This window comes from Mucilaginibacter sp. JRF (assembly GCF_015223065.1).
Taxonomy (GTDB): Bacteria; Bacteroidota; Bacteroidia; order Sphingobacteriales; family Sphingobacteriaceae; genus Mucilaginibacter.
On sequence record NZ_JADFBY010000010.1, the window covers coordinates 1 to 115,343 of the forward strand.

The 115,343-nt window shown below is 43.3% G+C and carries 99 protein-coding genes and 4 tRNA genes (1 of these 103 running past the window's edge); 50 read left to right on the forward strand and 53 right to left on the reverse strand.

The window, feature by feature from the left end; all coding sequences use genetic code 11:
• The 6 genes from IM792_RS18570 to IM792_RS18595 form a co-directional block, all read right to left on the reverse strand.
• Window positions 1–1,039, reverse strand: a 1,039-nt coding sequence (locus IM792_RS18570) for a restriction endonuclease subunit S (RefSeq protein ID WP_194103410.1), incomplete at its 3' end; no start/stop codon positions are given.
• Complete coding sequence (locus IM792_RS18575; protein WP_194103411.1) at window positions 1,039–2,706, reverse strand: type I restriction-modification system subunit M; 1,668 nt, start codon at window positions 2,704–2,706, stop codon at window positions 1,039–1,041. The genes IM792_RS18570 and IM792_RS18575, both read right to left, overlap by 1 nt.
• A 361-nt stretch (window positions 2,707–3,067) precedes the next feature.
• A complete protein-coding gene (locus IM792_RS18580; protein WP_194103412.1) occupies window positions 3,068–5,866 on the reverse strand; it encodes a type I restriction endonuclease subunit R in 2,799 nt (932 codons plus the stop codon).
• A gap of 18 nt (window positions 5,867–5,884) precedes the next feature.
• On the reverse strand, window positions 5,885–6,184 hold the full coding sequence (locus tag IM792_RS18585) for a helix-turn-helix transcriptional regulator (protein ID WP_194103413.1): 300 nt from the start codon (window positions 6,182–6,184) through the stop codon (window positions 5,885–5,887).
• Between the two features lie 597 nt (window positions 6,185–6,781).
• A tRNA-Glu gene (locus tag IM792_RS18590) sits at window positions 6,782–6,853 on the reverse strand.
• 70 nt (window positions 6,854–6,923) lie between these two features.
• Window positions 6,924–6,995 (reverse strand) — tRNA-Glu (locus tag IM792_RS18595).
• Between the two features lie 168 nt (window positions 6,996–7,163).
• Between IM792_RS18595 and IM792_RS18600 the strand changes: the two genes are divergently transcribed.
• Genes IM792_RS18600 through IM792_RS18635 form a run of 8 tightly spaced genes read left to right on the forward strand, consistent with a single transcriptional unit; the run spans window position 7,164 to window position 14,887 of the window.
• Window positions 7,164–7,676, forward strand: coding sequence for a nucleoside deaminase (locus IM792_RS18600; protein WP_194103414.1), 513 nt, complete (start codon window positions 7,164–7,166; stop codon window positions 7,674–7,676).
• Window positions 7,677–7,688: 12 nt separating this feature from the next.
• On the forward strand, window positions 7,689–7,970 hold the full coding sequence (locus IM792_RS18605; RefSeq protein ID WP_194103415.1) for a DUF427 domain-containing protein: 282 nt from the start codon (window positions 7,689–7,691) through the stop codon (window positions 7,968–7,970).
• A complete protein-coding gene (locus IM792_RS18610) occupies window positions 7,967–9,349 on the forward strand; it encodes a mercuric reductase (protein ID WP_194103416.1) in 1,383 nt (460 codons plus the stop codon). The genes IM792_RS18605 and IM792_RS18610 overlap by 4 nt, the downstream gene beginning before the upstream one ends.
• Before the next feature lie 6 nt (window positions 9,350–9,355).
• Window positions 9,356–10,321 (forward strand): ABC transporter ATP-binding protein, encoded by a 966-nt coding sequence (locus tag IM792_RS18615; RefSeq protein WP_194103417.1) that lies wholly within the window; start codon window positions 9,356–9,358, stop codon window positions 10,319–10,321.
• Entirely contained in the window at window positions 10,314–11,888 is a 1,575-nt protein-coding gene (locus IM792_RS18620; RefSeq protein WP_194103418.1) for an ABC transporter permease/substrate-binding protein, read from the forward strand. The genes IM792_RS18615 and IM792_RS18620 overlap by 8 nt, the downstream gene beginning before the upstream one ends.
• Entirely contained in the window at window positions 11,888–13,039 is a 1,152-nt protein-coding gene (egtB, locus tag IM792_RS18625) for an ergothioneine biosynthesis protein EgtB (RefSeq protein WP_194103419.1), read from the forward strand. Before IM792_RS18620 ends, egtB begins: the two co-directional genes overlap by 1 nt.
• 23 nt (window positions 13,040–13,062) lie before the next feature.
• Window positions 13,063–14,046, forward strand: a complete 984-nt coding sequence (locus IM792_RS18630) for an L-histidine N(alpha)-methyltransferase (RefSeq protein WP_194103420.1) — start codon at window positions 13,063–13,065, stop codon at window positions 14,044–14,046.
• A 31-nt stretch (window positions 14,047–14,077) separates the two neighbouring features.
• On the forward strand, window positions 14,078–14,887 hold the full coding sequence (locus tag IM792_RS18635; protein ID WP_194103421.1) for an SDR family oxidoreductase: 810 nt from the start codon (window positions 14,078–14,080) through the stop codon (window positions 14,885–14,887).
• Window positions 14,888–14,890: 3 nt separating this feature from the next.
• Here the strand turns inward: IM792_RS18635 and IM792_RS18640 are convergent, their stop codons facing one another.
• From IM792_RS18640 to IM792_RS18650, 3 genes are all read right to left on the reverse strand, one after another.
• Complete coding sequence (locus IM792_RS18640) at window positions 14,891–15,709, reverse strand: response regulator (RefSeq protein ID WP_194103422.1); 819 nt, start codon at window positions 15,707–15,709, stop codon at window positions 14,891–14,893.
• Window positions 15,694–18,864 carry a sensor histidine kinase gene (locus tag IM792_RS18645; protein ID WP_194103423.1) on the reverse strand — a complete coding sequence of 1,057 codons (3,171 nt, stop codon included), beginning with the start codon at window positions 18,862–18,864 and terminating at the stop codon, window positions 15,694–15,696. Before IM792_RS18645 ends, IM792_RS18640 begins: the two co-directional genes overlap by 16 nt.
• Window positions 18,865–19,154: 290 nt before the next feature.
• The gene (locus IM792_RS18650) at window positions 19,155–20,186 is read right to left on the reverse strand and encodes a LacI family DNA-binding transcriptional regulator (protein WP_194103424.1); all 1,032 of its coding nucleotides are present in this window, start codon (window positions 20,184–20,186) and stop codon (window positions 19,155–19,157) included.
• 258 nt (window positions 20,187–20,444) lie between these two features.
• Between IM792_RS18650 and IM792_RS18655 the strand changes: the two genes are divergently transcribed.
• Complete coding sequence (locus IM792_RS18655) at window positions 20,445–21,773, forward strand: amino acid permease (protein ID WP_194103425.1); 1,329 nt, start codon at window positions 20,445–20,447, stop codon at window positions 21,771–21,773.
• Between the two features lie 19 nt (window positions 21,774–21,792).
• Window positions 21,793–22,977, forward strand: a complete 1,185-nt coding sequence (locus IM792_RS18660; RefSeq protein WP_194103426.1) for an aminotransferase class I/II-fold pyridoxal phosphate-dependent enzyme — start codon at window positions 21,793–21,795, stop codon at window positions 22,975–22,977.
• Window positions 22,978–23,003: 26 nt separating this feature from the next.
• On the opposite strand, the gene IM792_RS18665 is transcribed toward IM792_RS18660, so the two are convergent.
• Complete coding sequence (locus tag IM792_RS18665; protein WP_228085263.1) at window positions 23,004–24,383, reverse strand: S41 family peptidase; 1,380 nt, start codon at window positions 24,381–24,383, stop codon at window positions 23,004–23,006.
• Window positions 24,384–24,631: 248 nt separating this feature from the next.
• Window positions 24,632–24,940 (reverse strand): HAD domain-containing protein, encoded by a 309-nt coding sequence (locus tag IM792_RS18670; protein WP_347343829.1) that lies wholly within the window; start codon window positions 24,938–24,940, stop codon window positions 24,632–24,634.
• Between the two features lie 306 nt (window positions 24,941–25,246).
• Between IM792_RS18670 and IM792_RS18675 the strand changes: the two genes are divergently transcribed.
• Window positions 25,247–26,137 carry an ATP-grasp domain-containing protein gene (locus IM792_RS18675; RefSeq protein ID WP_194103427.1) on the forward strand — a complete coding sequence of 297 codons (891 nt, stop codon included), beginning with the start codon at window positions 25,247–25,249 and terminating at the stop codon, window positions 26,135–26,137.
• Window positions 26,138–26,181: 44 nt separating this feature from the next.
• On the opposite strand, the gene IM792_RS18680 is transcribed toward IM792_RS18675, so the two are convergent.
• The 4 genes from IM792_RS18680 to metG all read right to left on the reverse strand — a co-directional run bounded on the left by IM792_RS18680 (window position 26,182) and on the right by metG (window position 30,039).
• Window positions 26,182–26,856: an NERD domain-containing protein gene (locus IM792_RS18680; RefSeq protein WP_194103428.1), complete on the reverse strand. Its 675-nt coding sequence runs from the start codon at window positions 26,854–26,856 to the stop codon at window positions 26,182–26,184.
• 113 nt (window positions 26,857–26,969) lie between these two features.
• Window positions 26,970–27,041, reverse strand: a tRNA-Arg gene (locus IM792_RS18685).
• Between the two features lie 83 nt (window positions 27,042–27,124).
• Complete coding sequence (locus IM792_RS18690) at window positions 27,125–27,877, reverse strand: hypothetical protein (RefSeq protein WP_194103429.1); 753 nt, start codon at window positions 27,875–27,877, stop codon at window positions 27,125–27,127.
• Window positions 27,878–27,966: 89 nt separating this feature from the next.
• Window positions 27,967–30,039 carry a methionine--tRNA ligase gene (gene metG / locus IM792_RS18695; protein ID WP_194103430.1) on the reverse strand — a complete coding sequence of 691 codons (2,073 nt, stop codon included), beginning with the start codon at window positions 30,037–30,039 and terminating at the stop codon, window positions 27,967–27,969.
• Between the two features lie 41 nt (window positions 30,040–30,080).
• On the opposite strand from metG, the gene IM792_RS18700 reads away from it, so the two are divergent.
• Both IM792_RS18700 and IM792_RS18705 read left to right on the forward strand, forming a co-directional pair.
• Window positions 30,081–30,983 carry an LD-carboxypeptidase gene (locus IM792_RS18700; RefSeq protein WP_194103431.1) on the forward strand — a complete coding sequence of 301 codons (903 nt, stop codon included), beginning with the start codon at window positions 30,081–30,083 and terminating at the stop codon, window positions 30,981–30,983.
• Between the two features lie 40 nt (window positions 30,984–31,023).
• Complete coding sequence (locus tag IM792_RS18705) at window positions 31,024–31,431, forward strand: DoxX family protein (RefSeq protein ID WP_194103432.1); 408 nt, start codon at window positions 31,024–31,026, stop codon at window positions 31,429–31,431.
• Window positions 31,432–31,467: 36 nt separating this feature from the next.
• Here the strand turns inward: IM792_RS18705 and IM792_RS18710 are convergent, their stop codons facing one another.
• From IM792_RS18710 to IM792_RS18725, 4 genes are all read right to left on the reverse strand, one after another.
• The gene (locus IM792_RS18710) at window positions 31,468–32,163 is read right to left on the reverse strand and encodes a hypothetical protein (protein ID WP_194103433.1); all 696 of its coding nucleotides are present in this window, start codon (window positions 32,161–32,163) and stop codon (window positions 31,468–31,470) included.
• Between the two features lie 120 nt (window positions 32,164–32,283).
• Window positions 32,284–33,195, reverse strand: coding sequence for a DUF1735 domain-containing protein (locus IM792_RS18715; protein ID WP_194103434.1), 912 nt, complete (start codon window positions 33,193–33,195; stop codon window positions 32,284–32,286).
• A gap of 16 nt (window positions 33,196–33,211) precedes the next feature.
• Window positions 33,212–34,810, reverse strand: a complete 1,599-nt coding sequence (locus tag IM792_RS18720) for a SusD/RagB family nutrient-binding outer membrane lipoprotein (RefSeq protein ID WP_194103435.1) — start codon at window positions 34,808–34,810, stop codon at window positions 33,212–33,214.
• Window positions 34,811–34,824: 14 nt separating this feature from the next.
• Window positions 34,825–37,950 (reverse strand): SusC/RagA family TonB-linked outer membrane protein, encoded by a 3,126-nt coding sequence (locus tag IM792_RS18725; protein WP_194103436.1) that lies wholly within the window; start codon window positions 37,948–37,950, stop codon window positions 34,825–34,827.
• Window positions 37,951–38,134: 184 nt separating this feature from the next.
• Here IM792_RS18725 and IM792_RS18730 point away from each other — a divergent pair, with 184 nt between their 5' ends.
• From IM792_RS18730 to IM792_RS18745, 4 genes are all read left to right on the forward strand, one after another.
• On the forward strand, window positions 38,135–38,467 hold the full coding sequence (locus IM792_RS18730) for a PadR family transcriptional regulator (RefSeq protein ID WP_194103437.1): 333 nt from the start codon (window positions 38,135–38,137) through the stop codon (window positions 38,465–38,467).
• Window positions 38,468–38,500: 33 nt separating this feature from the next.
• Entirely contained in the window at window positions 38,501–40,177 is a 1,677-nt protein-coding gene (locus tag IM792_RS18735; RefSeq protein ID WP_194103438.1) for a PspC domain-containing protein, read from the forward strand.
• Window positions 40,174–40,380, forward strand: a complete 207-nt coding sequence (locus IM792_RS18740; protein WP_194103439.1) for a hypothetical protein — start codon at window positions 40,174–40,176, stop codon at window positions 40,378–40,380. The genes IM792_RS18735 and IM792_RS18740 overlap by 4 nt, the downstream gene beginning before the upstream one ends.
• A 126-nt stretch (window positions 40,381–40,506) precedes the next feature.
• Complete coding sequence (locus IM792_RS18745; protein ID WP_194103440.1) at window positions 40,507–43,008, forward strand: outer membrane beta-barrel family protein; 2,502 nt, start codon at window positions 40,507–40,509, stop codon at window positions 43,006–43,008.
• 324 nt (window positions 43,009–43,332) lie between these two features.
• Here IM792_RS18745 and IM792_RS18750 read toward each other — a convergent pair whose 3' ends face one another.
• Genes IM792_RS18750 through IM792_RS18760 form a run of 3 tightly spaced genes read right to left on the reverse strand, consistent with a single transcriptional unit; the run spans window position 43,333 to window position 45,214 of the window.
• Window positions 43,333–44,100, reverse strand: a complete 768-nt coding sequence (locus IM792_RS18750) for an exodeoxyribonuclease III (RefSeq protein WP_194103441.1) — start codon at window positions 44,098–44,100, stop codon at window positions 43,333–43,335.
• Window positions 44,101–44,160: 60 nt separating this feature from the next.
• A complete protein-coding gene (locus IM792_RS18755) occupies window positions 44,161–44,859 on the reverse strand; it encodes a peptidylprolyl isomerase (protein WP_194103442.1) in 699 nt (232 codons plus the stop codon).
• 1 nt (window position 44,860) lies between these two features.
• Window positions 44,861–45,214 carry a hypothetical protein gene (locus IM792_RS18760; protein ID WP_194103534.1) on the reverse strand — a complete coding sequence of 118 codons (354 nt, stop codon included), beginning with the start codon at window positions 45,212–45,214 and terminating at the stop codon, window positions 44,861–44,863.
• Window positions 45,215–45,305: 91 nt separating this feature from the next.
• Here IM792_RS18760 and IM792_RS18765 point away from each other — a divergent pair, with 91 nt between their 5' ends.
• From IM792_RS18765 to IM792_RS18775, 3 genes are all read left to right on the forward strand, one after another.
• Entirely contained in the window at window positions 45,306–45,632 is a 327-nt protein-coding gene (locus tag IM792_RS18765) for a hypothetical protein (protein WP_194103443.1), read from the forward strand.
• Between the two features lie 68 nt (window positions 45,633–45,700).
• The gene (locus tag IM792_RS18770) at window positions 45,701–48,022 is read left to right on the forward strand and encodes a TonB-dependent receptor (protein ID WP_194103444.1); all 2,322 of its coding nucleotides are present in this window, start codon (window positions 45,701–45,703) and stop codon (window positions 48,020–48,022) included.
• 91 nt (window positions 48,023–48,113) lie between these two features.
• A complete protein-coding gene (locus IM792_RS18775) occupies window positions 48,114–49,094 on the forward strand; it encodes an alpha/beta hydrolase (protein WP_194103445.1) in 981 nt (326 codons plus the stop codon).
• Between the two features lie 4 nt (window positions 49,095–49,098).
• On the opposite strand, the gene IM792_RS18780 is transcribed toward IM792_RS18775, so the two are convergent.
• Genes IM792_RS18780 through IM792_RS18790 form a run of 3 tightly spaced genes read right to left on the reverse strand, consistent with a single transcriptional unit; the run spans window position 49,099 to window position 51,690 of the window.
• Window positions 49,099–49,623 (reverse strand): O-acetyl-ADP-ribose deacetylase, encoded by a 525-nt coding sequence (locus IM792_RS18780; protein ID WP_194103446.1) that lies wholly within the window; start codon window positions 49,621–49,623, stop codon window positions 49,099–49,101.
• A gap of 34 nt (window positions 49,624–49,657) precedes the next feature.
• Entirely contained in the window at window positions 49,658–51,010 is a 1,353-nt protein-coding gene (locus tag IM792_RS18785) for a HAMP domain-containing sensor histidine kinase (protein WP_194103447.1), read from the reverse strand.
• Window positions 51,007–51,690, reverse strand: coding sequence for a response regulator transcription factor (locus IM792_RS18790; protein WP_194103448.1), 684 nt, complete (start codon window positions 51,688–51,690; stop codon window positions 51,007–51,009). Before IM792_RS18790 ends, IM792_RS18785 begins: the two co-directional genes overlap by 4 nt.
• Window positions 51,691–51,933: 243 nt before the next feature.
• Between IM792_RS18790 and IM792_RS18795 the strand changes: the two genes are divergently transcribed.
• Genes IM792_RS18795 through IM792_RS18810 form a run of 4 tightly spaced genes read left to right on the forward strand, consistent with a single transcriptional unit; the run spans window position 51,934 to window position 56,660 of the window.
• Window positions 51,934–55,254, forward strand: a complete 3,321-nt coding sequence (locus IM792_RS18795; protein WP_194103449.1) for a DUF4175 family protein — start codon at window positions 51,934–51,936, stop codon at window positions 55,252–55,254.
• A 1-nt stretch (window position 55,255) separates the two neighbouring features.
• Window positions 55,256–55,678, forward strand: a complete 423-nt coding sequence (locus IM792_RS18800) for an ATP-binding protein (RefSeq protein WP_194103450.1) — start codon at window positions 55,256–55,258, stop codon at window positions 55,676–55,678.
• The gene (gene ybeY / locus IM792_RS18805) at window positions 55,678–56,103 is read left to right on the forward strand and encodes an rRNA maturation RNase YbeY (RefSeq protein WP_194103451.1); all 426 of its coding nucleotides are present in this window, start codon (window positions 55,678–55,680) and stop codon (window positions 56,101–56,103) included. The genes IM792_RS18800 and ybeY overlap by 1 nt, the downstream gene beginning before the upstream one ends.
• Before the next feature lie 44 nt (window positions 56,104–56,147).
• Window positions 56,148–56,660, forward strand: coding sequence for a glutathione peroxidase (locus tag IM792_RS18810; RefSeq protein WP_194103452.1), 513 nt, complete (start codon window positions 56,148–56,150; stop codon window positions 56,658–56,660).
• A 50-nt stretch (window positions 56,661–56,710) separates the two neighbouring features.
• Here the strand turns inward: IM792_RS18810 and IM792_RS18815 are convergent, their stop codons facing one another.
• From IM792_RS18815 to IM792_RS18835, 5 genes are all read right to left on the reverse strand, one after another.
• Entirely contained in the window at window positions 56,711–57,751 is a 1,041-nt protein-coding gene (locus IM792_RS18815; RefSeq protein ID WP_194103453.1) for a hypothetical protein, read from the reverse strand.
• Window positions 57,752–57,906: 155 nt separating this feature from the next.
• Complete coding sequence (locus IM792_RS18820) at window positions 57,907–58,752, reverse strand: MlaD family protein (protein ID WP_194103454.1); 846 nt, start codon at window positions 58,750–58,752, stop codon at window positions 57,907–57,909.
• Window positions 58,749–59,540 carry an ATP-binding cassette domain-containing protein gene (locus IM792_RS18825; protein WP_194103455.1) on the reverse strand — a complete coding sequence of 264 codons (792 nt, stop codon included), beginning with the start codon at window positions 59,538–59,540 and terminating at the stop codon, window positions 58,749–58,751. Before IM792_RS18825 ends, IM792_RS18820 begins: the two co-directional genes overlap by 4 nt.
• A gap of 3 nt (window positions 59,541–59,543) precedes the next feature.
• Entirely contained in the window at window positions 59,544–60,317 is a 774-nt protein-coding gene (locus IM792_RS18830; RefSeq protein WP_194103456.1) for an ABC transporter permease, read from the reverse strand.
• A gap of 104 nt (window positions 60,318–60,421) precedes the next feature.
• Window positions 60,422–61,129 (reverse strand): pirin family protein, encoded by a 708-nt coding sequence (locus tag IM792_RS18835; protein ID WP_194103457.1) that lies wholly within the window; start codon window positions 61,127–61,129, stop codon window positions 60,422–60,424.
• An 86-nt stretch (window positions 61,130–61,215) separates the two neighbouring features.
• On the opposite strand from IM792_RS18835, the gene IM792_RS18840 reads away from it, so the two are divergent.
• The 4 genes from IM792_RS18840 to IM792_RS18855 all read left to right on the forward strand — a co-directional run bounded on the left by IM792_RS18840 (window position 61,216) and on the right by IM792_RS18855 (window position 67,431).
• Window positions 61,216–61,872, forward strand: coding sequence for an NAD(P)H-binding protein (locus IM792_RS18840; RefSeq protein ID WP_194103458.1), 657 nt, complete (start codon window positions 61,216–61,218; stop codon window positions 61,870–61,872).
• A 62-nt stretch (window positions 61,873–61,934) separates the two neighbouring features.
• Complete coding sequence (locus IM792_RS18845; protein ID WP_194103459.1) at window positions 61,935–63,743, forward strand: ABC-F family ATP-binding cassette domain-containing protein; 1,809 nt, start codon at window positions 61,935–61,937, stop codon at window positions 63,741–63,743.
• A 69-nt stretch (window positions 63,744–63,812) separates the two neighbouring features.
• Window positions 63,813–65,675 carry a tRNA uridine-5-carboxymethylaminomethyl(34) synthesis enzyme MnmG gene (mnmG, locus tag IM792_RS18850; RefSeq protein WP_194103460.1) on the forward strand — a complete coding sequence of 621 codons (1,863 nt, stop codon included), beginning with the start codon at window positions 63,813–63,815 and terminating at the stop codon, window positions 65,673–65,675.
• A 196-nt stretch (window positions 65,676–65,871) separates the two neighbouring features.
• Window positions 65,872–67,431, forward strand: coding sequence for an Ig-like domain-containing protein (locus IM792_RS18855; RefSeq protein ID WP_194103461.1), 1,560 nt, complete (start codon window positions 65,872–65,874; stop codon window positions 67,429–67,431).
• Here IM792_RS18855 and IM792_RS18860 read toward each other — a convergent pair.
• The gene (locus IM792_RS18860; protein WP_194103462.1) at window positions 67,421–67,933 is read right to left on the reverse strand and encodes a gamma carbonic anhydrase family protein; all 513 of its coding nucleotides are present in this window, start codon (window positions 67,931–67,933) and stop codon (window positions 67,421–67,423) included. The two genes, IM792_RS18855 and IM792_RS18860, sit on opposite strands and share 11 nt — an antisense overlap.
• Window positions 67,934–68,004: 71 nt before the next feature.
• Here IM792_RS18860 and IM792_RS18865 point away from each other — a divergent pair.
• Window positions 68,005–68,077: transfer RNA gene (locus tag IM792_RS18865), tRNA-Gly, on the forward strand.
• Here the strand turns inward: IM792_RS18865 and IM792_RS18870 are convergent.
• The gene (locus tag IM792_RS18870) at window positions 68,077–69,132 is read right to left on the reverse strand and encodes a (p)ppGpp synthetase (RefSeq protein WP_194103463.1); all 1,056 of its coding nucleotides are present in this window, start codon (window positions 69,130–69,132) and stop codon (window positions 68,077–68,079) included. The two genes, IM792_RS18865 and IM792_RS18870, sit on opposite strands and share 1 nt — an antisense overlap.
• Window positions 69,133–69,148: 16 nt before the next feature.
• Complete coding sequence (gene nadB, locus IM792_RS18875) at window positions 69,149–70,741, reverse strand: L-aspartate oxidase (protein WP_194103464.1); 1,593 nt, start codon at window positions 70,739–70,741, stop codon at window positions 69,149–69,151.
• Window positions 70,742–71,150: 409 nt separating this feature from the next.
• On the opposite strand from nadB, the gene nadA reads away from it, so the two are divergent.
• A complete protein-coding gene (nadA, locus tag IM792_RS18880) occupies window positions 71,151–72,143 on the forward strand; it encodes a quinolinate synthase NadA (protein WP_194103465.1) in 993 nt (330 codons plus the stop codon).
• A gap of 77 nt (window positions 72,144–72,220) precedes the next feature.
• Here the strand turns inward: nadA and IM792_RS18885 are convergent, their stop codons facing one another.
• Window positions 72,221–73,828, reverse strand: coding sequence for a hydrolase (locus IM792_RS18885; RefSeq protein ID WP_194103466.1), 1,608 nt, complete (start codon window positions 73,826–73,828; stop codon window positions 72,221–72,223).
• Between the two features lie 185 nt (window positions 73,829–74,013).
• On the opposite strand from IM792_RS18885, the gene thiL reads away from it, so the two are divergent.
• On the forward strand, window positions 74,014–75,054 hold the full coding sequence (gene thiL / locus IM792_RS18890) for a thiamine-phosphate kinase (protein WP_194103467.1): 1,041 nt from the start codon (window positions 74,014–74,016) through the stop codon (window positions 75,052–75,054).
• Window positions 75,055–75,071: 17 nt separating this feature from the next.
• Entirely contained in the window at window positions 75,072–75,326 is a 255-nt protein-coding gene (locus IM792_RS18895) for a hypothetical protein (protein WP_194103468.1), read from the forward strand.
• 244 nt (window positions 75,327–75,570) lie between these two features.
• On the opposite strand, the gene ffh is transcribed toward IM792_RS18895, so the two are convergent.
• From ffh to ruvX, 9 genes are all read right to left on the reverse strand, one after another.
• Complete coding sequence (ffh, locus tag IM792_RS18900) at window positions 75,571–76,899, reverse strand: signal recognition particle protein (protein ID WP_194103469.1); 1,329 nt, start codon at window positions 76,897–76,899, stop codon at window positions 75,571–75,573.
• A gap of 76 nt (window positions 76,900–76,975) precedes the next feature.
• Window positions 76,976–78,019 (reverse strand): DUF3078 domain-containing protein, encoded by a 1,044-nt coding sequence (locus IM792_RS18905; protein ID WP_194103470.1) that lies wholly within the window; start codon window positions 78,017–78,019, stop codon window positions 76,976–76,978.
• A 57-nt stretch (window positions 78,020–78,076) separates the two neighbouring features.
• Window positions 78,077–78,370: a hypothetical protein gene (locus tag IM792_RS18910; RefSeq protein ID WP_228085265.1), complete on the reverse strand. Its 294-nt coding sequence runs from the start codon at window positions 78,368–78,370 to the stop codon at window positions 78,077–78,079.
• Window positions 78,371–78,396: 26 nt separating this feature from the next.
• A complete protein-coding gene (locus tag IM792_RS18915) occupies window positions 78,397–79,137 on the reverse strand; it encodes a hypothetical protein (RefSeq protein ID WP_194103472.1) in 741 nt (246 codons plus the stop codon).
• Between the two features lie 65 nt (window positions 79,138–79,202).
• Complete coding sequence (locus IM792_RS18920; RefSeq protein WP_194103473.1) at window positions 79,203–80,036, reverse strand: glucosaminidase domain-containing protein; 834 nt, start codon at window positions 80,034–80,036, stop codon at window positions 79,203–79,205.
• Between the two features lie 50 nt (window positions 80,037–80,086).
• Complete coding sequence (locus IM792_RS18925) at window positions 80,087–80,620, reverse strand: glucosaminidase domain-containing protein (protein WP_194103474.1); 534 nt, start codon at window positions 80,618–80,620, stop codon at window positions 80,087–80,089.
• 2 nt (window positions 80,621–80,622) lie between these two features.
• Window positions 80,623–81,264 carry an O-methyltransferase gene (locus IM792_RS18930; RefSeq protein ID WP_194103475.1) on the reverse strand — a complete coding sequence of 214 codons (642 nt, stop codon included), beginning with the start codon at window positions 81,262–81,264 and terminating at the stop codon, window positions 80,623–80,625.
• A gap of 56 nt (window positions 81,265–81,320) precedes the next feature.
• A complete protein-coding gene (locus IM792_RS18935) occupies window positions 81,321–81,698 on the reverse strand; it encodes a GxxExxY protein (protein ID WP_194103476.1) in 378 nt (125 codons plus the stop codon).
• A 73-nt stretch (window positions 81,699–81,771) separates the two neighbouring features.
• Entirely contained in the window at window positions 81,772–82,179 is a 408-nt protein-coding gene (ruvX, locus tag IM792_RS18940; protein ID WP_194103477.1) for a Holliday junction resolvase RuvX, read from the reverse strand.
• A gap of 96 nt (window positions 82,180–82,275) precedes the next feature.
• On the opposite strand from ruvX, the gene IM792_RS18945 reads away from it, so the two are divergent.
• The 3 genes from IM792_RS18945 to IM792_RS18955 are packed head-to-tail and all read left to right on the forward strand — an operon-like array spanning window position 82,276 to window position 85,314.
• Window positions 82,276–83,424, forward strand: a complete 1,149-nt coding sequence (locus tag IM792_RS18945) for a hypothetical protein (protein WP_194103478.1) — start codon at window positions 82,276–82,278, stop codon at window positions 83,422–83,424.
• A 1-nt stretch (window position 83,425) separates the two neighbouring features.
• Complete coding sequence (gene ricT / locus IM792_RS18950; RefSeq protein ID WP_194103479.1) at window positions 83,426–84,844, forward strand: regulatory iron-sulfur-containing complex subunit RicT; 1,419 nt, start codon at window positions 83,426–83,428, stop codon at window positions 84,842–84,844.
• The gene (locus tag IM792_RS18955) at window positions 84,841–85,314 is read left to right on the forward strand and encodes a gliding motility lipoprotein GldH (protein ID WP_194103480.1); all 474 of its coding nucleotides are present in this window, start codon (window positions 84,841–84,843) and stop codon (window positions 85,312–85,314) included. Before ricT ends, IM792_RS18955 begins: the two co-directional genes overlap by 4 nt.
• A gap of 223 nt (window positions 85,315–85,537) precedes the next feature.
• Here the strand turns inward: IM792_RS18955 and IM792_RS18960 are convergent, their stop codons facing one another.
• The 3 genes from IM792_RS18960 to IM792_RS18970 form a co-directional block, all read right to left on the reverse strand.
• Complete coding sequence (locus IM792_RS18960) at window positions 85,538–86,497, reverse strand: rhodanese-related sulfurtransferase (RefSeq protein WP_194103481.1); 960 nt, start codon at window positions 86,495–86,497, stop codon at window positions 85,538–85,540.
• An 89-nt stretch (window positions 86,498–86,586) separates the two neighbouring features.
• Entirely contained in the window at window positions 86,587–86,943 is a 357-nt protein-coding gene (locus IM792_RS18965; RefSeq protein WP_194103482.1) for a hypothetical protein, read from the reverse strand.
• A 46-nt stretch (window positions 86,944–86,989) separates the two neighbouring features.
• Window positions 86,990–89,479 carry a DUF5686 and carboxypeptidase regulatory-like domain-containing protein gene (locus IM792_RS18970; protein ID WP_194103483.1) on the reverse strand — a complete coding sequence of 830 codons (2,490 nt, stop codon included), beginning with the start codon at window positions 89,477–89,479 and terminating at the stop codon, window positions 86,990–86,992.
• 131 nt (window positions 89,480–89,610) lie between these two features.
• On the opposite strand from IM792_RS18970, the gene kbl reads away from it, so the two are divergent.
• From kbl to IM792_RS19000, 6 genes are read left to right on the forward strand one after another with little or no spacing between them, the layout of a single operon-like run.
• Entirely contained in the window at window positions 89,611–90,801 is a 1,191-nt protein-coding gene (kbl, locus tag IM792_RS18975) for a glycine C-acetyltransferase (protein ID WP_194103484.1), read from the forward strand.
• A 44-nt stretch (window positions 90,802–90,845) separates the two neighbouring features.
• Window positions 90,846–91,124 (forward strand): DUF6364 family protein, encoded by a 279-nt coding sequence (locus IM792_RS18980; RefSeq protein WP_194103485.1) that lies wholly within the window; start codon window positions 90,846–90,848, stop codon window positions 91,122–91,124.
• A gap of 10 nt (window positions 91,125–91,134) precedes the next feature.
• Window positions 91,135–91,530 carry a PIN domain-containing protein gene (locus IM792_RS18985; RefSeq protein ID WP_194103486.1) on the forward strand — a complete coding sequence of 132 codons (396 nt, stop codon included), beginning with the start codon at window positions 91,135–91,137 and terminating at the stop codon, window positions 91,528–91,530.
• 6 nt (window positions 91,531–91,536) lie between these two features.
• The gene (pheS, locus tag IM792_RS18990) at window positions 91,537–92,571 is read left to right on the forward strand and encodes a phenylalanine--tRNA ligase subunit alpha (RefSeq protein WP_194103487.1); all 1,035 of its coding nucleotides are present in this window, start codon (window positions 91,537–91,539) and stop codon (window positions 92,569–92,571) included.
• Complete coding sequence (locus tag IM792_RS18995) at window positions 92,572–92,979, forward strand: hypothetical protein (protein ID WP_194103488.1); 408 nt, start codon at window positions 92,572–92,574, stop codon at window positions 92,977–92,979. It begins immediately after the preceding gene.
• A complete protein-coding gene (locus IM792_RS19000) occupies window positions 92,979–93,560 on the forward strand; it encodes a TetR/AcrR family transcriptional regulator (RefSeq protein ID WP_194103489.1) in 582 nt (193 codons plus the stop codon). Before IM792_RS18995 ends, IM792_RS19000 begins: the two co-directional genes overlap by 1 nt.
• Before the next feature lie 17 nt (window positions 93,561–93,577).
• Here the strand turns inward: IM792_RS19000 and IM792_RS19005 are convergent, their stop codons facing one another.
• Entirely contained in the window at window positions 93,578–95,365 is a 1,788-nt protein-coding gene (locus IM792_RS19005) for a glycoside hydrolase family 15 protein (protein ID WP_194103490.1), read from the reverse strand.
• A 214-nt stretch (window positions 95,366–95,579) separates the two neighbouring features.
• On the opposite strand from IM792_RS19005, the gene IM792_RS19010 reads away from it, so the two are divergent.
• A complete protein-coding gene (locus IM792_RS19010; RefSeq protein WP_194103491.1) occupies window positions 95,580–96,317 on the forward strand; it encodes a head GIN domain-containing protein in 738 nt (245 codons plus the stop codon).
• A 73-nt stretch (window positions 96,318–96,390) separates the two neighbouring features.
• On the opposite strand, the gene IM792_RS19015 is transcribed toward IM792_RS19010, so the two are convergent.
• The 4 genes from IM792_RS19015 to IM792_RS19030 form a co-directional block, all read right to left on the reverse strand.
• On the reverse strand, window positions 96,391–97,185 hold the full coding sequence (locus tag IM792_RS19015) for a uracil-DNA glycosylase family protein (RefSeq protein WP_194103492.1): 795 nt from the start codon (window positions 97,183–97,185) through the stop codon (window positions 96,391–96,393).
• 79 nt (window positions 97,186–97,264) lie between these two features.
• A complete protein-coding gene (locus IM792_RS19020) occupies window positions 97,265–97,981 on the reverse strand; it encodes a DUF2490 domain-containing protein (RefSeq protein WP_194103493.1) in 717 nt (238 codons plus the stop codon).
• A 22-nt stretch (window positions 97,982–98,003) separates the two neighbouring features.
• Window positions 98,004–99,026 carry a hypothetical protein gene (locus IM792_RS19025; protein WP_194103494.1) on the reverse strand — a complete coding sequence of 341 codons (1,023 nt, stop codon included), beginning with the start codon at window positions 99,024–99,026 and terminating at the stop codon, window positions 98,004–98,006.
• Window positions 99,027–99,038: 12 nt separating this feature from the next.
• Window positions 99,039–100,754 (reverse strand): glycosyltransferase family 39 protein, encoded by a 1,716-nt coding sequence (locus IM792_RS19030; protein ID WP_194103495.1) that lies wholly within the window; start codon window positions 100,752–100,754, stop codon window positions 99,039–99,041.
• 119 nt (window positions 100,755–100,873) lie between these two features.
• Between IM792_RS19030 and IM792_RS19035 the strand changes: the two genes are divergently transcribed.
• From IM792_RS19035 to IM792_RS19065, 7 genes are all read left to right on the forward strand, one after another.
• Entirely contained in the window at window positions 100,874–101,344 is a 471-nt protein-coding gene (locus IM792_RS19035) for a DinB family protein (RefSeq protein WP_194103496.1), read from the forward strand.
• 97 nt (window positions 101,345–101,441) lie between these two features.
• Entirely contained in the window at window positions 101,442–102,746 is a 1,305-nt protein-coding gene (locus IM792_RS19040) for a DASH family cryptochrome (RefSeq protein WP_194103497.1), read from the forward strand.
• Between the two features lie 73 nt (window positions 102,747–102,819).
• Window positions 102,820–104,352, forward strand: a complete 1,533-nt coding sequence (locus tag IM792_RS19045) for a cryptochrome/photolyase family protein (RefSeq protein WP_194103498.1) — start codon at window positions 102,820–102,822, stop codon at window positions 104,350–104,352.
• Window positions 104,353–104,489: 137 nt separating this feature from the next.
• Window positions 104,490–107,294, forward strand: coding sequence for a 2-oxoglutarate dehydrogenase E1 component (locus IM792_RS19050; RefSeq protein WP_194103499.1), 2,805 nt, complete (start codon window positions 104,490–104,492; stop codon window positions 107,292–107,294).
• 160 nt (window positions 107,295–107,454) lie between these two features.
• Window positions 107,455–109,014 (forward strand): 2-oxoglutarate dehydrogenase complex dihydrolipoyllysine-residue succinyltransferase, encoded by a 1,560-nt coding sequence (gene odhB, locus IM792_RS19055; RefSeq protein ID WP_194103500.1) that lies wholly within the window; start codon window positions 107,455–107,457, stop codon window positions 109,012–109,014.
• A gap of 613 nt (window positions 109,015–109,627) precedes the next feature.
• A complete protein-coding gene (locus IM792_RS19060) occupies window positions 109,628–110,281 on the forward strand; it encodes a TetR family transcriptional regulator C-terminal domain-containing protein (RefSeq protein ID WP_194103501.1) in 654 nt (217 codons plus the stop codon).
• 44 nt (window positions 110,282–110,325) lie between these two features.
• Window positions 110,326–111,648, forward strand: a complete 1,323-nt coding sequence (locus IM792_RS19065; RefSeq protein WP_194103502.1) for an AarF/UbiB family protein — start codon at window positions 110,326–110,328, stop codon at window positions 111,646–111,648.
• Here IM792_RS19065 and IM792_RS19070 read toward each other — a convergent pair.
• Together IM792_RS19070 and IM792_RS19075 are read right to left on the reverse strand one after the other, a co-directional pair.
• Entirely contained in the window at window positions 111,645–111,941 is a 297-nt protein-coding gene (locus tag IM792_RS19070) for a DUF2752 domain-containing protein (protein WP_228085266.1), read from the reverse strand. The genes IM792_RS19065 and IM792_RS19070 overlap by 4 nt on opposite strands.
• The gene (locus IM792_RS19075; protein ID WP_194103503.1) at window positions 111,934–112,413 is read right to left on the reverse strand and encodes a DUF4199 domain-containing protein; all 480 of its coding nucleotides are present in this window, start codon (window positions 112,411–112,413) and stop codon (window positions 111,934–111,936) included. Before IM792_RS19075 ends, IM792_RS19070 begins: the two co-directional genes overlap by 8 nt.
• 84 nt (window positions 112,414–112,497) lie before the next feature.
• Here IM792_RS19075 and mfd point away from each other — a divergent pair, with 84 nt between their 5' ends.
• Window positions 112,498–115,343: the 5' portion of a transcription-repair coupling factor gene (gene mfd, locus IM792_RS19080; RefSeq protein WP_194103504.1), read on the forward strand. The gene runs 508 nt beyond the window's last position; 2,846 of the gene's 3,354 nt are visible here — the first part of the coding sequence; it begins with the start codon at window positions 112,498–112,500; its stop codon lies beyond the right edge, outside the window.

Here is a 115,343-nt window from a genome sequence, read left to right on the forward strand (position 1 = left end):
GTGGCAAATAGATTGACATTCCCTCTATTTTGGAAGGAGACGTATGCCGTACTTTCATTCCGATTGCTTTTGCATGGATAATATCTTTTATTCTCTTATTACAGAATAGATAAAACAAAAAATACTTATTGAACTTCTTGTTATTGTACTTTAAAAGACCTAACCGTTGATTGTGCAAGAATAATTTAGATTCAGGAATGAGTATAGGCGTGCCTAACAATCCAGGAGCCTGCTCCGTCATAGCTACGAGAATATCATGCTTTTCCAGAATATATTCGTCGTGTACTTCGCCAACATAGAATTTTTGTTTTTCCACTCTATCCTTATATCCTCCTCTTTCATAAAAATTACCAGGAGTGAGCAGAACATATTTCCCTTTTTCAGAAAAAAACTCACTTTTGAATGCAAAGCCATGTTTAATTTTAATTTCTTCACCAAGCGTAATAGTTTCCCATTTTTTTTCATTGTCAACGGGGTCTCCAAACATTTCTAAAAATTTCATCTTTAGAAATTCGTCTAATAGGTCAATGCTTTGTTCTCTTTTTGAATTAAGAATTTTAGCTTTTTCTAAAACATTTGAAATTTGTTCTTGGTCTTCTAATGAAGTTGGAACATGAAGCTTAAAGAACGATAAATCATTTTTGTTAAAACCTGCCTGTGCCGCTCGAGCTCCAATGTTCAAGATAAAATTCTGGAAGTCTGTTCCCGTCAACACATAATACAAGTAGCGTTTTGAAATTAGTTCTTCATTAGGGATCGTTTTAATGATAGCGACGTTGTATGCTCCGGCTAACCCCGTTAATATTTTTCCAACCGAAGCACCATATCGACCAATCAGAATATCATCTTCCTCACATTTATTAAGTTTTTTTGTGTCTTTTACATAACCTACATGTTCTGCTTTATCTTGGGTATAGTCACGGATTTGGAGCATACGCACAAAACCGTCTCTTGGTTCATTTATCCATTCTTCCTTAGGGGGTTGCGTGCCTCCCTGAAAGTCGCAGAGGTCAGTTAATCTGTATTCTTTGGTTTCCATCAGGCAATCATGTCTTTTAAGGTTTTTAATTCAGCCTGAATGGTTTCTTCCAGTTTTTCCAATTCTTCAAAAATCAACGCAGGGTCTTTATAATCGTTTTCCTTAAATACCTGTTCCTGGTATTTGTTCATGCTTAGGTCGTAGTTGTTTTCTTCAATGTCCTTTTTAGGCACAAAGAAGCTTTGAGCAGTTCGGTCGTTATCAGTTTCAGGATTTCGACCTCTATATTTGGCAATGATGTCTTGTAGGTCGCCAAAATATCTTGCTCCACCTTCTTTGAATTTCTCGGCACGCCTATCGTTCAGCTCGTAACCATCATCCTTCATTTCATAAAACCAGGTGTTTTCGGTAATGCCACCTTTTGTAAAAATGAGAATAGAAGTACTTACACCAGCATAAGGCTTAAAAACTCCACTTGGCATTGTAATCACTGCATTCAATTCAGCTTCTTCCACCATTTTTCTACGTAGTTGGGTAAAAGCTTTACCTGCACCAAATAAGACGCCTTGAGGAACAATAATAGCAGCTACACCGCCCATTTTCAACATCGTGAAAATGCGCTCTACAAAAAGCAATTCTGTTTTCGTGGTTTGTAGTTTCAAGCTTTCGTTAATGTCACCTTTGTCAATACTACCTGTAAAAGGCGGGTTTGCCATCACAAGATCGTATTGCGCATCTTCATTGTAGGTCTTGCTCAGAGTGTCTTTGTAATCGATATGCGGATTATCAATCCCATGCATCATTAAGTTCATTAGACCAAGCCGAACCATGGTAATATCTATGTCATAACCGAAAAAGCTATCTTCCAGAATATGCTTCACTTCTTCTGTTAAAACAGCAGACAGCGTTCCTCTTTCAAAGCCGTCATTGTCTGTGATTAATTTGGATGGGGCCTTCTGACGGACCAAATCACTTAGGATAAACTGATAAGCACCCAACAAAAATCCACCTGTTCCACAGGCTGGGTCGGCAATTCGTTTACCTAATTTAGGTTCTACCAAATCAGCCATCAATTTAATAATGTGTCGGGGAGTTCGGAATTGCCCATTCTTACCAGCTGTTGCAATTTCACTCAATAACATTTCGTATACGTCACCTTGTATGTCCTGAAAGGAATGCCCGCCTTCGTTGGCATCTTTCTCTATTTCTAGAAAAATCAATTCAATTTGTTTAATTGCTTCAACCAACAACAATGGTTTCTCAATAATGAATACCGCATTCGCCATGTGTTTGGTAAATGGTGAAGTACCACCATTTAAAGCTCTGATGAATGGGAAAACATTAAAACGAACATGTTCTAGCATTTTTTCTGCAGGTGCCATAGTTTTGAAAAATGACCAACGCAATTCGCTTTTATCTCTTGGTCGTTTTGCATTTTGTAGAGCAATCTGAATTTCTTGATTCTCTGTAGGATTACCTGATACGTCAATAGGGAAACGCGCCTCGTCAACATAAGGAATGTAATTGCCACTAAATCTAGAAGTATAAGAATCACCTGTAAACTCAGCATCTTTTTCGCGCTTTGATTCCATGTCGTCCAATCGCTTCATGAAAAGTAAGTAAGTAATCTGTTCGATTGCTGTTAAAGGGTTGCTGATACCGCCGCTCCAGAATGTATTCCAGAGACTGTTTATGGTTGATTTTAGATTTGCGTTATTTTGTAACATAAATTTGATGTTATTTCTTACGTGTTAAATTTGTGAGTACTTAAAGATTTCAAGAATCTATTGATTTTTACAGCTTCCTCCTTAGTACATGTTTTATTGTTATGTATTTCAAATTCTGCCAATTGTTAAGAACATAGATTCGTTTTTCGTCATTATTTCGAGTCCCTGTTCCAAAGGGTTTAGGAAGGAGAGATTTCATTCGTTTACGACATGTAACACTTTCTCCAAATGTATAAACTCATTCGTCCTAACAATCTTTTATTTGGTATATACCTGATCCTTTAGGCCCATCAATCAGTCTACAGTTTTCAGGAGATGGCATTGATTTCCAATCTGACCACTCTAGTTTGTCCATTTTAATTTAGGCCGCCAATAACTTTTGAGTTAAAATTAAAATTTCATCAATCTCTTTTGGATTGAATACTCCTCTTATGCCGTCTGGATGAATCATAGTAAATGGTGATTCAATTAAATTGCGTTTTTGCAATTCACCTCTTTCTATTATATAGTTTTTGAGCAAGTCCAAAAACTGCAATTGCCGACTGCTTAAATAGCTGTGTGTTGTAATAAAATCTGTAAATGTATTAGAAACCGTTTCAGGAAACGATTCAAGTATTTCAATCCTTAAAATATGTTTTATAAACTGAATCAACTGCGCTTTTCGGTGGTTGTAAACTCTTCGTAGAAGGTCTATAGTTATATTAGGATGCTCTTCATAGAGTTGTTCTGCTAATTGCTGCGCTTCCACTTCTGAAATTTGCTCACCATCTTTTATCTTCTTTAAAAGAAAATTGGTCTCCGTGAGCTCGTTGATTTTTTCTTCTACCAACTCTTTGTATCTGCTGATACTTACAGATTCATGTTGTGGGCCGAACTCGACAAATTCTCTTTGATTGATAATGTCTTGAAAATTGAATTTTGCAGGGCCATTTGTAAGCGCTGCTGGTTCAATGAATCGCATTAATGGAGATAACTTTTTAATTAGGTCATCATACTTATCTTCGTTGATTGTTAACCAATATTGATTTTTCTGTGCCTGGCGTATCAGTTCAATTTCTTTGGAAACTATATTGATCGATGTAGGCAATTCCGTAATGGTTTCAACAATACCTTCTTTGAGCGTATCATATTTTTCTATTTCCTGATTCAATTTAGCTAATGACACTTCCACAATATCTTTTTCAAAACGCATTGCCTCAAAGTCTTTTTCCGAAATAGTCCTCAATAATGGCTTAACTACCATTCTAAGAAATTCGATTTTATCAGTGCTTAAATAGTTCCAAAATTTTTCATCTTCTAATCGTTGTAAATTTTTTTTTGCATCCATTACCACAATCGAGTTTTGTGGTAATTCATCAATTTGCTTTCTCAGTTTTATAGTCTCACGGGAAGCAATTTCGGTTTCATTGATTTGAATTGATTTTTCAATTTTATCCAAGCGTAAGCCAAACAATCGAACAGGAAGTGGTATTTGTGATTTTAGTTCTTTACCTTTTGGATTGAATTTAAAATATTCAAAATTGTCCCAGCAATCCATGATTAGAAAAACGTCCTTTTCTACACACCAAGGTTTCATCTTAGTTGGTTCTAACAATCGAGTTCCTCTACCAATCATCTGCCAGAATTTAGTGTATGAGAATACTGGTTTAGCGAATACTAAATTCACTAATTCACGGATGTCAATACCTGTATCTAGCATATCCACACTAATTGCCACTCTCGGCATATCATTATGGATGAATTGGTCTAATAATCCACCTTTTCCATAAGCTCTTGGATCATCCGAAACTATCACTTTCGCCAATTCACCCTGATATTGAGGATAGAGGCTGTCGAAAATATGCTCTATCTCCCTTGCATGGCGCTTTCCAACACAGAAGAAAATTGTTTTTCCTGGTAAAACTCCATTAGGGTCTTTGATGCATTCCTCCATGAAGGTTTTTACAATCAAAGCATTTGTACCTCTGTTGCTTACTGTTTTTTCTAACTCAGTTCCTTCATAATTGATTTCTTCAATTTCTTTTCCTTCAAGGATTAACCTTTTCTGGTCTTCAAGCGAAATGGTTCGTTTGCTAATTCCTTCATCTTGGAACTTTGTTTTAATTTTCATCACCTGAAAATTGCTCAGGTAGGGAGGAATATTGGTTACAGCTTCTTCATATGAATAAGCATAAGTTGGAACCCCTTCTTCACATTCAAAAAGTTCAAAAGTATTATGGTCAATAACATCAGTAGGTGTAGCAGTTAGGCCAAGAGTGATTGTATTGAAATAGTCGAGTATCTCTTGATAAGTATTATAAATACTCCTATGACTTTCATCTACAACAATCAAATCAAAGAAATGAGGCGAGAGTAGGCTAGCTTCATCCCTAATTACATTTAACATAGTTGGGTAAGTAGAAATATAAATTCGCCTGTCCTGAACTATTGATTTCTCACCAACTTTTGGCCATCTTGGTTCATTAGGTAAATGTTCTTTAAATGCATCAAGGGTTTGGTCACGCAAAGCAATTCTATCCACAAGGAATAATACTCGCTCAGCCCACCCAGCTCTCATAAGCGACTCAACCAATGAAATGCAAGTTCTAGTTTTGCCTGTTCCTGTTGCCATCACAAGAAGAAACTTTCTTTTGCGTTTCTCCACTGCTTCTAATACCGATCGGATCGCTCTTTGTTGGTAGTCTCTACCAGCGATTTTGGTATTAATGAATTCATTGGATAGTGCCTTTCTCGATTGCCGAAGGTTTTTATATCGTTGTAAATCATCTCTTGTCGGAAAGCCATGAACTTTTCTCGGAGGATAGTTTTCTAAATCCCAAAAGAAGATCTCATATCCATTTGTGAAAAAACAAAAAGGCAAATCACCGCCTAAATTTATTTTTATGTTATAGCAGTATTGTTTGGCTTGTTCTCTTCCTATAGCAGGATCTACAGAAGTCTTTTTTGCTTTTATAACGGCTAATGGTTTTCCGTCTCTGCCTAATAGCACATAGTCACTGAACTGTTTACTAGTGTATAATGTAGCTGGTTCTTGGACAATATCAGTTTGCACGACAATATTAAACTCCTCTATTACTTGAGCGCGGTCATTAAGATTCCAACCCGCTTCTTTTAAGCGGTTGTCAATTATTATTTTCCGTGTGAGCTTCTCGTTTTTCACCTTTATTGTTTAAACTATTTAGACCCAAACCGTATTATTCGGATATAAGTCTTTTCCTACTATTAATAAGCTGCTTAGGCCATATTCTTCATTTTTTAAAATATCTAAGACTTGATCGGCAAGCCAAACAGACATTAGTTCCTCTTCATTTGTATTGAAAATTTTCACTAGCTGTAATACCTGCTGACGTTTCGCTTTTCTAGATCCTCCTTCTATTTTACTATACATAGGAGTATCTATGCTTAATTCGGCTGCAATCTCTCTTTGGAATAAGCCATTTTCCTCCCTTAAATACTTTATTTTTTCTCCAAATCTCATGATTTCCTCTTTTTGACTTGTCTTTTTCTGACAATATTAATTCATTTAGTTAAGATGAGCAAGGTAATGTAATCTAAATACCACTTATTTCGAATAATAGGTCTAGTCGATGTTGTGTCCCGATTGTACGTCTTTGATGACTTCTATTTGGTTTTTATGGCACATTTTCCAAACCTGAAAAGTGCCACAAATGTGCCACAAGAATTTTAAGCGGTTTTGAAAGATTTGAAGATTGGCACAGGTGAAAAGTAAGGCAAAATGCTTTTATTAAGTTATTTACTTCAATTTTTCAGGCTATTTTATACTCGTTGTGTAATTTGATGGATTCGAACCCTCGAACCTCAAAGCGAATCTAATAAAACTTGATTATCAATGAGTTACACAATTTAACCAAGCATAAAAAAACCGAACCCAAAAGTTCGGTTTTTTTCGCGGAGAGAGGGATTCGAACTTATAGCTCTAAACCCGCGTAAACGCTGATTTCTTTCTTCCTAAAAGAATTTCTGCCACAAAATTGCCATAACTTCTTTTAGACCCGCGTCATTTCCACTTTTTCAAGAGGAAAATGGCCTTGGCGGAGAGAGAGGGAAATTTTAGTAGCCCGTAGGGGAATCGAACCCCTGTTTCCAGAATGAAAATCTGGCGTCCTAACCCCTAGACGAACGGGCCATTTTTTCAATGGCTAATAATGGCCAAATAGTTCACTTGCTGAATATTTACATTCATCAAATCACTATAGTAGCCCGTAGGGGAATCGAACCCCTGTTTCCAGAATGAAAATCTGGCGTCCTAACCCCTAGACGAACGGGCCATGATGTAAAAAGAACAAATCCCCTTATTTTGGGTCTGCAAAGATATATCTTTCCAAAGAAAATTAAAATATTATTTGCAACATTTTAAAATTCTTAAATAGCGTGGTAATCGGCACCTTATAAAAAACAAAAACAGCCCGTCGGGCATTGTATATCTACCACCGCTTATGAACAAAACCAGTATAAACGCCGCCCACCTCAAATTTATGCGCATGGCTATAAAATGCGCTGATGATAATATCCGCACGGGTAATGGCGGCCCCTTTGGTACGGTTATCGTAAAAAACGGCGAAGTGGTGGCCTGCACACCCAACTCGGTAACCGCCGATAATGACCCAACAGCTCACGCCGAGGTGAACGCCATCCGCGAAGCATGCAAAAAACTTAAAACGCCCGACTTGGAAGGCTGCGTAATGTACACCAGCTGCGAGCCATGCCCCATGTGTGCCAGCGCCATATACTGGGCACGCATTAACGTGGTGTATTACGGCAATACCAAAACCGATGCCGAGTGGGCTGGCTTTAGCGATGCCTTTGTAACTGATGAATTGAGCAAACCGCTTAACCAGCGCAGCGTACAATTTAAACGTATTGGCGCAAGCGATGCCATACGTAGTTTTGAGCAATGGATGGAGCTGAGCGATGCTGAAAAAAGTGAAATAAAAAACGGAACTCTTTAGTAAATTTATACTATGAAAGCTACCTGGAACGACCAAGTGATTGCCGAGAGCGATGCTACCATCGTGATCGAGAACAACCATTATTTTCCGCCCGAGAGTGTTAAGCAGGAATACCTGCAAGGCAGCGATACGCATACTACCTGTCCCTGGAAAGGCCTGGCATCATACCACACCATTAGTGTTGATGGCCGCGAAAACAAGGATGCCGCCTGGTACTATCCCGACCCTAAAGACGCGGCTGCCGAAATAAAGGGCTATATAGCTTTTTGGAAAGGTGTTAAGGTAAACGAATGAAACAGTATGATGCCATAGTAATAGGCGCCGGCCAGGCAGGTGTACCCTTAGCTAAAAAGCTGGCCCAGGCCGGCAAAAAAACCGCCCTTATTGAAAAGCGCTTTGTTGGCGGCACCTGTGTTAACGATGGCTGCACGCCTACCAAGGCTATGGTAGCATCGGCAAAGGCGGCATATAATGCGGCACATTCGGCAGAGATTGGTGTTACGGTTAATAGCTATTCAATTGATCTGAAAGCGATAAAGAAACGTAAGGATAGCATAGTAATGAAATCGCGCACGGGCGGGCAGGCAGCCGTCGAGAAAACCGAGGGGCTTGACCTGCTATTTGGCGAGGCTACATTTACCGGAGAAAAAACTATCAGCGTAAAGCTGAATGATGGCGGCGAGGAACAACTGAGTGCCGAACTTTTCTTTGTCAACACCGGCGCATCACCTATGATACCTGATATTGAAGAACTTAAAGATGTGGGGTATTTGACATCGACGACTATACTCGATCTGGAAGAAATACCGCAGCACCTGCTCATCATCGGCGGCAATTACATCGGGCTGGAGTTTGGGCAGATGTTCAGCCGGTTCGGCAGCAAGGTTACGGTGTTGGAGCGATCGGAAAGGTTACTACCCCGCGAGGATGAGGATATAGCGCAGGAGCTCACCAAAATACTACGACAAGAGAATATTGAGATACTTTGCAACGCGCAAGCTAAAGGCTTTGATAAAACCGGCTATAACATCACCGCCACTATTGAGCGCGATGGCGAAACCTTTGATGTTGATTGTACCCATGTATTGATAGCCGCCGGGCGTAAACCACAAACTGAAAGATTGGGGTTAGACAAAACCGGCGTTGACGTTGATGACAAGGGCTTTATCAAGGTAAATAACAAACTCGAAACCAATGTAAAGGGTATTTATGCTTTGGGCGATGTTAAACCAGGTCCGGCATTTACGCATATATCTTATAACGATTATACCATTGTGTACCGCAACCTTTTTGAGGGAGAGAATTTTACTACTGATGACAGACCGGTACCCTACTGCATGTTTACCGATCCGCAGCTTGGGCGCATAGGCCTTAGCGAAATGGAGGCCAAAAAACAAGGCATCAATTACCAGGTGGCTACCTTGCCTATGGCCCATGTGGCGCGCGCTATTGAGGTGGGCGATACCCGCGGCATAATGAAGGCCATTGTTGACCCGGATAGTAAAAAGATATTAGGCGCGGCTATATTAGGCGAGCAGGGAGGCGAGATCATGACTGTGCTGCAAATGGCTATGGAGGGCGATATAACTTATGATAGGATTCGCTATTGCGTATTCGCTCACCCAACATATTCCGAATCGCTGAATAACCTTTTCATGTCGTTAGAGAAATAATACTGCATGATAAAGGCCGACAACCTAAGCAAACATTTTGGCGCTGTAAAGGCGGTTGATAACGTATCATTCGAGGTAGCCGAGGGCGAAACCATGGTATTGCTGGGCACCAGCGGCTGCGGTAAAACCACCACCCTTAAAATGCTTAACCGCCTTATTGAACCAAGCGGGGGCAGCATCAGCATCAACGGAAAGGATGTTGCCAGCCAGGCGCCCGAAGAACTGCGGCGGGGTATTGGTTATGTACTGCAAAACAACGGCCTTTTTCCGCATTATACCGTTGCGGAGAATATTGCCATAGTGCCCAACCTGCTAAAATGGGACAAGGCAAAAACCCAAAAACACACTACTGAACTGCTTGAAAAGCTGCACTTATCTCCGCAATATCTCAGCGCCTACCCTAACGAGCTGAGCGGCGGGCAGCAGCAGCGCGTTGGCTTAGCCCGTGCTTTGGTTGCCGATGCCCCGGTGTTGCTGATGGACGAACCATTCGGCGCGCTGGATAATGTTACCCGTACCAGGATACACGCCGAGTTTAAGGCACTCGACGAATTGAAACGCAAAACCATCATAATGGTTACCCATGATGTGCAGGAGGCCTTTACCCTTGGCGATCGCGTGGTTATTATGGATAAGGGGCGCATAATACAACAGGGTACACCTCAGCAATTGCTGTTCAAGCCTGCAAATAGTTTTGTGAGCGATTTTTTGAAAGAACAACGCCTGCAACTGGAACTGCGCACCATAAAACTGACAGATCTTTGGGAGAGCCTGACCGATACCGGCCGTAAAACACATACCGACCTTTTATCGGCCGAGGAAGATATGTGGACCGCTTTGGAAGGTTTTAAATTCACACAGCACGACAATATCAACATCATTAATCAGGACAGTCGAGAGATTAAAAGTGTGAGCTTTGAGGATTTGATGGGCGCTTATAATCAATACAAAAAACAGCATCGCCATGAATGAACAGCAACAAACGTTGCTGGATTTCATGCGCCAGCAATCAGATAAACTATTCTCGCAAACGCTTGAGCATATCGGCTTAACCTTTATTTCACTGCTGATAGCGGTTATCATCGGCTTGCCATTGGGTATAATCATCGCCCGTAAAAAACAACTATCGGGCACGGTGCTGGGCATAGCGGGTGTACTGCAAACCATACCAAGCATAGCCTTATTAGGTTTTATGATCCCCGTTTTAGGTATCGGCCCCAAGCCCGCAATTGTTGCGTTGTTGCTGTATGCACTGCTGCCCATCATCCGCAACACCTACACCGGCATAACCGGGGTTGATGCATCGGTAAAAGAAGCAGCCGTGGCTATGGGCATGAGCAAATGGCAGATTTTAAAACAGGTTGAACTCCCGCTGGCCATGCCGGTTATTTTGGCCGGGATACGTACTGCTACCGTAATAAACGTGGGTGTGGCTACCCTGGCCTCATACATCGCGGCTGGTGGTTTGGGCGAGTTCATCTTCGGCGGCATATCGCTCAATAACACCAACATGATTTTAGCCGGGGCCATACCTGCCGCTTTGTTGGCTGTATTGTTTGATTTCCTGCTATCGCGGGTACAAAAGCTCAATTTCAGAAAAGTGAGGGTTGGCACCTATGCCCTGCCGGTTGTTATCTTGCTGTTGGCATCGTTTTACTTTATCCCATCAGCTTATGGTGGCAAACTTACCGCGGGCTTTACGCCCGAATTTATGGGCAGGCAGGATGGCAACCTCGGTTTGCGCGAAAAGTATGGCTTGAAAATACACACCATAGTAATAAACGATGCCGTGATGTACAAAGCGGCTTATGAGGAAGAACTCGACGTGATCAGCGGGTATTCAACCGATGGTAGGCTTAAGGCTTATAATCTGGTGGTTTTGGAGGATGACAAACACATCTTCCCACCCTATTATGCCGCGCCTATTGTGAGCGAGGCTGCGCTCGCCAAATTTCCGGAGCTGGAAAAAACACTTAACCTGCTGGCGGGTACCATTACCGATTCCATCATGACGGAGCTGAATTACCGTACCGATTACCTGCACCAAACACCCGAACGGGTGGCAAAGGATTTTTTGGAATCGAAAAACCTGTACAAACCCGCACGCAACGGTAAGGCGGGCATTATCCGCATCGGCTCAAAAATATTTGGCGAGCAGTATATATTGGCCAATATGTACGCCATGCTGATAAAGGGCTATACCAATTACGACGTATCCACCAAAACGGGACTGGGCGGCACCAAAATATGTTTTGACGCGCTCACCAATAACCAGATAGATTTTTACCCCGAATATACCGGCACCGGCCTGTTAGCTATTTTACAGGCTCCCACCCAAACCGTAAACAAATTAATTAGCGATAAAGAGCGCACTTACAATTATGTAAAGGCCGAATTTAATAAGCGCTATGGCATAAAATGGCTTACACCCATAGGGTTTAACAATGCCTACGCGCTAATGATGCGACAAAAACAAGCCCAACAATTAAATGTTAAAACCATAACCGAGCTGAAGAACCACCTTGACAGCAATAAATAATGAATTTAGCACAACGTTACCAACAAATACGCCAACATACCGAACATATCTGTAGTCCGCTGCAAACTGAGGATTACGTAGTTCAACCCATTGAAGATGTTAGTCCGCCGAAATGGCATTTGGGGCACACCACCTGGTTTTTTGAAACTTTTATACTGAAGCCTTATGTATCGGCTTATAAGGAATACAATAGCGAGTACAATTACGTGTTCAATAGCTATTATGAAAGTGTAGGCAACCGGGTGATTCGCACCGACAGAGGCAATCTGAGCCGCCCTACGGTTATCGATGTTTACAGCTATCGTAAGTATGTTGACGAGGCCATGTATCATTTTTTATGTGCTGACATTTCGGCCGAAGTGCAGGAGCTGGTGATACTGGGCTTTAACCATGAGGAGCAGCATCAGGAACTTTTGTATACCGATATAAAATACATTTTAGGGCACAATCCGTTGTTCCCGGCATACTCGCATGAATACAAGGTTCCGCATCATGAAACATCGGCAGATAATAGCCTTATCCAGATGCCCGAAGGCATTTATGAGATAGGCTTTGAGGGCGATGGCTTTTGCTTTGATAATGAACTGAATCGCCATAAAGCTTACCTGAATGCGTATCAAATAAGTCCGAATTTGGTTACCAATGCCGAATACCTTGAATTTGTAAACAGCGGCGGTTATCACGATTTCAGGCACTGGCACTCCGAGGGCTGGGGTTGGGTGAATAACAATAAAATAGAGGCACCTTTATATTGGTATTTAATTGACGGGCAATGGCATCACTATACTTACCACGGGCTTGAACCTTTGGATATGCACGGCCCGGTTACCCACATCAGTTATTACGAGGCCTATGCCTATGCCTCGTGGAAAGGCATGCGCCTGCCAACCGAGTTTGAATGGGAGGCGGCATCTATCAGATTTAACTGGGGCCAACGCTGGGAATGGACAGAAAGCTCGTACCTGCCCTACCCTGGTTTTGCCAAAGCGCCGGGAGCCATTGGCGAATACAACGGTAAATTTATGGTGAACCAAAAGGTATTGCGCGGCGCATCAGAGGTTACGCCACCGGGGCATAGCAGGGCAACTTATCGTAATTTTTTTCAAACCAATTTGCGCTGGCAATTTACTGGCATACGCCTTGCGATGTAAAACCAAAAAAATCATCAACCACCATGATACTTACACCTACCGCACCTGAAAAACAAACCGCAAGCCAATGCAGCCAGTTTATGCACGATGTATTGACGGGGCTGAGCGCCAAGCCTAAACATCTGCAATCAAAATATTTTTATGATGAGCAGGGCGATAAGCTGTTTCAGGATATTATGAATTGCCCTGAATATTACCTTACCGGTTTAGAGATGGAGATATTCACCCAGCAAACCGAGCTTTTGGCCAATGCCATACGCGAGAGCGGCGAACCATTCGATTTGATAGAGCTGGGCGCGGGCGATGCCACCAAATCCATACACCTGCTGCGGAGGCTGGTTGAACAGGGTACCGATTTTGAGTACATGCCCATTGATATATCGGGCCATGTGATCAGCGAACTGGAGGCCAATTTGCCCTCCAGCGTACCCGGCCTTAAACTTACCGGGCTGGAGGGTGAGTATTTCCAGATGCTGGAGAAAGCATCGGCCATATCAAACAGGCGCAAGGTGGTGATGTTCTTAGGGTCGAACATTGGCAATATGCCGGTTAGTGACGCACAGGCTTTTTGCGTGGAGATACGCAAACATTTATCAGATGGTGATATGATGCTGATGGGCGTCGACCTGAAAAAGAATCCCAACATTATTCGCGCGGCTTATGATGATAAGGGTGGTATCACCAAGGCCTTTAACCTTAACCTGCTTACCCGCATAAACCGTGAGCTGGGCGCTGACTTTGACCTGGAGCAATTTGACCATTATTGCAATTACGACCCCGAAACCGGGGCTTGCAAAAGCTACCTCATCAGCCTGAACGAGCAGGTGGTGAACCTGCATGGCAAAAGCATCCGTTTTGAAAAGGATGAGTACATCTGGATGGAGATATCGCAAAAATATACCATTGAGGAGGTTGACGAAATGGCCATACAAGCGGGCTTTACCCCCGCCGGTCATATTTTTGACAGTAAACATTGGTTTGTTGATGCTGTACTTATAGCCGGTTAAATGCTATATTAGCCTCAACAACATCATCATTATGGAAAACTTCTCGTTAAAAGGCAAGGTAATTATTGTAACCGGCGGTACCGGTGTTTTAGGTGAGGCATTTGTTAAGGGCATTGCGCAGGCGGGCGGCATTGTGGGCATATTAGGCCGCAATGAACAGGTAGCTACCGAGCGTGCCGAAGCCATCAAACAATCGGGTGGCGAAGCTATAGCTTTGGTTGCCGATGTATTGAACGAGGCCGACCTGATAGCCGCGCGAGAAACCATACTTGGCGTTTATGGCCGTATTGATGGTTTGGTTAACGGCGCGGGAGGCAACATGCCGGGCGGCGTTGTACAACCCGAAGACGATATTTTCAGCATGAATTTAGATGGCTTGCGCCAGGTGCTTGATCTTAACCTATGGGGCAGTATTATCCCTACACAGGTATTTGGCCAGGCCATGACTAAGGATGGCGGCAGCATAGTCAACATATCATCCATGACAGCTAAGCATGTTGTTACTAAGGTATTGGGCTACAGTATTGCTAAGGCGGCTATTGATAGCTATAACCAATGGTTCGCGGTTGAGGCGGCTAACCGTTATGGCGATGCTATCCGCATGAATGCCATTGCACCCGGCTTTTTCCTTACCGAGCAGAACCGCACGCTGCTTACCCAGCCCGATGGATCATACACCCTGCGTGGTAACCTGGTGATACAAAACACCCCATACAAACGCTTTGGCCACCCTGATGAACTGGTAGGCGCATTGATCTACCTGTTGAGTGATGCCTCAAGGTTTGTTACCGGCACTGTTATTAATGTTGATGGCGGCTTTTCGGTATTCAGCGGGGTTTAATTTTTATTTCTCGGCCTGAATGCTGTACAGGTAATCAGTTGGCGACATGCCGAACTGCTTTAAGAAGTTACGGCCAAACTGGGTTTGTGAGCTATAACCCACCATGTCAGATATTTCGTAGATCTTGAACTCACCCTCGCTAAGCAACTCGGCGGCGCGTTTTAAACGGCCAAGATTGATCAGCTCGTTCGGGGTAAGGTCTGATATGGATTTGATCTTACGGTAAAGTGTAGGGCGGCTCATGTTCATCATATCGGCCAGGTGCTCTACATCCAGATCCTTGTTGTCCAGATTTTTCAGGATCAGATCGTTCAACTTCTCCAAAAACAGCTCATCGGCACGGTTATGGGCTATGGTTTTTATATGCGCCAACGGCGATTTGGCAAAATATTGCTTTACTTTATTGCGGTTACGCAGCAGGCAGGCCACCTGTACCTGTAAATACTCGGGCGAAAAAGGTTTTTCAATATAAGCATCGGCACCAATTTCCAGGCCCTCAATTTTTGATTGCAGCGTATTTTTAGCGGTGAGCAACACCACAGGGATATGCCCCAGCTCAAAATCATCCTTAATAGCGTTGCATAAGGCAAACCCATCAAGACCGGGCATCATTACATCACTTATCACCAAATGTACTATCTGCTCGCGCAAAATATTGAGCGCTACTATACCATCAGGAGCAGTAATTACCCTGTACTTCTCGCTCAGATCTTCGGATACGAATTCCAGAATTTCCTCATTATCATCCACGAGTAATACAACCGGCCTATCAACGCTAACATCATTAGGTTGGTAAGCAGTTACGCTTAATGTTTTTTCCATTTTCCGCTTAGGTTAAACTCAATTAATTGGTGTACAGGCAGTGTTAAAGCAAATATATTAAAACCATTCACATATCCAAGCAATTCAATACGGCCTTTATGCAGCTCGGCCAATGCCTTTGATATGGACAGACCAATGCCCGTACCCGGTTGCTTACCATTATCATCAACTCTGAAAAACGGCTCAAATATTCGCTGGTTCAGTTCTATTGGCAGGGGCGTACCATCATTACGCACTTCAATGGTAAAGCTGTCATCAATAGCGGTAACCGGCATTAATTCCACCTCAACCTCCTGCCCGCCATACTTTATGGCATTATGTATAAGGTTGCTTATAATTTTGGTTATACCTTCAGGGTCAACATAGGCGTGTAGGGCCTTTTCGGGCAGCAGCAGCTTGTAACTCATATCGCGCTGCTCGGCAGCCAGCTGAAAGCCGATAAAAATATCGCCAAGCAACTCGCTTATGTTCACATTAACAAAGTTGAGCGAAAAGCCTTTGGCCTCAGTTTTCCTGAAATCAAGCAACTGGTTGGTGAGCGATAATAAACGCCCGGTATTGCGGTCAATAATACGCAGGTTCTTTTCAATATCAGGCACTTCACCGGCCTTTTTCATCACCTTTTCCATTGGCCCCTTTATCAGCGTGAGCGGTGTGCGGATCTCGTGGGCTACGTTAGTAAAAAACTCTATTTTGGCCTCGTATACCTCGCGCTCCTTTTCATTCTCAAATATCTCCATCTGCCTGCGGTGCTTGGCCTGTAACCGCGCGTTGTAACTACTGATGAGCCATACCATTACCGACATGAACAATAGCGTATAAACAAGGTAGGCGGTATTACTTTTCCAATACGGTGGCAGCACTTTAATTTGCAGGCGGGCTTCCTTATTGCTCCAAATACCGCTGCTATTGGCGGCCTTTACCCTAAAGGTGTACGATCCGGCGGGCAATTCGGTAAAATAAACCTTGCGGTTACTTTTAATATACGTCCACTGGTTATCAAGGCCATCCATCCGGTAGGCATACTCAAGGGTACTGGGCGAGGTATAGCTTAGCGCCGAAAAATCGATACTGAATGATGAACTTTTATAATTCAGTGTAAGATCATGCGTAAGCAATATCGAGCGCTTAAGCGGCGAACCCTCCTGCCCGGCCACCAGTTCGCGGTTATTAACCTGGAAGCCTGTAATGTAAACCGGCGGCACTACGGTGTTGGTAATAAACTCATCGGGTTTAAAACTGATGAGCCCTTTTACCCCGCCAAAATACATTTGCCCGTTTACATCCTTATATGCCGAGTTGTAGTTGAACTGATCAGTAAGCAGGCCGTTAAACTTGGTGAATACCCGCACCTTTTCGGTGCGCATATCAAAGCAAACCAGGCCTTTTGATGTGCTTATCCACAATTGCTTGCGCGCATCCTCCAATAGGCTGTACATCAAATCGCTCGGCAAGCCATCCTTTACGGTGAACTGCCTTATCCGTTTTAACTTACGATTGTATTTGAACAAGCCAGATTCGGTAGCTATCCATATATTACGATCAGTATCCTCAAAAATGCCCGTTATCCGCAACCGCGACATATCTATCTTCATATCGGGCAGCTTAACAATGCCGCCGCTGCTGCCATCGGCATTGAGGTAATAAATGCCGTTTCTGAAAGTGCCCGCCCAAATGGTGCCCTCGCTATCCTGCATCAGCGCTGTGTAGAATGCCTTGGGCGGCATTTGCCCGATCAGGTTAAAATGATCGGCAACACGATCATACTTATACAAACCAGCCGGAGTGCCTATTAATATATCTCCGGCGGTGGTTTTCATCATACAAAAAATAAAGTTGCTTTTAAGCTGATGGATGCCCGGCCCCGCACTGTAATGGCGAATCACTTTTTCAGTCCGCAAATCCATCACATCCAAACCATGCTCAAAAGTGCCCACCCATAACTCATTGCTATCAACCAGCAAGCCATGCAGGTTGGTGTTGGCAATGCCGGAGCGCTTATCGCCGGGGCCATAATTGGTAAAACGCCCTGTTTTGGGATTAAACTTATTCAGACCTGCATCCTCGGTACCTATCCATAGGTTACCGGCTTTATCACGACATATTTCGCGCACGGCATTGCCGCTGATGGAGTTTTCGCCCACGCGCGGAAAGTATTTTTCGAAATAGGTATATTTGGCCTGATAATAATTAACACCGCCAAAATAGGTACCCACCCAAATACCGCCCTCCCGATCTTTACAAAAGGTATATACCGCGTTATCAGCCAGTGAATAAGGGTTATTATATTGCTTACGCAGATTGATCAGCTTTTTTGAGCCCTCAGCATAAATGTATATGCCCGATTCGGTAGCGATCCAAAGCTCATCGGGAGAGGTACGCAGAAAATCGCGCGCGAAGATGTCGGTACCGTTCTCGTTACGGGTTAGCAAACCAACCGAAGTATGGGTGTGGGTATTGAATACCTTAACCCCCTGGTTTGAAGTACCTATAAGCAAACGACCGGGCCCATCGCTGCTTATTTTTTCGATATAGTTTGATACCGGTACATTTTTACCGCGCCCAAAAGCCTGATACCCTTTAAACGTATCGGTACGATCATCATATTTTTGCAGGTAGTTATTAGATGATGATACCCACAGATCGCCTTCGGCCGACCGGCATAATGCCGTAGCCGAAAACAACCGGCGATATGATTTGATGGTACGCTTTTTCAGATCATATTTATATAACGACAAGCCCGACACTATCCACAGATCATTTTTATGCCTGATAACGCTTTTGATGGATTGCACGGGCGTATTGGGCGAAAAGATGAATTGCTCATTATCCGAATCGTATCGATACAAGCCGTTCTCCGTACCTACCCATAGCGTGCCGCTTTCATCCTCGTGCAGGGTTGATATAAAATTGCTACCCAGCGTGTTTCTATCAGCCGGATCGTTACGAAAGGTTTTGAAGCTGTAGCCATCAAAGCGGTTAAGGCCATCCTTAGTGCCAAACCAAACAAAGCCGCGCTTATCTAAAATACTACAGGTAACGGCGTTGTTTGATAAGCCATTTTCAACCTGGTAATGGGTAAAGTAATGCGATTGTGCCCCGGCTGTAAAGCCGGCCACAATAAGGCATATCAACAACAATAGTTTAACTCTCAACCGGCTTTTTAATTGATGGCAGTATCAAATATAGTTATCCCAAACAACTATTTACGCCCGCAAACGCAACAATTTGAGATGATTTGAAGAAATAATGATACAAATAAGCAAACTGCTAAGTGTTTAAATAACTCATATTTGAAATAACCATTACAACTGCCTTCGGGTAGCCAATTAAATTAATTTTTCATCACTAAAACATACTTAACGTATGTTATAAACAAAAAAGCTTTGCAGGTATGTATCACATATCCCGCAAGGCTTTTTGTGTATTATAATATTATTATATACTATTTTAATATTTTAGTGGAACCACGCTTAACCAGGTCGGCAGGTATTTGCATTTTTATTTCGGATATATCCAGCTTATCATCATTTAAGCGCGACAATAGCAGATCAATGGCCGATTTGGCTATCTGATAGGTGGGTTGCTTAACCGCGGTTATTCCCGGCGGGTATAGTTCAAACAGCTCATTATCATCAAAGCTTACCATGGCAATATCATCAGGAATGTTTAGTTTAAGCTGATTAATGGCCTGTAAACCCATTGAACCAAGGTAGTTGGTACTAAAGAAAACCGCGTCGATCTTTTTATTCTTTTTCAGGAAATCCTTGATAAACGTAATAGCTTCTGTTTTATCGCTACCGAAAGGTATTTTAAGGATATTCTTTTCGTCCTCTGTTAGTCCGCCCGCCTTAACGGCATCGAGGTAACCGCTTTTGCGCTCCTCCAGTTGCACCAGGTCAAGATCGGGGGTTATGTAGGCTATATTTTTATATCCTGAAGTGATCAGCGAGCGTATGGCATTAAAAACGCTGTTATAATTATCAACCAGCACATGTGGTATATTCAGCTCAGGGAAATACCCATCAATTAAAACCACGGGCTTGCCATTGTTCATGATGGTTTCAATTTCATGCTCCAAACCTTTCATCGGGGTAACAATATACCCGTCAACTAATTGATTCGAGAGCATTTTTATTACGTTTTTACCCGTTTGCACATTGTTGTTGGTGCTACAGTAAATAACGCCGTAACCTGCTTTTTCGGCTTCTTCCTCAATTACCTTGGCCATAGCGCCAAAAAAAGGACCGCCAATGGTTTCAACTATCAAACCAATAACCTTTGATACACCGGTACGCAGGCCAACCGCCATACGGTTGGGTTCGTAACCGTTTTTCATGGCCACGTCAAGCACCTTCTTCTTTATCTCGCTGCTAATGCGCCCCTTACCGTTTATTACAAATGATACTGTGGTAATTGATGTATTAGTAAGCTTCGCGATATCCTTAATGGATATCTTCTTTTTATTCTCGGCCATTTCGATATAAAACTGTAATAAATGGTTTAGCCTTGGTTAGCGTTATTATTTTGCAAGATACTTTTTTAATTAATAATGCGATATTAATAATGATAAGTGTAAAAATAACTTTTATTACATCATAAGCAATATCCATATAATATTTACTCACTCGTTGCCCCTATCATTGTGAAAGCCTCCGCAGCTGAACCAGCCGCGCCAAAGTTGTATTTACGGTACCTAAACCCTATATTAACGCACCCTATTGGCTGGCGCAAAATGAATATCTTACCCAAACTTAACCGTTTCGATCTGTCAATGATCGTTATCAGCCTGGTTATAGGCATGGGTATATTTGCCACCCCTACCGAAGTTTCACAAAACCTTACCAATCCTTACCTCTACTTTGGGGTATGGATATTCGGGGGATTGATAAGCCTGTGCGGAGCCCTCACTTTTGCCGAAATTGGCGCGCGTTACCCCGCAACCGGAGGTTTTTACAAGGCATTCTCATACAGCTTTCACCCGGCAGTGGCATTCATGATCAATTGGATACTGGTGATCAGCAACGCCGCTTCAGTAGCTGCGGTTACACTGATTGGCGCACACTACATTGCCCCATTGATAATGCCGGGTAGTTTGCAAAACTCCTTATGGGTAAAGATCATCGCCATATCGTCGGTACTGATACTCTATATTATCAACCTGCGGGGTATAAAAATGAGCGCGCAAACCCAAAATATGCTTACCCTGTTTAAAATAGCCATTATACTGGTGATATGCAGCGCCATTTTTAAAACGGATATCCCGAAGCTGCAACCTGTGATAGTACAGGGAGATTACAACACCTGGTCGGATATTGGGATAAGCCTCATAGCCGTGTTTTTTACCTATGGTGGCTACCAACAAACCATAAACTTTGGTGGCGACAGTATCAATGCCAAAATAAACATCCCCAAGGCTATACTTACCGGCATGTTTGTGGTGATAGCCTTATACCTGCTGATAAACGTGGCTTATTTTAAAGTTTTGGGCATAGCGCAAATGCAGCAAACCCCGGCACTGGCCGCGGTGTTGGCCGGGTCGCAGTTCGGGGCAACGGGTTATAAAATTATTTCGGTGCTGATGTTTGTATCGGTACTAACCTTTGTAAATGTGAACATTATGGCCAACCCACGTATTTACTACGCCATGGCCGAGGATGATATTTTACCCGCCATCTTTAAAAAAATAAACCCGAGAACACAGGTGCAGGAGTTCGGGCTTACTTTTTTTGTGCTGATAGTGCTATGCGTGTTGTTGTTTGTCGATTCATTCCACAGCATTATAAGTTATGTAATGTTTTTTGATACAATAGGCCTTTCAACCGCGGCGCTATCGGTATTCATACTACGTAAAAAAACCAGGGAGCTGAAATTGCCGGGCATATATTCCACTAAGCTATACCCGATAATTCCGGTGATATTTATAATTACCTACTGGCTTATTACGTTATTTATTTTCATGAAACATCCTGTGGCGGCAGCCGTATGCATAGGTATATTTGCACTTGGCTTGCTTATTTACTATATTACTAAGCACAGGCGATCAATCAATTATAAAACCTAATCACTCACAATAATTTGTTATGGATCTCTCTTATATTTTAAACGAGCTTGGCGAAGAACGCGATCAGTATTACAACGCGGTATCGCCGCCGGTAATGCAAAGCAGCAACTTTGCCTTTAACACCGTGGCCGACATGCGCAGCGCCATGAGCGATGAGTTTGACGCTACCCTATACTCGCGCGGGCAAAACCCAACGCTGAATATTCTGCGTAAAAAACTCGCCGCGCTTGATGGCGCCGGGGATGCCCTGCTTTTTTCGAGCGGTATAGCTGCCATCAGCACATCGGTTTTGGCATTGGTTAAACAAGGCGACCATGTGGTATGCGTAGAAAACCCATACAGCTGGACGGACAAACTTTTCAGACATCTACTGCCCAAGTTTGGGATAAGCACCACATTTGTTACAGGCACCGCGCTTAGTGATTTTGAGGATGCCGCCAAACCAAACACTCGGCTTATTTACCTGGAAAGCCCTAATACATTTACTTATGAGTTGCAGGATCTGGAAGCTGTAGCCCGGTTTGCCAAGGCGCGCGGCATTATCACCATTATTGATAATAGTTATTGCACCCCGCTATTTCAGCAGCCTATAAAGCTGGGGATAGATCTGGTGGCGCAATCGGCCACTAAATACATTGGCGGCCATTCGGATGTTATGGCCGGTGTGGTTACAGGCAGCTGTGAGCTGATCAGGCAGATATTTGAGCACGAATTCATGAACCTAGGCCCGGCACTATCGCCGCACAGCGCATGGCTGTTGCTACGCGGATTGCGTACCCTGCCATTACGCCTGCAACGTAGCTTTGAAAGCACACAGGTTATTACTAACTGGCTGGCACAGCACGATAATATCGATACCGTTTTATGGCCTTTCAGCACCACTTTCCCGCAGTTTGAGCTTGCCCACGAGCAAATGCAGGGCTGCGGCGGACTGTTCAGCATCGCCCTTAAAAATTCGAGCTACGCTAAAATTGAGGCTTTTTGTAATAGTTTACAGCACATGCTGATAGCCGTATCGTGGGGTGGACACGAGAGTTTGGTAATGCCGGCCATCGCCTCCATACCACCCGAGAAGTATGATGTTGATAACCCGAGGCATCAATACATCCGCGTATACATTGGTCTGGAAGAACCTCAATACCTGATAAACGATATGCAGCAGGCTTTAGAAAAGGTAAAATTATTAGAAACCGTTTACAGCTAATTTTTAGCCGTAAACGGTAAAAGGTTTTATTGTTTTTTGAATGGCTGCGGCGCTACGTAAATAGTGCCGTTACCCATCATGGTTTTGCGGGTATAACTTTCAATTTTTCCTGCCGCGTTACGGTTAATGTACATTCGCGAGCTATTTGGCGCGATGTTAGCATTCAGTCCGTTGATCACCAATACATCAGGCTTTACTTCCTGCAATACAAATGTTTCAACCGGTTTGCCGGGTACACTGTATTTGTAAATCAACCCACCTTTACCGGCAGTTATTGATACATTGTTTTGGTATTTGCCTATCAGCTCGCCGTATTTGCTTTTCATGTTAACGGATTTGTTGGTGGCCATAGCCGTGTTATCTATAACCCATTGCGCGCCCTCGCGGGTAACGCTGTCTTTACCGTTTTTAACAATATCTTCCAGTATCAGCTTGCGGGTAGCTAATAAGGCATCGCCTTTGCCGGTATTAACATCGGGTATAACACCAGTGCCTTCCCAACCCACATTAGTACCCGGACCAACCACCATTTTGAATGGCGTGAAAACTATCAGGTTATTCTTCAACGCTACATAAGTACCCGCAATGCCAGCCCCGGCGGTAGTATCGCCCACTATGGTAGCACGGTTAAGCTTTTGCATGGCATAGGCAAAACCTTCGGATGCTGAACCTGTACCACGACCTACCATCAGGTAAACCTTGGCATCGGGGTTGCGCCTGCCCGGTACGTAGGCGTAGGTCCACTCCTGCTCATCCTGCTTACGGTCTTTATAAAAACCGTTCAGGTAAAATTGCTCGTGGCCGGCATTGTAAAAGTACGACGACAGGAAACGCCCCATTTGCCCCGTACCGCCCGGGTTATGCCTTATGTCGATAACAATATATTTGCTGTAAGCAGCCATGTTCATGGTAGCGGCAGCCATCTCGAATGCTTCCTTTGAACCGTAGAACGGTCCCGGCGCGTCGATATACGCGGTTGAGGTAGCGCCATCTATCTCCACCTTTTTAAAACCATAGTTGGCCCGGCGTTCTGAATCATCCTCGCGGTTACGGCCACCTTCGGCACGGGGTTCGGTCATGTTTTTATATACCTGCTCGTTACGCATAACACGCAGGTGCACATCCTTATGAGCCTTGTTCAGATCCTCGGTTAAGCGCGAAGCCAGTTCATCCTCACTCAAATTATTATAACGACCGGCTGCTTCGGCCTTTTTAAGCGCTTCGCTATGCTTTGCGCTTATCTCCGGGAAAGGGTATACATCAACCAGCTTATCGGCCAGTTTGGTAACTATCTCATGGCGATCGGCCTCGTTAACGGTTTGGGCTATGGTGTGCTGCGTAAAGCCCAGCATACCCGTAGCCAGGGCGGCCATGGCAAAATGCTTTTTTAGTAGGGTTGTATTCATATGTAATTGTGATAAATAATATGTTTAAGGTAAAGATAGAAGATTTTTGATAAATCGTTTTTTCAAAATTACTTTAGTTCGATATTCAGTGTATCTTACTTAGATGGTCGGTTTAATATCTCTTGAATAGCTGTGTCATCGATCAATCCGGTATATGAGTTTGTTAACACTAAACGCTCCTTTATAAATTGCGGCAATTCATTTAAAAATTTATCGTCATCAATAATTATGATTTCATCAATGGCTAACTAATTCATTGATATCCAATCCATTATCTCATTCTTCCTGCTATATTTAGGGTTGACTGGTAAGTTTACAATTGATACTTCATTTACAAAAATCCCCCGCACATTAAATATATTCTTCCATTCAGCTATACTGTATCTAAATCGATGGGTAGTTGATAATATTAATTCATCATTTAAAGGATCTATGAATGATTGTAAAATATGAACTGATAGTTCGCTAAATCTGTAAAAACCATCCTCCTCAAAATCAAGTTGCTTTTGAGGATTGGCGTGGACCATAACACCATCAATGTCTAAAAATATCTTCACAGGGGCACTGGTTAAATAATAAATATAAAGCCTGTTAATTGATATCAGAGCTATCCGCACCAAAAAACTCAAGCATGAGTAAAGAATATATACATATCAGCATCGCAAACGCAGAATAATTTTATTTCTTCTTAATTATATTTTGTCCCAAAATTGTTACATTTACACACCTAATTAATCCGGCTGTATTTTGCGCGGAAGCATCTCGTTTGCAGGCTATTGATTGCTCTGAAATATGATGTTTTCCGGTGCTGATGTGCAGCTCAATTAAGTTTTTGTGTAGAGGGCAACATTTATTAACTATTGATGATCAGGGAAAAACTTACACTCGATTATTTGTACCCACGAATAATTAAAAAGAGAACGTATCAACGTATTAAGGCCAGAACTATTGATGCCATGTACCGCGCCCGCGAACGCTTTTTATTCTCGATGGGCCGTTATGAGCAATACTCCATATTGCTGACCAACAAAAACCCGTCGCGCAATGATGTAACTTCCAAGCCTTTCAAAAACCTGGACATTAAGCTCAACTTCGCGGAGTTTTGCAGCGAAACCGATTACTCTAAATACGATCTGGTTGTACCCATGACCGTGCAGGACGTGATGCACTGCGATGCTTCCAGAAACATCATAAAAAGCGACCTTATACCCATACCATCATTAGAGGCTATTACCCTTTGCGACAGGAAAGACCTGTTGGTTAACAAACTGCGCGAATGCGGGTTAGGCCACATGGTACCGGCACCGCACTGTAACTACCCGTATATACTGAAAAAGAATGCCGGTGATTATAGTCGCAATACCTTCATCATCACCAATGCCGATGATGAGAAAGCCTATGAGCAGGAATTGCAAGACCCTGACTTTTTTACCCAGGAGCTGATATTCGGCAAAAAGGAATACGCATCGCACATTGTTTTCCGTAACGGGAAGATAGTAGCAAACGTAACCGTGTGCTACCGCTTCCCCGAGGCCGCCTACCTGCAAGGCAAGGCAACCTTTAACACCCGCAACCGGGTAATGAACAAGCACCAGGAAGCATTTACCCAGGTATTAAACGCTATTGGCTTTGAAGGCCTCTGCTGTATAGACTACAAGGAAGTAGATGGCAAACCCAAGATATTCGAGATCAACCCACGCTTTGGCGGCAGCTTGAGGTTTTATTTTAAGGGGTTGTTGAGCCAGTTGAAGTAAGGGGGGATTAACCACAACCGGGACGCTTGCGACTGAAGAATTTATTATATATTTCTTGTAAAACGACATTTGGGATAATTGACGCAACCAAGAAACTTAGAATTTCTGCCATTACCCTTTGTCGCATTTCTTTCAACTAAATCAGAACCACATTTAGGACAAATAGTGACTGAACTATATCTATCACGAAGCTCCCTAATATGATTTTTAGTAGTAAGTAAGGAATTATGTTTTAGGACTTTAATCTTCTGCAAAATAGATATTATATCAGCCTCGTTAAGTACTATTTCCTGATTCCCTTTGATACATCGAGCTAAACCTTTGTTTACAACATTTGACGGTAAAAGCGTTTTAAATTTGCAATCACCATTAAAATAGATTAATGTATTGACCTTAACCTCATTGACTTCCAAGTACTCTGAAAGAACTTTTTTTTGCCTGAAAGTTTGGTGAATAGGATTTTGAAAATAGAATTTGTAGCCGAATATAACTTGCGTCCATCGCGGCTGATTAACCGATCCGAATATCCATCCTTTCAGATTTTTTGTTTCGACAATAAATAACCCAAAGGGAGATACGATTAAATGATCAATTTGCGCTGTACCGTTTTGCGCTGGCACAATAACATTATGAACTTTTCTATATACGCGACTATCAAGATTTAACCACAAATGGAATGCGGTTTTCTTTTCGCCTATCCAACCTAACAAGCCCTTCATGTATGTAGTATTATTACAGCCACTTAAAATATTGTGAAGCAAGTTTCAATAAAATATTTGACATCATTACATAAAAAATGCCGAACATCTACCAGACATTCAGCATTTCAGTGTAGCCCCGACGAGAATCGAACTCATATCTAAAGTTTAGGAAACTTCTATTCTATCCGTTGAACTACGGGGCCGGATATTTTGAGCAGCAAATTTGCAAAATTTAGCTGACGCTGGCAATCAAGCCACAAAATAATTATCAGGCACCGTATTTCTTTTACCTGCTTATAAAAAAGTCGCCACGCTTGCGGGCAAACTCATCAAATAATTCCGGACTGGTTTCGCTCAATACCGATCTCGACACATAAAAACTATGCTGATAGGTTGCCGGGCTGGTTTCATTGCCATTAACCACAAACATGGTAAGGTAACTTTTAAACTTAAATGGCGAGTTATCGCTATTAAACGTGGCCTGCTTCACCTTTTCAGAACTTACCGCATCGCCATAAGTTTTAACAAGGGGTACCGAATGGTATGCTGTATCTGCAACAAATAACCTGTTATCCTTTAAATGCAACGTGTTAATGCTGCTTTGTGTATGTGGTGGTAAATATGTTGAGTATTTAGGGAGTGTTATATTGGCATTTATATTACCGGTAGTATACGCGGTAGCATTAGGCAACACCCAATTGCTATTACCCCAATAAAAGTAGTTTGTGGCGCTGCTGATAGTGCCGGTTAACGATAGCTGATCGGGCACATAACTTATGGCCTTATCATCAACTATCAAAGCCGATTTTTGCCAATCAATATATATTGGTTTTTCAAGCTTGTTGTAAACGTTTACTGTTACAGGGCCGTTTCGCCCATCAAACGCGTACGATATTTTTACGGAGTCGTTTTCAAAAAACCATTCGCCGGTTTTTTCATTCCTGCTACCGGCATTGCCGTTAATAACGTTTAACTGGTAGGTTGAGCACGAAGCTAAAAAGCCGCAGCAAATTGCCGCGGCAAGTAGTATACTTTTCATATGATATGGTAATTGGTAACATTTTAAACTTCGACCTAAAATTGAGCCCGAAGTTTAACGTCAGCGTTAATTTACCATATCATTTATTATTACCTGATCACCGATCCGTTTGGCATTTCATCCGCAGGGGCTACAAAGCTTAGCTTGCCCTCGGCGTTTTCGGCCATCAGTATCATACCTTGCGAGGTTATGCCTTTAATATCGCGCGGCTCAAGGTTCACCAGTATACTCACCTTGGCACCTACAATGGCTTCAGGCTCGTAACACTCGGCAATGCCCGATACCACCGTGCGCTGATCAATACCGGTATCAATGGTCAGTTTAAGCAGTTTCTTGGTTTTGGCAACTTTTTCGGCAGCCAGTATGGTACCTGTGCGTATATCCAAGCCAGCGAATTGCTCAAAGCTGATGTTCTCTTTAGCCGGGGCTACAGCAACCTCTACCGGTTGAGCGGCAGCGGCTTTTTGAGCCTGTAACTTTTGCAGTTGTTTCTCTATAACCTCGTCCTCTATCTTTTCAAATAGTAGTTCGGGCTTGTTCAGTTGATGGCCGTTCACAAAGCTCAGTTCTTCCTCAAAGCCGATAGTATCAGCAGGCCAGTTAAGCATGTGGAATATCTTTTTAGCCGTTGCCGGTAAAAACACTTGCAGGCAGGTAGCTAAATGGCCTATCAACACTAAACTATTATGCAGGGCTTCTTTAGCGGCTTCCGGGTCGGTTTTAATGGTTTTCCAGGGCTCCTTTTCGGTCAGGTAACGGTTACCCAGGCGAGCCATATCAATAACCGACTGCAAACCCTGACGGAACTTGAACTCATTTAGCGCCTTTTCCAGATCGTCATAACCCTTGCCTATCTCCTCGTTCAGGGCGGCATCCGTTAGTTGCAGGTACGGGCCCGATGTTTCTATTTTACCATCGTAAAACTTGTGCATCAGTATCATCACCCGGTTAATGTAGTTGCCCAAAATGGCCACCAACTCGTTATTCACGCGTGCCTGGTAATCTTTCCAGGTAAATTCACTGTCGCTGGTTTCAGGTAGTATCGAGGTAAGCACATAACGCAATTCGTCCTGCTTGTTCGGGAATTCCTCCAGGTACTCATGCAGCCAAACGGCATGGTTACGCGAGGTAGACAGCTTATCGCCCTCTAAATTCAAAAACTCATTGGCCGGTACATTATAAGGCAACACATACTCGCCATGCGCGTGCAGTACCGATGGAAAGATGATGCAATGGAAAACAATGTTATCCTTACCAATAAAGTGTATCAGGCAGGTATCATCCTCCTTGTTCTGCTGCTTTTTCCAGTACAGCTGCCAGTCTTTATTATTATCAATAGCCCATTGTTTGGTGGCCGATACATAGCCGATAGGCGCATCAAGCCAAACGTATAGTTTTTTGCCTTTGGCCTCTTCTAAAGGCACATCAATACCCCAATCAAGGTCGCGCGTCATGGAGCGGGGTTGCAGGCCCGATTTAAGCCATGATTTGCACTGACCGAATACGTTTACCTTCCACTCGCCTTCCTTCTCGTCTATCCATTTCTCCAGCCAGGGCTGATACTTATCCAACGGCAAATACCAGTGTTTGGTTGGTTTTAATACCGGCGTTTTACCGCTCAGGGTTGATACCGGGTTGATCAGATCGGTAGGGTTAAGTGAAGTACCGCATTTTTCGCACTGGTCGCCGTAGGCATTTTCATTATGGCAGTTAGGGCAAGTACCGGTAATGTAACGGTCGGCCAAAAACTGCTGGTATTCTTCATCAAAATATTGCTCCGAGAATTTTTCTTCGAATTCACCTTTCTCGTACAAATTCAAAAAGAATTCTTTTGAAAGATCGTGATGTATGGGCGATGAGGTGCGGTGATATATATCGAATGATATACCGAACTTTTCAAAGCTATCCTTTATTTGTTGATGATATTTATCAATAATGGCTTGCGGTGTGGTGCCCTCTTTTTTAGCTTTAATGGTGATGGCAGCGCCATGCTCGTCAGATCCGCAGATGTAAACCACATCGCGTTTTTTAAGGCGCAGGTAACGCACAAAAATATCAGCAGGTAAATATGCCCCCGCCAAATGCCCGATGTGTAAAGGCCCGTTGGCATAAGGTAGTGCTGATGTTATGGTATATCGTTTAAATTTATCGAGTTGTGACATTATGTACCGCGTTATTTATAATTTGGCAAAGATAATTCAATATGAGCATAACTCCTCCATATCTTAAAAAAGGTGACAAGATAGCCATCACCTGCCCGGCCAAAAAGCTACCCAAACCCATGACGGATGCCATCAACCTGCTGCAATCATGGGGACTTGAAGTGGTTTTGGGCGAAACGGTCGAGGCTTCGTACCATCAATTTTCGGGCGATGATGCTTTGCGGGCACGTGATATGCAACGCTTTGTTGATGATGACAGTATAAAGGCCATTATAGCCGCACGTGGAGGCTACGGCACTATCCGTATTATTGACCATGTGAATTTCGATCGCATGGCTACCCACTCCAAATGGGTATTAGGCTTTAGCGATATTACTTTGCTGCATAGCCACCTGTACAGTAAATACCAATTACAAAGCATACACGGGCAAATGCCGGTTAACATACCCGATGCGTCGGCCCAATCCATACAAACGCTCCACAAGGCCTTATTTGGCGAGGATTTGAGCTATGAGTATACATCCACCGGTAACTATAACATTAGCGGTGAAGCCAGCGGGACTTTAGTTGGCGGTAACCTTACGCTGTTGGTTTGCAGTTTGGGTTCGGTATCCGATTTTGATTACAACGGTAAGATACTTTTCATTGAAGATGTAGGCGAATACCTCTACTCTATCGACCGCTTAGTGCGCACACTTGATCGTGCCGGAAAACTTAAAAACCTGGCAGGCTTAATAGTTGGCGGTTTTACCGAGATAAAGGATAATGATATACCTTTCGGCCAAACTATTGAGGAGATCATTATTGATGTAGTGAAAGATTACGGCTATCCGGTTTGTTTCGACTTCCCGGCAGGGCATATATCTAATAACCAAAGCCTTGTTTTGGGCAGCACGCTACATTTACATATTGATAAGCAAGAGGTAACCGCAAACTATAAATAACCTCAGCTGTTTAACTACAGCTCACCAAACCAAATAAATTATGGCAGTTTTAAGCAACCTCGGCCAGTATAAGGATGCCGGTTTACTTTTATTACGCGTTGGCCTTGGCGCCATGATGATCTATCATGGTTACCCTAAATTAATAGGCGGCCCCGATAGCTGGGCACAGCTTGGCGCCTCAACCAAATATGTAGGCATTAACTTTTTACCAACCTTTTGGGGCTTAATGGCAGCCCTGGCCGAAGCGGCTGGTGGAGTATTGATACTATTAGGCCTATGGTTCAGGCCGGCCGCTATATTTTTAACCATTAACATGATAGTAGCCGCGGCCATGCACCTGGGTAGTGGCGATGGCTTAAAGGGAGCATCTCACGCCATTGAGCTGGCCTTTGTATTTGCCGGGCTGATTTTTATTGGAGCCGGTAAGTACAGTGTTGATAAACGATAAAATAAAAAAGCGGCTGTTGGCCGCTTTTTTATTTTCTTAATAATTCCACATAAAACGTTGTCGTTTAGTTGGGTCTGATGAAAAATCAGCCATCATATTTACAGTGAATGTTGAGGCTATGTTTTTACCTTGATAACTTGCCGGTATCCATTCAATATCAAATACCTTTTCGTTAATAATTAACTTTTTGGCAGCCTTAGCTCCACCGGCCATATACACGGCCGAGTAAGTAGCTTTACCGTTTTCATCAACTGAAGCTATAAGGTCTGCGCTTACAGTGCCTTCAGCAGACTTGTTCTCTGCCATTATTTTGCGTTCAAATTCAGAGCCCAACAGAGCAACATATTGTTCAATTGAGCAAATTGGCACAGGTATCATGGCATTTTTCTTAACATCCTTATCGTCTGTTTTTAATACCACATCCACCTTTTTAATAGCAGCGGTATCTAACGAAACCAGCTTTTTAAGATCGTAATTGTACCTTAAAAAAACCGAGCCATCCGGGTTAAAGCAGTACCAGTTACCTGAGCGTTGATCCTCTTTATAACTACCCCTTAACAGTAGCTTATTCTCTACCGAAGAAATTGTGAATGCGCCATTCAGTTTCTTGTCTTCACCGACGTTGTATACCAGCTTTGACTTGTCAGAAAGTTCAACGGTTTTTTCAACATTGTTTAGTGCCCCCATACTTAAAACACTTGTGATAAGCAGGCTTTTAAAAATAGTATTCATTGTGGGTAAGCGTGTTTAATTATAAGTAAATATAAGCATTAGCAAAATGCCGAAACAAGATTATTCAAAATAAAAAGGGCCACCCGTATGGGTGACCCTTTTTATTAATACCTGTATTAATTACGGACCTACGTAAACCAAAGTATCTACTGCTAAACGAGTGCTTGGAGCAGTACCCCAATCGTAAGCAAGATAGAATGTTCTGGTTGCAGGGTCATAATGGCTATTGTAACCAGCAGTATTTTTAAGAGTAGCGTTACCTGTTGCAGTAACAGTAGCTTCCCAAGTAGTAGGGTCTACTCTAACGTTCAATCCGTCAATACCACCAACACCGCTGTTATCTCTCCAGCCTGTTGCAAATGCATTTTGATACTGGCCTAAAGTTGAAAGGTATCTTGTAGCCTTACCATCACGCACACCACCAAGGTTTAAATCCGGACCGGCTGCACTGTTACGGGTAATTCTACCTTTTAACTGGTAAGTACCTTCAAACATGTTCTTCGCGTTGATAGACATCATGATAACGTTAAAGTTACCACTCAATACACCTGACGATACAGAAGTGATCTGAAGCGGAAGAGCATAAGCTTCGTCAAGATCAAACAGATCAGGGTTAAACACGATTGGCACTGAAGCACGTTTTTCACCTTTTTTAATTACAACCGAAGTTGTAGTAAACTGATATGCAGCAGCAGGCAAAAGAGTAAACTCAGTATGTTGATCGTCGTTATATTCTTCAACCTGAGCAGCAGTACCTACTGCAAGGTTTACAGTAATATCCTGTGGCGCGCTATCTTCAGCACCTGAATAGCTTACCTCAACTATCTGAGTTGAAGTTTTACCTAACTCATAAGCAAAAGTGTACAATGGATAAATACTGCCTGAAGGGCTCGTTATTTGAGATGGGTTAGCAAACTCGATAACGTTATGTGTTTTTTCAGGATCTAAAACTAAGCTATCATCCTTTAAACACGATGTTAATGAAGCCGCTGCCACAAACAATGAAAGCGCCTTATATATATTTCTTTTCATGATAATCTAATTATTATTAGTCGTTTACGTCCCAAAAAATCTTGTCTTCGAAAATTCTGATGTTTTGAGGCACATTAGATGCATTAAGTGTGTATTCTGTTTGTGGATAAGGAATACGGCTTAGCATTCTGTCTGCCCTTGTTGATGTTGACTGCGTAGATGCAAAAGTTCCTGTTGCTGAAGTACCAGTAACTGTAGGATAACCAGTACGTCTGTACTCATTAAACGCCTCATCAGCATTGATAACGTTCATCGCTATGTACTTTTGAGTGATAATAGCTTCAAGTTTCTGAGCATCAGTTGCAGCAAGTTCAAAATTAACCAAACGGTTAGTTGAATTCACATCATAATATTCAGCCAAACCTTCTGAAACACTGTAATACTCTGCACCAAATTGGTCAAGCAGTGTAAAGTGAAAAGACTGTCTGATACCTCTTTCAAAAGTAGCCTGAGCATCTCCTGATAGATATCCTTTAACAATAGCTTCAGCTTTCAAGAATTGCGCTTCTGAACCCATAAATACAGGTTGAGCTTGTGTTGGTGCTTTAGCTACGCCCGGTACCGGATCGGTAGAACCCAGTGCATCACCAGTATACCATGATGTACCGTTTTGAGGCGGAACCTGAGTGCTAAGAGTATTCTCATTACCCAACTGGTTAGTTGGTGATGAAGGGAATGCAGAGAATATTGAATAACCACGGTAATCATCGGCTATTTTGGTACCATTGTAAAATGATAGTATCCAGGTAGTTGGGATAGCCTGACCTTGAGAACGCTGATCATTCTCGTTTGCTGCAAGGTAACCATAAAGTGGGCTAAGTTTACCTGATTGTTTAACGTAACCAGGGTTAACCAAAGCATCATCAATGCCACCGGCATCACCAATAACACCTAAGTTAGAATCAAACGCTGCAAATTCAGTATTTGCAAAGCTCGATAATGCAGGCACACCAGCCATTTTAACAAGTAATTTTAACTTGATAGTGTTAGCTAATACTTTCCATCTTGCCATGTTACCACCAAACATAGGGTCTTGAGTTGCAAGAATTTCAGTAGTTGCAGTAGAAGCCAAACCGGTGTTGATATCAGTTATCGCTCTGTTTAACTGAGCAACCAGATCCTGGTAAATATCCTCAGCATTATCATACTTAGGAGTTAAAAGCGCAGCACCTTTAAGCGCCTCGCTGTAAGGAACATCATTGTACTGGTCAACTAATTTACCAAATACGAATGCTTTCATGATACGAGCCATCGCGTTAGCGTAAATCAATGTCGCGTCACCTTCGGTAGCATCTAATACATACTGATAATCAGTAGCATTATCATATGATGCTGACCATACACCGGTAAAGTTGGTTGATGTATAGTTTAAGCTTATAGTTGCACCGTAACCACCAACACCATAAATGTTAGCAAAGTAACCTGCAGGGTAAACAAAGTTTGAGTTGTAAGTATTAACTAAACCCGCTGTACCAACAATAGCACCAGGCAATACCAACTGCGGAGTAGACTCCGTAGGGCTGTTTGGATTATCATTAATATCCAGGTACTTTTTACATGAGGTAGCACCCAATGCAACAGCACCAATTATAAAATATGTTAATATTTTTTTCATGATCTCTTTTCTAATTATAATGTTATTGATAGAGTTGCACCATATAATCTTGATGGAGGGGTTTGGCCTAATGAAGTCAAACCGATTGCATTACTATCTGATCCGGCTGCACTGTACTCAGGATCGGTATAAATGTTGGTTTTAGGAGTCCACAGGAACAGGTTTCTACCTTGAATACTGATACGGGCACCTTTGATGTATTTAGTTTTACCTAATAGTGATTTAGGCAGATCATAACCAAGTGATAGCTCTCTTAATTTCCAGAAAGCAGCTGAGTAAACGTAGTTAGTACCTACGCTGGTGTTAGTTGGGCCTTCAGTCCAGAAAGCTGTACCACCGCTACGGGTTGTGATATTGTTGTTGGCTACATATTGGCCTGTTGCTTCATCTAAGTATGATGAGTTTGGAACAACAAATCTTTCGCGGTTAAAGTAAGTAGTTCTGATACCTGAACCAGAGAAGTCAAAGCTACCTGCGCTGTTGTACATGAAGAAGCTACCACGGTATTCAAACAAACCGGCTAAACGGAAGCCTTTGTATGATATAGCAGCATCTAAACCTAAACGATGTTTTGGCTCAGTGTTACCCACGTCAACCAGGTTAGTACCAACTTGTGGCATACCGGTAATGCGGTCAACAACAATTCGGCCTTGATCATCGCGGATGTAATCAATAGCTTTCAACAACGGGAATGATTTTCCTTCTTCAGCGTATACACCAGCTGCTGAGTATGTACCGATTGATAATATACGCAGGTCATTGCTGATTGAAACAACTTTGTTATTGTTGTAAGTGTAGTTAGCACCAACTGATACTTCAAAATCTTTTGCACGGTAAGGAACAACTCTGAAGGTAGTCTCAATACCTTCGTTGGTAACTTCACCTGTATTGGTTAAGTAAGTGCTGTAACCTGTAGCGTTTGATACACCTACCGGTACAGTTTGGTCAGTAGTACTTGATCTGTAATAAGTACCGCTTAATGATAATCTTGATTTGAACATATCGATATCAAAACCAGCCTCAACTGATTTGGTGATCTCTGGGTTGATGTTCAAAGAAACGATTTGGTTACCAACTGATAAGCTTGGGTTACCATTGAATGGATAACCGTTACCCTGGAAGAATGTTGGTAATAAAGCATAAGCGCCAAAGTTAGATGCGTTACCTAAGTTAACCTGACCTACTTTAGACACACCAACACGTAACTTTAAGCTTTCGATAGTTTTTGACTCCTTTAAGAAAGGAATAGCGTCAGAAGCGATGAAAGATAAGTCGGCAGCTGGATAGAAGAATGATTGGTTGCTTGGAGCAAGTACTGACCTCCAGTCGTTACGACCAGAAACGTGTAAGTACAAATAATCTCTGAAACCTAAACGAGCATCAGCGTACACACCTATTTGACGGGCATGGAAGTTGCTTTCGCCTGCGTTTTGGTTGTTCAGGTTGTTACCCAGGTTAAACAGATCAGGAACGATCAAACCATTGATGTTAGCGCTTAAGCCTTTGTAGTGGTTATCACGTACGCTTGAACCTAAGATAACATTCAAATTGAAATCTTTAGAGATCTGTTTGATGTATTGCGCCTGGAACTCAGGGTTTAATTGAGTGTTGTAGCTTGCACCATCACTAACAGAACCTAATATGTTGTTAAAGTTTGAAGTTAAACCTAACCTGTAATCAGAGTAAGTGAATTTGTTAGAGTATGATTTGTTTGATTGGTTTGAAGTTGATATACCAACACGGAACAAGAAAGATAGCTCTTTAATAGGGAACCATTTTAATTGGATGTTACCGGTTAAATAATCATTACGGGTTAAGCTACGGTTGTTATCCAAAGCGAAGTATGGATTTTGGTAGTACTCGTTGTAGTAACCGTTAGGGTTAGCGAACGGATCTGTTTGCCAATCTGAATATTGCAATAATGGAATTTGAGAAGGTGTTTGTAACACGTTGTCAAATACTGATGAAATTGCACTACTTGTGTTATACCTGTTTTGGATATAGTTTGCAGTGTAATCAAAAGTAAGGTTATCAAGCAGGTTTCTTTGGCCGTTTAAACGAACAGTGAACCTGTTGTAAGTATCACCCGGAATAGTAGCTTTTTGAGTAAAGTACTGACCTGATAAGTAGGTAGTGCTTTTGTCGTCACCTGATGAAATACTGAAGTCAGACTGGTTGGTTATACCATTATCCCAGAATTTATCTTTATCGTTACGAGGAGAGTATTGAACTGTTTGGATAGAACCATCAACCAATGGTTTACCAATAATTCTCATGCTGCCATCAAAACGAGGGCCATATTGCTGGTTTTCGTACGGAGTGTAAGATGGAACATCATCATTACCTGTACCTGAACCGTACTCTTTTTGAATTTTTGGCAAAAAGTTTACTTCTTCAATTTGAGTAGTGTTTGAGAATGTTACAGCAGTTGAACCTCTTTTACCTTTTTTGGTAGTGATGATCAACGCACCGTTTGACGCGTCAGAACCATACAATGCAGCAGCACCGGCACCGTTCAACACCTGGATGTTTTCGATATCCTCAGGGTTTAAGTTACCTAAGATGCTGGTTGGCACAATAACGTTATCAACAACAACCAAAGCCTGGTTATTACCTAATAACGACCTGTTACCACGTAACACCAAACGAATGTTAGGGTTAACACCGCTACTTACCGCGTTAACCTGTAAACCGGCAACTTTACCAGTTAAGGCACTGGCTACGTTGAACGCTTTACCCTGAGTTAACTGCTCAGAACGGATAGTGGTTGACTGGTTACCTTGCTCACGATTTTTGATCGCAACACCACCCGCAGTTACCACAACTTCGTTAAGTTGGTTAACATCTGATGATAATGAAACATTAAGGGAACCACTTGATGGAACAGCATGCTCAATAGTGCCGTAACCAATGAATGAGAATACCAGTGTGTTTCCTGAAGCAGGAACATTTAGCGTGAATTTACCATCGCCACTGGTTTGCGTACCGATCGAGGTACCTTTAACAAGGACCGAAACCCCAGGGATGGGAAGTCCATCTTCCTTTGCAGTCACTGTACCGGTGATCGTCCGGTTTTGCGCAAAGGTCTGCGTTACGCATAACAACAGAAAGCACAAACTTACGAGTAGAAGTTTTTTCATTTCGTTAATAAATAAGATCAGTTAATAGTTAATTGAACATAAAAGTAATGTTACATTATTAAAAAGTCAAATTTTATGTTAAAAAAAGTTAAAAAACTTCCAGCTAAATGCTTTTTAATAAAAAAATGAAAAAATACAGTACTATGTATTGCATAATACATTCTTAAACATATATCTTTGTATTATGATTGTTGAAAATACCCAAACCCAAATGAGGAAAGGCATACTGGAGTACTGCATTCTTTCCATTATTGCCAAGGGTGAAACATATGCCTCAGACATCATTGCCGAATTAAAAAAAGCGCAACTGCTTGTTGTTGAGGGAACTTTGTACCCCTTGCTAACCCGTTTAAAAAACAATGGCCTGCTTAGTTATAACTGGGTCGAATCCACGTCGGGGCCACCGCGCAAGTACTACGTCCTGTCTGACGAAGGACGAAAAGTGCTTGAGCAGCTCGATAAAACCTGGCAGGAACTGGAATTTGCCGTACGTACCGCCATTGGCGAGCGTAAGTAACCTATCCCCCAATCACCCTAAAAAATAATGATCATGAACAAAACCATTATAATAAACATCAACGGCACCGTGTTCCATATCGAGGAAGATGCCTACGAGATATTAAAAAATTACATGACTGATGTTAAGCGTCACTTCATGCACTCGGCTGATAGCCTTGAAATAACCACCGATATTGAGAATCGTATTGCCGAAATGCTGACCGAAATACTGGCCCGCGACAGTAAGCAGGCGCTTGTTGAGGCCGACATACAATTTGTAGTTAACCAAATGGGCCGCGTTGAGGATTTTGCCAGCGCCGATGAGGATGGCGAACCAACCCAACCCTTCTTTACTGAAACCAAGAATGCCAGCCGCAAACTTTTCCGCGACCCGGATGAGCGGGTTATTGGCGGCGTATGCTCAGGCATTGCCAGTTACTTTGATGTACGTTCGGTTTGGATAAGGTTGGCATTTTTGATAGCCGTATTACTGTTCGGTACAGGTTTTATGCTGTATGTTATTTTATGGCTGGTAGTGCCCAAAGCCATTACCCGTGCCGACCGCATGGCCATGAAAGGCGAAAAGCTGAACCTGCAAGGCTTTAAACGCAATTTTGAGGAAGAAATGACCGGACTTAAGGACAGCATGAGCAACTTTAGCCACGAGGCTCGCCCGTTTATTTACCGTGTACGTGACTTTGCCGGCGATTTTTTCACACACTTAGGTTCATTCTTCCGCACTTCGGGCAAGTTTGTCATGAAAGCGCTCGGTATAATACTGGTTATCTGTTCGTTTTTAACCATAATTGGTCTGGCCGTAGTTATCATAGCGTTTTTAGCTTATGGCAACATGGGTATATACAATTGGTTCCCTTTCAATATTGTTAATTATCAGGCCAATGTTATCTTCCTGATATGTGGATTTTTATTGGTGGGTATTCCTTTACTTACAATCATATTGTTGGCTGTAACCCTGCTGTTCAAAAACTTCAGCTTTAACCGCGCTACAGGCTTTACACTTTTGGCTATATGGTTAACATCGGTATTTGTGGTGATCTATTACTCGGCCCAGGCCACTGCCGACTTTAGATACGAGGCAAGCTTTCGCAAAACGGTTAACATCAAACCAATAAAAAACAACACATACTATTTAAAGCTTAATGATATTAAATACCTGACCGAGGAAGATAGCGCAAGGCTTAACATCAAGGAGCGCTTTAAGGGTTTAACCTTAGTAGAATCTGAATACAACCATGATTTTGACGGACCAGGCCGGAACGTGTACATCACCATTGAAAAAAGCGATGTAGCAACGCCCGTGCTTGTTGAAAGGTTTAGCGCACGCGGCAAAACTTACGAAGAAGCCCTGATCAATGCCCGTGCTACAAGCTATCAGTTTTTTCAGCAGGACTCGGTACTTAACTTTTCGCCAAAACTGGAACGCCAGCAAGGAGCCTTATGGCGCGCGCAGGATCTGCACATCACACTAAAAGTGCCGGTTAATGCCGAGGTAGTTGTTGATGAGGAGCTATACAGATATGCTAATGATATTGATATATGGGGATGCAGAACCATGAACGGACAGGACAGCGGTTCTCCAACAACCTTCGTTATGACGGCTGATGGCTTACAATGCAAGGTAACCACCCCGCCTGCCCCCGAAAACCTACCAACTTCTGATACTGCTGTAATAGCCAAAGACACCGTTATCACCACCATAAAAAAATGAAAGCCCTGATAAAATATATAAGCCTGCTGTTATTCAGCGGGCTTATTATTCTGCTTTACTTTTACTACCTGCCTGAGAGAAACAACGCTATCGGCACCCATGCCATTAGCGATATCACCAACCAGCCTCACCTTGAAAAGGCACATACCTACCTGCATAAAATTGCCGCCGAATTATTCCCGGTTATTAAAAAGTTTGATTAGGGTGTAACCAAGGGGTATGTTTTTGCATCTTATAGAAAAAACAGATGCCTGTTTTGTTTAGCACCATCTGACGCGGTTTAGCTGAAACCGCAAAGCCAGAATTTTTAACTAAAACACTTAAAAAACATGAAAATGCTTTTACAGGAAAAGTATTGCCCTAACTTTTATACCTATATTATATATATACGTTCGCTTATTTTAAAATTTTCGGCAATCACCACACTATTTGCATGTATATATACTACTGCAAACGCGCAAACCTTTACTAAAATATCCGGATCGGTATTAAACGAGGGTGGCAAGCCTATGGAATTTGCCACATTAAGCCTTTTACGAGTAAAAGATTCGAGTATTGTTAAAGGAACAATGGCCGACGCTAACGGAAAATACATTTTTGACAAGATTGCAGCGGGCGATTATATTGTTGCCGCCACTACTATGGGCTATCAAAAAACGCATAGCGCCAAATTTACGGCCGGTGCGCAAGCGGTAAATTTACCGGCTATAGCCATGCAGCCATCAAGCCAAAACCTGAAAACAGTGAACATTACCGCCGCCAAACCATTGGTTGAGCGCAAGGCCGACCGCCTGGTGATGAACGTGGAGAACAGTATTGTTGCCACCGGCAACAGCGCGTTAGAAGTTTTAGAACGTGCGCCGGGAGTAACTGTTGATAAGGACGACAACATTAGCCTGCAAGGCAAGGCCGGTGTTACGGTGATGATCAATGATAAACTGACCTACCTATCGTCAACCCAATTGGCTAACCTGTTGCGTTCAACTGATGGCAGTACCATTCAATCTATCGAGTTGATCACCAACCCATCATCAAAGTACGATGCGGCGGGCAATTCAGGTATCATCAACATCAAACTGAAAAAGAACAAACAATCGGGCTTTAATGGCTCCTTGACCGCGGGTGCGGGTTATGGCCTCAACTTCAGGAATAACAGCAGCCTGAATATGAATGTAAAGGAGGGTGACTGGAACTTTTTCGGTTCGTTTAGTCGTGGCGATATAAAGCGGGAGAATAATATGAACATACGCCGCAGTGTAACCAACAGTACTGATGTTACCTACTTTAATCAGCTTACTGAATTTGTTAACCAGGTACATTTTAACAATTACCGTTTTGGCGCTGATTACAACACCTCAAAGCGTAACGTGTTAGGTTTTATTGTGAGCGGAGATCACTCAAGTGGCTTTGATGACAACAGCAACCTCACCAACATTGGCCCATCATACAACCAGGTGGATAGTATGCAGAATACGCCATCAACCATTGATCAAACTTACCGCAACATTGCCTTTAACCTGAATGATAAGTTTGACATTGATACCCTTGGCCAAAGCATAAGCGTTGATGTGGACCACTCACGTTTCAGGAACAACAGCGTAGGTTACTATAATACCCAGTTTTTACTGCCTGATGGCACCAGTTACAGAAACCCGTTGCTGATAGCTAACATCACTCCATCAAAAATCACTATCAACACACAAAAGGTTGATTATGTGAAGCCGCTTAACAAAACCCTTAAACTGGAGCTGGGCGCAAAGTTCAGTTTTGTTAAAACGGATAACGATCTGCAAGCTAAGCTTGATTCGACCGGTACCGGATTGGTTGACGACCCCAACCGTACCAACCACTTTATATATGATGAAAAAATAAAGGCCGGTTATTTTAACCTGAGCAAGGAGTTCAAGACCACATCGGTACAATTGGGTTTACGTGCCGAGCATACCAAATCAAAAGGCGATTTGATAACTACCAATAATGTGGTTGAACGTAGTTACCTTAACTTTTTCCCTACGTTGTTTGTGAACCAAAAACTGGGTAAAAAACACGAGTTAGGCTTTAACTACAGTCGCCGTATTGACCGCCCGAGCTATGAGGATCTGAATCCGTTTGTTTATTACCTGGATCAATTCACTTACTCGCAAGGCAACCCATTTTTAAAACCACAATACACCAACTCGTTTGAACTGAACTATACTTATAATAAAACCATTAACCTGAGCTTAAACTATAGCCATACCAGCGATGTATTTACCGAGGTTATTTTAACTGATACCGCCCGCAAGGTTACCTATCAAACCAACCTCAACTTTAACTCGCAGGATTCGTACTCGTTGAACCTGAACACCCCTTTCACCTTTTGGAAATGGTGGACAGGTAACTTAACCTTTACCGGTTTTTACAACAACTTTAAAGCGAATGACCTATTAGGCGGTAACCTGAACAAGGGCCGTGCATCATTCTTCTTTAAAACCACGCATAATTTTTTATTGCCAAAGGAGATCAAGGCCGAGATAGTGACCTTTTACCAATCAACCGTAAGCTATGGTATATATAATATTAAGCCGCAGTACTCAATCGACTTAGGTTTTAGTCGTTCATTCCTGAACAAAAAACTGAATGTGAAGCTGGCCGTGAGTGATGTATTTTGGATGCGCCGCAACAACATTACCGCCAACTACCAAACGGTTGATCTGGATATTCGCCAAAAACGCGAAACCCGCATTGCCCGCGTTAACCTGACCTACAATTTTGGCAACACTAAAATTAAAAGCCGCGACCGCCAAACCGGCGCCGACGCTGAAAGCAACAGGGTTAAATCGAGGAATTGATAGGTTCTTTTACTATTGTGATGTACCGCATTGTCATGCTGAGCTTGTCGAAGCACTCGCCGCTTGTTTAGGCCCACGCTCTCCCTTCGACAGGCTCAGGGTGACATGGCCTACGCTACCTTTTTATATAATATTGTCATTTCGACAACGGAGAAATCTGCACGCGTTCATAGTAAAGCGACAGATTTCTCCTCGTTCCTCGTTCGAAATGACAAGAATTTTAAAGCGATATTAAAGTCCTCCCCCTCGGGGAGGATTATTCGCTAATAATTGTTTTTCTATTGGTGCTCATGAGGGCTTCGCCGTTTAGGAGGGGTTGACGGGTTAAAACTCCAGATCCAACAACACCGGGCAATGATCTGAATGCCTTGCTTCTGATAGTATAGCCGCGCGGCGGATGTGTGGCTCCAACGCTGAGGTGGCCATGTTGTAATCAATACGCCAACCCAGGTTTTTGGCGCGGGCATTAGCGCGGAAACTCCACCAGGTATAGTTATGCGGTTCCTGGTTCAGGTGCCTGAAGGTGTCAATAAAGCCGGAGTTAATAAAGTTCTCCATCCAATCGCGCTCGGTTGGTAAAAAACCGGACGAGTTGGCGTTTGATTTGGGGTTGTGAATATCTATCGCTCTGTGGCAAATATTATAATCGCCGCAAACTACAAGCTTAGGGTAGGTTTGCTTTAACTGTTGCAGGTAAGCACCAAACTCATCCAAAAAACGGAACTTAAAATCCTGACGCTCGTCACCGCTTGAACCTGATGGAAAGTACACACTCATTACCGATACATCCTCAAAATCAACACGTATGTTGCGGCCTTCGCGGTCAAAATCGGCAATACCGCAGCCGTACTCCACATGCTTGGGTATTTGTTTGGTAAATATGGCCGTACCGCTATACCCCTTTTTCTCGGCCGGGTACCAGTAGTGCTGGTAGCCCATTTCCTCAACCAATAGCAGATCGGTCAACACATCGGGCGTAGCCTTTATTTCCTGCAAACAAATCACATCGGCATCAGTAGCCTTTAGCCATTCCAGCCAGTTTTTGCTGATGGCCGAGCGTATGCCGTTAACGTTATAAGTAATTATCTTCATATATAATCGCCGCATCGGCGGTAGTAATGTAAATTGTAAGGCAAGTCCCCTTCAGGGGATTTAGGGGCGAAGTTGCAATATCTTATCCAACTGATTGCACTCCTTTTTGCTGAGCAACTCAATGGTCATAGGCACATCGGTCAGCGGGCGGTCGTTACCATCGGTTTTTTGTATGGCGATTCGGTCAACCATATCCAGGCCCGTGATCACTTCGCCAAACACGGTATAACTTTGGTCGAGATGCGGAGTACCACCAACCGCCTTATAGTATTCGCGCCAGCTTAAAGGTATCTTGCGGCCTTTCAAACGGGTTTGTTCTAACTTATCCAGTTGCTCATCGGTAAAGCGCTTGCCCTCTACAATGTAAAACTGGTAGCTGCTTGATGCCTTATCAGGATTATCCTCACGGGCAGCGGCCAGTACACCCTTTTTATGAAATATGCTATCGCGAAACTCCGCCGGTACGGTATAGGTTTCTTTTCCGTTGCCCAATGTATCGCCGGGTTTGGCATTCTTTGATTCAGGATCGCCGCCTTGTATCATAAAATCCTTGATCACCCGGTGAAACAGCGAACCATTTAGCGTACCCGCCTTTGCCAGCTTAATAAAGTTATCGCGGTGCAGCGGTGTTTCATTATACAAGCGGATGATACAAGTACCATAAATGGTTTTGATACGCACGTATTGGTTTTTAGGCCCTTTGGCAAAGGCACCTGTGGTGGTGAGTAAAAGCAGGGCGGCTACTAAAAGTTTCTTCATGTTAACCTTCGTATGGATATATGTCGGCAAAATAAGTTACCATAAGCGTTTTCAGTACCATCTCCTGCTCAAGCAGGGTATAGTTGGGTATGGGTTTCACCAGTTTCCAGTGCGGCCAGCCGTCCTGGTCAAGTCCCTCAAGCTCGTAAAAACCCATCTGGCTAAACAGGCGGCAATTGGCAATGTGCATTAGCTCCTCCTTTTGCCTTTTACTAAACTTGCGGGGCCCCTGCCCCAGCTCCTGTACACCTACCAGGAACAGCATCACCTTCATATCGGGCGTATCGGTGTCAAAATCCCTGGCGATATGCTGCTGCAACTCGTCCCATCTTTTATTTACTTCGGCAGGTTTCATACCGGCAAATATACATTTCACAAGAATGTTACCCTATGCTGATGAATTGTTTATTTATATTGACCTATATTTGTCCAAATTGCATTAAATCTTGAAAAAGAAGCGTTACACTTTAATCGCCGCCTGGCTATTACTACTCTGCTTTGTTGCAGGGCAGGTTGTAGTGTATTCGCATCAGCACCACATTTTGAAAGGCATCCATCATATTGATGCCAAAGTAAAGGGCCGAACGCAGGTTAGCGAAAAATGCCAGATATGCGATAGCATGCACCATGCAGACATGGAGCTGCACCAAAATTATGTTGCTTTTGACCTGCAAGCAACCGAGTTAACACACCCTTCCGCAAAATTTGATTTTAAGCCATTCGGCCTCATTTTAGCCGATGGGCTCTCCCCGCCTGTTTTCATATTATCCTAAATAAAATAGAGAACACACCTGCTGCGTAAGCAGTATTTTACTTATTTATTTTTTTCTGAACGATAATCATGAAATTCAAGCTATTGATATGCTTGCTATTGGTATTTGTCCAAAGCATGGCATCAACCCCTATAATTATATTAAAAGGTAAAGTTGTTGATAATAATAACCAGCCGCTACCCGGCGCTACCGTAACTTTTCCTGATCTTAAGATATCAACCCAAACCGACGCGAACGGCGAGTTTTCATTAAATAATTTGCCTGCCCGCGGTAAGTTTTTGGTACAGATACAGTTTGTTGGTTTCCGGACCTTAACCCAATTGGTTGATATGGCCGCTACCACCCCACCGGTATTTACCCTGCAACCCAGCGTTATTGAAACCCGCGAGGTTGTTATTACCGGCACGCCGATAAGCGGTAACAGCAAACAAAACAGCACATCGGCCACTACGGTTACCCGCGATCAGCTGCTGCGCCCATCAACTAATATTATTGATGCCTTGGCCAGCCAGGTACCGGGTGTATCGCAAATTACTACCGGCCCGTCCATATCAAAACCGGTTATTCGTGGTTTGGGCTATAACCGTGTGGTTACCCTGAGCAATGGCGTTAAACAACAAGGCCAGCAATGGGGCGATGAGCACGGCATTGAGATAGACCAATACGGTGCCGACCGTGTGGAGGTTTTGCGTGGCGCGGCCTCTTTGCTTTACGGATCGGACGCGCTGGGTGGCGTGATCAACATGCTCGACCCACTTACCCCGCCAAGCGGACAAATAAAGGGCGAATTTTTGACCAACTACGCTACCAATAATGGCCTTACCGGTACATCATTAATGCTTACCGGTAATGAGGATGGTTTGGTATGGCGCGCACGCGGGTCGTACAAAAACGCTTATGCCTTTAAAACTCCTGATTACTATTTCCCTAACTCAGGCTTTAACGAAACCAACCTTAGCGGTATGCTGGGTTTAAATAAGCAATGGGGTTACTCGCACATCAACTTCTCGTACTTTAAAAACAATATTGGTTTATTTGAGGCTGAACCTGATAACGGATTGAACTTTTTTAAGGAAGATGGCGAGCCGTTTACCAATGATGATTACAAAAGCCGCAGCCTGCTATTCCCACGTCAGGACATCAGGCATTATAAAATAAACTGGGATAATAACTTCATCATCGGCAGTGGCTTTTTAAAGGTTAACCTGGGTTACCAGAAAAATCAGCGCCGTGAGCTGGAGGAAAGCACTGATCCATCGCTGTTTTTCGACCTGAATACTTATACCGGCGATGTTAAATACTACCTGCCCGAAAGTAATGGCTGGCAGCCTGTATTTGGTGCAAGTACCGAGATAGGTAAAAGCCTGAACAAAGGCTCGGAATATTTAGTGCCTGATTATAACTCGTACGGCATTGGCGCTTTCGCTTATGTTAAAAATACCTGGGACAAAAACACCTTCAACGCCGGTATCCGTTACGATTACCGTAAGAACACAGGCAAGGGTTTGATTGAAGATGGCGAAGCCCGCTTTGAGCCTTTTACCAACAAATTCTCGAACGTGAGCGGAGCGTTAGGCTATACCCACCAGTTTAACGATCAGCTTAACTTTAAGGCCAATGCCGGTACCGCGTTCCGCGCGCCAAACCCTGCCGAGCTGGCTTCGAATGGTGTACACGAAGGTACTTTCCGTTACGAGGTGGGCAACCCTAACCTTGCCCCTGAGCGTAGTTACCAGGCCGATGCTACTTTAGAGTATGATAACAAATTCATCAGCGCCAGCGTAGGTATTTACGAGAACTATATCCATAACTTCATCTATGCATCGCATACACAGGGCGATGTAGTGCAGGATCAGGATGAGGCAGGCAATCCAACTAATTATGATGTTTATCGCTACGGGCAGGTAAACGCCAACCTATATGGCTTTGAGGGCAGCTTAACTTTGCATCCGGTTAGCTTTATTCACTTAGAGAATACCTTTGGCTATACCCACGCGCAAAACAACACGCTGGACAGGCCACTGGCATTTATACCGGCCGGTTCGTTAAGAAACACGCTGCGTTTTGAGCCGAACATTAAAGGCTTAAAACAATCGTACATTTATGTAGGTATTGATAACTTCTTTAAGCAAGGTCGTTTTGATGATACTTTTGAAACAGGTACCGATGGCTATACCCTGCTTAACGCCGGTTTAGGCACCACGGTAAAGCTGGGCAATCAGCCGTTGAAACTTTATGTGGCGGGCAACAACCTGCTTAACAAAAAGTATTACGATGCGCTTAGCCGTTACAAACCGGGCCGCCTGAGCAGCGAAGACTCAACCTTTGGTATTTACAACCCCGGCCGAAATATAACTTTCGGGGTTTACCTGCCATTCACGGTAAAATAATATAAGCTTACAAAACGCCTCCTGATAAATACAGGGGGCGTTTTTACTTTTGGAGGATAAACTTTTACAAGCATCTGCTGTATCTTACATTATGAAAAACATTGTACTTACCCTATTTGCCGCCATTTTTTGCCTGAGCGCATACGCGCAGCCCGATACCGTTTCCATTAATCTGGATAATGTTGCTTACCCCTACCCGGTCAAGTTTTTACCGGTAACTACCAATGGGCAGGATGTGCGGATGGCTTATATGGATGTACAGCCTACCAGCAATGCTAACGGCAAAACGGTGATGCTTTTTCATGGTAAAAATTTTGGAGGCTATTATTGGACAAACGTGATTAAGGCATTAACAGCAAAAGGTTACCGCGTTGTAGTGCCCGATCAGTTGGGTTTTGGTAAATCATCTAAAGCTTTCATCCATTATAGCTTTTATAAGATGGCGAGCCTCAATAAAAAACTGCTGGATACTTTGGGCATTAAAAAGGCGTATATACTCGGCCACTCGATGGGTGGAATGCTGGCTACAAGGTTTACGCTGATGTACCCCGGAACGGTTGAGAAACTTTTATTGGAAAACCCTATCGGTTTGGAAGATTACCTGTCATTCGTGCCCTATAAAAGTGCCGAGGAGCTTTACAAAAACGAGCTGAAAACTACTGCCGAAAGCGTGAAGAAATACTACCAGACATCGTACTTTGATGAATGGAAACCTGAATATGATTATCTCGTAAAAATAGGCGGCAATGTGAGCAAGAGCGCCGACTTCCCGCGGTATGCTATGGTATCGGCATTAACTTACGAGATGATATTTGAGCAGCCGGTTTGCCACGAGTTTGGCAATATCAAAGTGCCAACCGTGCTGTTTATCGGTTTGGAAGATAACACCATTGTGGGCAAGGCCTATTTATCGCCCGAAGAACAGGCTAAGCATGGCAACTACAAAAAACTTGCTCCCGAAACAGCTAAGAAAATTCCGGGTGCAAAGCTGATCAGCTACCCGGGTGTTAAGCATGTACCCCACTGGCAAATACCTGATAAATTTTTAAAGGATCTGACAGATAATCTGTAAAGACTTAACCTAATTTTTGCCGGTACAGGTTGTAGTTATCATCATCAAAGCATACAAATAATACTTTGGTGATGGTATTATCTATCGTTAAAAAATCGGCAACGGTTTCAATGGCAATCTCGGCGGCTTCCTGCTTTGGGAAATGATATATACCAGTGCTGATGTTGGGGAAAGCGATGGTTTTAACACCATTTTCTACCGCCAGTTTAAGGCTGTTGCGGTAAGCGTTGGCCAATAAAGTTTCGGCTTTCTCGGCATTGCTGCTGCTCCATACCGGGCCAACGGTGTGTATAACATATTTGGCAGGCAAATTACCGCCTGTGGTTATCACTGCTTCGCCGGTTTTGCAGCCGCCCTGTTTGTCGCGAATTTTAATGCATCCATCCAAAATAGCCTTGCCTCCGGCACGATGTATAGCGCCGTCAACGCCACCGCCGCCAAGCAATGAAGTATTGGCCGCGTTCACAATAGCATCAACCTGTTGTTTGGTGATGTCGCCCTGTATAACCTCTATCCTGCTGTTTGCCATTGAGGTATAACAAATGGTATGCTGCAATGTTCAGTTATTCGGCTACGGGTAACAGTATCTGCATTTCGGTGCCTTGCTGTTCTTCGGATATAATGTTGATGGTACCGCGGTGTAATTTGATGATGTTGAGCGTTAGCGGCAAGCCGATACCATGCCCGGCAAACTGCCCCGTATTTGATGCCCTGAAGAATGGCTCAAAAATATGCTGTTGTTCTTTTATCGGGATGCCTATCCCCTTATCAATAACGATGATTTTAATTGCACCCTCGCTCGATGATATTTTTACCGATACCGGCTGGTTGCTTGAGTACTTACAGGCATTCAACACAATATTACTTAAGGCCAGGTGAAGCAGGTTAACGTTCCCTTCGGTTTGCAGTTGGCATTCATCCTCGGGCAATGCCGAAAAATCAATATCGATCATGCACCTCGGAGCTATCTTTTTAACCGAATCGGCCACGGTGATAATCAACTCATCCAGCCTGATCAATTGCCAGTTTTGCTTCTTACCGTCGAAGCCGCTTTGCGCCAGGCCCAATAAACTGGTGAGTATGTTTTCCAGCTTTTCGGCCTCGTTAAAAATAGCTTTTACATTGGCTATTGATTCCGGGTCGAGCCCCTTTTTGGCCAGCAACAACTCCGTTTCTCCGCTGATGATGCTTAAGGGGGTACGCAATTCGTGCGAGGCATTGCTTACAAAATTGTTCTGCGTTTCAAAGGCCGTTTCGAGCCGGTTAAGCATATTATTAAAGGTTGAAACCAGCTCGGCTATCTCATCCTTACCCTTCGCGGCCTCTACCCGCATGTGCAGGTTGGTTGCCGATATATTTTTTACACTCCTGATAAGGGCGCGTATAGGCTTAATGGTATAATGCGAAAATATACGCCCGATGATGTACGATAGCACCAGCGATATAACAAATATCACGATGAGTATCTTCCGCAATTCATGGAGTTCTTTGTAGCCGTAGGGATCAACCGCTTCGGCAATAACTATATAACGACCATATGGTGTTTTAAATAATTCTCCTGAATAAAAATGATTTTTGTAAGTATGCCGGGCTTTTCTGCCACTTAGTAAGGTGTTGTAAAATTCTGGCGGTAGATTTATTGGCTTTTTAAAACTACTGTCAACATTCATCTTTATCACAAAGTCGCGCTCTCCTATAAGTGGATCAAGGCGGGTTTTTGCATCCTTGTATACGGCAGTGCGCCCGTCGGGATGAATTTTTATTTGCGCGGCAAAGCGCACACGAGCTTCAAGTCGTTTAAAGAAATCCTCAAAGTTAAATTCAGATACAAAGTAAAATATGGCCGCGTTCATCAACAGCAACCCTACGGTTGATATGGCGAAGAACAGCAGCGTTATTTTGGTTTGCAGCTTCATTCACCATCGGTTTTGAACATATAGCCCATACCAAAAACGGTTTGTATAAGGCGGGTGGCATAATTGTTATCCAGCTTTTTGCGCAGGTAGTTAACATACACATCAACCACGTTGGTACCCATGTTAAAGTCGATATCCCATACATTCTCCAGTATCTGTATGCGCGATAGTACTTTGTTCGGGTTTTTAACCAGGTACTCCAGCAAGCGATACTCGGTAGCGGTAAGGTTTATCTGCTTATCGCCGCGCTTAGCTGTTTTTGATACCAGGTCAACTTCCAGATCGGCAACGGTAATTACATCCTTAGGTACGGTATTATTGCGACTGCGGCGCATCAGGGTACGTATGCGGGCTTCCAGTTCGGCCAGTTTAAAGGGCTTGGCAATGTAATCGTCGGCACCGCTATCTAATCCGGTTATAATGTTTTCGGTACTTGATAAGGCCGTAAGCATCACAATAGGTATGGCATTATCTTTTTTGCGTACCTCACGGCATATTTGCACGCCGTTCATTCCAGGCAGCATTATATCCAATATCAGCAGATCGAACTGGTAATTGGTAGCCATTTGCAAGCCGGTAATACCATCCGGAGCAATGCTAACATCCATACCCGCGTCGGTTAGTCCTCTGCTTATAACCGATGCCAGTCCGGGCTCGTCCTCAACTACTAAAACCTTCATAAATATCTTTAAAATTAAAACCTTATGTTGTGCAGTATGTTTAACTTTAATAGCACGCTATTGTTCGCAAAATAACAGGCTGTAAGGTATAAAGCTAATTTTTCCTATCTAAAAAACCACTTTACGGCAAAAAATTGAGTTGCGGCCAATAATATTTATTTTTTTGATACCTACCGCGAATACGATTTATTTTCAGATTTTCGTTTTTAACATAGAATTAACCTGCGGAAAATCATTAAAAAAATGCACGCCCCTGATAATTTTGACTTGTTAATTATTAAGGTAAATACTTTTATCCGGAAGTATTACTTTAACAATTTGCTGCGCGGAGTTATTTTTTTGGGCGCCGGTTTATTCTCTCTCTACCTGTTGGTAACACTTGCCGAGTACTTTGGCAATTTTAATGTGGTGTTGCGCTCGGCATTATTTTACTTATTTATACTGATAAACCTCTCACTGCTGGTTTGGCTGGTAATACCCTCATTATTAGCCTGGCTGCGCATTGGCAAAACACTTACTTATGATGAGGCGGCGGTAATTATAGGCAAGCACTTCGTTAACGTGAACGATAAGCTGCTGAACACCTTACAACTAAAAAAACAAACCCTTGCCGACCCTCGCCAGCAACAACTGCTGGCCGCCGGTATCGATCAAAAAATAAGTGAGCTTAGTCCGGTAAGTTTTCCATCGGCCATCAATTTAAAGGAGAATACACGCTACCTTAAATGGTTGCTGATACCTGTGGGCGCTATATGCATTATTGGGCTGGCAGCACCATCAATACTTACTGATAGTACCGAACGGCTGTTAAAGCACGATAAATATTTCGCGCCGTTAGCCCCGTTCAAATTCGTGGTACAAAACCGGTCGTTAACCGCTGTACAGGGCGACGACATGACACTTGAGGTACGCTTGGAGGGCAATAACCTGCCTGCCGATGTTTATATTGAAAATAGCGGCAACATATTTAAGCTCGAAAAATCATCGGTGAGCCGGTTTACTTATACGTTTAAAAACCTGCAACATAATGTACCGTTCAAGCTTAGCGCTAACGGGTACAATTCATCGCAATACATCGTCAACGTTAATTATAAGCCTACCCTGGTGAGCTTTGATGCTACGTTGCAATATCCGGCCTATCTGCACAAGCAGCCTGAAACCATAGCTAATGCCGGCGATTTAACTATACCTGCCGGAACCATTGTTAAATGGCGTATAAAAACGCAGCATGCCTCCAAACTGGCGTTCAGTATAAACAACAGCCTGCACCAGCTTGATCCGGTTGCTGAGGGTGTATTCAGTCACCAGGAACGGATAGTTAAAAATACCGCCTATAAAATAAGCGCTACCAACCAGCAGGTAGCCCGCAATACTGATTCATCGGCTTATAATATCCACGTAGTGGCTGATGAAGCGCCTGCTATATCGGCAGAGCAAAAGCAGGATTCGGTGAGTAGCAAAGCCTTGTACTTTAACGGTTCGGTACAGGATGATCATGGTTTTTCGTCGCTTACATTTAATTATCGTGTTGGCGATAAGGTGTATCATGTGCCGGTAAAGGCTGATCTGTCGCAAACGCAGGCGGGCTTTTTCTTTTTTTGGAATTTGAAGGATCTGAAGTTACCCGAGGGGGCACAGATATCCTATTACTTTGAGGTGGCGGATAACGATGCCGTAGCCGGACCTAAACGTGCCCGCACACCCGAGCAAACGCTGAATATGCCGGATGCCAAACAACTTAACGAGCAGATGGAGGCCGGCAGTAAAGCGGTGGCTGATAAAACGCAATCGGCCATTAAACTGGCTGCGCAGATAGAGCGCGAATCGCAAAAGCTGAATCAGCAGTTGCTTGATAAGAATAATTTGAGCTTTGAGGAGAAGAAACAGGTAGAACAGCTGCTGCAAAAAAAGATGGAGTTGAATAAACTGGTTAAGGATATTCAGGACGAGAACCGCAAGAACCAGTTTAACCGCCAGGAGAATCAGCAGCAAAGCGAGGATCTACAGAAAAAACAGCAACAAATTGCCGACTTGTTCAACAACGTACTCGACCCAAAAACACAGGAATTGCTGAAAAAATTGCAGGACCTGTTGGATAAAGGTGAAAAAGATGATACCCGCGATGAGTTGAAGAAAATGCAGCAGGATAATCGCTCCCTTAAAAAAGAGCTCGACCGTGTTTTGGAATTGTATAAAAAGCTGGCATTTGACCAAAAAGTTGAACAAAACATCAATCAGCTCAATAAATTAGCCCAGGAACAACAAAAACTGGCTGAGCAAACCGGTAAACAAAATCAGAACAAAAACGAGCTGCTGCAAAAGCAGCAAAAACTTAAGGAGGAATTTAGCGAAGCCCGAAAATCGCTCGACGAGCTGAAGAAGGAAAACGAGGCGCAAAGTGAGAAGATGGATCTGAAAGATCAGCAAAAGGAAAGCGACGCTGTTGACCAAAAAATGGACGAAAGCAAGCAGAATTTGCAAAAGAACGATAAGCAAAAAGCAAGCGCCGCGCAACAGCAGGCCGCTCAAAAAATGCAGCAAATGGCATCGAAAATGCAGCAACAGCAGCAGGAGGAAGAAGAAAGCGAAAATGCCGTTAATGCCGCTCAATTGCGCGAATTGCTGAAAAATTTGGTGAACAGCTCCTTCGCGCAGGAGAAGCTGATGCTATCATTACGGGGCATTAACCCGGCCGACCCAAGTTATACCCGTTTGGCCCAGCAGCAAAAGGATATTAAGGATAACCTTAAAACGGCCGAGGATAGCCTATACTCATTAAGTAAAAGGGTGCCGCAAATACAATCGGCTGTTAATAAGGATGTAGCGAGCATTAATGAGAATATTGAGAAAGCTTTAGGCCTCATGGGTGACAGAAGAAGCGCAGAAGCCAACCGCAGCCAGCAGTATGCCATGACAGCCATGAACAATTTGGCACTACTATTGAGCGAAGCCCTTGAACAGTTGCAAAACATGCAGAACCGCCAGGGTGGCGGCAAAGGCAAAAAACAGCAATCGGTATCGCAACTGGCAAAAATGCAGCAGCAGCTTAATCAAAACATGCAAAAGGCAAGGCAGCAAATGCAACAACAAGGTAACCAGGGCAATCAGGATAAAACCGGCCAGGGGCAAAACGGCATGAGCGAGCAGCTGGCACGCATGGCCAGGCAGCAGCAGCAAATACGCCAGGCGCTTGAACAGATGAACCGTGAACAGAATAAGGATGGGCGTAGCGGGTTAGGTGATCTGGACAAAATTTCAAAAGAAATGGAACAAACGGAGAATGATATCGTAAACAGACGTATATCAAGCGAAACCCTAAAAAGGCAGCAGCAAATACAAACACGCTTGCTTGATGCCGAAAAGGCTGAGCAACAACGTGAACAGGATAATAAGCGCCAAAGTGCTGCCGGTAAAGATATGCCGCCCGGCTACATTAAGGCTTTGCAAAATTATCAACAGCTAAAGACCAAACAAACCGAACAACTGCGAACAGTATCGCCGGCGTTCAATTTATATTATAAAAATAAAGTACAATCTTACTTTGAACAACTTAATGGAAGGTAAAATGGAACATAATAACGTTCAGACCAGTGAACTATTTACGTTGCAGCTTCCGTCAAAAGTGGAGAGCATTACACAGCTTGAGCTTTTGATAGAAGAACTTGCAGACAAATATAAAATTAGCGATGATGTTTTCGCTAACATGATGACCTGCCTTAACGAGGCGGTAATGAATGCTATTTTGCATGGCAACAAGCAAAACGAGAATAAGATAGTTATAGTGAATGCCGAGGCCGACCCGAAGCGCATTGTTTGGACCGTTACCGACGAGGGCGACGGATTTGACTATAACCACCTGCCCGACCCTACCGCTCCTGAAAACCTGGAGAACCTTACAGGCAGAGGGGTGTTTATTTTAAAGCAATTAGCCGATCAGTGCATATTTAACGGCAAGGGCAACGAAATTGAACTACACTTTAAGATATAATGCCGGCTATACAATTTTTTGAAGAAGACATACCATTTAAGTTAAAACAAAAAACACAGGTAAGGCAATGGATAAAAGATACCATTGAGGCCGAAGGATATAAACTTAAAGAACTTAATTACATTTTTTGCTCAGACTCGTATTTGATCGAGATCAATAAACAGTATTTAAACCACGATACTTATACCGATATAGTAACTTTTGATAACAGCGAGATTGAAGGCAGCATAGTTGGCGATATATTTATTTCGGTTGAGCGTACGCGTGAAAATGCCGCCAAATTTGGCGTAACCGAAACAAATGAACTGCACCGCGTAATTATACACGGAACCCTGCATTTGCTTGGTTATGCTGATAAGAAACCGGCCGACAAGAAAAATATGACACTAAAAGAGGATTTTTATTTGAACAAACGGCTGTTTTAATTCTACTTTTACCTTTATAAATCTATATATCAATTTATTGCACCATGAAAACACTGACCATATTATTGGCGCTGCTTTTTGTTACACCGGCAAAAAGTGTGTACGATTTTAAATTGAAAAGCATTGAAGGTAAAGGCTTTTCGTTATCAAAATACAAGGGTAAAAAAGTGTTGATCGTTAACACAGCCTCGCAATGTGGTTTTACCCCGCAATATGCCGAACTGCAAAAGCTTGCCGACAAGTACAAGGATAAACTGGTTGTGGTAGGCTTTCCGGCCAATAACTTTGGCGGCCAGGAGCCGGGCGCTAACCTCGAGATCAAATCATTTTGCCAAAAAAACTATGGCGTTACCTTTCCGCTTAGCGAAAAAGTAAGCGTTAAGGGCGATGATATCAGTCCGCTGTTCGCGTACCTAACTACTGCCGAAAACCCTGATTTTACAGGCGAGATCAAATGGAACTTCGAGAAATTCCTGATCGATGAGAACGGTAAGTTGATACACCGCTACCGCTCAAAAACAACCCCGCTATCACCGGAAATAACCGATGCATTATAAAACAAAAAAGGCGCTTTGAAAGCGCCTTTTTTGTTTGCTGTTAATTTTATCTATCTCAATACTATCTTTCTGATAGCGTCCGCATTAGGGTCAGAGAAATAGATGGTGCTTTCATCCTTGCTTAATGCCATGTATTTGGCGTATACATCGGCTCGTATACCAATACCGTCACGACTATCATTGTAGGTGGTGTTAGGGCCTGTAATGGTGGTTAATTTGCCGTTGTCTATCCTCCTGATGTAGCCCTTATCGGCAATGTAAAGCGTGCGGCTATCCTTATTAGCCATAATGCAGGTAACATCATTAAAGGTAAGATTCGGGAAAATAGGCGCGCCTGAGCCATCTTTTGACCGTTTGTATAATTTGCCTTTGTATACAAAATAAATTACGCCGTTGTTCCCCATAAATATGGCCGGGAAAGTATAGTAGCCCGGGTCATCAGGCAAAAAGTAATTAGTGAAATCAATATTGTTATCATAAAAGGATGTGTTTGATTGCTTCATGGTTATCCGTTTTAATTGATTACCAAAAGTTGAATAAAAGGCGTTACCAAAAGGATCTTTAACAATATCTTTCATATCGTAAAAATCGCTCCATGTCCCGCCGAGAATACTTCCGTCTTTTTTGTAAGCAAGCGCCCTATCATGCGGATAATCCGGATTATAATCAATAATATACACCGCTCCGTTATCATCCATTCCAAAATACTTAGGCCCCTTTAGCCAGAATGAAGGATCAGTTAAATCATGGTTAGGAATGTTTAATGACGTAACATCGGCCGTTGGGCTCACAACACGGATAATTTTGTTGTCGGTATCGGCTACGTAAATGGTTCCATCGGCCATTAATTGAATACCGAACGGGTTGTTAAATCGAGCGTTTTTGCCATTGGCATTCACCAGGGTTTGCCCTGATGTATAAGGGCTGCCAGCAATGGTTGTTACCGAATGTACCGGCACTCCCGAAGCGGCCATAACCAGTCCATCGTTGTTAGGTGTAAGATTTTCTTCGGCTACGGGATTGTCTTTTTTACAATTGGTTAGGCACACTGCAACAAGCAGCATGGCCGCGAGGGTAAATTTGTTTTTCATGGTTTATAAATTGGTGATGAACAAATTTAGTGTAAATTATCATCGATAGTTCAATAAACCATTGCTCATTTTCAGGACAATTATCTGACTTAATTTATTATTTATTAGCAAGTTAAGCCATTAAGATGTACATACATTATAACTGGCAAAGAGGGTTAATTATCCTGTTGTTTTTGTGCCTCCTCCTGTTGTTTCTTAGCTTCTTCTTCCTGCTTTTTGCGTTCTTCTTCGGCTTTTTCCTGGGCTTTCTTTTTCTCTTTGGCAGCTTTTTCGTTGGCTTTGCGGATGGAATCCTGTTTGGCTTTGGCGGCCTTTTCCTTCTTTTTAAAGAAACCACGCAGCAGGAAATTGCTTTGAGCCGCTTTCAGATCCTCGTGCAGGGTTACAGTGGCGGCGTCAACCGTTTTTATGGTAGACTTAGCCTGCTTTACCGTACCACGCAAATCATCGGCTATTTTATCATCATTCAGTAATCGGCCCAAACTACCTTTACCGTTATTGATCTTGTACACTACGTCGGACAGGTTGGCCGATAGTTTCTCGGCATTATCAGCCACCTTGGTAAGCTTGGCTATCATCTTGTCCACATCCAACGGATTAACGGTGGTAAGCTTATCACCCTGTGCAACAACCTCCTGGGTTTTAACGCCACCGGGCGCTATCATCACCAGCTTATCGCCCATCAGGCCATCGCTGCTGATGCTTAGTTTCGAGTCCTTTTTTATGAACTTGTTTACGTTGCTGTTCAAGGTCAGGTCAACCCGTACCATGCTATCGGTAACAATGGTTATGTTTTCAACCACGCCCACATTTATACCGGCAAAACGCACATTGTTGCCTACCTGCAAGCCGCTTACATTTTTAAACTCGCCGTAAACGTTAAAGGTAGAATTGAACATGCTTTTTTGGCTGCCTATTAAAAATATGGCCAGTATAAGTACCGCGATGCCCGCTACGGTGAATAAACCTATTTTTATTTTTTGGGAAGATGTCGCTTTCATTTCTGTTCGTTAAAAAAAGATCGTACAAAATCATTATCCGAGGCTTGCAGTTCTTCGTAACTGCCCTCGGCTATATATTCACCATCATTCATCACCAAAACACGGTCGGCGGTTATCTTGGCGCATTCCAGGTCGTGGGTTATAATGATGGATGATGTTTTAAATTTTCGTTGCATGTTGAGTATCAGCTCGCTTATCTCGCGCGAGGTGATCGGGTCGAGGCCGGTTGTAGGCTCATCATAAAGCATAATTTCGGGCTTAACAATAAGTGTTCGTGCCAAGCCGATACGCTTTCGCATCCCTCCCGATAGGTCCGACGGCATTTTATCGGCCGCGTCAAGCAATCCTACGCCCTCCAGCACTTCCTCTACCCTTTGATCTATCTCCTGTTGGTCTTTAAGCTTTAAAACGCGTGTGAGGGGGAATTCGAGGTTCTCACGCACGGTCATGGAATCGTACAATGCCCCGCTTTGAAACAGGAAGCCCAGTTTAATGCGCAATTGCTTTAATTCATCCTCATCCATTTCAGTAACCGGCTCGCCAAATACATCAAGCTCGCCATCATCAGGAGTAAGCAAACCGGCTATACATTGTATGGTTACCGATTTACCCTGGCCTGATCGACCTAATACCACCACATTTTCGCCTCGTTTAAGATCGAGATTGATATCGCGCAATACCTCCTTGTCACCAAAGGATTTTTTAAGCCCTTTAATGTGGATCACTACCTCATTCCTATCAACCTTTTCAGACTGATCCGCTACCGCTATATCGTCCTTCTCTGCCATGGTTTAGTAGTATAATAAGTTGGTTACTTGAACGGCAATGGCATCTATCACAAATATCCACAACGAGGCGGTTACCACAGCCGAATTGGCGGCTATACCCACACTTTCGGTGCCTTTGTTAGAGTTATAGCCCTTGTAGCATCCCACAAAGCCAATGGCGAAGCCAAAAAATATGGTTTTAACAAATGCCGGTATCAGATCAATAAATTCGATAGAGGCGATACATTTATGAAAGTAGAGGTAAAAGCTGATATCATCAGTCAGGTTAATGGCTATGTAGCCGCCAAACAGGCCTATTACATCGCCTATCATGGTGAGCAGCGGTACCATAACCGCGGTGGCTATTATACGGGTAACCACAAGGTATTGTACCGGGTTAGCGCCCGATACTTCCATAGCGTCTATCTGCTCGGTAACCTTCATACTGCCCAGCTCGGCGCCAATGCTTGATGCTATTTTGCCCGCGCAAATGATGGCCGTGATCACCGGGCCTATCTCACGTATAAGCGCTATGGAAAGCGTGCGGGGCAGCATACTCTCGGCACCAAAATCAACCATGGTGGGGCGCAGTTGCAGTATAAGCACCAGGCCCATAATAAACGAGGTTATGCCCACCAGTGTAAACGATTTATAGCCTATCTCGTAACACTGGCGCACAAACTCCGACCACTCAAAGCCTCCGGCAAAAATATTACGAACAAAGCGCGTAAAAAATACGCCCTGCTCGCCTATGCCTTCCAGCCATTTTTTCCACGCGGGTATTGCCTGCTCTGCCATAACATCCAGTTTAAAATCCAACTACACACAAACATTCCTGTTTGTTTTAATAGCCGGGGTGTTCAATACTTAACTCACGGATAATATGCGCAGAGCGGCGGAATTTACATGGGTACTTCGAGTATCAGCAAACGCGATTGCGCAACGGTTTCAATGGTTACCGAACAGGTATCATAAACACCCAGCGCATCTCTTTTGTTTAACACGGTGCCATCAATTTCAATACTACCCTCCAGCAGGAAAATATAAGCGCCGTTTCCCGGGGTTTTTACATTATAGGTTATGGTTTTGCCGGCCTCGAACTCGCCCATGCTAAAGGTTGCATCCTGATTTATCCAAAGGGCATCAGCATCCTTTTCAGGAGATATCAGGGTGATCAGTTCATTCAGCTTTAGTGCATCGGCAAAGCTTTTCTGATCGTAGCGGGGTTTGATGTTACGCTCTTTAGGGAATACCCATATCTGTAAACTATTGGTATCCTTATCATGTAGCGGGTTATACTCCGAATGCGTAATACCTGTACCGGCCGACATTACCTGCACCTCTCCCGCTTTTATAATGCCTACATTGCCCATGCTGTCCTTATGCTCTAAAGCACCATCAAGCACTATGGTGATGATCTCCATATTATCATGCGGATGGGCGCCAAAACCACGACCACGGCCAATTATGTCGTCATTCAAAACCCTCAGCGCGCCGAACTGTATTTTTTCAGGATCGTAATAAGGGCCAAAGCTGAATGAGAAGTTAGCTTTTAACCAACCAATATCATTGTAACCACGCTGATTTGCAGGATATAATATCTTTTTCATATCAATGTTATTTAAAACATGTTTAAACATTCAATATTTATTCCACAAATTAATTATATGTATTTTTGCATAATTTTTTCAACAAAATGGCACATAAAGCTATCATAGCGGGCGCAAGCGGACTTATTGGCAGTAGTTTACTGACCATGCTTTTGCAGCACCCCGAATATGACGAAGTTTTAGTGCTTACACGCAGGCAACTGCCTATTGAAAATAAAAAGCTGATACAAGCCATTATCAATTTTGATGAGCTTGACCAATATGCCGATCTGATAAAAGGACATGCCTTGTTTTGCTGCCTGGGCACTACCCAAAAGCAAACACCTGACAAAGTTAAGTACCGGGCCATTGATCACGACCATCCTGTTAAGCTGGCACAGCTGGCGGCACAAAACGGTGTTGAGCAATATCATTTGGTTTCGGCTATTGGGGCTAATGCTTCGTCGTCCAACTTTTACTTAAAAACCAAGGGCGATGCCGAGCATGATGTTAAGGCGGCAGGCGTTGAAAGTTTGTACATATACCAGCCATCATTTTTAGATGGTAAGCGTAATAATCCCCGCCTTGGCGAAAAAATAGCTAAGGTGGTACTTACGCTTTTTAATCCACTTCTATTGGGCGGATTGAAAAAGTACAGGAGCATAAAAGGCGATACAGTTGCCCGGGCAATGCTCAACCAATCATTAACCAACAACAAAGGGGTGTTTACATACACTACCGATAAAATAAAACAATTAGCGTGAGCACGTATATTTCAGGAGAAAATCTAGGCCATTCATTTCATGACCACTGGCTGTTTAAAAATATGACCATTGGTATTAACCGTGGTCGTAGGGTAGCCTTAGTGGGTGTTAACGGCGCGGGTAAATCTACCCTGCTCAAAATACTTTCGGGACAATTGATCCCTACCGAGGGTAAGGCCGTACGTGCCCGTGATTTGCGGGTGGGTTACCTGGAGCAAGACCCTGACTTTAAAAGTGCCGTTACCATTAGCGATTATATTTTTAGCGAGGATAACATCCAGCAGCAATTGATAAGGCGCTATGAAGAATTGTTAGAGAACGATCCTGAGAACAATAAGGCTCTCGAAAAAATAATGGAGGAGCTAAGTGAGGTTGATGCCTGGGAGTATGAGTATCAAATAAAAACCATTCTTGGCCGATTGGATATTCACCATCTCAATCAAAACATTGCATCCCTATCTGGCGGACAAAAGAAGCGTTTGGCGCTTGCCCGCTTGTTGATAGAAGATCCGGACTTATATATTTTAGATGAGCCTACCAACCACCTGGATATTGATACCATTGAGTGGCTGGAAAAACTACTGACTGAAGGCAACAAAACCATACTTATGGTAACGCACGACCGTTACTTTTTGGATAACGTTTGTAACGAGATAGTAGAGATTGATAAAGGCCGCATATTTACATATGCCGGCAACTACGGCTACTTCCTTGAAAAGAAGGCCGAGCGTGAAGCCAATGATGAGGTGCAGTTTCAAAAGAACAGTAACCTGTTAAAGAAAGAGCTGGAGTGGATGCGCAGGCAACCACAAGCACGTGGAACGAAATCGCAGGCACGTATTAATGCTTTTTATGAGCTGGAGGATAAAACCAAGGGCGCAGGCCCAAAAGCCAAGGTTGAGCTAAGTGTTAAAACAGCAAGGCAAGGCAACAAGATAATGGAGTTGGAGCAGGTTAATAAAAGCTTTAACGGCCGTACTTTTATTGAGAGCTTTGATTATGTATTTAAAAAAGGTGATCGTATTGGCCTGGCAGGTAAAAACGGTAGCGGTAAGTCTACCCTATTGAACATGATCACCGGAAACTTATCACCTGATAATGGACAAGTGATCAAAGGTGAAACCACGGTGTTGGGTTACTTCCATCAGTCGGGTATTACTTTTAAGCCTGATGAAAGGGTAATTGATGTGGTGAAGAACGTTGCCGAGTATATTACCATGGCCGACGGTAAAACCATATCAGCATCGCAATTGCTTACGTTGTTCTTATTTCCACCTAAAAAGCAACATGGCTTTATCAGCAACTTGAGTGGTGGCGAAAAGAAAAGGTTACAGTTGATGAGCATTCTGATGAAGAACCCTAACTTCCTGATACTGGATGAGCCTACGAATGATCTGGATATTGACACACTGAATGTATTAGAGGAGTTTTTAACCGGATATAACGGCGTATTGATGCTTGTATCGCACGATAGGTATTTGCTGGATAAGCTTACCGAGCAGCTTTTTATTATGGAAGGCAATGGCGATGTAAGGATATTTAATGGCAATTATTCGGAGTACCGTAACGAGTTAGAAGCTGAAAAAGCAGCCGAAAAACAAAAGCATGAAGTTAAGCCTACTCCTGCTCCGGTAGTTGCAGCACCTAAAAAAAACAAGCTTAGTTACAAGGAACAGCGCGAGTACGAAAGCCTTGAAGGCGACATAGCCAAGCTTGAAAACGATATAAAAACCAATAACGATAAGCTAAACACATCAGGTTTGGGTAGTGAGGAATTGAATAAAATACTGGCTCAAATAACTGATTTAAATAACCAGCTTGATGAAAAAAGCATGCGTTGGTTAGAACTTACTGAGTTAATTGAGGGCTAATGTTCCACGTGGAACATTAGATTTTTGATATGAATTTATACAATGTTCCACGTGGAACATGGAGGTAATATGTTTAAGAAATATGATGTAATAGTAGTAGGTGCAGGACATGCAGGCTGTGAAGCTGCTGCTGCCGCAGCCAATATGGGTTCGTCCGTATTGCTGATTACTATGAACATGAATACTATTGCCCAAATGAGCTGCAACCCTGCAATGGGTGGTGTAGCTAAGGGGCAAATAGTGCGTGAGATTGATGCGATGGGTGGATATTCGGGTATTATAACCGATAAAACATCCATCCAATTCAGGATGCTTAACCTGAGCAAAGGCCCTGCTATGTGGAGCCCACGCGCCCAAAGCGACCGCATGCGCTTTGCCGAAGAATGGCGTTTAGCGTTAGAGAATACCCCTAATGTTGACTTTTGGCAGGATATGGTAAGCTCTCTATTAGTTAAAGGGAATACGGTGTATGGCGTGCGTACATCAATAGGTGTAGAGATAGAGGGTAAAGCAGTAGTGCTAACTAATGGCACTTTTCTAAACGGTATCATCCACATAGGTGAAAAACGCTTTGGTGGCGGCCGTACAGGTGAAAAATCGGCCACAGGTTTAACAGAACAATTAACCGAATTAGGCTTTGAAGCAGGCCGAATGAAAACCGGTACCCCACCCCGTGTAGATGGCCGTAGTCTGAATTACTCCTTAATGGAAGAACAATGGGGCGATGAAGAAAGAGGTCGCTTTTCATACACCGAAGTAGAGCAAATACAGGAACAGCGCTGCTGCTGGATCACCTATACCAATGCCGATGTACACGAAACCTTGAGGGAAGGTTTTGAAAAATCACCAATGTTTACAGGCCGTATCAAAGGTTTGGGTCCTCGTTATTGCCCCTCAATAGAAGATAAGATTAACCGTTTTGCTGAGCGAGAACGCCATCAAATATTTGTTGAACCCGAAGGATTGAATACGGTAGAGATCTATGTAAATGGTTTCTCAACCTCGTTACCCGAGGATGTACAATACAAAGCATTGACCAAAATACCGGGTTTTGAGAACGCTAAAATGTTCCGTCCGGGTTATGCCATTGAGTACGACTACTTCCCTCCTACACAGTTGGGCTTAACGTTGGAAACTAAATTGATCAGCAACCTGTTCTTCGCCGGGCAGATAAATGGTACTACCGGTTACGAAGAAGCGGCATCGCAAGGTTTTATAGCAGGCATAAACGCGCATCAAAAAGTATATGATAAACATGAACTGATCATGAAAAGATCAGAATCATACATCGGTGTTTTAATTGATGACTTGGTAACCAAAGGCACCGAGGAGCCTTATCGCATGTTTACTTCAAGAGCAGAACATCGTTTATTACTACGCCAGGACAATGCCGACATCAGGCTATCCCCTATTGGGCATGAGCTGGGCTTGATAAGTGATGAGCGTATACAAAAGGTTAATGATAAGATCAGGAACTCTGATAATATTGTTGCTTATACCAAAAACAAATCAATAGAGCCATCAAAAGTGAATAGCCTATTGGATGAATTGGGTACAGCGCCTATATCACAAAACGTAAAAATATTTAATTTGATCAGCAGGCCACAGGTATCTATTAATGATCTGAAAAGTACCGATGATGCATTCAACGAATTATTATCAGCTTATGACAAAGAAACTATTGAGCAGGCTGAAATAAAAATTAAATATGAGAGTTATTTTGAAAAGGAATTGGACATTGTTGCCCGCATGAAAAAAATGGAAGACAAAGAGATCAATCCTGATTTTAATTATCATCAACTGGTATCGGTATCAAAAGAAGCGCGCGAAAAATTAATGAAGATAAAACCCCGCACTTTGGGTCAGGCATCCCGTATTTCGGGTGTTTCACCGTCGGATATCTCAGTTTTGATGGTACACATAACAAAATAACACGTAAAATACTGATAATTAAGTATTTATAAAATATCGCTTATAAGGCATTATTTTCTAATTTTAATATCAGCGTTCATGAAAAACAAAAAATCGCTTATAAGCCTTAAAAATGCTGTCAAATAAAAAAGTAGCTGTTTTTACTAAAAATCTGCCTGTAGTTATAGCCATTTTAATGTTTTGGGGTTGCGCCAACATGAAAAGACCGGAAGGTGGCCCGCGAGATCTGACCCCACCAAAACTGGTGAGGGCTATACCCGAAAACATGACACGCAATTTTAAGGCAAAACAAATAACACTTGAATTTGACGAGTTTTTTAAACTCACCAATCAATACCAGGAAATAAGCATGAGCCCGGTGCAGGAGAAATTGCCCGAGTACAACATTCGTGGCCAAAGCCTGGTGATAGATTTTAAGGACACGCTGCAAAAAAATACAACGTACGTTATCAACTTTGGTAAAGCCATTGCCGATGTTAATGAATCGAACGCGTTGAAGAATTTTACCTACGTATTTTCAACCGGCCCGCATATCGACTCATTAAGCATAAGCGGTAGTGTAACCAATACCCAAACGCAGGAGAAAGAGAAAGACATTGCCGTCCTACTCTACCCTTTGAGTAAAGACACCGCATTTTACAAAAAGAAAAAGCCGGCCATATTCGCACTCACCGATTCATCAGGTAATTTTAGCTTGAATAACCTGAAGGAAGATAAGTACCGTATTTACGCCCTAAAGGAATCAGCGCCTAATAAGATATACGATAACGAGTCGGAATTAGTAGGTTTTATAAAAGATACTATCAATCTTACCAAGGATACAGCCAACATTCAATTACGCTTATTTCAGCAGGAACCTACCAACTTCCGCTTTGTTGACCGTAGGTTTGATGCGGATGGAAAGATACTGTTAGCCTTTAACAAGCAATTACAGCGGCCTACGGTAAAAATAATTAGTCCGGCTAACCTGGATAACCAAAAGATATTGGAATTCAGCAGCAAGCGCGATACAGCCCTGATGTATATGCGTACTATGGATTTTGATTCGGTAAGCATACAGGTAGCTGACAACAACAAGCCAATTGATACTGTAACGCTACGAAAAAGCCGCAAGGAAAGCTTTAAGAAAGGCGTTACACTGAGTTTTAATACTGGTAGTGATAACAAGCTTAAACCAGGTACTGATATGCTGATAACATCCAACTTGCCTATTGAAACCGTAAACAGTACATTGATGACCTTAAAAGAAGATTCGGCTACTGTAACAGGATTTACTATAACTAAGGACAGTACATCGCGCCGCTTATCGATGAAATACCGTTGGAAACAGGGAGTAACCTATCAGTTAGCTATTGCTGATGACGCGTTAACTGATCTGTATGGTAATAAGAACAAAGCCGCCGTTAAGAAATTCGATATAGATAAACCGGAGAATTATAGCCAGCTCACGCTAAAAATAACTGTACCCGAGCCGAATAAGAATTATGTGATACAGCTATATCGTGATGAAAAGAATATACTACGAACTGATGTCATCAATAAAAACTCATCAGTAGTATATAATAACTACATTAATGGCAAGTACCACGTAAAGGTTATTTACGATGCCAACAAGAATGGCAAATGGGATAGCGGTAACGTAAAGGAAAGTCGTCAGCCTGAGAATATATGGCTGTATGATAAAGAAATAACCCTACGCCCTAACTGGGATGCGGAGGAGGCTATAACTATACCTAAAGAGCCGGTTACACCTTAAACCAGCTTGAATACATGATATAATTATTGGGCAAACGGGTAAGCAATTCCCGTTGCTCATCAGTTAATGGCTTTATTTTTTTGGCGGGTGTGCCTGCGTATAAGTAACCACTTTCGCATATAGTATTCTCCAACACTACCGAGCCTGCACCTATTATAACAAAGGGTTCAACAATGGCATTATCCATTATTATGGCGCCCATGCCCACCAAAACATTATCATGCAGCGTACAACCGTGCACAATGGCATTGTGCCCTATTGATGTATTGTTACCAATATTGGTAGTTGATTTTTGATAGGTGGCATGTATAACCGCACCATCCTGTATATTACTGTTATTGCCTATGGTAATGGTATTTACATCGCCTCGAATTACGGCGTTGAACCATACCGAACAATTATGGCCCATAGTTACATCACCAACAATGGTACAGTTTTCGGCAATAAAACAATCATCGCCCCAAACCGGCGATTTATCTTTTACGGGCAGTATAACAGTCATATTTAATTAGAGAGTTTTGATTTAATGAATTATTGTTTGACTGATTTATTTTATATGTTTGATACAAGCAAGCGAAAATAGCTCAGTTGGTAGAGCATCAGTTTCCCAAACTGAAGGCCGCGGGTTCGAATCCCGTTTTTCGCTCAATTAATATTTTTAGATTTATTAAATATATTAAGGAAATCATTTGCTGTTTTTACACCACTCATTTTCTGATTTCCATATTCAAAATATTCTTCTAAATAATTTGTAGAATTTTTCAAACATGCTAAATAGTGTTGAAAATAAAATAACGGCAAACCAAAACTCAATTTATCTTCTCTAATTTCAGAAGTAAATTGATCAACGAATGTTAAATAATGAACTCGATGTTTATTCAAAAGTTCACTAATTTCTCCAATATACTTAATATCGAAAAATTGAAATCTCTCCAGTTCCCCTATAAAATCATTCTTTTCATAAAAAATACATCCTGTATTTTTTTGAATGATATTTAAAGCTTCCTTAAAAATTTTATTTGTTTTGATAAAAGAAATAATTGATACCTGATCAATTTTTACACTCTTTGGATTCTTTTTAATATCTTCTTTAACATCATCTTTAAAAGCAAATAAATCAGTTTTTAATCTGTCAAACTCTATATCAGCAGTTTCTAATAGTGCCGATAATCTATTGAAATTTCTTTTAAATTTATCAGGAATAGCAATTTCCCCCTTATAACCCAAATCGTGTTCAATTTCAGCCCAAGCATGTTGAAGAATTGATCTAACTTGTATTTCTAATTTCAATTCTTGATACCTCTTGTATTCTGATAATTTGAGCCTTTCGTTAGTTAATGATATTACGTAATGGAGCGATTTGTATCCAAATTGATCTGCTTTCAATTTTCTCTTGTCGACTGAATTTGCATAATCAACCTCAAATTCCTTTTCAATTATCTGTGCTACCTTATTAACATCACTGTCCAAATATGTTATTATACGAATACCACATATGTCAGTAATTTCAGATATATCTTTATATTTATTTCCTTTTGCCTCAATCTTCCTTTCTAAACTCTGTGATTTTTTTATTCGAAAAGTTATGTGATGAACATTTATTCCAACATCATTTAATAAATCAACTATAAGAGTTTTGCACTTCTCAGTGAAAGAAGAATAAATACTGGAATTTTTAGACAATTGCTCTATGATGTTCATTTTTTATAATTGCAAATTATATTATAGTATCGTACAATTCCGTAGCGTGTTCGGGGTAATCGGTAGTATAATGTAAGCCCCTGCTCTCCTTACGTAACATGGCCGATTTAATTACCAGGTACGATACCTGTATTAAATTACGCAACTCACAAAGTTTTACCGAAAGTTTGGTTCGCTTATAAAATTCCTCGGTTTCCTCGTGCAATAAACCTAAGCGGCGCATGGCCCTTTCCAACCTGAAATCAGAACGGACTATACCTACATAATCATTCATCACCTTCTGCATTTCGCGAACGTTGTGTGTTACCAATATATCCTCGTTTGATAATTGAACACCCTTTTCGTCCCAATCAGGTATATTATCAGGTACTGCCGCGCTTTCAAAGGTTTTAACAGCATCCTCATATATACGGTGAGCGAATACCAATGCCTCTAATAATGAGTTAGATGCCAATCTGTTAGCCCCATGCAAACCGGTTGATGAACATTCACCACAGGCATATAATTGTAATATTGATGAACGGCCAACATGATCAACCGAAATACCGCCACACATATAATGGCAAGCCGGCGCTACAGGGATCATGTCCCTGGTCATATCCAAACCAATATCTAAACACTTGGCATATATATTAGGGAAGTGCTGAATGATATCAGATTTACTACGATGGCGGATATCCAGGTAAACATAATCTTCACCCGATTTCTTTATTTCAGAATCGATAGCCCGGGCAACCACATCACGCGGAGCTAATGATTTGCGTTCATCATACTCCTGCATAAATTCTTCGCCATTGGTACGTTTTAATATACCACCAAAACCGCGCACAGCTTCGGATATTAAAAATGATGGATATTCACCAGGATTATATAATGCTGTTGGATGGAATTGTATGAATTCCATATTACGTACTTTACCTTTAGCACGATACACCATCGCCACACCATCACCAGTAGCAATGGTAGGGTTTGTAGTTACCGAGTAGATATGCCCCGCACCACCCGAAGCCATTACAGTAACCTTTGATAATATCTTTTCAACCTCGTTAGTTTCGGTATTAAAGGCATATATACCATAACAGGTAATATCGGTTGATGATTTATCAACAAACTTACCCAGATGGTGCTGCGTGATCAGATCGACAGCAAAATAATGCGTAAGTATTTCAATATTAGGGTTTTGATGTATTTGCTCTAATAAGGCACGTTCAATTTCAAAACCGGTGATATCCTTATAATGTAGTACACGAAATTCGGAGTGGCCGCCCTCTTTTGCAAGGTCATAAATACCATCGTGGGTCTTGTCGAAATTGGTTCCGTAATCAATAATTTCATTAATTCTTTCCGGACCTTCCTTAACAACAATTTCCACAACTTCCGGATCACACAGCCCATCACCGGCAATAAGGGTGTCTTTTATATGCTTTTCAAACGAATCTTCTTTTTTATCCACAACCACCGCGACACCTCCCTGGGCATACTTAGTGTTTGATTCATCTTCATTTGCCTTTGTAACTATCAGTACCTTACCATGCTTTGCAGCCTTAAGTGCAAAACTCAGTCCGGCAATGCCTGAACCAATTACCAGGAAATCCACATTTCGGGTCATATATATACGTATAGATGTGTAAAAGTAATACTTGTGTTAATAAGCAGGGTAAAACGTGTTAATTTTATGTAAGTAAAAAAATAATAAATCATAAACACGTGGATAACCCGTAGTTTTGTACTGTTGAGGCAGAATTTGTGAGCCATTTATTAGCATTATAAACATCGAAGTCAACATTTTTAACACAGCGAAAATATTAACATAAAAGTTTTTTAAATAAATCTTGTTTATCATACCAATCTAATTTTCAGTTCTCTGAAAAAAATAATATTAGAATAAATTGTTAATAACTATGTGAAAACATCTTTTCGCTCATTTTGTAACATTAGTTCTTAACAAAACTAACAGCTTAATAAACTATAGTTTCTTTACTTATATTAAAAAGTGTTGTTTTTATTGATTTGTTGAAATGGATATCTTCGAAGAAATAAATGTGAAAGGTTTTGTGGAGGAGGACATCGATCCTACTCTTGACCTTTTCGTTGAAATTGAAAAATTAAAAAAGCAGAAAAATGCGGTCATACTTGCCCATTACTATCAGGACGGCGATATACAGGATATTGCCGACTATATTGGCGATAGCCTCGGCCTATCGCAACAGGCAGCAAAAACTGATGCCGATATTATCGTATTCGCCGGGGTACACTTCATGGCCGAAACAGCCAAGATATTATCGCCAGGAAAAAAAGTATTACTGCCCGATGTAAAGGCTGGATGCTCGCTGGCTGATAGCTGCCCGCCGCATTTGTTTAGAAAATTTAAGGAGCAATACCCTGATCATCTGGTAATTACCTATGTGAACTGTACTGCCGAATTGAAAGCTTTAAGCGATATTGTTTGTACATCAAGCAACGCGGTGCAAATAGTTGAAAGCTTGCCGAAGGATCAGAAGATCATTTTCGGCCCGGATAAAAATTTAGGTGCCTGGGTAGCTAAAAAAACAGGTCGCGACCTGGTGTTATGGAACGGTGCCTGTATGGTGCACGAAATTTTTTCGAGAGAAAAGATAACCCGTTTAAAGGAACGCCATCCGGGTGTAAAGCTGTTAGCGCATCCTGAATGCGAGGAAGTTATACTTGAAATGTCCGACTATATTGGATCAACAACCGGTATATTAAAGTACGCTACCAATTCGCCCGATAAGGAGTTTATTGTAGCTACAGAATCGGGCATATTACACCAGATGCAAAAGGATAATCCGGATAAAACATTTATTCCGGCGCCACCTAATAACAATTGCGCTTGTAATGATTGCCCGCACATGAAACGTAACACGCTTGAAAAGCTGTACCTGTGCCTTAAAAATGAATTGCCGGAAGTAACTGTATCCGAGCATATTATTAAAGATGCGGTAAAACCAATAGAGCGTATGCTGGAAATATCAGCCAATTTGGGATTATAAGTAAAAACTACTTAAATAATAAACCCCGGTATTTTTAAGTACCGGGGTTTTGTTTTATAGGTAAATGAAAATATTACTTAGATAGCTTTAGCCAGCCATAAAGAGGCATTCATGTGTAATGCCGGGTGTGAGGTAAAGCCCGATGGTGCATCGCCCGACCAACCGTTGAAAAGATTATCGTTAGGGTCACCGGTACCATCATCAGATGGGGAGCTGTCGCCCACAAATACTACCCTGCCCGAGCCGTAGGTTGAAAGTAAGGCCATAACACCGTTGTTGCCATTATTGGTGCTGCTGCTTCTCCAAAACAGGCCTTGTACGGTTGAGTTTTGCGCAGGATATAAAGTGGCTGTTGTACCTGCGTAAAATGCCAGTTTAGTAGCTGTACCGGTAGCACCGTTCAGTACTTTTTGGGCATTGGCGTTAGTACCTATATAAACGTTGCTGGTTGGTTGTTCGTCAATATCAACATAGTCAACATTAAAGCCGAATGGTTTATTGTTGTTAATGCCATTGTTGCTCATTAAATCATTCCAAACACGCGGCGAATCATAACCATCACCATCCCTATCCGACGGATTGTAGCCGTTAGCATCGGTACCGCCAGTAGTAGCCGCGGTATGATCGGCAACCATAAATAAGCCACCGCCCGCGTTAACAAAGTTCATGATAGCTGTTTTTTCGGCAGCGGTGAATAAACGGTTAGGCTCTATTACAACATAAACATCATAATTGCTAAGATCCTGCGGATTTGATGAGTTGCCATAAGTAATGGCTGCGCCTACAGGTAAGCTTTCAACCAGCTCGCCTTTTTTAACCAGCTCAACCGCCCAGGCAGACATGCCGCCTCTCCAATAAGTTTCGGGAGTTGAAGCGGTAATACCTGTGTATGATGGTGTTGGTATACGCTGAGCTTTAATTTCGACAGTTGTACCGCCTGTGTAAGTAGGTACGCTTTCGGTACCATCAGCATCTATCAGCCAGTCAGCGTTGCCGGCATTTTCATATTTGGTAGCATCAAACAGGAATTTTTTACCGGTAACTATCGGTCCGCCGGGATTGGTACCACCGCCATTATCATTAATTACAATATCATCAAAGTTTATACGGTTGCTGCCGCCTGTTAATTTACGCAGCTCGAAACGTACGTTACCTGTAAGTGATAAGGTAAATGTTTGAGTTTGCAAGGTAGTGGTTGAAGTAATGTTAGATCCGGTTTGTGTCCAGGTACTGCCCGAGTTGGTTGAGTAGAATAAACCCCAGGTACAAGAGCCATCGGTACCGTAAAGCGCGTGTTTAACACTTACGCTACTTACACCGCCCGCAACATTAAAAAGCATAGTTACCTTACCGGTATTGCGTACCCGTGCCGACCATGAGCCTGCTTTTTTATCAGCACTTAAGTTACCTATCAAGGCATCATACAAATTCCAGGCTTTGCCTGCAATAGTAACATTATCGCCGCTGCTTGATCCGGTTGGCGATACATCATAAGCGGTTTTAGGGCTGGTTGATCCAACCTCGAAACCCTCGTTAAGTGTTACGGCCTGGGTTTTAAGTTTGGCAGAGGTGCTGATCTGATCCGCTTGCGAAACAGCTTCGGTTGATTTTTGGCAGCTGCTTAGCATAACACCGCCCACAATTACCGCTAATAGCGGTTTCTTAATAAAATTTAAGTGTAGCATAAAAAAGTGATGATTGTTTAAATAAGAGATGTATGATTAAAATAGATATTATAAGGCCTTAAGTTTTTAATCAGGGTGATTGATTATTAGTACGAATGATATGATAGTTAGGTTGTTATGAGTAAGGAAAGCTTTGGTGAAATTTGCGTTAAGCTTTCGTAAATTTGTGTCCAGATAAAAAAATTATGTTTGATAATATAGATCGTACCAACATACAGGAGTTAGGCGAATTCGGGCTGATAAAGCACCTTACTCAAAATATAAAGCTTAAACAGCCATCAAGTTTAAAGGGTGTGGGAGATGATGCCGCGGTGCTTGATCCGGCAGGGAAAAAGGTATTGGTATCAACCGATATGCTTTTAGAAGGTATACATTTTGATTTAGCTTATACCCCCTTAAAACATTTAGGCTACAAAGCCATACAGGTAAACCTGAGCGATATTTACGCCATGAATGGTATTGCCACACAGGTAACCGTATCATTAGGGTTATCAAGCAAATTCCCGTTGGAGGCTATTGAGGAACTATACGAGGGTATGTACATAGCCTGCGAAAAGTATAATATCGATATAATCGGCGGCGATACTACCTCATCAAAACAAGGCTTGGTGATCAGTGTAACCTCTATTGGTTATGCTGATGAAAAGGATATTGTTTACCGCAATACTGCTGAGGAAGGTGACCTGATCTGCGTATCGGGCGATCTGGGTGGCGCTTACATGGGTTTACAATTACTGGAGCGTGAAAAACTGGTTTACCTGGAAAACCCGAATATTCAGCCTGATCTGGAGGGTAAGGATTATATTGTTGAAAGGCAGTTAAAGCCCGAAGCACGTCGCGATATTGTAGAGTTATTGAAAGAGATAGGTGTAACGCCAACTTCAATGATCGATGTGTCTGACGGATTAGCATCCGAAGTATTACACATTTGTAAGCAGAGCGATAAAGGCTGTAATATTTATGAGGAAAAGATACCGCTTGACCCGATGACATACGAAACAGCCCGCGACTTTAACCTCGACCCTACCGTGTGCGCCCTGAGTGGCGGCGAAGACTATGAGCTGCTGTTTACCGTTAAACAAGCCGACTACGACAAAATAAAGTTCAAGATGGACTTCACCATCATTGGCCATATTACCGAAGCCTCAGCAGGCTGTAATTTGGTTAGCAAAACCGGCAACGTACATGCGCTTACCGCGCAGGGATGGAATGCCTTTAAGAGTTAAATAATTAAAACACATAAATGAAAACAACCTTATTAACCTTATCACTGCTTGTTTCAGTGCTGTTTGCCAATGCGCAAAAATCTGTAACACTAAAATTAAAGTATTTACCTGGTCGTAATTATCTGTCGAGCGTGCAGATGAAAATGGACATGCAAATGGATTTTGAAGGAGATTCTGCATCGCTGGATAAAATAAAGTCATCGGGTACTAAGCTTATTGTGATCTGCTTTCAGAAATATCAGCTGATATGGATATTAAACAATCAGTTATGAAAATGAAAGGTGGTGGCAGTGGGAAAATGCAATACTCTATAAAAGATAATTTTATGACGGTAATGAACCAAGATTTCAAATACTCGTACACCATGGATATGAATCAGGTTACGATGAAAGGCCAGGCTAATATGTCGAGCAATTACACTATGAAAATTTCAAACAGCGTTAATTGATACATCAGGCATTAAATAAAAAAACCTTTGCAGATTTTGCAAAGGTTTTTTTATGATGTTTTGGTTTATTACATTTTAGGCATCCTGCGCATCATGTTGGCCATGGCTGCCGGGTTGCTCATTTGTTTCATTACCTTACGCATATCTTCAAACTGTTTTATCAGCCTGTTTACCTCGCCAATATCAGTACCCGAGCCTTTGGCAATACGTGTACGGCGGCTTTGATTGATGCTGTCGGGGTTTTCCTTTTCAAACGGTGTCATTGATTGTATGATGGCTTCAACCGCTTTAAAGGCGTTATCATCTACCTCAACGTCCTTCATCATTTTACCTACACCCGGTATCATGCCCATCAGATCCTTCATGTTACCCATTTTTTTGATCTGCTGTATCTGGCTGTAAAAATCGTTAAAGTCGAATTTGTTCTTACGTATCTTTTTCTGAAGCTCGGCAGCCTGCTTTTCGTCAAACTGCTGCTGCGCACGCTCCACAAGGGATACCACGTCGCCCATGCCCAAAATACGCGATGCCATACGGTCAGGGTGGAAAATGTCCAACGCTTCCATCTTTTCACCTGTACCTATGAATTTGATAGGCTTGTTTACTACCGATTTAATTGACAGCGCCGCACCACCACGTGTATCACCATCTAACTTGGTTAATACAACACCAGTAAAGTCAAGCCTGTCGTTAAAGGTTTTGGCAGTGTTAACCGCATCCTGTCCGGTCATTGAATCCACCACGAACAATATCTCATGCGGGTTAGTAGCGGCTTTAACCTGCTCTATCTCCACCATCATGGCCTCATCAATAGCTAAACGGCCGGCGGTATCAATAATAACCACGTTATTGCCTTGCTGTTTGGCCAGGGCTATACCCTCTTTGGCTATACCAATCGGATCTTTTGATTCAACATTGGCATAAACCGGTACACCTATCTGCTCACCTAAAACCTGTAGCTGATCAATAGCCGCGGGGCGGTAAACGTCGCCGGCAACCAGTAAAGGCTTCTTGTTTTTTTGAGTTTTAAGGAAGTTGGCCAGTTTACCGGTAAAGGTAGTTTTACCCGCACCGTTCAAACCCGCTATCAGTATAATGGTTGGCGTAGCCGGAAAGTTAAGCTCGGTAGCTGTACCACCCATTAAGGCGGTAAGCTCATCGTTCATGATCTTGGTAAGCAACTGCCCCGGCGAAATGGTGGTCAACACGTTTTCGCCCAGTGCTTTTTGCCTAACATCATCAGTAAAGGCTTTGGCGGTTTTATAGTTTACGTCGGCATCCAGAAGGGCTTTACGAATTTCCTTCATGGTTTCGGCCACGTTTATCTCGGTTATCGATCCCTGTCCCTTCAGGACTTTGAACGCCCTGTCTAATTTATCCGAAAGATTTTCAAACATTGTGTATACCTCTGTTTTTGAGGTTGCAAAGTTAACAATTAGTTATGAGTATATATGCCCTATGTTGAGCCTGCATTTATGGGAATTTGTATAAAATACCCAGCGCGAGGCCTTCAGTTGCCTGAATATCGTTTGACATATCTTTATTATAAAGCACCGTGCCGTTTATGGTAACGTTTATCAGTTTGTTTACACGGGCCAGCAAGGTAGCATCTAAACGGTGGTTGGTATAGGCTAATGGCCTGCCATACGGAATGAACAGGGCATAGCGCCAGTTTAGGTGCAGGTTTTGCATAATATCCTTATCAAACACGGCAATGGCCTGAAAGGCGAGCTCGTTGCGTATGGTTTGACCAATCGGCACACCATAGTTACCCGGCTGGGTGCGATAAATGGTAGTATCTAACACCAAGGTTTGCCTTGCCGTACCGGTACCTATACGTAGATCAAAGAATTTTGAAGGTTTGTACTCCAAACCGAACGACTCGGTAACGTAACCCGGTGACAGGAATTTGGAGATAAGTATTGGTGGATTTGGATCAGGATATTGAAAACCATTATCAACCTGAGATTCAAAGCTTAACGACCCGAACAGATACCAGTTTTGCGATAATTTGGTTGATAGCTTGTTATCAATAAAAAGACGGTCATTAGTTTTACGTGCGCCTTGGCCTTTGTTTTTTGATCGACCGTATAAAAAGTTGATCTCGGATGTGTAAATGAACGGCGATTTATTATACTCCGTTTTAAATATAATATTGGTACCTACTGCTACAGCACTCACACCACCCGATGCCCAGTTGCTACTAAATGCCGACTGGTTAAAATTAATTGCCACGGTAAGAAATTTACGCCAGCGCCTTATTTCATAATCGGGCATTTTAACGGGAATATACTCGGCCTGTAACTGCATTGGCCTGATGCGTAATGGCAGGGCATTTTTGCGCGGCTCAATACGGTATTTGTTCAGCAAAACGGTATCAACCTTAAAAGTATCAACCTTAGCGCTATCAGGTTTAACCTTAACACTGTCGGTTTTAACGCTATCAGTTTGTGCAAAAGCACCTGTTGCAAGGCATAGTAAGCCGATGATAATTAATGCGGGTACTTTTTTTATCATAGATAACCGTTTAAATAGCACCGCAATATGCGGCTTGGGTCAAATTTAGTTATTTGTTTATAAATAGAAACGCCAACACCAAAATCCGCGGTTTTTTAGGTAAACGGAGTTTTGCTCATTTTTATATGCCTCGCGCTCAAAAACTATATTTAAATAAGCTTGATGATGATTACGATACTTAATTAAGTTTATAAAATAATTGAGCAGGTAAGCAATATAAAAAAAGATAACAAGCATTTCCTGCTGTTGTTTAATATGAATAAGCTCATGGTTAATTAAAGCCTTATCGTTAACAGCATTTTTTCGGTTCACTAAAATAAAGGGATATAGCGCGATGCCCGCTACCCGCATACGCTTAACCACTATTATCGGGTAACTCATTTAGCCGGCTCGAGCGGTGTGATGGTAAAATTGCTGGGATTGCGCATGTAGCGCTTAAAGCTGGTGCGCACGTATTTTATAAACTCATAATCGCTGGCGGTAGTTACCAGGTAATAGCCGGGGCGATACTTCTGCATAAAATCAGTAAGCTGTTCATCCTTTAAACCGGTTATGTTTGATACATAGGTGCGGTTAAACCTGTAGTCGATAACGTTTTGGCGGTAATCGCGCTCTATTACTTCCTTTAATTTCTCGGCATTGCGGCCGCTGCGGCTTAAGGCATTGTATAGGGCATCGATACCTATACCAGCCCCACCATAAGGTGATACAGTTAACAGATCGGGATTAGATGATGGGCCATACAAACGGGTATAATCCTTTTTGGTATTGGCCATCCATTTTTCAGGATTAATGAGTTTATCGTTAATACGAACTTCCTGTAGCTGTATACCGGTTGTTTTTAAGTTTATGGCTAATGATTTAATATCTGTTATCTTAACCGTATCATTAAAATATCCCTCTTTTGAAAATACCAGCCGATCGCCAATAGCGGCATCAATACTGAATTCGCCTTTTAAATTATTGTACGTAGCCTGCCCATTGTTAAGGTTACGAATGTTCACCTTGGCAATACGGTCATTAATATCCTTATTATACACAATCCCTTCTACCTTTTTATCCTGCGCGCAAACATTCAGGGCTACAAATAAAGGCAGCATTAACAGCCATAATTTCATTATAGCTTTAAAACTAACCATTTGTAATAATTGGCAACGCATTTTTAACAGATATTAACAGAAAGTTACGGAATAACAATTAGTTTCTGGCCAATTTTTATGCCATCATCCGCAATATTGTTCATGGCCTTTAACTGGTCAACCGTTAGCGAGAAGCGTTTGGAGATATTGAAAAGCGTATCGCCCTGCTTAACAATGTAGGTTTTATCAACCGGGGTATCTTTTACTACGGTGTCGGGTGTGGTTTCATTAATGTTGTTATTAATGTCGGCCAGTACCCTATCCTCGCGTTTAATTTTTTGCAGCTCAGTTTCAGGGCGATCGAACTGTTCGAGGTTGTAACGTTTAATTACACTGATGAGCAGCTGCGGATAACGTGGATTGGTAGCATAACCTGCCGATTTTAAGCCGTAAGCCCATCCCTCGTAATCATTCTTTTCCAGCTCGAATAGTTTGGCATAACGTTTCTTCTTCAAAAACTCGGAGTGATCGCGAAATGAGTCTTCGGGATTATTGTATACCCTGAAACAATCGTTGGCGTTATCGTCATCCTTATAATAACCTTTGCCACCCCAGTCGCCGGTGCATTTAATGCCAAAATGGTTGTTGGCTACCTTGGCCAGTTCGCCGTTACCATTGCCCGACTCAAACATACCTTGCGCAAGCGTGATACTTGCCGGTATGCCATACAGGTTCATTTCGGTAATGGCTATGCCTTTAAAACGTTCAATATATTGTTGGGGAGTGTAGTTGCCGTAACCTGCTATAGCATCTTTATTAGCCCTTTGTATGCTTTTATTGTTTTTACGTGCCTGCCTGTTGCTCACGCCCTTTTTTCGGGATGAACATGATGATAGCGCTACAGCGGCAACTATAAATAAAAGAAGGAATTTACGCATACGGGTACTTTAGTAATGGCTAAACGAAAGAGCCAAAATTAAAGTATTTTTTATTTTTCGGTGTTTTGGGCCATTTGTTTTGGCTCGGGTACGCTGTCAAGCTCGTGCAGGCCGTATCTTTTAATGATGCCTATAACCTGTGCCGACCATTTTTTGCTGCTGCAATAGCCGCTGCGTTGTATGCCTTTGGCCCAGCCTTTATATTCGTATTGAGTGAATTTATCGCCCAGGTGGCTGAATTGTTTGCGCTCGGTAAGTACACGGGCAAAATCCTCGAACGATTCAAGTACCGAACCATATTTTTTGTAGCTGGTGCGTACCTTACGTTTCTTTTTGTAGTAAACAACACGGGTATTGCCCTTTATACCAAACTGATTGTTCAGTTTTTTGGCTATAGTTGAGTTACCGTTACCCGATTCGTGCATGGCAACCGCCATAATTATACTGGCAGGTATGCCTGTTTCGTGCATAATGCTTATGGCATTATCTTTGAACTGTTCTATGTACGATTGTGAAGTTTGTTGCGCGAATGTTGCCGCAACTGAAAATATTGAGAACAGTATAACCAATAAGAGTTTCTTCATAATTACTTTTTTCTGATGAGCAAGATGCCATCACGTACGGGCAGAATTAATTTTTCAACCCTCGTGTCAACAGCTATCAGCTCATTTAGTTTGCGGAAGCTCTCGGTGTCGGCATCATTTTGATGCTCATCATACACCTTTCCTTTCCACAAAACATTATCAATAATTAGCAATCCTCCGGATCTGACTTTATCAATTAAAAGTTCAAAGTAAGCGAAATTATTTTTTTTATCCGCATCAATAAACACAATATCAATGTTTTGCCAGTTGTTTTGTGCTATTATAAGTTCAGCAGCGCCAAAATGGACGTTGATTTTTTTCTCCACATCTGTTAGTTTCAAATGTGAATTTATCATTTCCTCCATCTCGCTGTTCACCTCAATGGTATGCAAAGCGCCTCCCTCAACCAAACCCTCGGCCAGGCAAATAGCCGAGTAGCCAGTGTAAGTACCCAGCTCAACAATCAGCTTTGGCTGCATCATTTTACTCAGCATACTCAGCAACCTGCCCTGGTAATGTCCGCTCAGCATATTGGGCTTTAACACCTTTAAATGTGTATCGCGGTTTATTTTTTTTAACGCTTTCGGCTCAGGGTCGGTGTGGGTGTCGAGGTATGATTGGAGTGAGGGGTCGAGTATTTCCATTTTATCTTAAACCTTGATTTGTGGGATTAATTGATTTTAGGATTTCTTTGATTAGATTACCTTTTGATTTTATTATTATGCACCCTGTTAAATTGTAGGCTACGGGAGCCGAAATTAATTAGTAGTCCTATTTCCATTTTGTAAGCTTCGAGGTAATTCATGGCCTGGGCTAAGTGTGCATCTTCTAATTTTATTATTGCTTTTAGTTCAACCATTATCAGGTCTTCCACAAAAAAGTCCACACGCCTTGTACCAATATCAATCTCATCATAAAATATAGGCATTTCCATTTCGCGTACATAATGTAAACCCTGTTTACCCATCTCAATAGCCAAAGCCCGCTGATATATCACTTCCTGAAAACCATTACCTAATGTACCATGCACTTTCATAGCACACCCAATAATCTTCTCAGTAAGCTCCTTATAAATCATAAAAAGTAATCTATAATAATCTAATCATGTAATCCTCAAATCAAGCAAATCATGGTTAAGACAATCAAGCAAATCATGGTCTCGACATATACGATTGCAACAATATCACCGCCGACACCGTATCCACCAACTCCTTACTCTGCCTTGCCTTTTTACCCATGCCACTTTGGGCTATGGCTGCCGAGGCCATTTTTGAGGTAAAGCGTTCGTCGAGCATTTCGATGGGGATTTCAGGGAAGGTTTTTTTCAGCAGATTAACAAAACCCTTAACGTGTATGGCGGATTGCGATGGCGTGTTGTCCATTTGTTTGGGTTCGCCTACAATAAAGCGTTCCACCTGTTCGGTTTGCAGGTATTTTTTCAGGTAGTCGATAATGTGCATGGGGTGCACGGTATCAAGCCCGGTAGCTATAATTTGCAGCGGATCGGTAACTGCTATGCCTATGCGTTTGGTGCCGTAATCAAATGCCATTAACCTCATGTTGTTGCTTTATAAGTTGGGGCAAAGGTAAGGCATATAAGTGCGCGGCAAAAATCGTATATGTTAATACTCATATCAATTCACTATCTTGCACCAATGCGGTTTAGTGAAATTGTAGGACAGCATGCCGTAAAGCAGCGTTTAATTAACTCGGTGAATGAGAACCGGGTAAGCCACGCGCAATTGTTTTTAGGTCCGGAAGGATCGGGCAGTTTGGCGCTTGCTGTTGCCTATGCGCAATATTTATCGTGCGAGGATAAGCAGGCCGACGACTCATGCGGGGTATGCGCATCGTGCCGAAAGTATCAAAAGCTGATGCACCCCGATCTGCATTTCTCCTACCCTTTTTTCGCTAAACATAAAGATGATACCGCTATTACCTTTATTGAGCAATGGCGCGAGGCCATGGAGGCCAATATTTATATAAGTCTGGATGCATGGCGTGGTTACCTCGATGCTGAGAACAAGCAGGCCAACATAAACATTGCCGAGTGCCACCAGATCATTAAAAAACTCAGCTTAAAGCCATTCGAGTCCGAGTATAAGATATTGATATTGTGGTTGCCCGAGTATTTGGACAAGGAGGGTAATGCCCTGCTCAAAATAATTGAGGAGCCTCAGCCTAATACCTTGTTTTTGCTGGTGGCCCAAAATCAGGATCAGATACTGAACACCATACTATCGCGCACGCAACTGGTAAAGATACCGCCGCTGGAGTATAATGATGTAAAGAATCATTTACTGTATGAGCGCGGTCAGCCCGAAGCCACCGCTGCCGAAATTGCTTACCTGAGCAGCGGCAACATGGCCGAAGCTTTAACCATGATACAGCAGGATGGTAATAACTATCACCAGCAGTTTGTACAATGGCTGCGCATGTGCTACAGCAATAAGGGTATTGAGGTGGTTGCCTTTGCAGAGAAGCTGGCAAAGCTGGGCCGCGAAAATCAAAAGAACTTTTTACGCTACGGCATAAACTTTATACGCGAGTGCTGCCTGCTGCTGGCCGGTGCCCCAAACCTGGTGCATTTACCCGCGAGCGAGCTGGACACGGCGCAAAAAATGATAAAAGTAATGAGCATTGAGGCTACCGAAGCCATAAGCAGTGAGTTGGAAACAGCGCACTACCATGTGGAGAGGAACGCCAACCCTAAAATTTTATTTTTAGATGTATCTTTGCAGATTATAACAATAGTACATTATAAAACGATTCGCCAGGGGCGAACACAACATATACCGAAATAATATGGGATGCGGAAGTTGCTCATCAGGTGGTTGTACACCTGCGGGCTGCAAAAGTAATGGCTCATGCCTTACCAATGGATGCAGCAAATTAGATGTTTACGACTGGCTGTCGCATATGGACATGCCGGCAAATTATAAACCTTTCTCAATCATCGAAGTAAAATTTAAAGGTTCAAGAAAGGAGTTCTACAAAAATGTTGACAACATTTACCTTGAGGCAGGCGAACTGGTAGCGGTTGAAACTACTACCGGTGGCTATGATATAGGGCACGTATCGTTAACAGGCGAACTGGTGCGCATGCAAATGGTTAAGCGCCATGTTAAGGAGGCTGATGTGGTAAAAAAGATATACCGCCGCGCCTCTGCCGCTGATGTAGATAAGTGGAAAGCCGCCAAGGATCTGGAATGGGAAACCATGCACCGCTCGCGCAAACTGGCGCTTGATCTGAACCTGAGCATGAAGATAAGTGATGTGGATTACCAGGGTGATAAAACCAAGGCTACCTTTTATTATACTGCCGAAGGCCGTGTTGATTTCAGGGAACTGATCAAAAAAATGGCCGAGGCTTTCAGGATACGTATCGAGATGCGCCAGATTGGTATGCGTCAGGAAGCGAGTCGCCTGGGTGGTATCGGCTCCTGCGGTCGCGAATTGTGCTGCTCAACCTGGTTAACTGATTTTAAAACGGTATCAACCGCAGCGGCGCGCTATCAAAATCTATCATTAAATACCCTCAAACTGGCCGGCCAGTGTGGTAAGCTTAAATGCTGCCTTAACTATGAGCTGGATACTTATATGGATGCCCTTAAAGGCATACCTGATGATGTATACATCCTGAAAACCAAGATAGGCGATGCCCGCTTGCAAAAAACGGACATATTTAAAAAACTGATGTGGTTTAGCTACCCCAATGCCGAATCGTGGATTCCGTTGGAGATAAGCAAGGTAAAGGAAATTCAGAAGCTGAACAAAGAGGGCATCTTCCCCGAAGATATATTGCCTGAAGTTGAGGAGGAAACCAAGCCTAACAAAGCGCTTGATTACGAGAATGTGGTTGGCCAGGATAGCCTTACCCGTTTGGATGAGCGCGCTAAAAAGAAAAAGAACAACAACAATAATAAAAACCGCAATAAAGGCAACAAGCCATCAGGCGGTGGAAATAATAATGCCGCGCAGGCTCAGCCTAATAACCAGCAACAGGCAAGGCCTCAGCAACAACAGCAGCAAGGCCAGCAAAGGCCGCAACAAAATAAGCCACAAAACAACAGGCCTCAGCAACAGCCCAACAATCAGCAGCAGGGTAATAACCCGGCTGTAAAAGCGGAAGGCGGCCGTAGCGGAAACAACAATAACAGGCGACACAGAAACCGCCCTAACAACGGTAATCAAAACAATCAGCAACCGGGACGAGAGCAGTGAAAAATCTGAAAGTATTTATAATTTTTACGGTTATAGCAGCGGTATTTTCGGCATGTGCCGACCCAAATACCCTGCTTGATGAAAACAAGGCCATACCCAACCACAACTGGGCATATACCGACCCATTAAAGTATAATGTGAAAATTGATGATGCCACTCCGCTGTACAACATCTACCTTAACTTACGTGTAACCGGCGATTACAAGTACTCCAATATATTTGTGATTTTCCGCCGGGCGGGCCATGGCAAAAAAGCACAAGCAACCCGCTACGAGTTCAAGCTGGCCAAGCCCGATGGCGAGTGGCTGGGTGCCGGATCGGGCAATTTGTACAGCTACCGCTTTGTATTGCTCAAAGGCTATAAATTCCCCGAAAAGGGCATATACCATATTGAGATAGAGCAAAACATGCGCGATAACCCCCTCCGCGAAGTAAGCGATGCGGGGCTTTGCGTTGAGAAAGCGAAATAAAACACACACATCTTAAATCGCAACTTCACTTAAAAGAAGATGTCATTTCGAGCGATAGCGAGAAATCTGTCGCTGTGCTATGAACGCAGATAGATTTCTCCTCGTACCTCGTTCGAAATGACAAAAGGTTTTTATTCTATACCGAATTAAAGAAGCAACAACGCTTATTAACTCTTAAATAAGATAGCCAACAAAAAGAGCCTGTGTTTACAGGCTCTTTTTGTTATTCGTCTATCGGTTGCAGTTTGCCTTGTTTAACATTTACCGGTTGAGGTACTTTTACATAGTAGCCAGTACCATCGTACACGCGTTTGCGGGGGTGGCTCATGCAGGCATCGCTGCAACAGCCTTCCAGCTTTGTTCCGCAGGTATCGCATTGGGTAAAATGCTCGTTGCACTCGGGGTTGGCGCAGTTTATCATTTTATCGGTAACGGTACCGCAGTTGTAGCATTTTGAAATTACCTCGGGGTTCACGCTGTTCACATCAACCGAAAGGCGGTTATCAAACACATAGCATTTACCTTCAAAATCTTTACCACCGGCTTCTTTACCATATTTAATGATACCGCCGTGTAGCTGGTAAACATCAGTAAAACCTTCGTGCAGTAGCAGGGCCGATGCTTTTTCGCATTTAATGCCGCCAGTGCAATAGGTCAGTATCTTTTTATCCTTGTATTGAGCAAGCTCGTTGATCATGGCCGGGAAATCGCGAAAGTTGTCGATATCCAGCGTAACGGCATTTTTGAACTTACCTAACGAGTGCTCGTAGTTTGAGCGAACATCCAGTATCACCACATCATCCCTGTCCTTCATCTCCATAAATTCAACAGGCTCCAGGTGTTTACCGGTTTGCTGCTGTGGGTTGATGATATGCGGATCGCGCAGGCCGGAGTGTACTATCTCTGACTTATAACGAACGTGCATTTTTACGAACGAAGGCTCGTCAACCTCATCTATCTTAAACTCAAGCGAGCCAAAACGGCCATCGGCCTTAATGGCATCCATGTAAGCCTGGCAAGCTTCTGCCGTGCCGGATACGGTACCGTTAAGCCCTTCGTCGGCCACAATAATGCGCCCGGTTAAGCCAAGTTGTTTACAAAATTTAAGGTGATCTGCGGCATACTGCTCCGCATCAGCTATTGTTGTGTAACAATAGTACAGTAGTGTGTTATACTTTGCCATAAATACATTGATACCGCTGCAAACGGTGTTAAATGAGGTGCAAAGATACTCAAAAATCAAATAACTGTAAATACCCGATGTAGCCAGGCTTACGGTTGTTTTATATCTTCGGCTTTTTTACTTTCCTGCTGCTTGGCCAACGCCTTAATGGCCTTATCAAATAGCTTAATATCGTGCTCTTCGGTAAGTTTGGTTAAACTTTCACCATCAACCTCATAGCTCATCAGGCTATTGTTTAATGTTGATACAGCTATTTTATCCCCATCTATCTCGTACGAGAAAAAGCTGTTGGGGTCCATGTGTACAATTTTAGATTTTGCACTATCCAACACAATATTACCGGAGGTACTTAATGTTTCGGTATGCGTTTCGCTACCACCTTTAAACTGGCACGATGCAAAACCCAGGCTTATGCCCAATGCTAAAACAGGTATTAATTTTTTCATGCTGATGAGTTTAGTTTTGAATAAGACGCACAGCACATATCCATTGTTACCTGATACCGTAATAAAACCTGAAGCCTTGCACATATTTTTGATTGCCGGCGAACGAGATACCATAATCAAGCCTGAAAAACAGCTTTTTGATACCCACATACAACTCGTAATAATTGCGGCGGTTATTGGTATTGAGGTAATTGGCACCCACTACCTCCTCCAGTTTCAGGTTACGTAAAAGACCGATCTTGTTGAACAGCACGCCCGAAAAGTTATGGAAGTAATGTGCCTCCAGGAATGACCTGTCGGTACTGAACTCATAAAACGGCAGGAAATGGAAACTACCCACATAAGTAGGATCGAACGTGGTACCCACGTTACCCAAAAAGTGGTTATAATCCATAAAATAAACGGTGTTGCGGTTAAAGAATGTACCGGCTGTTAATTTGAACGATGACCGGCCATACAGCCCCATGCTGATCTCATCCTGCGATAGATCAACAGATGCAAAATCGTAGTCAACATCCGAACCTAACAGGCTATGTATACCCTTACGGTAGTTAACCATCAGCGTAGGGAACTTTGATTTTACATAGTATTTGCCATCGGGCCTGTTTAAATAACGCGGACTAAAAGTAACCTCAACCGATGTTTTAAAGGTTAGCGCATTATGGTCAGGAAACAGGAAGGAACGATCATCCGCTGGTGCATCAGCCGGGGCAAACGGGTTGTTTGATGTATACTCCTTATCCTTTGAATCAAATATATGGTTGAACGAGGTATTGTACAGCTGCTGGCGGTTGGAGTAACCCAGACTGGCATTCCATAGTATACCGGTAGCCAGTTCGCGCTGGTAACCGAACTCTCCAAATTTTGAGCGGTAGTATTTCACATAGTTGTTCTCGTATATCAGCGAGCTTACGGTATTAAAGAATAGTGAACGGGTGCCCACATTATTCAGATCGAGCACATCGGTACCAAAGCTGGTGTAAAATTTGGCGTTGTTAAACTGATCGTACAGGTAGCTGGCCTTTATGTTGGCGCTGAGCATTTTGCTTGAAAAGCCGTAGTGCAGCGTAGGCTGTATGGTAATATTGCGCAGATCACTGAACTGCCTTGTCAGCGTCGGCCTGAGATCAATACCCCAGCCCTCAACCGTGTTGTAAAATATAGTTTTATGGAAGGGTTCAACACGCACCGAACGCCTGGTTCGCCAATCGGTTGCTATGTACGGGAATATGGTCCACGATAAAGGATTGAATTTGTTATGCGCCTTTTGTGCCGAGTCGAGGTATTCGGGCGTATGCACAAGCTCAAATATACTATCCTTACGTATGTAGTCCCGCTTCTCTTGCGCGGTGAGTGGTATGGGGCGGGTTTCCTCCCAATATTGCTGATCTTTTTTGTTGGCGGCGGTATCAACATGTAATATCTCGCCGTTAAAAAAGCCCGGTTCAAATGTTGGGTCGAGTTTATAGTTATTATAAACGGCCACATAATACCCTGAAAATTGGAAACCGAACACATTGCCTCCAAAATCAAAATGCGCCGATACCGGCATCCACTTATCATCCTTAACCGGTACAAATTGTTGGCTGATCTGCAAGGTATCTATCAGGCTGATCATGTTGTTTTTGCTGGTCAGCATCAGGTCGGCACTGTAAATGCGCCAGTCGCCATGTACTATATATATATTACCCTGAAAAGCCTGGCTGTATTTACGTTTCGGTATTATCTGTATCTTATCAATAGTTTCGCCGTTACTGGTTGAGGTGCCTACCAGTTTGAAGCGATAAAATTCGAACGCGTCTTCGGCCACCGGCGTAACAAAGCCACGTGTGCTGAGGCCGTTTATGGTAAATATGTTTTCGTAAAGGTTTACCTGCAAATCAGACGCCTTGTTATAACTGAACGCGGTATTTTGCCCGGCTACTTTTGATGATATGGTGATTTCGCGAACGTTATTTGGCCGCTCAAAATTAAATTGGGATAATGATTCGGACTGATAAAGTATACCACGGCCATTCGAGTCCAGATCGAGCGCGCGGGTAACCTCCTTACTCATCAGGTTTTTTGGCGATTTTAGTAATTTTTGCACCCCCTTGATGTATACCGCGCACGAGTATCCTTTAACCTCGTTTAAATAATACTGACGCTTTTTCACCACCTCGCGCATTATCTCCATGCCGGGGTCATCATCGGGCGAGCGTTTGCCGGTAATATTTACCTCGCTGAGCAGAAATATCTCATCCTGCAACTGTACGTTGTTAACAACATCCTTATCGCCAATGGTTATTTTAACTGTTTTTTCTTTGTAGCCAACAAAGCGGTATATCACATTATACTCGCCGGGACTAAGCTTGAGTTCATACCGACCATACTCGTTGGCGGTGGTGCCGTAGGTAGAATTGCGTATATAAACGGAGGTAAACGGGATTGCTTTGTTATCAGCATCCGTAATTTTACCCGACAAAGAATATTGTTGCTGTGCAACAGCTGATATGGTGCTTAAAACACTTAAAATCAACAGTAAATATGTTCTCATAGTATTACTCACATAATACCTGCATGGGTGAAAATGTTTTATCAGTTGTATATATATTTCAAACGTTTGATTTTGGTAAGCGCTAATAAATTTTCAATGCGTAATTTTGCCGGATAAATTAAACTGACTTTATGTACAATACACTGCAACCTGTATTACAGCAGGAACTTACCGAAATAGAGAACGCCGGATTATACAAGAAAGAGCGTATCATAACATCGCCGCAAGGTGCCGATATTACGGTACAGGGCGGGCAGGAAGTGATCAACTTTTGCGCTAACAACTACCTGGGCCTGTCATCACACTCAAAGGTTATTGAGGCGGCAAAAGCAACTATGGATGCGCATGGTTACGGCCTTTCATCGGTACGCTTTATTTGCGGTACGCAGGATATACATAAGCAGCTTGAACAAAAAATATCAGAATTTTTAGGCACCGAGGATACCATTTTATATGCCGCGGCATTTGATGCCAACGGTGGTGTGTTCGAGCCATTGTTTAATGATAAGGATGCCATCATATCCGACGAGCTGAACCATGCCTCTATTATTGATGGTGTACGCCTTTGTAAAGCGCAGCGCCACCGCTACAAACACGATGACATGGCCGACCTGGAAGAAAAGCTGAAAGCCACCCAGGATCTTCGTCACCGCATTATAGTTACCGATGGCGCTTTCAGTATGGATGGCACCATTGCCCAGCTTGACAAGGTTTGCGAACTGGCCGAAAAATACAATGCCCTGGTAATGATAGATGAAAGCCATTGCTCGGGCTTTATGGGTAAAACCGGCCGTGGTACGCATGAGCACCATAATGTTATGGGTAAGATAGATATCATTACCGGTACATTAGGCAAGGCACTTGGTGGCGCGTCGGGTGGTTTTACCTCTGGCCGTAAAGAAATTATTGATATGCTGCGCCAGCGCTCGCGCCCGTACCTGTTCAGTAATACCTTGGCTCCGGCAATTACTGGTGCATCAATAGCTGTGCTGGATATGCTAAGTGAAACCACCGATCTGCGCGATAAGCTGGAAAGCAATACCCAATACTTCCGCGAGAAAATGACCGCCGCCGGGTTTGACATTAAACCGGGAGTACACCCTATTGTACCCGTAATGTTATACGATGCCAAACTTGCACAAGAGTTTGCTGCCAAAATGCTGGAAGAAGGCATCTACGTTATTGGCTTCTACTACCCGGTAGTACCGCAAGGCAAATCCCGTATACGTGTACAATTATCGGCCGCGCACGAGCAGGAGCATCTGGACAAAGCCATTGCCGCATTTACTAAAGTGGGCAAAGAGCTGGGCGTGATCAAATAAATTATACGTATAGTTTAGTTATATTTGTACGTATAATTATTGTTATGGCAAAGCTAACGTTAAGTATTGAGCCTGATGTAATAGAGAATGCCAAAAGGTATGCCCGTGGTAAACACAAAAGCTTATCGGCACTGGTGCAGGATTATCTGAAAAAGATAAGCGACGATAACGGTAAGGAAGATGAGTTGCTTAAGCGCCTTAACTCAATGACCATACCGGATGATCTGCAATCGCTCACTGGCATATTGAAGGGTAAATATCCTGATGATGTGAATTATAAGGATATAAAAGGCGATTACCTGAAGGAGAAATATGGTTTATAGTCATATTTTTTTGGATAGCGATATTATATTAGATATGTTCTTTGAGCGGTACCCGTTTTCAGAATATACCAAGTTGCTATTGATCGAGTGTAAAAACCGGGACATAAAGGTTAGCACCTCGGCAATAGTTATTGCTAACTTGAATTATATACTCTCGAAAAAATTAGGTAAAACCGAAACGAGGGAAAAAATAAAGGAGCTGATTAAATGGCTAAACATACTTTCGGTTGAAAGTATGGCGATAGAGAAAGGATTGAACAGCAATTTTTCGGATCTGGAAGATGCTTTTCAACACTTTACCGCCGAGCGCTTTGAGTGCCAGGCCATCATCACCCGTAACATAAAAGATTATAAGCATGCCACGCTGCCGGTGTTAAGTGCCGAGCAGTTTTTAAGATCGATATAAAAGATAATGCAACAACAAATAGATAAGTATACCCAGGAGATAAACAACTTTGTAAAAGCTACGGCTGATGAGCTGGAAACTTTCCGTATAAAGTTTTTGGGTACTAAAGGTATTGTAAAAGACCTGTTTGAGCAATTCAAAACCGTAGGCGCCGAAGAAAAACGCACCTTTGGTAAAGTGCTTAACCAGTTTAAACAACTGGCCGAGGCCAAATACAACGAGCTGAAAGAAAGCGCCGGTACCGATGCCGAAAGCGGCAAAACCGAAGCCGACCTTACCCTGCCGGGCGATGGTTTTGCGTTAGGCTCGCGCCACCCGCTATCGCTGGTGCGTAACGAGATCATTGATATTTTTAAGCGCCTGGGGTTCGTTGTGGCTGAAGGACCAGAAATTGAGGACGACTGGCATAACTTTTCGGCGCTGAACTTCCCGGAGGAGCACCCGGCCCGCGATATGCAGGATACTTTCTTTATTAAAAAGAATAACGGTCAGGACGATATCGCCCTGCGTACACATACCTCATCGGTACAGGTGCGTATGATGGAGAATGGTAAACCGCCATTCCGCGCTATTATGCCGGGTCGTGTTTACCGTAACGAAGCTATCTCGGCACGTGCGCACTGTTTCTTCCACCAGGTAGAGGGTTTGTATGTTGACGAAAACGTATCATTTGCCGATCTGAAGCAAACCCTGTTTCACTTTGTGCAGGAGCTTTACGGCGAGGGTACCAAGGTACGTTTCCGCCCGTCATACTTCCCGTTCACTGAGCCATCGGCTGAGATGGATATTTCATGTACCATTTGTAAAGGCGACGGCTGTAACATGTGTAAGCACACCGGCTGGGTAGAGATTTTAGGCTGCGGCATGGTTGACCCTAACGTGTTGGAGAATTGCGGTATCGACAGTAAGAAATATACCGGTTTCGCATTCGGTATGGGTATTGAGCGTATCACCAACCTTAAGTACGTTATCCGCGATCTGCGCCTGTTCTCAGAGAATGATGTGCGCTTTTTGAAACAATTTAAAACCGAGATCATCTAAATGAGGGTATTGCTGGGCGTATTATTGGGTATATTACTGGTTAGCTGCGGCAAGCAGAATGATGTTGTACCCTACGTGCCGGTAAATATCACTATACAACGTACCGATCCGAGATATAATAACATAAGCAGTGCCGGCAGTGTAATTACGCTGAGTGGTGGCGTTGCCGGCATTGTAGTTTATAACACCGGAGCCGGCATTGTAGCGTTTGACCGTTGCAGCAGCTACCAGCCCGAAAAAGCCTGCGCTGTAAATATTGACGAAGGATTATTTACCGTGACCGACCCATGCAGCGGCTCAAAATTCTCGTTGTTAGATGGGTCGCCGGTAAAGGCTCCGGCTACACGTTCGCTACGATCGTACACAGTAATTATAACCCAATTTGAGATCAGAATTGTAAACAATTAATGGAAGCCGATAAAATAAAAGACAGTATAAAGCGGGCAGCGCAGGATCTGTTCCGCAAGTTTGGCTACCATAAAACCAGTGTTAATGAGATAGCTAAAAAGGCAAAAATTGCCAAAGCAACCATATATAAGTATTTTGAAAGCAAGGAAGCCATACTGCACTCCCTGCTGATGGATTACATACGTGTTAGTGTTGACGACCTGATACACATCAACACTCCCGAAAAAAGCGAGGAGGAGCATCTTACCAATCTCATCATGAAAACCTGCCGTCTATCGTATACGGTATGTAACGAGTTTATCGGTTGGGAGTTTATTCGCGAATCAGCCAACTCGCAGGAGTTTTTAAAGAACCTGTCGAATGAGTTGGAGGATCTGCTGGTGTTATCATTCACCCAGCTAACAGGCATGCGCAAGCACGATACCTTTCAGCAACGTTTACGTTTCCTGATCAAGAGTAGCAAGAGCATTGTGTTCAGCTTCGCGTTCACCTCGGTAAGTGATGCCGACGTGCGCAAGAATTTTGTATCCTTTCAAAAAGAGATACTGCCTTATTTGGTTAAGGCAGCACTCATTGTTTAAAAGCGAATATTTATCGATTACAAGAACACCGGCCTGTCCAGCTTTATAGCTATGCGATAGGCCGCGTTCATTAAGCCCACATGGCTGTACGCCTGCGGAAAGTTACCCCACATACTGCCTGTTTCCTCATCCACATCCTCGCTGAACAGCAACAGGTGGTTACAGTACTTCATCAGGTTCTCGAACTCACGCATGGCATCGTCCAACCGGCCTACACAGGCTAAGGCCTCTACATACCAGAACGCGCATATTAAAAACGTGGTTTTAGGCTTGCCAAAATCATCGGCATGCAGGTAGCGGTAAAACAGGCCGTTAGCTGTTTTCAGTTCTTTCTCCAAAGCGGCTAAATGATCCTTCGCCCGTTGCGATGTTGGGTCAAGGTAGTTCATCATGATGAGCTGCAAGGTACTTGCATCCAGGTGCGGACTATTGGCTGCATTGGTATACACCTTACGCACCGGATCGTAACAGCTTTCAATATGCGCTGCGGCACGTTCTTTAAGGGCATTGGCCTTGTCTTCCAAAGCCTTGTTGCCTATGGTATTGGCCATTTTAGCCGCCGCGTTACACCCCGCCCACTGGAACAGGTTACTATAGCAATGTATATTGGCCATATTACGGAACTCCCATATACCGGCATCCTTTTCATCAATGGTGCGCTCAATTTTGCCGAGCACTGATTCTATCCAGCGTACCGAATCCTTACGCTCGCTGAAAATAAAGCGATGATCAGTATACAGCGGTAACAGCGATATCAGCACCTGCCCGTAAATATCATTCTGAATATGCTCATAAGCCTGATTGCCTACACGCACGGGTTTATCGCCCATGTAGCCATCCAGATGGTCCATGATCTCCTCAACCAGTTTCTTTTTACCGGTGATGCCATACAGCGGCTGGTAACGGAACTCGTCGCCCTCGGATGTCGATATGTCAGACACGTAGGCAAAATAGCGCTCCATCTCCTCAAAATGGCCGATGTGGTTTAGCGAGGTAAGCACATAATAGGTATCGCGCAGCCAGCAATAACGGTAATCCCAGTTGCGGGTACTGCCGGGATGTTCGGGCAAACTGGTGGTGCTTGCAGCAATGATAGCCCCGGTATCTTCATACTGGTGTATCTTTAAAACCAACGCCGAGCGGATAACATACGGTTGAAAGTACCCGGCTATTGACGAGTGCTTTATCCACAAACGCCAGTACTCAATGGTATTGCGCAAAAATATCTCACATGTACTTACCAGCGGCGCCTCCAGCGGATCACCGTATGACATTAGCAGGTATTTGGTTTCATTCAGCTGAAAATATTGCTGATCGATAATATAGCTCAACGGTATATTGGTAGTAAGGCGCATGGTTTCGTCGCACCCGGCATAGTCAATATGATTACTGCCGCGGCGGGCCTTTTGCTTGCGCCTGCCGTAATCGCACACCGGCTCACATTTTACCCGTATCTTAGGCAAACCCTCGATCGGCTCTATCTTACGGATGAACATCAGCGGCTTAAAAAAGCGCTCGTACTGGTGAAAACGCGGGGCAAAATCAGTAATACGATACCGGCCCTCGTCGCAAGTAACCACGGTGCAAAGCACATTGGTGTTTTCCAGATAGTATTGTTCCGTTTCAAAATCACCCTCGGGCAGTATAGAAAATTCGCCGCCCTTTTCCTTATCCAGCAAACTGCCGAAAACAAAGGTGCTATCAAACCGTGGCCAGCATAGCCAGGTAACATTGGTGTTTTTGTTGATGTGAGCCAGGTACGCGCAATTACCTACCAAGCCTGCATTATACATGTGTTTCTCCATATTATTTAAGTAACGGAACAAATGGGTTAATGATGCTTATGAGTAAATTAAATCAAATAAGGCGATGGTTTTGTTTGCGTGTTTTGGCCATTAAGACAATAAACATGGCATCGGGCAAAATATTTTTAGGTGCAGGGTGCAACCTATCGGCAGGTGGTGGCGTCTAATAATCATATAAGCTTAAACACAATTAGTATAAACAATCAATAACATCATGAAAGCCATCAACACAATAATGCTTGCCGCTGTACTTTTAGCAGGCAACGCCACAGCTACATTTGCATCGAACACCAACCACAAGGCAATTATACGCCCGGTACAAACAACTGAAGATCGCTATCTGTCGGGCTTTAAAGCGGTTTCGGTATCAGGCTCGTGGGATATTTATATTACCCAGGGTTCAACAGAATCAGTTAAGGTTGAAGCACCATCAGACGTTATCAGCAAGATAATTACCGAAGTAGATGGTGGCACCTTAAAAATTTACAGCAAGAACGATAATTGGGGCTGGAACTCAGGCAATAAAAAAATAGTGGTTTATATAACCGCTAAAAGCCTGAACAGCATCGGCATGTCGGGCTCGGGCGATATTTATTTTAAGAATGGCATCAAGGGCGATAAGCTGGCCCTGCGTGTAAGCGGCTCGGGCGATATATCGGGCAAGGTTACCGTAAACGAACTGGAAAGCAGCATCTCAGGCTCAGGCGATATCAAGGTAAGCGGTACTGCCGGAACATCAACCGTTAAGGTAGTAGGCAGCGGTGATTTTACAGGCGGCGACCTGGTTACCCAAAACACATCAGTTAAGGTTGCCGGCAGTGGCGATGCGCGCGTAAATGCCAAACAAAAGGTTGAAGCGGCAGTAGCAGGCAGCGGCGATATATACTACACCGGCGGCGCCACCAACGTATCATCATCAACTTCCGGCAGCGGAGATGTACATAAGTTTTAAGTAGATACCGCTAATCATAATAAAGCAGGAGCCTTTCAGAGAATTTTGAGAGGCTCCTGCTTTATCAAAACATCTATATTGCTAAGGTCTTTTCAATCATGTAAGCAACTTTGTTGATTGATGAGCAGTTCTTTTCAACATTAGGATAGTGTGTCGAGAATAGCTTTTTCCAAGTGCCATTCGCTGTTCGTGATGGATGAGGAAACATCAATCGTTTTGCGCTTATTTGAAGTTCCATACTATCAATTGCATTTGCTGCTTTCTTACCATACACCACTAATAGATCAGGTTGCAACAAATTAATCTCTGCTTGTAGGGTTTGTTTAAATCCTTCTGCCAAATCACCTGGTATATTTTCTTTAGTTCCCGTAGTGGCTTTTAGCCAAATTTTATTAATGTCTGTTATATAAACATTAAACCCGTTATTTAATAACTCGTGATGAAAATCCCAATATTCTTTTAGTGCTCGTCTCATTGATTCTAAATGAGTAGCAAAGGGGGTGCCTAATAAAGCATATTCTTTACTCGCTGAAATCAAAGGATCTGCGGGGTTACGCAAAGGATCTTCTGCAACTACAACAACGTTTTTAATATTTCCTGGTTTACTAATATAAATTGGCAAGTCAATCCCGAGATAGTAATTAGTATCGTTGTATTTGGTAATGAATAAACTATCATTAGTGATAGGTTGAATCTGAGATCTGTTTAAATGAGGCATTACATAACTCAAATGAGCATCTGTATTTTCAAAACAGTCACAAAAAAAACTGTAAGAGGCAACGAAAGCTGATCGGTCAATTGAGAATGTTTTTTCAAACGCAGTGACAATCCCATTAATTGTAGTCGTAGAAAAATTGCAGAATTCCATGATATAAGTTTAAGTTAATAAAGTACATGCTAAATCTACTAAAAGATTTACAGGGTTATGTAACGAGGTTTATACTTAATTATAACCTCGTATACAACGCCAACTGCACCACATTATTAACAGTACCGCTGCTTACAGCTTTGGTGTATTGGTTTAGATAGCCTGCCTCAATATCAAACTTTTTGCTGAAACGGTAGCCAAAGGCTACGTAAGCGCGGTTTTGATCAAAAAAGTGGGTGTTCACCTTATCCTTGTTCTGCACGTTCAAAAATAACTCGTTTTGCAGGGCGATGAATGTGCCGCGGCTAAAGTTGGTATCGCGCCTGGTGGGGATAACAGCACGTATAAAATAGCGGAAACGCTGGGCGAAATAGCTATCATCCCGGTCATCAGCCGAATCACCAAGATAGCGCTGCTCCAAACGGAAACGGTGCGATACCTGGGTGCTTGCCCCTATTTTATTCACCTGCGTAAACTGTTGCCAGGTACGGCTTTCGGGTCTGAAGGTTTTATCGCCATCAACAGTTCGGCCGTAAGTGGTTACGTACGCATAACCCACATTTGCAAACTGGTTCTTATTAAAATAATAAGCTACAGATGGCCGAAGGAGGATATTACGCAGGTAGTCGACCTTATCGGCTGAGCGCAATTGCCCGTCGAACGCGTAACCCCAGTGCTCCGATAGTTTTTGGGTATGGAACCAGGCACCCCATGTGGTAAATTGTGAGTTTTGCGCAAACAGCCTGCTGCTGCCAAGGCACATCAGCATTAACAGTATAAGGTGTTTGCTTCTCATAATTCAGGATCGGTATTGGTTATTAATTGAAGTTGACCAGCTTTTTGCGACCCAGATCAACCACTATGCGGAAAGCCTGTTGGTTATCATTAAGGTGCGCGGGCGACTGATGAAAACTGAACACAAACTGCCCCTTAATGTTTTTGAACAGGAACGGCGTGTAAATAACATCTAAACGGTTATACAGTTTTTTAAGGTAGTATGAGTCGCCGTAGATGACGTGCTGACCCTGCCCTGCATAAAATTCATCGAACAAAGCAATACGCTTGTAGCTAAAGTAGGCGCTGGCTACAAAGCCCGCATGGTTTTGAAAACCGATATCGCGGTTCATGCGCTCCAGCGACATCATGCCACCGGCTTCAACACTTAATGAATCAAGCCCGGTTAGTCTGGTAAGATTAAGGCCGAGCTTTATTTGTGCCGCGCCGTTATCACCCAGCGGATGGTTAGGGTCGGCAATTTCGGCACCGGCATCATGCAGCATCATAAAATAATGCGACAGGTAGAACAGTCCGTTAACCGATGGTTTGTACTTACCCGAAAAGCCGAACAAAAACTGCTCACGGTCGGTAGCGGTTTGGCGGCTCACCCAGTCCAGCCAAACGGTTTCGGTAAAATGCTCGTTGGTATAGCGTGTTGCCAAACCCTCAACGTTGGGGCGGTAGTAACGCAGGGTATCATTTAATATAGAACGGGGGTAATCGGCAAGCAAATTTTCGCGAGGGAACATACCGGCGTTAAACAACCAGTTTTTGCTATGATACTCGTAATAAGCAACCGGGTTAACCTTTAAAAAGTAGGGCTTTGCGCCAAACTCGTGTATGCCGTTCATACCCACCACAAAGCGGTTAACGCTATCCACATTCCAACCCAGATCGAGGGCCAAACGGGTGCCTGAATAAGTACGTGAACGGGGAATGAATGCCTTGTACTCGCGGTTATCTAAAAAACCGAGGGCATTGAAATGTATATCAATGTTCTGTTGCGCCCAGGCCGCAGAATTAATCGTGATAAATAATAAAAATAGGTAAAGCTTTTTTAACATGCGCAAATGTACCTATTCCACTGTAAAAGTTATAAAGCCGCTATTACGGTTGCCGTTGAAAGGTGCTGTGTGTAAGGAGAAAAGCATATCATACCTGCCTTTTTTTGACGGTGCTTTTACCGTAAAGCTGTATTGCGCGTTGCGCCCCGGCTCAATTTGTAGTTGATTAAAGGTGCTATCAGCTCCCTGAACCTCCACTTCCTGCTTACCATCAAAAAAGCAGGCTTGCAGATCAACCTTGTGTTTTACACCCGTGTTGCTAAAGTTTATGGGGTACTGATACGGGTTGGTTATGATTAAGTTAAAGGTATGCGATTGTCCCGGTGCAAGTGTCAGTTTCTTTTCATCGGTAGTGATGCTTACCCGCTGATAGGTACGCAAACTATCTATCCAGCCGGTATACCATTTGCCTGTCGGGGTGGTAAGGGTATCGGTAGTGGCCTCGTCGGGGTCGCGGGCAACGTAGAATACACGTTTATTTTGTACACTATCTTCCAGCGGCCAGATCTCGAACTGGGTAAGGCGATAATACCGCGAATCGTACGAAAAGCATTTGAGCGTATTATTATAATAACAATACTTTGCTGGTAGCTGAAAGCCATCATTCATTACCACCCAGCTATCGCCGGCCTTTTGTTTGATGGTGTGCGCCCAATCCTTATATCCAAAGAATTTTTTAATTGCCTGTACCTGTTGTACAGGCGCCGGTTGAGCTACGACGAGCAAGCGTATAATGGCAATAATTACAATGTTAGCCACGGCCAGTTTTTGCAGCCAGGCAGGCGGCGCGGCATGGCTTAACTGCGCGCTCAGCCAGATCAGCAGGACGGCAAAAGCGATGATGGTCCACTGCGGTTGTACCTCGCCACGCAGCGAGGTGAATAAAAAGAAAAGGATGATACCTATAAAGTTCACCTTTAACACGCGGATAAAACTATTGGTGGCCGACAGCGCGAAGCCTTTATAAAACAACAGCCAGCCGGTTAACACACCCGCCATCAGCATTTGCGACAGGATGTAGAAGAAGGTATAATCAAACCTGTAACTTTTCTCCGACCGGTCAGCCAAATGATAAGCTACCGATGGATAGTTGTGATTTACCTGCCATACTATATGCGGCACATACAAAGCCAGGGCAACGGCGGCTATCAGCCAAAAGGTGCCGCGTTTTAATATTTTAACATCGGCCAGTATGGTAAAACCTACCAATAATATACCGTGATATTTACTGTATAGCAATCCGGCTAAAATTATACCCAGCAGCAATGCCTGCAACCAGCTATCCTTTAGCAAATAGCGTTGGTATACGTAAAAAAACAGGGCGGTAAAAAACAGCAACGGTCCATCGGGCGTAGTTATAAAACCATAAATATGGAGCGTGAACATACCACTGGCCACAAGTATGAACCACTTGGCCGAGGCTCCTAATTGTTCAGCGGTTTTCCAGAGCAGGTATAATGACGCGGTGCTTGATAGGATGTTCACCAGCCGCAAACCGAACTCGTTATGCAAAAACACATCTCCGGCACGGATGAACAGGGCCACCATAGGCGGGTGATCAAAATAGCCCCAATCTAAAAAACGGGAGTATAGCCAGTAGTAGGCCTCATCGCTATGCAGCTCAAGGGTGCAGGCCTGAATAATGTTGAACAACGTCCACACGGCCAGGAACCAGCCGATATATTTAGCGTCGTTTTTGTTGTTATGTGTTTGTTGTGTATAAAGCATTAACCGTTTGTAAAGGTAAACTTAATAAGGTTAAGTTTATTTTATGACAGGATAAAGAGATTTTGGTTGGGTATAAGTTTATAAATTAGGGCCTTTAACCACCAGCTTCCCTGATAGCTATGATGAAAGCCATTGAGATATTACTAAAACCTCGGTTGCAGCTTTTGCAACTGATAGATTCGCTCGACCTGCATTTACTTAATAATGTACCCGCCGGGTTCAGCAACAACATAGCCTGGAATTTAGGGCACATAATAGCCGCCCAACAAGGTGTTTGCTATCTGCGCGCGGGTTTGCAAACCCACATTAGTACCGAAATGTACGAGCTTTACAAACCCGGCACCAAGCCCGAAAAGTTTATAAGCCAGCCCGAAGTGGATGATTTTAAGGCTCTTTTTAAATCAACCCTTGATCAGCTGGAGCAGGATTATAAGGATGGCATTTTCAGCAACTATACGCCGTGGACAACCCGTTACGGTGTAGCTATTAATAATATTGATGATGCCATTAGCTTTTTGCCTTTTCATGATGGCTTGCACCACGGCTATATTTTGGCGCAGCGCCGTGCATTATTAGGTAAACAGCTTTAATGTTGATGGGGTGTCAAATATTACCGGTGTAATAAAAACTAAGGTAAATATTTTGCATTTTTGTAAAACTGCGGTAAGTTATTACTCCTGAATAACTATGAGTGAACGGATTATACTTGTTTGGTTTAGAAATGATTTGCGTGTGCACGACAACGAAATATTGTTAGAGGCAACACGCAAAGCCGATAAGATATTACCCGTTTATTGTTTCGATCCACAATATTTTAAGAATGCCGAAACCGGCAGATCAACCACCGGCAATTTCAGGGCGAGGTTTTTACTGCAATCCATTGCCAATCTGCGCGAAAACCTGCGTAAGCTGGGCGGCGAGCTTATTATACGCACCGGTAACCCGGCCGAAATTATCCCGCAGCTTACTGCCGAATACCAGGTAAATGAGGTTTATCATCACCGCGAGGTAGCATCGCAGGAAACAGCCATGTCTGAAGAAGTAGAGGCTGCCTTGTGGAAACAGAAAATCAACCTCAAGCATTTCATCGGCCATACCTTATATCATAAGGAGGATCTTCCCTTCCCGATAAAGGATATTCCGGATAGCTTTTCAGTATTTAAAAAGAAGGTGGAGCGTGATAGCAGCGTTCGCCCCGAAACTGATACGCCCGAAAAAATATTCACCCCGGAGATAACCGATGCGGGCGAAATGCCTGCATTAACCGATCTGGGGCTGGATGAACCGGTTGATGACTCACGCGCAACTATCACCTTTGCAGGTGGCGAATGTGCAGGTATAGCCGCCCTCGAAGAATATTTTAATACTAACACACCTGTTAAGGCCAAAGCCGCGCGTAACCCGCAGGCCGCTGCCGATAATACATCAAAATTATCGCCGTGGCTGGCATTTGGTTGCCTGTCGCCACGCAGGGTATATTTTGAAGTAACCAGGCACGAGGGCAATAGCAACAATAATCCGCTGATATTGGAACTACTTTGGCGCGATTATTTCCGCTTCATGTTTAAAAAGCATGGCAAAAAGTTCTTCAATGCCGAAGGCTTTAAGAGCGAAGCCCCTGAAACAGTTGCCGATCAGGATACATTGTTTGAGCAGTGGGCTACCGGCCAAACCGGCGTACCTTATGTTGATGCCGCCATGCATCAGCTTAACGCTACAGGCTATATTAATAATTATGCAAGGCAAATAGTTGCCGGTTATCTGGTGCGCGATCTAAAAGTCGACTGGACTCGCGGCGCCCTATATTTTGAGGAAAAACTGATTGACTACTCGCCTGCAAGCAACTGGGGTAACTGGGCTTTTGTTGCCGGCGTAGGTAATGATCCGCGCGAGAACAAGAATTTCATTAATCGTCAGGTTGCACAACTTGAAACCAAGAGCCCCTTTATTGATACCTGGCTATCGGCACATGAGGCCGAGCACGTGGTTTGATGCGCTGTTGTTTAAAACAAATCTTCATTAAATTTTCTTAAAACCCACACCTGTTATGCCCTGTTAAGGTTGCATGGGCAAAACGCTGCGTTTAATTCTTGGCGATCAGTTAAAAAGCAACCACAGCTGGCTTAAAAAGCCCGACAATAAAGTGGTGTATGTAATGATGGAAGTAATGCAGGAGCAGGAGTATGTTATGCACCACGTGCAAAAAATACTCGCCTTTTTTGCCGCCATGCGCAACTTTGCCCATCAGCTTACCAAAAAAGGGCACCACGTAATATATCTTAAGCTTGATGACAAGCAGAATGCCCAAACCATTGAGGGCAACATTAAACATATTATTAAGGATGAGGATATCGGGCGCTTTGAATATCAGCTACCCGATGAGTATCGCCTGGATGAACAGCTAAAGCAGATCTGCGAAAAGCTTAAGATAGAAACAGGCACGGCAGACACCGAACATTTTTTCACCACCCGTTACGAGGTAAAGGAGTTTTTTGGCGACAAAAATTTTTTGATGGAGAATTTTTACCGCCACATGCGCGCAAAGCATCAGGTACTGATGCAGGGCAGTAAGCCGCTCGGCAACAAATGGAACTTTGATCACGATAACCGCAAAAAGTATGATGGCAAATCGCCATTGGTGCCGCCCATTGAATTTAATCACGATGTATCGGAACTAAAAAAAATGATCGACCATAAAAAAGTGAAATACTTTGGAGAGGTTGATGAAAAGCATTTGGCGTGGCCGCTTAGCAGAAACGAGGCCCTGAAACTGCTCAACTATTTTTGCGAGCATTTGCTGCCGCACTTTGGTACTTATGAGGATGCCATGCTGCAACAACATATCAGCTTGTTCCATTCGCGCATATCGTTCGCGCAAAATTCAAAGATGATAGCCCCGCATGAGATCATTGGCAAGGTGCTCTCGCATTACGATAAACACAAACACGAAATTACCCTGGCGCAGGTGGAGGGCTATACCCGGCAAATATTAGGCTGGCGCGAATTTATGCGCGGCGTTTACTGGGCCAAGATGCCTGAGTTTTCCAAACTCAACTTTTTTGATCATCGCGAAAAACTGCCCGAATGGTTTTGGACGGGTAAAACCAAAATGAATTGCCTCAGCAAATGCATCGGCCAATCATTAAACTATGCCTGGGCGCACCATATACAAAGGCTGATGGTTATCGGCAATTTCGCGCTGCTGGCCGGTTTGCACCCTGATGAGGTGGATGCCTGGTATCTGGGTGTATATATTGATGCCATTGAATGGGTGGAGATCACTAACACCCGTGGCATGAGTCAGTTTGCCGATGGCGGTATCATCGCCTCTAAGCCTTATGTATCATCGGCGGCATACATTAATAAGATGAGTGATTACTGCGGCGATTGCCATTACGACCATAAGAAGAAAACCGGCGACAAGGCCTGCCCTTACAATAGCCTGTACTGGAATTTTTTTTACCGCAATGCCGATAAGCTTGAAGGCAACCACCGCATAGGTATGATGTATAACATTATGAATAAAATGAGCCGGGATGAAATGGACGAAATAAATAAACTAGCCGGTATATACATCGGCACAATTAATGAGTTATAGTTATAAACATTGCTTGTTAGTAACTACCGGATCATATTTTTAAAATAACGTTTTGTTGAGCGTATGATTTACAAATAAAATTCAAGGTTTCTAATGCGTTATGTTTACTTTTGCACTGATTTTAGATATAATTCACCATGAGTGACCATGATTATATAAACAGCGGGAACGCTGCTTACATCGACTCTTTATACGAAAGTTATAAACAGGACCCCGAATCGGTCGATTTCGGATGGCAAAAATTCTTTGAAGGTTTTGATTTTGGAAAGGACTCACCGGCTGAACAAGCGGTAGCGGCGGACACGCCCGAGCACTTTTTAAAAGAGATAAACGTATTGAACATGATCAACGGGTATCGTACCCGCGGCCACCTGTTCTCAAAAACTAACCCGGTGCGCGAGCGCCGCAAATACTTCCCCGGCAAGGAGCTTGACACCTTTGGGCTGAGCGAGGCTGATCTGGACACCGTATTTAATGCCGGTGTTGAATTGGGCCTTGGCGCTGCCAAACTGCGCGACATTCACCAGCTGCTGGAAGATACTTATTGCGGCCCTATTGGTGCCGAGTATCGTTACATACGTAACCCGATAAAGATAAAGTGGTTTGAGCAGCGTATGGAAAAGCAACGCAACAAGCCTGCTTTCTCTGTCGACGATAAAAAACACATTCTTAACAAGCTTACCGAGGCCGTAATATTCGAGAACTTTTTGGGCACCAAATTCCTGGGGCAAAAGCGTTTCTCGCTTGAGGGTGCCGAGGCTTTAATACCCGCCCTGGATTCAGTGATCCAAAAAGGCGCGCAAATTGGTATCGAGGAGTTCATCATTGGTATGGCTCACCGTGGCCGTTTGAACGTGCTGGCCAACATTATGGAGAAAACCTACAAGGAAATTTTCTCGGAGTTTGAAGGCAAGAATTACGATTCGGAATCACCATTTGGTGGCGACGTTAAATATCACCTGGGTTTCTCAACAGATGTTGAGGCGGCCAACGGCAAAAAGGTTCACCTGAGCCTGTGCCCTAACCCATCGCACCTTGAGGCGGTTGACCCGGTTGTTGAAGGTTTGACCCGCTCAAAGATCGACTTTAAATACAATGGCGACTTTACCAAGATAGCCCCGATACTAATACATGGCGATGCCTCAATAGCCGGCCAGGGTATTGTTTACGAGGTATTGCAAATGGAAAAGCTGGAAGGTTACCGCACCGGTGGTACCATTCACCTGGTTATTAACAACCAGATAGGCTTTACCACCAACTTTAAGGATGCCCGCTCAAGTACTTACTGTACCGACGTTGCTAAAACCGTGCTTTCGCCGGTGTTCCACGTAAATGGTGATGATGTGGAGGCTTTGGCTTATGTAATTAACATGGCTATGGAGTACCGTCAGGTTTTCCATGACGACGTGTTTATTGATATATTGTGCTACCGTCGTTACGGCCACAACGAGAGCGATGAGCCTAAGTTCACCCAGCCGGTATTATACAAGGCTATCGACGCGCACCCTAACCCGCGCGAAGTATATTTGAAAAAACTGATTGCCGAAGGCAGCGTTACCGAGCAATTTGTAAAAGATGCCGAAAAAACCTTCAGGGCTGAATTACAAAAAGCGCTTGACGAGGTTAAGGCACAGGATAGGTTTACCGACCAGTTGCCGATGTTTGCCGGTGCATGGCAAGGCCTTAAACTACCAACCGAGAAAGAGTTGATGATGCCGGTAGATACATCGGTACCTGAAGCTGAACTGTTGGAGATCGGTCGCCAGATAACGGAGTTGCCTAAAGACAAGCAATTCTTTAAAAAGATAGAAAAGCTTTTTGAGGATCGTAATAAAATGGTTAACGAAACCCGTGTGTTCGATTGGGCCATGGGTGAGTTGTTAGCATACGCATCATTATTAAAAGAAGGCCACCCGGTAAGGCTGAGCGGTGAGGACGTTAAACGCGGCACCTTCTCGCACAGGCACGCGGTACTTACCCTTGCCGAAAGCGAGAACGAGTATACCCCGCTGGAAACCGTTGCCGGTAATACACCTTTATATATCTACAACTCTTTACTGTCAGAATACGGCGTATTGGGTTTTGAATACGGTTATGCCCTGGCTAACCCTAAAGCGTTAACCATTTGGGAAGCCCAATTCGGTGACTTTTTTAACGGTGCGCAGATCATTGTTGACCAGTACATTGCCAGTGCCGAAACTAAATGGCAACGTGGCAATGGTTTAGTAATGTTGCTGCCTCACGGTTACGAAGGTCAGGGCCCTGAGCACTCATCAGCACGTGTTGAGCGCTTTTTAGAGCTTTGTGCCGATAACAATATCCAGGTAGCTAACTGTACCACCCCGGCCAACTTCTTCCACATACTGCGCCGCCAGATGAAACGTGGTTTCCGTAAGCCGCTGGTTATATTTACACCTAAGAGCTTGCTGCGTAACCCTAAATGTTCGTCGCCGCTTGAGGAGTTCACCAAAGGTCGTTTCCACGAATTGTATGAGGATGATTGGGCTGACCCGAAAAAAGTAAAACGTGTACTGCTTTGTACCGGTAAAATATACTACGACCTGCTTGAAAAACAACAGGCCGATAACCGTAAGGATGTTGCCATTGTTCGTATCGAGCAATTGTACCCTACCCCGGTTCACCATATCCTTAAGATAAAACAAAAGTATGCCAAGGCTACTGATTTTATCTGGGTGCAGGAAGAACCTGAGAACATGGGTGGCTGGCCATACATCTGCCGTAAGTTTCATAACGATACTGTTTTCAAACTGCACGTTATATCACGCATTGAGGGCAGTAGTACTGCTACCGGTTACGCTAAACAGCACGCCGCGCAGCAGTTGTACATCATCAACAAAGCGTTTGAAACCCCGGGCGATACAGAGGTTAAGAAAAGCATCGACAAAAAGACCAAGAAAATGGCCGAAACGGGAGCGGATTGATATTTATAGTTGATAGTCCATGGACCATGGTCAATAGTGTAAGGCTATCGTCAATGGTCCATGGACTATTGACCAAATACACTAAATAAAAAGCATACAAAATTCACCATGGGCAATTCACCATGGGGTACGGACAAATAAAATAAGTATAACTACCATTATGAGTTTAGAAATAAAAGTTCCGCCGGTAGGCGAATCAATTACCGAAGTAACCCTGTCGAGCTGGATAAAAAAAGACGGCGACCAGGTAGCCATGGATGAAGTGATCGCCGAGTTAGAATCAGATAAAGCAACATTTGAGCTGACCGCCGAGAAAGCCGGAACTTTAAAAACCATTGCTGCCGAAGGTGATACCTTAGCCATAGGCGCAGTAGTAGCCAGCATTGAGGATGGTGGAGCCGCTGCCGCCCCGGCTGATACCGATAAAGCGGATGAATCTGCACCATCAGCGCCTGCACAGGAGGCCGCTGCACCGGCACCAGCCGCTGCCGAGCCTGCAAGCGCGCTGGAAATCAAAGTTCCACCGGTGGGTGAATCAATTACTGAGGTTACCCTTTCGCGCTGGTTAAAAAAGGATGGCGAAGCCGTTGAAATGGACGAAGCCATTGCCGAACTGGAGTCAGATAAAGCAACATTTGAACTTACTGCCGAGAAAGCAGGTACATTAAAAACCCTGGCTGCCGAAGGCGATACTTTACCAATAGGTACAGTAGTAGCCAGCATAACAGGCGGTGGCGCTGCACCGGCAGCTGCTCCAAAGGCTGATGCTGCTCCGGCTGCGACCCCGGCTCCGGCCGCTTCTGCATCATCAGAAAAAACTTACGCATCAGGCACTCCATCGCCTGCCGCGGCAAAAATATTGAACGAGAAAGGTGTTGATCCGCAATCGGTAAATGGTACCGGTGTTGCTGGTCGTATCACTAAAGAGGATGCGGTGAACGCTCAAAAAGCTGCCCCTGCCCCTGCTAAAACTGAAAGCAAACCTGCTGCTCCGGCTGCCGCGCCTGTTGTTGCCGGTGAACGTGGCGAGCGTCGCGAAAAAATGTCGTCGTTGCGTAAAACGGTTGCTAAGCGCTTGGTTGCCGTTAAAAATGAAACCGCGATGCTGACCACCTTTAACGAGGTTGATATGTCGCCTATTATGGAGATACGCAGCAAGTACAAAGATAAATTTAAAGAGAAGCATGGCGTTGGCTTAGGCTTTATGTCGTTCTTCACCAAAGCGGTTACCGAGGCGTTGAAGGATTGGCCTTCAGTTGGTGCCCGTATTGATGGCGAGGAGATAGTTTACAGCAATTATGCTGATGTATCAATCGCGGTATCGGCTCCTAAAGGTTTGGTTGTTCCGGTTATCCGCAACGCTGATAAACTGAGCCTGGCCGAGATAGAGAAAGAAGTAATTCGCCTGGCAGGTAAAGCCCGTGAGAACAAGCTGGGTATTGACGAAATGACCGGCGGTACATTCACCATTACCAATGGTGGTGTGTTCGGTTCAATGATGTCGACCCCGATCATCAACTCACCGCAATCGGCCATTTTGGGTATGCACAACATTGTTGAGCGCCCGGTAGCAGTAAATGGTCAGGTGGTTATACGCCCGATGATGTACCTTGCCCTGTCATACGATCACCGTATTATTGACGGCCGCGAGTCGGTAAGCTTCCTGGTAAGGGTTAAGCAATTGCTTGAAGACCCTGCAAGGTTGCTGTTAGGTGTTTAATTAAACCTATATTAAATATGAAAGCCCGGTTATGCCGGGCTTTTTTGTTGAATATATCTTTTGCTGAACAGGATGATATAAACGATAGCTTTAACTTAAGATATTTAGGAATGTCGAAGCAATACTTTGACGTATTCATTAAATAATTGTCCGAATAATTCTACAGAATGCTTATCACCGGCTGAATAGAAACGAATTAACCTCGGCCAGTCATAATCGGATTTAGATGTGAAATCTTCGGCAAAGTGCTTGTTAACAAATGCTCTAAAGTTCTCGTGAAAGTCATTAAGAGAGTCAGATTGACAGCCGGTTAAATACCCAAATATTACTAAATATATATCTTCCACCTTTGAAACCTGGTACATCGCGGGCCTTTCGGTAATAGATAGTATAAGTTTAAATAGCTTATCCAATAATTCCTGTTTCATATTATTACTATATCTCTTTTTTACAAATTGTTCCATAAGACGATTTCCCGGAAGATAATTTACTGAAATGTTATCAGTCGATAACTACTTCATCCTTCAGTCCCGTTTGTCATCCGGCCTTAATTATACATATTTCTAACAATAACTTGCTGTTTACTACGTATCTTTATATAAAACCAATGGCCATGGCAACAATCGAAAGCATACAAAGCGCCTATATAGATCATGTATTAACAGAGGGTTCGCAGCCCAAATCGGTTTACATATTCGCTAAGCAGAATGATACTACCGAGGAGGAGTTTTACCGATACTTCGGCTCGTTCGAGGGTGTGGAGCAAAGCATCTGGGCTGATTTCGCTAAGAAAACCCTTACCGAAATTGAGGCGCAGGAAGTTTGGGCGCAATACAGCTCGCGCGAAAAGGCGCTATCATTTTTCTATGCCTTTTTTGAGTTGCTGAAAGGCAGCCGAAGCTTCGCGGTATACAGTCTTAACACGCATGCCCGTGCATTGAGCGCGCCGGTAGTGCTCGATAAATTAAAGGTAGAATTTGAAAACTTTGCCGATGCCATATTAAAGCAAGGGCTGGAAAGCGGCGAACTATCCGACCGTAAGTTCTTCGCCAAGCGTTATAAGGATGGCTTGTGGATGCAATTCGGCTTTGTGCTTAACTTTTGGGTTAAGGATAATTCAGCAGGGTTTGAAAAAACCGACGAGGCTATCGAGAAAGGTATTAACGTAACGTTCGATTTGTTTGAGCGTACGCCGATAGATAACCTGATTGAGTACGGCAAATTCCTTTACAATAACAGTGGCTTTAAAGAAAAGGTTGGTTTTTAAACCAACTGTGTGAATGTAACCCGAAAAAGGGTTTAAAAAACAATATGAGCGAAACGCCAAAAGAACAAAACAGCATACCTACCAGCAAAGTACAACGCTCGGCCAAGTTTGTTAAAACCGGCATCAAGATAGGGAGTAATTATGTTAAGCATTACTCCAAAAAGCTGTTCAATCCGGATATGGATAAAACGGAGCTTGACCTGGATAACGCTACCGACATTTACCAGTCATTAAGCGAACTGAAAGGCAGCGCCCTAAAGGTAGCGCAAATGCTTAGTATGGATAAAAACCTGCTGCCGCAGGCGTATGTAGATAAGTTCTCGCAATCGCAATACAACGCGCCGCCATTGTCGGGGCCGCTTATTGTGCAAACCTTCCGCAAATATTTTGGAAAAACGCCCGATCAGATATACGATAGATTTAATCCCCGTTCATCTAACGCGGCATCTATAGGCCAGGTACACCAGGCCGAACTGAATGGCAAAACACTGGCCGTTAAAATTCAATACCCCGGTGTGGGCGATAGCATATCGTCGGATCTGAAACTGGTTAAGCCTTTCGCTTTCCGATTGTTGGGCATGAACGAGCGTGAGCTGGATGTATACATGCGCGAGGTTGAGGAGCGTTTGTTGGAAGAAACGGATTACGAACTGGAAGTACGCCGCTCTATCGAATTTTCCAATGCCTGTTCTATCCTCAATAATGTGGTGTTCCCGGTGTATTACCCGGAGCTATCAAGCAAGCGTATCATCACTATGGATTGGCTGGAGGGTAAACACCTGCGCGAGTTTTTGGCTACCAACCCATCGCAGGAGTTGCGTAACCAGATAGGTCAGGCCCTATGGGATTTTTATAATTTTCAGCAGCACGAATTACGCGCCGTACATGCCGACCCGCATCCGGGTAACTTCATGATCACCCCTGAAGGTAAATTAGGCGTAATAGATTTTGGCTGCATTAAGGAAATGCCGGACGATTTTTATACCCCGTTTTTCTCGCTCACATCAACTGATCTGCTGGATAATAAGGAGGAAACCATCAAGGCTTTCCGCCTGTTGGATATGATCCACCCTAACGACAGCGCGGCACAAATAGAATTCTATTACAATGCCTATAAGGAGATGATCAGCCTGTTCGCTATGCCATATATCAACAGCACTTTTGATTTTGGGCAAACGGTATTTTTCGATAGCCTGTATCGCTTTGGCGAGAAAATATCAAAAATGCCGGAGTTCAAACAGCCGCGTGGGGTAAAGCATTTCATCTACGTAAACCGTACCAACTTTGGCCTGTACAACATACTGCACGAGTTAAAGGCCGAGGTGCGTACCGATACCTACAAGCCACATGTAGTACTTGAATATTAATGATAATGGGGCTTAACCAGGTTGTTTCGCGTTAACGTAAATATCCGCCAGGCAATAATACCCAGGGCAGGTATACCCAGCCAATGAGCCTGAAATGAGTTACTGATATTGCCCCTGAAAAGCCATGAAATAGAATGGCCCAGGCCGCAGCCCGGGCACCACGTTATGCCCGCCATTTTTAAGGGGCATAAACTAAAATGTGTTTCTATACTTGGGGCGGTTACGGCAAGCGCTATGATGGCCGCCACCCAAAAGGTTAATTCAAAATACTTAGCGAATAATGTTTTAATCAACTTTTTCGGAATTGGTTGCGTATAGTAAAGATACACCAAATGCACTTATTACACCAACCAGCAATGCGCCGAACATACGGCCCGAGAATTCTTCAAAATTATTTCCGCTTGATACGTAATTGATAAATACAATAGCTGCAAAAACAGCCAGTATACCGCCAAAAATCAATATTTTAAAGCTTTGTACCAGCGCTTCTAAAAAGCCCATTTTACCACCAAGGTAATTGTCGCGGTAATCCTTAATAGCTATAAGCAGGCCCACAATAGGTATTAATACCGATATGTACTCGTATGGCGATGCTTTTGAGTCTTCAAGGTTATAGCCGGCTTTGTACATTATAAGTAACCAAAGGCCGCTAAAAATGCCGATAACCAATCCGGATAGTAATGCGTTTTTCATCTCTATAAGTATAAAAGTTAGGTTAAACTGTTTTACCGATGCCTGTTGCACCAGGTAAATAGTAAAGCGCATTTAAGCTTGTTTTGTTTGAACTTTGTGTCACAATTTGGGTTATGCTAAATAAAAGAAGCAGTTTTAAGTATATTTGCGGCAATTTTGGATATACGTGATATTTTAGAACGTTACAAGACTGACAAAAGGGTAACGGCATTAGCTTCAGCGCTTAATGCTAAAAAGAACCCCAGGGTGCAGTTACGTGGTTTGGTCGGCTCGGGTGATGCCGCCACTGCGGTAGCTTTGTACTTTTTGCAGCACCGGCACATGATATTTGTGCTGCCCGAACGTGAAGAAGCTGCCTACTTTCAGGCCGACCTGGAAAGCCTTACCGGTAAAGAGGTATTGCTGTTCCCGTCATCATACCGCAAACCGTTTGAATTTACCCAGCCCGATAGCAGCAATGTGCTTGCCCGTGCCGAGGTTTTGAATGAGCTTAACCATTCATCCGAATATGGCAGGCTGATTGTTACCTACCCCGAGGCCTTGGCCGAAAAGGTGATAGACCGCTCATCACTCGAAAAAAATACACTCGAAATGAGTGTGGGCAGCAGCCTCAGCATTGATTTTATTACCGAGTTTTTGGTAGAGTATGATTTTGAGCGTGTCGACTTTGTGTACGAACCGGGCCAATTCTCGGTACGTGGCGGTATTGTCGATATCTTCTCGTTCTCGCACAACCTGCCTTACCGGGTGGAGTTCTTTGGCGATTACGTGGAATCTATCCGTACGTTCGAGATAGAGAGCCAGCTATCTGCCGAGCAGGTAAAAAGCATTACCATTGTGCCTAATGTGCAATCAAAATTCCTTACAGAGAATAATATCTCGCTGCTGGAATACGTAGAGCCTGATTCGCAATTATGGATAAAGGATGTACAGTTTACCCTCGATATTATAAAAACCGGGCACAAAAAAGCGACAGAGCTTTGGAAGGCCTTATCATCCGAAGATAAACAGCAGAACCCAGACTGGATAGACCCCAAATTCAGCTTTACGGATGAAAAGATGATAGCCGACCAGCTGCGCGATTTTGCCGTGGTTGAGTTTGGTAAGCAGTTTTTTTACGAGGATAGCGAGCAACTGCATTTTGAAATGCGCCCACAGCCATCTTTCAATAAGGATTTTAGCTTGCTTATCCATAACCTCAAAAACAACGAGGCCGATAAGATTGAGAACTTTATAGTTACCGATTCGCCCAAGCAGATAGAGCGCCTTTACGCTATATTGGACGATCTGGACAAGACTATAAAGTTCACCCCGATAAACATTGCATTGCGCGAGGGTTTTGTTGACCACGGGCAGCATATAGCCTGCTATACTGATCATCAGATATTTGACCGCTATTATAAATACAAGCTTAAAAAGAGCTACCAGCGTTCGCAGGCCATCACCTTAAAGGATCTGCGGGAACTAAAATCAGGCGATTACGTTACGCACATTGACCACGGCATAGGCAAATATGCGGGATTGGAAAAGGTAGAGGTTAACGGCAAAACGCAGGAGATGATCAGGCTGATCTACGCCGATAATGATTTACTGTATGTGAACATCAACTCCCTTAACCGCATATCAAAGTACAGTGGCAAAGAGGGGCATCAGCCTAAAATGAATAAACTGGGTACCGATACTTGGGAACGACTAAAGAAAACCACAAAAAAAAAAGTTAAGGACATAGCCCGCGATCTGATCAAGCTTTATGCTGTACGGAAAGCGCAAACGGGTAATGCCTTCTCGCCCGATAGTTACCTGCAAACCGAGTTGGAAGCCTCATTTTTGTATGAGGACACCCCCGATCAGGAAAAGGCCACGCTCGATTTCAAGAAAGATATGGAATCGCCACACCCAATGGATCGCCTGATTTGCGGCGACGTTGGTTTTGGTAAAACCGAGGTGGCCGTGCGCGCGGCATTCAAGGCCGTTGCCGATAGCAAGCAGGTAGCCATACTGGTGCCAACAACCATTTTGGCGGCACAACATTACAAAACCTTTAGCGACCGCTTAAAAGGCTTCCCTTGCAATATTGATTATGTTAACCGCTTTAAAAGCAGCAAGCAGATCAAGGACACGTTGGAGAAGTTGAAAGAAGGCAAAGTCGACATTATCATTGGTACGCACCGTTTGGTGAGCAAGGATGTTAAATTCAAGGATCTGGGCCTGATGATCATTGATGAGGAGCAAAAGTTCGGTGTATCAACCAAAGAGAAACTGAAACAAATGCGCGCTAATGTGGATACGCTTACGCTTACGGCTACGCCAATACCACGTACACTACACTTCTCGCTGATGGGCGCGCGTGACTTATCCATTATATCAACCCCGCCACCAAATCGCCAGCCGGTAGTTACCGAGCTGCATGTGTTTAACGATAAGCTGATAAAGGAGTCGGTTGAGTTTGAGCTGGCACGTGGTGGCCAGGTATTCTTTATCCATAACCGGGTGAATGATCTGCCACAGCTTGGCGGATTGATACGCAAACTGGTGCCACAGGCACGGATAGGTATAGCCCACGGTCAGCTGGATGGCGATGCGCTTGAGGATGTGATGATGAAGTTTGTAAGCGCCGAGTACGATGTGCTGGTAGCAACCACCATTATTGAGGCCGGTTTGGATATACCTAACGCCAATACCATCATTATTAACCATGCCCACATGTTTGGCCTGAGCGATCTGCACCAGATGCGTGGCCGTGTAGGGCGTAGTAATAAAAAAGCTTATTGTTATTTGCTGAGTCCACCGTTATCAACCCTTACCACCGAAGCCCGAAAAAGACTTAGTGCTATTGAGGAATTCAGTGACCTGGGCAGTGGTTTTAACGTGGCCATGCGCGATCTGGATATTCGCGGTAGCGGTAACCTTTTGGGTGCCGAACAAAGCGGCTTTATTGCCGAAATAGGCTTTGAAATGTATCATAAGATATTGGACGAGGCCATCCAGGAGCTAAAGGACGA

Excerpts from the sequence above, each read along its gene's own strand:
- IM792_RS18705 (WP_194103432.1), top strand. The coding sequence starts at position 31,024 with ATGGCAGTTTTAAGCAACCTCGGCCAGTATAAGGATGCCGGTTTACTT.
- IM792_RS18915 (WP_194103472.1), bottom strand. The coding sequence starts at position 79,137 with ATGAAATTATGGCTGTTAATGCTGCCTTTATTTGTAGCCCTGAATGTT.
- IM792_RS18630 (WP_194103420.1), top strand. The coding sequence starts at position 13,063 with ATGATACTTACACCTACCGCACCTGAAAAACAAACCGCAAGCCAATGC.
- IM792_RS19065 (WP_194103502.1), top strand. The coding sequence starts at position 110,326 with ATGAGCGAAACGCCAAAAGAACAAAACAGCATACCTACCAGCAAAGTA.
- ricT (WP_194103479.1), top strand. The coding sequence starts at position 83,426 with ATGGGATGCGGAAGTTGCTCATCAGGTGGTTGTACACCTGCGGGCTGC.
- IM792_RS18905 (WP_194103470.1), bottom strand. The coding sequence starts at position 78,019 with ATGATAAAAAAAGTACCCGCATTAATTATCATCGGCTTACTATGCCTT.
- pheS (WP_194103487.1), top strand. The coding sequence starts at position 91,537 with ATGCAACAACAAATAGATAAGTATACCCAGGAGATAAACAACTTTGTA.
- IM792_RS18665 (WP_228085263.1), bottom strand. The coding sequence starts at position 24,383 with ATGAATACAACCCTACTAAAAAAGCATTTTGCCATGGCCGCCCTGGCT.
- IM792_RS18680 (WP_194103428.1), bottom strand. The coding sequence starts at position 26,856 with ATGAAGGGCTTGTTAGGTTGGATAGGCGAAAAGAAAACCGCATTCCAT.
- IM792_RS18615 (WP_194103417.1), top strand. The coding sequence starts at position 9,356 with ATGATAAAGGCCGACAACCTAAGCAAACATTTTGGCGCTGTAAAGGCG.
- IM792_RS19015 (WP_194103492.1), bottom strand. The coding sequence starts at position 97,185 with ATGGAATTCTGCAATTTTTCTACGACTACAATTAATGGGATTGTCACT.
- IM792_RS19075 (WP_194103503.1), bottom strand. The coding sequence starts at position 112,413 with ATGCGCTTTACTATTTACCTGGTGCAACAGGCATCGGTAAAACAGTTT.
- mnmG (WP_194103460.1), top strand. The coding sequence starts at position 63,813 with ATGTTTAAGAAATATGATGTAATAGTAGTAGGTGCAGGACATGCAGGC.
- IM792_RS18600 (WP_194103414.1), top strand. The coding sequence starts at position 7,164 with ATGAACAAAACCAGTATAAACGCCGCCCACCTCAAATTTATGCGCATG.
- IM792_RS19010 (WP_194103491.1), top strand. The coding sequence starts at position 95,580 with ATGAAAGCCATCAACACAATAATGCTTGCCGCTGTACTTTTAGCAGGC.
- IM792_RS18925 (WP_194103474.1), bottom strand. The coding sequence starts at position 80,620 with ATGAAGAAACTCTTATTGGTTATACTGTTCTCAATATTTTCAGTTGCG.
- IM792_RS19025 (WP_194103494.1), bottom strand. The coding sequence starts at position 99,026 with ATGTTAAAAAAGCTTTACCTATTTTTATTATTTATCACGATTAATTCT.
- ruvX (WP_194103477.1), bottom strand. The coding sequence starts at position 82,179 with ATGAGGTTAATGGCATTTGATTACGGCACCAAACGCATAGGCATAGCA.
- IM792_RS18790 (WP_194103448.1), bottom strand. The coding sequence starts at position 51,690 with ATGAAGGTTTTAGTAGTTGAGGACGAGCCCGGACTGGCATCGGTTATA.
- IM792_RS18870 (WP_194103463.1), bottom strand. The coding sequence starts at position 69,132 with ATGAACATCATAGAGCAATTGTCTAAAAATTCCAGTATTTATTCTTCT.
- IM792_RS18800 (WP_194103450.1), top strand. The coding sequence starts at position 55,256 with ATGGAACATAATAACGTTCAGACCAGTGAACTATTTACGTTGCAGCTT.
- IM792_RS18855 (WP_194103461.1), top strand. The coding sequence starts at position 65,872 with ATGAAAAGACCGGAAGGTGGCCCGCGAGATCTGACCCCACCAAAACTG.
- IM792_RS18635 (WP_194103421.1), top strand. The coding sequence starts at position 14,078 with ATGGAAAACTTCTCGTTAAAAGGCAAGGTAATTATTGTAACCGGCGGT.
- IM792_RS18735 (WP_194103438.1), top strand. The coding sequence starts at position 38,501 with ATGAACAAAACCATTATAATAAACATCAACGGCACCGTGTTCCATATC.
- IM792_RS18840 (WP_194103458.1), top strand. The coding sequence starts at position 61,216 with ATGGCACATAAAGCTATCATAGCGGGCGCAAGCGGACTTATTGGCAGT.
- metG (WP_194103430.1), bottom strand. The coding sequence starts at position 30,039 with ATGTCACAACTCGATAAATTTAAACGATATACCATAACATCAGCACTA.
- IM792_RS18720 (WP_194103435.1), bottom strand. The coding sequence starts at position 34,810 with ATGAAAAAAATATTAACATATTTTATAATTGGTGCTGTTGCATTGGGT.
- IM792_RS18785 (WP_194103447.1), bottom strand. The coding sequence starts at position 51,010 with ATGAAGCTGCAAACCAAAATAACGCTGCTGTTCTTCGCCATATCAACC.
- IM792_RS18960 (WP_194103481.1), bottom strand. The coding sequence starts at position 86,497 with ATGGCAAAGTATAACACACTACTGTACTATTGTTACACAACAATAGCT.
- IM792_RS18745 (WP_194103440.1), top strand. The coding sequence starts at position 40,507 with ATGAAAATGCTTTTACAGGAAAAGTATTGCCCTAACTTTTATACCTAT.
- IM792_RS18690 (WP_194103429.1), bottom strand. The coding sequence starts at position 27,877 with ATGAAAAGTATACTACTTGCCGCGGCAATTTGCTGCGGCTTTTTAGCT.
- odhB (WP_194103500.1), top strand. The coding sequence starts at position 107,455 with ATGAGTTTAGAAATAAAAGTTCCGCCGGTAGGCGAATCAATTACCGAA.
- IM792_RS19060 (WP_194103501.1), top strand. The coding sequence starts at position 109,628 with ATGGCAACAATCGAAAGCATACAAAGCGCCTATATAGATCATGTATTA.
- IM792_RS18655 (WP_194103425.1), top strand. The coding sequence starts at position 20,445 with ATGAATATCTTACCCAAACTTAACCGTTTCGATCTGTCAATGATCGTT.
- IM792_RS18980 (WP_194103485.1), top strand. The coding sequence starts at position 90,846 with ATGGCAAAGCTAACGTTAAGTATTGAGCCTGATGTAATAGAGAATGCC.
- nadB (WP_194103464.1), bottom strand. The coding sequence starts at position 70,741 with ATGACCCGAAATGTGGATTTCCTGGTAATTGGTTCAGGCATTGCCGGA.
- IM792_RS18885 (WP_194103466.1), bottom strand. The coding sequence starts at position 73,828 with ATGCTACACTTAAATTTTATTAAGAAACCGCTATTAGCGGTAATTGTG.
- IM792_RS18930 (WP_194103475.1), bottom strand. The coding sequence starts at position 81,264 with ATGGAAATACTCGACCCCTCACTCCAATCATACCTCGACACCCACACC.
- IM792_RS19045 (WP_194103498.1), top strand. The coding sequence starts at position 102,820 with ATGGGCAAAACGCTGCGTTTAATTCTTGGCGATCAGTTAAAAAGCAAC.
- IM792_RS19005 (WP_194103490.1), bottom strand. The coding sequence starts at position 95,365 with ATGGAGAAACACATGTATAATGCAGGCTTGGTAGGTAATTGCGCGTAC.
- IM792_RS18730 (WP_194103437.1), top strand. The coding sequence starts at position 38,135 with ATGATTGTTGAAAATACCCAAACCCAAATGAGGAAAGGCATACTGGAG.
- IM792_RS18640 (WP_194103422.1), bottom strand. The coding sequence starts at position 15,709 with ATGGAAAAAACATTAAGCGTAACTGCTTACCAACCTAATGATGTTAGC.
- IM792_RS18825 (WP_194103455.1), bottom strand. The coding sequence starts at position 59,540 with ATGGCAGAGAAGGACGATATAGCGGTAGCGGATCAGTCTGAAAAGGTT.
- IM792_RS18775 (WP_194103445.1), top strand. The coding sequence starts at position 48,114 with ATGAAAAACATTGTACTTACCCTATTTGCCGCCATTTTTTGCCTGAGC.
- IM792_RS18820 (WP_194103454.1), bottom strand. The coding sequence starts at position 58,752 with ATGAAAGCGACATCTTCCCAAAAAATAAAAATAGGTTTATTCACCGTA.
- IM792_RS18675 (WP_194103427.1), top strand. The coding sequence starts at position 25,247 with ATGATCAGGGAAAAACTTACACTCGATTATTTGTACCCACGAATAATT.
- IM792_RS18995 (WP_194103488.1), top strand. The coding sequence starts at position 92,572 with ATGAGGGTATTGCTGGGCGTATTATTGGGTATATTACTGGTTAGCTGC.
- IM792_RS18760 (WP_194103534.1), bottom strand. The coding sequence starts at position 45,214 with ATGAAACCTGCCGAAGTAAATAAAAGATGGGACGAGTTGCAGCAGCAT.
- IM792_RS18660 (WP_194103426.1), top strand. The coding sequence starts at position 21,793 with ATGGATCTCTCTTATATTTTAAACGAGCTTGGCGAAGAACGCGATCAG.
- IM792_RS18715 (WP_194103434.1), bottom strand. The coding sequence starts at position 33,195 with ATGAAAAGAAATATATATAAGGCGCTTTCATTGTTTGTGGCAGCGGCT.
- IM792_RS18835 (WP_194103457.1), bottom strand. The coding sequence starts at position 61,129 with ATGAAAAAGATATTATATCCTGCAAATCAGCGTGGTTACAATGATATT.
- thiL (WP_194103467.1), top strand. The coding sequence starts at position 74,014 with ATGTTTGATAATATAGATCGTACCAACATACAGGAGTTAGGCGAATTC.
- IM792_RS19020 (WP_194103493.1), bottom strand. The coding sequence starts at position 97,981 with ATGAGAAGCAAACACCTTATACTGTTAATGCTGATGTGCCTTGGCAGC.
- IM792_RS19030 (WP_194103495.1), bottom strand. The coding sequence starts at position 100,754 with ATGCTTTATACACAACAAACACATAACAACAAAAACGACGCTAAATAT.
- IM792_RS19000 (WP_194103489.1), top strand. The coding sequence starts at position 92,979 with ATGGAAGCCGATAAAATAAAAGACAGTATAAAGCGGGCAGCGCAGGAT.
- IM792_RS18810 (WP_194103452.1), top strand. The coding sequence starts at position 56,148 with ATGAAAACACTGACCATATTATTGGCGCTGCTTTTTGTTACACCGGCA.
- IM792_RS18780 (WP_194103446.1), bottom strand. The coding sequence starts at position 49,623 with ATGGCAAACAGCAGGATAGAGGTTATACAGGGCGACATCACCAAACAA.
- ffh (WP_194103469.1), bottom strand. The coding sequence starts at position 76,899 with ATGTTTGAAAATCTTTCGGATAAATTAGACAGGGCGTTCAAAGTCCTG.
- IM792_RS18770 (WP_194103444.1), top strand. The coding sequence starts at position 45,701 with ATGAAATTCAAGCTATTGATATGCTTGCTATTGGTATTTGTCCAAAGC.
- IM792_RS18920 (WP_194103473.1), bottom strand. The coding sequence starts at position 80,036 with ATGCGTAAATTCCTTCTTTTATTTATAGTTGCCGCTGTAGCGCTATCA.
- IM792_RS18815 (WP_194103453.1), bottom strand. The coding sequence starts at position 57,751 with ATGAAAAACAAATTTACCCTCGCGGCCATGCTGCTTGTTGCAGTGTGC.
- IM792_RS19050 (WP_194103499.1), top strand. The coding sequence starts at position 104,490 with ATGAGTGACCATGATTATATAAACAGCGGGAACGCTGCTTACATCGAC.
- egtB (WP_194103419.1), top strand. The coding sequence starts at position 11,888 with ATGAATTTAGCACAACGTTACCAACAAATACGCCAACATACCGAACAT.
- IM792_RS18700 (WP_194103431.1), top strand. The coding sequence starts at position 30,081 with ATGAGCATAACTCCTCCATATCTTAAAAAAGGTGACAAGATAGCCATC.
- IM792_RS18830 (WP_194103456.1), bottom strand. The coding sequence starts at position 60,317 with ATGGCAGAGCAGGCAATACCCGCGTGGAAAAAATGGCTGGAAGGCATA.
- IM792_RS18710 (WP_194103433.1), bottom strand. The coding sequence starts at position 32,163 with ATGAATACTATTTTTAAAAGCCTGCTTATCACAAGTGTTTTAAGTATG.
- ybeY (WP_194103451.1), top strand. The coding sequence starts at position 55,678 with ATGCCGGCTATACAATTTTTTGAAGAAGACATACCATTTAAGTTAAAA.
- nadA (WP_194103465.1), top strand. The coding sequence starts at position 71,151 with ATGGATATCTTCGAAGAAATAAATGTGAAAGGTTTTGTGGAGGAGGAC.
- IM792_RS18725 (WP_194103436.1), bottom strand. The coding sequence starts at position 37,950 with ATGAAAAAACTTCTACTCGTAAGTTTGTGCTTTCTGTTGTTATGCGTA.
- IM792_RS18910 (WP_228085265.1), bottom strand. The coding sequence starts at position 78,370 with ATGCGGGTAGCGGGCATCGCGCTATATCCCTTTATTTTAGTGAACCGA.
- IM792_RS18750 (WP_194103441.1), bottom strand. The coding sequence starts at position 44,100 with ATGAAGATAATTACTTATAACGTTAACGGCATACGCTCGGCCATCAGC.
- IM792_RS18935 (WP_194103476.1), bottom strand. The coding sequence starts at position 81,698 with ATGATTTATAAGGAGCTTACTGAGAAGATTATTGGGTGTGCTATGAAA.
- kbl (WP_194103484.1), top strand. The coding sequence starts at position 89,611 with ATGTACAATACACTGCAACCTGTATTACAGCAGGAACTTACCGAAATA.
- IM792_RS18970 (WP_194103483.1), bottom strand. The coding sequence starts at position 89,479 with ATGAGAACATATTTACTGTTGATTTTAAGTGTTTTAAGCACCATATCA.
- IM792_RS18650 (WP_194103424.1), bottom strand. The coding sequence starts at position 20,186 with ATGGCCGAGAATAAAAAGAAGATATCCATTAAGGATATCGCGAAGCTT.
- IM792_RS18585 (WP_194103413.1), bottom strand. The coding sequence starts at position 6,184 with ATGAGATTTGGAGAAAAAATAAAGTATTTAAGGGAGGAAAATGGCTTA.
- IM792_RS18895 (WP_194103468.1), top strand. The coding sequence starts at position 75,072 with ATGAAAACAACCTTATTAACCTTATCACTGCTTGTTTCAGTGCTGTTT.
- IM792_RS18575 (WP_194103411.1), bottom strand. The coding sequence starts at position 2,706 with ATGTTACAAAATAACGCAAATCTAAAATCAACCATAAACAGTCTCTGG.
- IM792_RS18795 (WP_194103449.1), top strand. The coding sequence starts at position 51,934 with ATGCACGCCCCTGATAATTTTGACTTGTTAATTATTAAGGTAAATACT.
- IM792_RS19040 (WP_194103497.1), top strand. The coding sequence starts at position 101,442 with ATGAGTGAACGGATTATACTTGTTTGGTTTAGAAATGATTTGCGTGTG.
- IM792_RS18965 (WP_194103482.1), bottom strand. The coding sequence starts at position 86,943 with ATGAAAAAATTAATACCTGTTTTAGCATTGGGCATAAGCCTGGGTTTT.
- IM792_RS18740 (WP_194103439.1), top strand. The coding sequence starts at position 40,174 with ATGAAAGCCCTGATAAAATATATAAGCCTGCTGTTATTCAGCGGGCTT.
- IM792_RS18845 (WP_194103459.1), top strand. The coding sequence starts at position 61,935 with ATGACCATTGGTATTAACCGTGGTCGTAGGGTAGCCTTAGTGGGTGTT.
- IM792_RS18620 (WP_194103418.1), top strand. The coding sequence starts at position 10,314 with ATGAATGAACAGCAACAAACGTTGCTGGATTTCATGCGCCAGCAATCA.
- IM792_RS18605 (WP_194103415.1), top strand. The coding sequence starts at position 7,689 with ATGAAAGCTACCTGGAACGACCAAGTGATTGCCGAGAGCGATGCTACC.
- IM792_RS19035 (WP_194103496.1), top strand. The coding sequence starts at position 100,874 with ATGATGAAAGCCATTGAGATATTACTAAAACCTCGGTTGCAGCTTTTG.
- IM792_RS18755 (WP_194103442.1), bottom strand. The coding sequence starts at position 44,859 with ATGAAGAAACTTTTAGTAGCCGCCCTGCTTTTACTCACCACCACAGGT.
- IM792_RS18860 (WP_194103462.1), bottom strand. The coding sequence starts at position 67,933 with ATGACTGTTATACTGCCCGTAAAAGATAAATCGCCGGTTTGGGGCGAT.
- IM792_RS18610 (WP_194103416.1), top strand. The coding sequence starts at position 7,967 with ATGAAACAGTATGATGCCATAGTAATAGGCGCCGGCCAGGCAGGTGTA.
- IM792_RS18945 (WP_194103478.1), top strand. The coding sequence starts at position 82,276 with ATGCGGTTTAGTGAAATTGTAGGACAGCATGCCGTAAAGCAGCGTTTA.